The organism is Akkermansia sp. NBRC 115031 (genome assembly GCF_030268505.1).
Classification (GTDB): Bacteria; Verrucomicrobiota; Verrucomicrobiia; order Verrucomicrobiales; family Akkermansiaceae; genus Akkermansia; species Akkermansia massiliensis.
Genome location: NZ_BSQU01000006.1, coordinates 115,344 through 228,542, shown reverse-complemented (window position 1 = coordinate 228,542; position 113,199 = coordinate 115,344). Strand labels below are relative to the sequence as shown.

Annotated in this window: 103 protein-coding genes and 4 tRNA genes (2 of these 107 running past the window's edge); 47 read left to right on the top strand and 60 right to left on the bottom strand. The window is 59.2% G+C overall.

Annotated elements, in window-relative coordinates; genetic code table 11:
• The 7 genes from QSJ36_RS09765 to QSJ36_RS09735 form a co-directional block, all read left to right on the top strand.
• On the top strand, window positions 1-381 hold the 3' end of the coding sequence (locus QSJ36_RS09765; RefSeq protein WP_215442779.1) for a phospho-sugar mutase. Its footprint begins 1,581 nt before the window's first position; 381 of the gene's 1,962 nt are visible here — the last part of the coding sequence; its start codon lies beyond the left edge, outside the window; its stop codon occupies window positions 379-381.
• A 127-nt stretch (window positions 382-508) separates the two neighbouring features.
• The gene (locus QSJ36_RS09760) at window positions 509-1,024 is read left to right on the top strand and encodes a peptidoglycan endopeptidase (RefSeq protein ID WP_240454340.1); all 516 of its coding nucleotides are present in this window, start codon (window positions 509-511) and stop codon (window positions 1,022-1,024) included.
• 115 nt (window positions 1,025-1,139) lie between these two features.
• A complete protein-coding gene (gene ftsA, locus QSJ36_RS09755) occupies window positions 1,140-2,351 on the top strand; it encodes a cell division protein FtsA (RefSeq protein ID WP_102713795.1) in 1,212 nt (403 codons plus the stop codon).
• A 25-nt stretch (window positions 2,352-2,376) separates the two neighbouring features.
• Window positions 2,377-3,828: a hypothetical protein gene (locus tag QSJ36_RS09750; protein ID WP_285468525.1), complete on the top strand. Its 1,452-nt coding sequence runs from the start codon at window positions 2,377-2,379 to the stop codon at window positions 3,826-3,828.
• Window positions 3,828-5,213 carry a DUF6056 family protein gene (locus tag QSJ36_RS09745; protein ID WP_285468524.1) on the top strand — a complete coding sequence of 462 codons (1,386 nt, stop codon included), beginning with the start codon at window positions 3,828-3,830 and terminating at the stop codon, window positions 5,211-5,213. The genes QSJ36_RS09750 and QSJ36_RS09745 overlap by 1 nt, the downstream gene beginning before the upstream one ends.
• A gap of 231 nt (window positions 5,214-5,444) precedes the next feature.
• Complete coding sequence (locus QSJ36_RS09740) at window positions 5,445-6,332, top strand: serine protease (protein WP_251828049.1); 888 nt, start codon at window positions 5,445-5,447, stop codon at window positions 6,330-6,332.
• Complete coding sequence (locus tag QSJ36_RS09735) at window positions 6,301-7,107, top strand: hypothetical protein (RefSeq protein ID WP_215442775.1); 807 nt, start codon at window positions 6,301-6,303, stop codon at window positions 7,105-7,107. The genes QSJ36_RS09740 and QSJ36_RS09735 overlap by 32 nt, the downstream gene beginning before the upstream one ends.
• A 23-nt stretch (window positions 7,108-7,130) precedes the next feature.
• On the opposite strand, the gene QSJ36_RS09730 is transcribed toward QSJ36_RS09735, so the two are convergent.
• From QSJ36_RS09730 to QSJ36_RS09720, 3 genes are all read right to left on the bottom strand, one after another.
• Entirely contained in the window at window positions 7,131-8,114 is a 984-nt protein-coding gene (locus tag QSJ36_RS09730; RefSeq protein ID WP_215442774.1) for a metallophosphoesterase, read from the bottom strand.
• 352 nt (window positions 8,115-8,466) lie between these two features.
• Window positions 8,467-8,799 carry an SMR family transporter gene (locus QSJ36_RS09725; protein ID WP_022397508.1) on the bottom strand — a complete coding sequence of 111 codons (333 nt, stop codon included), beginning with the start codon at window positions 8,797-8,799 and terminating at the stop codon, window positions 8,467-8,469.
• 141 nt (window positions 8,800-8,940) lie between these two features.
• Window positions 8,941-10,164, bottom strand: coding sequence for a saccharopine dehydrogenase family protein (locus tag QSJ36_RS09720; protein ID WP_102729548.1), 1,224 nt, complete (start codon window positions 10,162-10,164; stop codon window positions 8,941-8,943).
• A gap of 213 nt (window positions 10,165-10,377) precedes the next feature.
• Here QSJ36_RS09720 and QSJ36_RS09715 point away from each other — a divergent pair, with 213 nt between their 5' ends.
• Entirely contained in the window at window positions 10,378-11,343 is a 966-nt protein-coding gene (locus QSJ36_RS09715; protein ID WP_102721055.1) for a thioredoxin family protein, read from the top strand.
• A 355-nt stretch (window positions 11,344-11,698) separates the two neighbouring features.
• Here the strand turns inward: QSJ36_RS09715 and QSJ36_RS09710 are convergent, their stop codons facing one another.
• On the bottom strand, window positions 11,699-13,834 hold the full coding sequence (locus QSJ36_RS09710; RefSeq protein WP_215442772.1) for an alpha-L-fucosidase: 2,136 nt from the start codon (window positions 13,832-13,834) through the stop codon (window positions 11,699-11,701).
• A gap of 468 nt (window positions 13,835-14,302) precedes the next feature.
• Here QSJ36_RS09710 and QSJ36_RS09705 point away from each other — a divergent pair, with 468 nt between their 5' ends.
• The 7 genes from QSJ36_RS09705 (at window position 14,303) to QSJ36_RS09675 (ending at window position 21,164) form a co-directional block, all read left to right on the top strand.
• Window positions 14,303-16,162 (top strand): peptide ABC transporter substrate-binding protein, encoded by a 1,860-nt coding sequence (locus tag QSJ36_RS09705; RefSeq protein ID WP_285468519.1) that lies wholly within the window; start codon window positions 14,303-14,305, stop codon window positions 16,160-16,162.
• A gap of 5 nt (window positions 16,163-16,167) precedes the next feature.
• A complete protein-coding gene (locus QSJ36_RS09700; protein ID WP_102729144.1) occupies window positions 16,168-17,082 on the top strand; it encodes an ABC transporter permease in 915 nt (304 codons plus the stop codon).
• Window positions 17,079-18,035, top strand: coding sequence for an ABC transporter permease (locus QSJ36_RS09695; RefSeq protein WP_250715176.1), 957 nt, complete (start codon window positions 17,079-17,081; stop codon window positions 18,033-18,035). The genes QSJ36_RS09700 and QSJ36_RS09695 overlap by 4 nt, the downstream gene beginning before the upstream one ends.
• 19 nt (window positions 18,036-18,054) lie before the next feature.
• Window positions 18,055-18,417, top strand: a complete 363-nt coding sequence (locus tag QSJ36_RS09690; RefSeq protein ID WP_102721059.1) for a DMT family protein — start codon at window positions 18,055-18,057, stop codon at window positions 18,415-18,417.
• A gap of 59 nt (window positions 18,418-18,476) precedes the next feature.
• On the top strand, window positions 18,477-18,707 hold the full coding sequence (locus tag QSJ36_RS09685) for a hypothetical protein (protein ID WP_146017944.1): 231 nt from the start codon (window positions 18,477-18,479) through the stop codon (window positions 18,705-18,707).
• A 257-nt stretch (window positions 18,708-18,964) separates the two neighbouring features.
• Window positions 18,965-20,146, top strand: coding sequence for a tyrosine--tRNA ligase (gene tyrS, locus QSJ36_RS09680; RefSeq protein WP_102721061.1), 1,182 nt, complete (start codon window positions 18,965-18,967; stop codon window positions 20,144-20,146).
• A 37-nt stretch (window positions 20,147-20,183) separates the two neighbouring features.
• Window positions 20,184-21,164 carry a bile acid:sodium symporter family protein gene (locus QSJ36_RS09675; protein ID WP_022397496.1) on the top strand — a complete coding sequence of 327 codons (981 nt, stop codon included), beginning with the start codon at window positions 20,184-20,186 and terminating at the stop codon, window positions 21,162-21,164.
• Between the two features lie 19 nt (window positions 21,165-21,183).
• Here the strand turns inward: QSJ36_RS09675 and QSJ36_RS09670 are convergent, their stop codons facing one another.
• Window positions 21,184-21,540: a hypothetical protein gene (locus tag QSJ36_RS09670; RefSeq protein WP_022397495.1), complete on the bottom strand. Its 357-nt coding sequence runs from the start codon at window positions 21,538-21,540 to the stop codon at window positions 21,184-21,186.
• Window positions 21,541-21,729: 189 nt separating this feature from the next.
• Between QSJ36_RS09670 and QSJ36_RS09665 the strand changes: the two genes are divergently transcribed.
• Window positions 21,730-22,947, top strand: a complete 1,218-nt coding sequence (locus QSJ36_RS09665) for a hypothetical protein (RefSeq protein ID WP_022397494.1) — start codon at window positions 21,730-21,732, stop codon at window positions 22,945-22,947.
• Window positions 22,948-23,001: 54 nt separating this feature from the next.
• On the opposite strand, the gene QSJ36_RS09660 is transcribed toward QSJ36_RS09665, so the two are convergent.
• The 4 genes from QSJ36_RS09660 to QSJ36_RS09645 are packed head-to-tail and all read right to left on the bottom strand — an operon-like array spanning window position 23,002 to window position 29,072.
• Window positions 23,002-25,200, bottom strand: a complete 2,199-nt coding sequence (locus tag QSJ36_RS09660; protein WP_215442769.1) for a hypothetical protein — start codon at window positions 25,198-25,200, stop codon at window positions 23,002-23,004.
• Entirely contained in the window at window positions 25,197-27,179 is a 1,983-nt protein-coding gene (locus QSJ36_RS09655; protein WP_022397492.1) for a BatA and WFA domain-containing protein, read from the bottom strand. Before QSJ36_RS09655 ends, QSJ36_RS09660 begins: the two co-directional genes overlap by 4 nt.
• Before the next feature lie 37 nt (window positions 27,180-27,216).
• Window positions 27,217-28,161, bottom strand: coding sequence for a M28 family peptidase (locus QSJ36_RS09650; RefSeq protein ID WP_253232298.1), 945 nt, complete (start codon window positions 28,159-28,161; stop codon window positions 27,217-27,219).
• A 23-nt stretch (window positions 28,162-28,184) separates the two neighbouring features.
• Window positions 28,185-29,072, bottom strand: coding sequence for a ParB/RepB/Spo0J family partition protein (locus QSJ36_RS09645; RefSeq protein WP_102721066.1), 888 nt, complete (start codon window positions 29,070-29,072; stop codon window positions 28,185-28,187).
• A 368-nt stretch (window positions 29,073-29,440) separates the two neighbouring features.
• Between QSJ36_RS09645 and QSJ36_RS09640 the strand changes: the two genes are divergently transcribed.
• Both QSJ36_RS09640 and QSJ36_RS09635 read left to right on the top strand, forming a co-directional pair.
• Window positions 29,441-29,767, top strand: coding sequence for a hypothetical protein (locus QSJ36_RS09640; RefSeq protein ID WP_022397489.1), 327 nt, complete (start codon window positions 29,441-29,443; stop codon window positions 29,765-29,767).
• Window positions 29,768-29,870: 103 nt separating this feature from the next.
• Window positions 29,871-30,254 (top strand): hypothetical protein, encoded by a 384-nt coding sequence (locus QSJ36_RS09635; RefSeq protein WP_285468513.1) that lies wholly within the window; start codon window positions 29,871-29,873, stop codon window positions 30,252-30,254.
• A gap of 144 nt (window positions 30,255-30,398) precedes the next feature.
• Here the strand turns inward: QSJ36_RS09635 and QSJ36_RS09630 are convergent, their stop codons facing one another.
• The 4 genes from QSJ36_RS09630 to QSJ36_RS09615 all read right to left on the bottom strand — a co-directional run bounded on the left by QSJ36_RS09630 (window position 30,399) and on the right by QSJ36_RS09615 (window position 34,570).
• Window positions 30,399-30,980, bottom strand: coding sequence for a putative peptidoglycan-binding domain-containing protein (locus tag QSJ36_RS09630; protein WP_285468511.1), 582 nt, complete (start codon window positions 30,978-30,980; stop codon window positions 30,399-30,401).
• Window positions 30,981-31,763: 783 nt separating this feature from the next.
• Window positions 31,764-31,838 (bottom strand) — tRNA-Thr (locus QSJ36_RS09625).
• Window positions 31,839-31,932: 94 nt separating this feature from the next.
• Window positions 31,933-34,074, bottom strand: coding sequence for a DNA gyrase/topoisomerase IV subunit A (locus QSJ36_RS09620; protein WP_022397486.1), 2,142 nt, complete (start codon window positions 34,072-34,074; stop codon window positions 31,933-31,935).
• A gap of 115 nt (window positions 34,075-34,189) precedes the next feature.
• A complete protein-coding gene (locus QSJ36_RS09615; protein ID WP_022397485.1) occupies window positions 34,190-34,570 on the bottom strand; it encodes a hypothetical protein in 381 nt (126 codons plus the stop codon).
• A gap of 374 nt (window positions 34,571-34,944) precedes the next feature.
• On the opposite strand from QSJ36_RS09615, the gene QSJ36_RS09610 reads away from it, so the two are divergent.
• Window positions 34,945-37,263 carry a hypothetical protein gene (locus tag QSJ36_RS09610; protein ID WP_285468509.1) on the top strand — a complete coding sequence of 773 codons (2,319 nt, stop codon included), beginning with the start codon at window positions 34,945-34,947 and terminating at the stop codon, window positions 37,261-37,263.
• A 359-nt stretch (window positions 37,264-37,622) separates the two neighbouring features.
• Here QSJ36_RS09610 and QSJ36_RS09605 read toward each other — a convergent pair whose 3' ends face one another.
• The 5 genes from QSJ36_RS09605 to QSJ36_RS09585 all read right to left on the bottom strand — a co-directional run bounded on the left by QSJ36_RS09605 (window position 37,623) and on the right by QSJ36_RS09585 (window position 43,822).
• Window positions 37,623-38,873, bottom strand: a complete 1,251-nt coding sequence (locus tag QSJ36_RS09605) for a ferrous iron transporter B (protein WP_022397483.1) — start codon at window positions 38,871-38,873, stop codon at window positions 37,623-37,625.
• 150 nt (window positions 38,874-39,023) lie between these two features.
• The gene (locus QSJ36_RS09600; protein WP_102729135.1) at window positions 39,024-39,512 is read right to left on the bottom strand and encodes a hypothetical protein; all 489 of its coding nucleotides are present in this window, start codon (window positions 39,510-39,512) and stop codon (window positions 39,024-39,026) included.
• A gap of 19 nt (window positions 39,513-39,531) precedes the next feature.
• Complete coding sequence (locus QSJ36_RS09595) at window positions 39,532-41,112, bottom strand: arylsulfatase (protein WP_102726820.1); 1,581 nt, start codon at window positions 41,110-41,112, stop codon at window positions 39,532-39,534.
• A gap of 98 nt (window positions 41,113-41,210) precedes the next feature.
• Window positions 41,211-42,485, bottom strand: a complete 1,275-nt coding sequence (locus QSJ36_RS09590; RefSeq protein WP_022397480.1) for an AI-2E family transporter — start codon at window positions 42,483-42,485, stop codon at window positions 41,211-41,213.
• A gap of 35 nt (window positions 42,486-42,520) precedes the next feature.
• Window positions 42,521-43,822, bottom strand: a complete 1,302-nt coding sequence (locus tag QSJ36_RS09585; RefSeq protein ID WP_146019228.1) for a PDZ domain-containing protein — start codon at window positions 43,820-43,822, stop codon at window positions 42,521-42,523.
• Between the two features lie 141 nt (window positions 43,823-43,963).
• Here QSJ36_RS09585 and QSJ36_RS09580 point away from each other — a divergent pair, with 141 nt between their 5' ends.
• From QSJ36_RS09580 to QSJ36_RS09540, 9 genes are all read left to right on the top strand, one after another.
• Entirely contained in the window at window positions 43,964-45,250 is a 1,287-nt protein-coding gene (locus QSJ36_RS09580; protein WP_102726818.1) for a serpin family protein, read from the top strand.
• A 64-nt stretch (window positions 45,251-45,314) separates the two neighbouring features.
• The gene (locus tag QSJ36_RS09575; protein WP_022397477.1) at window positions 45,315-45,710 is read left to right on the top strand and encodes a Minf_1886 family protein; all 396 of its coding nucleotides are present in this window, start codon (window positions 45,315-45,317) and stop codon (window positions 45,708-45,710) included.
• A gap of 14 nt (window positions 45,711-45,724) precedes the next feature.
• On the top strand, window positions 45,725-46,780 hold the full coding sequence (locus QSJ36_RS09570; RefSeq protein ID WP_102726817.1) for an agmatine deiminase family protein: 1,056 nt from the start codon (window positions 45,725-45,727) through the stop codon (window positions 46,778-46,780).
• On the top strand, window positions 46,777-48,369 hold the full coding sequence (locus tag QSJ36_RS09565) for an FAD-dependent oxidoreductase (RefSeq protein ID WP_285468505.1): 1,593 nt from the start codon (window positions 46,777-46,779) through the stop codon (window positions 48,367-48,369). Before QSJ36_RS09570 ends, QSJ36_RS09565 begins: the two co-directional genes overlap by 4 nt.
• Window positions 48,370-48,546: 177 nt before the next feature.
• Window positions 48,547-49,152, top strand: a complete 606-nt coding sequence (locus QSJ36_RS09560) for a hypothetical protein (RefSeq protein WP_022397474.1) — start codon at window positions 48,547-48,549, stop codon at window positions 49,150-49,152.
• A gap of 236 nt (window positions 49,153-49,388) precedes the next feature.
• Window positions 49,389-49,958, top strand: a complete 570-nt coding sequence (locus tag QSJ36_RS09555) for a hypothetical protein (RefSeq protein ID WP_146021208.1) — start codon at window positions 49,389-49,391, stop codon at window positions 49,956-49,958.
• A 201-nt stretch (window positions 49,959-50,159) separates the two neighbouring features.
• The gene (locus QSJ36_RS09550) at window positions 50,160-50,756 is read left to right on the top strand and encodes a hypothetical protein (RefSeq protein WP_285468501.1); all 597 of its coding nucleotides are present in this window, start codon (window positions 50,160-50,162) and stop codon (window positions 50,754-50,756) included.
• A 170-nt stretch (window positions 50,757-50,926) separates the two neighbouring features.
• Window positions 50,927-51,550 carry a hypothetical protein gene (locus QSJ36_RS09545; RefSeq protein ID WP_285468499.1) on the top strand — a complete coding sequence of 208 codons (624 nt, stop codon included), beginning with the start codon at window positions 50,927-50,929 and terminating at the stop codon, window positions 51,548-51,550.
• A complete protein-coding gene (locus tag QSJ36_RS09540) occupies window positions 51,547-52,179 on the top strand; it encodes a hypothetical protein (protein WP_285468498.1) in 633 nt (210 codons plus the stop codon). Before QSJ36_RS09545 ends, QSJ36_RS09540 begins: the two co-directional genes overlap by 4 nt.
• 31 nt (window positions 52,180-52,210) lie before the next feature.
• Here QSJ36_RS09540 and QSJ36_RS09535 read toward each other — a convergent pair whose 3' ends face one another.
• Complete coding sequence (locus QSJ36_RS09535; protein ID WP_180972907.1) at window positions 52,211-52,369, bottom strand: hypothetical protein; 159 nt, start codon at window positions 52,367-52,369, stop codon at window positions 52,211-52,213.
• Window positions 52,370-52,526: 157 nt separating this feature from the next.
• Here QSJ36_RS09535 and QSJ36_RS09530 point away from each other — a divergent pair, with 157 nt between their 5' ends.
• From QSJ36_RS09530 to QSJ36_RS09495, 8 genes are all read left to right on the top strand, one after another.
• Complete coding sequence (locus QSJ36_RS09530; RefSeq protein WP_285468497.1) at window positions 52,527-52,820, top strand: hypothetical protein; 294 nt, start codon at window positions 52,527-52,529, stop codon at window positions 52,818-52,820.
• Window positions 52,821-52,945: 125 nt separating this feature from the next.
• Window positions 52,946-53,479, top strand: coding sequence for a hypothetical protein (locus QSJ36_RS09525; RefSeq protein ID WP_285468496.1), 534 nt, complete (start codon window positions 52,946-52,948; stop codon window positions 53,477-53,479).
• 224 nt (window positions 53,480-53,703) lie between these two features.
• Window positions 53,704-54,114, top strand: a complete 411-nt coding sequence (locus QSJ36_RS09520; protein ID WP_285468494.1) for an AIR carboxylase family protein — start codon at window positions 53,704-53,706, stop codon at window positions 54,112-54,114.
• A gap of 21 nt (window positions 54,115-54,135) precedes the next feature.
• Window positions 54,136-54,672, top strand: coding sequence for a bifunctional pyr operon transcriptional regulator/uracil phosphoribosyltransferase PyrR (gene pyrR, locus QSJ36_RS09515; RefSeq protein ID WP_102721084.1), 537 nt, complete (start codon window positions 54,136-54,138; stop codon window positions 54,670-54,672).
• 28 nt (window positions 54,673-54,700) lie between these two features.
• Entirely contained in the window at window positions 54,701-55,627 is a 927-nt protein-coding gene (locus QSJ36_RS09510; RefSeq protein ID WP_022397465.1) for an aspartate carbamoyltransferase catalytic subunit, read from the top strand.
• Between the two features lie 6 nt (window positions 55,628-55,633).
• On the top strand, window positions 55,634-56,908 hold the full coding sequence (locus QSJ36_RS09505; protein WP_146017937.1) for a dihydroorotase: 1,275 nt from the start codon (window positions 55,634-55,636) through the stop codon (window positions 56,906-56,908).
• A 39-nt stretch (window positions 56,909-56,947) separates the two neighbouring features.
• Entirely contained in the window at window positions 56,948-57,625 is a 678-nt protein-coding gene (gene tsaA, locus QSJ36_RS09500) for a tRNA (N6-threonylcarbamoyladenosine(37)-N6)-methyltransferase TrmO (protein ID WP_285468490.1), read from the top strand.
• A 340-nt stretch (window positions 57,626-57,965) separates the two neighbouring features.
• Window positions 57,966-59,105, top strand: coding sequence for a serine hydrolase domain-containing protein (locus tag QSJ36_RS09495; RefSeq protein ID WP_285468489.1), 1,140 nt, complete (start codon window positions 57,966-57,968; stop codon window positions 59,103-59,105).
• An 87-nt stretch (window positions 59,106-59,192) separates the two neighbouring features.
• Here QSJ36_RS09495 and QSJ36_RS09490 read toward each other — a convergent pair whose 3' ends face one another.
• The 5 genes from QSJ36_RS09490 to QSJ36_RS09470 form a co-directional block, all read right to left on the bottom strand.
• Entirely contained in the window at window positions 59,193-59,597 is a 405-nt protein-coding gene (locus QSJ36_RS09490; RefSeq protein ID WP_285468487.1) for an SH3 domain-containing protein, read from the bottom strand.
• Between the two features lie 374 nt (window positions 59,598-59,971).
• Complete coding sequence (locus tag QSJ36_RS09485; protein ID WP_180971523.1) at window positions 59,972-61,336, bottom strand: efflux transporter outer membrane subunit; 1,365 nt, start codon at window positions 61,334-61,336, stop codon at window positions 59,972-59,974.
• Between the two features lie 30 nt (window positions 61,337-61,366).
• Complete coding sequence (locus QSJ36_RS09480) at window positions 61,367-62,731, bottom strand: ABC transporter permease (protein ID WP_022396970.1); 1,365 nt, start codon at window positions 62,729-62,731, stop codon at window positions 61,367-61,369.
• Window positions 62,728-63,432: an ABC transporter ATP-binding protein gene (locus tag QSJ36_RS09475; RefSeq protein WP_022396971.1), complete on the bottom strand. Its 705-nt coding sequence runs from the start codon at window positions 63,430-63,432 to the stop codon at window positions 62,728-62,730. The genes QSJ36_RS09480 and QSJ36_RS09475 overlap by 4 nt, the downstream gene beginning before the upstream one ends.
• Window positions 63,433-63,498: 66 nt before the next feature.
• Window positions 63,499-64,890: an efflux RND transporter periplasmic adaptor subunit gene (locus QSJ36_RS09470; protein ID WP_285468484.1), complete on the bottom strand. Its 1,392-nt coding sequence runs from the start codon at window positions 64,888-64,890 to the stop codon at window positions 63,499-63,501.
• Window positions 64,891-65,219: 329 nt separating this feature from the next.
• On the opposite strand from QSJ36_RS09470, the gene QSJ36_RS09465 reads away from it, so the two are divergent.
• Entirely contained in the window at window positions 65,220-65,366 is a 147-nt protein-coding gene (locus QSJ36_RS09465) for a hypothetical protein (protein ID WP_180975132.1), read from the top strand.
• A 456-nt stretch (window positions 65,367-65,822) separates the two neighbouring features.
• Here the strand turns inward: QSJ36_RS09465 and QSJ36_RS09460 are convergent, their stop codons facing one another.
• Genes QSJ36_RS09460 through QSJ36_RS09445 form a run of 4 tightly spaced genes read right to left on the bottom strand, consistent with a single transcriptional unit; the run spans window position 65,823 to window position 68,674 of the window.
• A complete protein-coding gene (locus QSJ36_RS09460) occupies window positions 65,823-66,233 on the bottom strand; it encodes an NUDIX domain-containing protein (RefSeq protein ID WP_022396974.1) in 411 nt (136 codons plus the stop codon).
• Entirely contained in the window at window positions 66,230-66,736 is a 507-nt protein-coding gene (locus QSJ36_RS09455) for a metallophosphoesterase family protein (RefSeq protein ID WP_285468481.1), read from the bottom strand. Before QSJ36_RS09455 ends, QSJ36_RS09460 begins: the two co-directional genes overlap by 4 nt.
• Window positions 66,733-67,710, bottom strand: a complete 978-nt coding sequence (locus QSJ36_RS09450) for an RsmB/NOP family class I SAM-dependent RNA methyltransferase (RefSeq protein WP_285468479.1) — start codon at window positions 67,708-67,710, stop codon at window positions 66,733-66,735. The genes QSJ36_RS09455 and QSJ36_RS09450 overlap by 4 nt, the downstream gene beginning before the upstream one ends.
• Window positions 67,711-67,714: 4 nt before the next feature.
• The gene (locus tag QSJ36_RS09445; RefSeq protein ID WP_022396977.1) at window positions 67,715-68,674 is read right to left on the bottom strand and encodes an ROK family protein; all 960 of its coding nucleotides are present in this window, start codon (window positions 68,672-68,674) and stop codon (window positions 67,715-67,717) included.
• 223 nt (window positions 68,675-68,897) lie between these two features.
• Between QSJ36_RS09445 and QSJ36_RS09440 the strand changes: the two genes are divergently transcribed.
• From QSJ36_RS09440 to hemC, 7 genes are all read left to right on the top strand, one after another.
• Window positions 68,898-69,722: a TraR/DksA C4-type zinc finger protein gene (locus QSJ36_RS09440; RefSeq protein WP_285468476.1), complete on the top strand. Its 825-nt coding sequence runs from the start codon at window positions 68,898-68,900 to the stop codon at window positions 69,720-69,722.
• Window positions 69,723-69,755: 33 nt separating this feature from the next.
• Window positions 69,756-69,929, top strand: a complete 174-nt coding sequence (gene rpmG / locus QSJ36_RS09435; protein ID WP_022396979.1) for a 50S ribosomal protein L33 — start codon at window positions 69,756-69,758, stop codon at window positions 69,927-69,929.
• A 33-nt stretch (window positions 69,930-69,962) separates the two neighbouring features.
• A complete protein-coding gene (gene rpsR, locus QSJ36_RS09430; RefSeq protein WP_022396980.1) occupies window positions 69,963-70,208 on the top strand; it encodes a 30S ribosomal protein S18 in 246 nt (81 codons plus the stop codon).
• Between the two features lie 107 nt (window positions 70,209-70,315).
• Entirely contained in the window at window positions 70,316-71,110 is a 795-nt protein-coding gene (gene folE2 / locus QSJ36_RS09425) for a GTP cyclohydrolase FolE2 (RefSeq protein ID WP_285468443.1), read from the top strand.
• A 21-nt stretch (window positions 71,111-71,131) separates the two neighbouring features.
• Window positions 71,132-71,890 carry a cytochrome c biogenesis protein CcsA gene (ccsA, locus tag QSJ36_RS09420; protein ID WP_022396982.1) on the top strand — a complete coding sequence of 253 codons (759 nt, stop codon included), beginning with the start codon at window positions 71,132-71,134 and terminating at the stop codon, window positions 71,888-71,890.
• Window positions 71,891-71,910: 20 nt separating this feature from the next.
• Window positions 71,911-72,912, top strand: coding sequence for a glutamyl-tRNA reductase (gene hemA, locus QSJ36_RS09415; RefSeq protein WP_240454337.1), 1,002 nt, complete (start codon window positions 71,911-71,913; stop codon window positions 72,910-72,912).
• Window positions 72,902-73,837, top strand: a complete 936-nt coding sequence (hemC, locus tag QSJ36_RS09410) for a hydroxymethylbilane synthase (RefSeq protein WP_285468440.1) — start codon at window positions 72,902-72,904, stop codon at window positions 73,835-73,837. The genes hemA and hemC overlap by 11 nt, the downstream gene beginning before the upstream one ends.
• Before the next feature lie 97 nt (window positions 73,838-73,934).
• On the opposite strand, the gene QSJ36_RS09405 is transcribed toward hemC, so the two are convergent.
• The 8 genes from QSJ36_RS09405 to QSJ36_RS09370 all read right to left on the bottom strand — a co-directional run bounded on the left by QSJ36_RS09405 (window position 73,935) and on the right by QSJ36_RS09370 (window position 83,557).
• On the bottom strand, window positions 73,935-74,093 hold the full coding sequence (locus QSJ36_RS09405) for a hypothetical protein (protein WP_156340775.1): 159 nt from the start codon (window positions 74,091-74,093) through the stop codon (window positions 73,935-73,937).
• A 127-nt stretch (window positions 74,094-74,220) separates the two neighbouring features.
• Window positions 74,221-74,577, bottom strand: coding sequence for a DUF488 domain-containing protein (locus QSJ36_RS09400; RefSeq protein ID WP_022396987.1), 357 nt, complete (start codon window positions 74,575-74,577; stop codon window positions 74,221-74,223).
• A 175-nt stretch (window positions 74,578-74,752) separates the two neighbouring features.
• Window positions 74,753-77,587, bottom strand: coding sequence for an autotransporter outer membrane beta-barrel domain-containing protein (locus tag QSJ36_RS09395; protein WP_285468437.1), 2,835 nt, complete (start codon window positions 77,585-77,587; stop codon window positions 74,753-74,755).
• A gap of 480 nt (window positions 77,588-78,067) precedes the next feature.
• Window positions 78,068-78,769, bottom strand: a complete 702-nt coding sequence (locus QSJ36_RS09390; protein ID WP_102729580.1) for an epoxyqueuosine reductase — start codon at window positions 78,767-78,769, stop codon at window positions 78,068-78,070.
• A 70-nt stretch (window positions 78,770-78,839) separates the two neighbouring features.
• Window positions 78,840-80,792: an O-antigen ligase family protein gene (locus QSJ36_RS09385; RefSeq protein ID WP_285468435.1), complete on the bottom strand. Its 1,953-nt coding sequence runs from the start codon at window positions 80,790-80,792 to the stop codon at window positions 78,840-78,842.
• 428 nt (window positions 80,793-81,220) lie between these two features.
• Complete coding sequence (gene mutL, locus QSJ36_RS09380; RefSeq protein WP_285468433.1) at window positions 81,221-83,128, bottom strand: DNA mismatch repair endonuclease MutL; 1,908 nt, start codon at window positions 83,126-83,128, stop codon at window positions 81,221-81,223.
• Between the two features lie 39 nt (window positions 83,129-83,167).
• Window positions 83,168-83,380, bottom strand: a complete 213-nt coding sequence (gene thiS / locus QSJ36_RS09375; protein ID WP_285468431.1) for a sulfur carrier protein ThiS — start codon at window positions 83,378-83,380, stop codon at window positions 83,168-83,170.
• Between the two features lie 101 nt (window positions 83,381-83,481).
• Window positions 83,482-83,557 (bottom strand) — tRNA-Glu (locus tag QSJ36_RS09370).
• Between the two features lie 216 nt (window positions 83,558-83,773).
• Here QSJ36_RS09370 and QSJ36_RS09365 point away from each other — a divergent pair.
• Window positions 83,774-84,637, top strand: coding sequence for a hypothetical protein (locus tag QSJ36_RS09365; protein WP_285468429.1), 864 nt, complete (start codon window positions 83,774-83,776; stop codon window positions 84,635-84,637).
• 1,229 nt (window positions 84,638-85,866) lie between these two features.
• Here the strand turns inward: QSJ36_RS09365 and QSJ36_RS09360 are convergent.
• The 8 genes from QSJ36_RS09360 to kbl form a co-directional block, all read right to left on the bottom strand.
• Window positions 85,867-86,295, bottom strand: a complete 429-nt coding sequence (locus QSJ36_RS09360) for a hypothetical protein (protein ID WP_146019224.1) — start codon at window positions 86,293-86,295, stop codon at window positions 85,867-85,869.
• A gap of 109 nt (window positions 86,296-86,404) precedes the next feature.
• Window positions 86,405-86,479, bottom strand: a tRNA-Cys gene (locus tag QSJ36_RS09355).
• Between the two features lie 42 nt (window positions 86,480-86,521).
• Complete coding sequence (locus QSJ36_RS09350) at window positions 86,522-86,776, bottom strand: hypothetical protein (RefSeq protein WP_146019223.1); 255 nt, start codon at window positions 86,774-86,776, stop codon at window positions 86,522-86,524.
• Window positions 86,777-87,479: 703 nt separating this feature from the next.
• Entirely contained in the window at window positions 87,480-88,058 is a 579-nt protein-coding gene (locus tag QSJ36_RS09345; protein ID WP_102726792.1) for a hypothetical protein, read from the bottom strand.
• A gap of 85 nt (window positions 88,059-88,143) precedes the next feature.
• A complete protein-coding gene (locus QSJ36_RS09340; protein WP_285468424.1) occupies window positions 88,144-90,891 on the bottom strand; it encodes a protein kinase in 2,748 nt (915 codons plus the stop codon).
• A gap of 244 nt (window positions 90,892-91,135) precedes the next feature.
• A complete protein-coding gene (locus QSJ36_RS09335) occupies window positions 91,136-91,906 on the bottom strand; it encodes a ParA family protein (RefSeq protein WP_022397001.1) in 771 nt (256 codons plus the stop codon).
• A gap of 174 nt (window positions 91,907-92,080) precedes the next feature.
• A complete protein-coding gene (locus QSJ36_RS09330) occupies window positions 92,081-94,720 on the bottom strand; it encodes an SUMF1/EgtB/PvdO family nonheme iron enzyme (protein ID WP_285468422.1) in 2,640 nt (879 codons plus the stop codon).
• A gap of 14 nt (window positions 94,721-94,734) precedes the next feature.
• Window positions 94,735-95,934 (bottom strand): glycine C-acetyltransferase, encoded by a 1,200-nt coding sequence (kbl, locus tag QSJ36_RS09325; RefSeq protein ID WP_285468420.1) that lies wholly within the window; start codon window positions 95,932-95,934, stop codon window positions 94,735-94,737.
• Between the two features lie 395 nt (window positions 95,935-96,329).
• Here kbl and QSJ36_RS09320 point away from each other — a divergent pair, with 395 nt between their 5' ends.
• Entirely contained in the window at window positions 96,330-97,484 is a 1,155-nt protein-coding gene (locus tag QSJ36_RS09320; protein WP_285468418.1) for an autotransporter outer membrane beta-barrel domain-containing protein, read from the top strand.
• Between the two features lie 59 nt (window positions 97,485-97,543).
• Here the strand turns inward: QSJ36_RS09320 and QSJ36_RS09315 are convergent, their stop codons facing one another.
• The 3 genes from QSJ36_RS09315 to QSJ36_RS09305 form a co-directional block, all read right to left on the bottom strand.
• On the bottom strand, window positions 97,544-98,092 hold the full coding sequence (locus QSJ36_RS09315) for an 8-oxo-dGTP diphosphatase (protein ID WP_285468417.1): 549 nt from the start codon (window positions 98,090-98,092) through the stop codon (window positions 97,544-97,546).
• A gap of 174 nt (window positions 98,093-98,266) precedes the next feature.
• Window positions 98,267-99,595 carry an MFS transporter gene (locus QSJ36_RS09310; protein ID WP_285468416.1) on the bottom strand — a complete coding sequence of 443 codons (1,329 nt, stop codon included), beginning with the start codon at window positions 99,593-99,595 and terminating at the stop codon, window positions 98,267-98,269.
• A 99-nt stretch (window positions 99,596-99,694) separates the two neighbouring features.
• Complete coding sequence (locus tag QSJ36_RS09305; protein ID WP_285468415.1) at window positions 99,695-101,173, bottom strand: mannitol dehydrogenase family protein; 1,479 nt, start codon at window positions 101,171-101,173, stop codon at window positions 99,695-99,697.
• 317 nt (window positions 101,174-101,490) lie between these two features.
• Between QSJ36_RS09305 and QSJ36_RS09300 the strand changes: the two genes are divergently transcribed.
• Window positions 101,491-102,453 (top strand): PfkB family carbohydrate kinase, encoded by a 963-nt coding sequence (locus QSJ36_RS09300; protein ID WP_285468414.1) that lies wholly within the window; start codon window positions 101,491-101,493, stop codon window positions 102,451-102,453.
• A 208-nt stretch (window positions 102,454-102,661) separates the two neighbouring features.
• Here QSJ36_RS09300 and QSJ36_RS09295 read toward each other — a convergent pair.
• From QSJ36_RS09295 to QSJ36_RS09235, 13 genes are all read right to left on the bottom strand, one after another.
• Window positions 102,662-102,747, bottom strand: a tRNA-Leu gene (locus tag QSJ36_RS09295).
• Between the two features lie 103 nt (window positions 102,748-102,850).
• Entirely contained in the window at window positions 102,851-103,366 is a 516-nt protein-coding gene (locus QSJ36_RS09290; RefSeq protein WP_285468412.1) for a hypothetical protein, read from the bottom strand.
• A complete protein-coding gene (tcdA, locus tag QSJ36_RS09285; RefSeq protein WP_285468410.1) occupies window positions 103,363-104,157 on the bottom strand; it encodes a tRNA cyclic N6-threonylcarbamoyladenosine(37) synthase TcdA in 795 nt (264 codons plus the stop codon). Before tcdA ends, QSJ36_RS09290 begins: the two co-directional genes overlap by 4 nt.
• Window positions 104,154-104,747 (bottom strand): hypothetical protein, encoded by a 594-nt coding sequence (locus QSJ36_RS09280; RefSeq protein WP_285468408.1) that lies wholly within the window; start codon window positions 104,745-104,747, stop codon window positions 104,154-104,156. Before QSJ36_RS09280 ends, tcdA begins: the two co-directional genes overlap by 4 nt.
• Window positions 104,748-104,749: 2 nt before the next feature.
• The gene (locus tag QSJ36_RS09275) at window positions 104,750-105,553 is read right to left on the bottom strand and encodes a TIGR00282 family metallophosphoesterase (protein ID WP_102721361.1); all 804 of its coding nucleotides are present in this window, start codon (window positions 105,551-105,553) and stop codon (window positions 104,750-104,752) included.
• 33 nt (window positions 105,554-105,586) lie between these two features.
• Window positions 105,587-106,057, bottom strand: coding sequence for a universal stress protein (locus QSJ36_RS09270; protein ID WP_250715131.1), 471 nt, complete (start codon window positions 106,055-106,057; stop codon window positions 105,587-105,589).
• 84 nt (window positions 106,058-106,141) lie between these two features.
• A complete protein-coding gene (gene trpS / locus QSJ36_RS09265; protein WP_102727999.1) occupies window positions 106,142-107,107 on the bottom strand; it encodes a tryptophan--tRNA ligase in 966 nt (321 codons plus the stop codon).
• A 182-nt stretch (window positions 107,108-107,289) separates the two neighbouring features.
• Window positions 107,290-108,153 (bottom strand): NAD-dependent epimerase/dehydratase family protein, encoded by an 864-nt coding sequence (locus tag QSJ36_RS09260; RefSeq protein WP_285468404.1) that lies wholly within the window; start codon window positions 108,151-108,153, stop codon window positions 107,290-107,292.
• Window positions 108,150-108,845, bottom strand: coding sequence for a 2-C-methyl-D-erythritol 4-phosphate cytidylyltransferase (gene ispD, locus QSJ36_RS09255; protein ID WP_102729595.1), 696 nt, complete (start codon window positions 108,843-108,845; stop codon window positions 108,150-108,152). The genes QSJ36_RS09260 and ispD overlap by 4 nt, the downstream gene beginning before the upstream one ends.
• Complete coding sequence (locus QSJ36_RS09250; protein ID WP_285468403.1) at window positions 108,842-109,297, bottom strand: GatB/YqeY domain-containing protein; 456 nt, start codon at window positions 109,295-109,297, stop codon at window positions 108,842-108,844. The genes ispD and QSJ36_RS09250 overlap by 4 nt, the downstream gene beginning before the upstream one ends.
• 121 nt (window positions 109,298-109,418) lie before the next feature.
• The gene (locus tag QSJ36_RS09245; RefSeq protein WP_285468402.1) at window positions 109,419-110,333 is read right to left on the bottom strand and encodes a hypothetical protein; all 915 of its coding nucleotides are present in this window, start codon (window positions 110,331-110,333) and stop codon (window positions 109,419-109,421) included.
• Between the two features lie 130 nt (window positions 110,334-110,463).
• Window positions 110,464-112,020, bottom strand: coding sequence for a 2-isopropylmalate synthase (locus QSJ36_RS09240; protein WP_022397021.1), 1,557 nt, complete (start codon window positions 112,018-112,020; stop codon window positions 110,464-110,466).
• 232 nt (window positions 112,021-112,252) lie between these two features.
• On the bottom strand, window positions 112,253-113,199 hold the 3' portion of the coding sequence (locus tag QSJ36_RS09235) for a hypothetical protein (protein WP_285468401.1). The gene runs 241 nt beyond the window's last position; only the last 947 of its 1,188 coding nucleotides appear in the window; its start codon lies off the right edge, out of view — the gene reads right to left on this strand; its stop codon occupies window positions 112,253-112,255.

Sequence of the window (113,199 nt, the reverse complement as noted above, 5' to 3'; positions counted from 1 at the left end):
CTGGAAATGGGCAAATCCCTGGTCATGGAAGGCGCGGACGGCGCGGCAAAAATCGCCGCCCTCTCCGCCTCCTATTCCGCCAATCCTCCTACGGAACTGGACGGCGTGGCCGTCAGCGGCATCCGGGACTTTTCCAAGGGTGACATGGTGGATGCGGAGGGCGACCCCATTCCGGCGGAAAAAATGATCTTTGTGGATATGGCGGACGGCCGCAGCTTTGCGGTGCGCCCCTCCGGAACGGAACCCAAGATCAAGTACTACCTCTTCGGCCACGGGAAACCGGGCGCTCCGGTGAAGGAAGCCCTGCCGGCGGTCCAGGCCTCCCTGGACTCCCTGTGGGCTGCCGTGGAGAAGGACGCCCTCGCCCGTTCCAACGGCTAAATGTTGTTGATTTCTTTCCCCCGTCTACCATGTAATGTGGACGGGGGAAATTTATTTTCTTGCCAAGGAGGCCGGAATTCCGCAGTTTATAATTCTTATGACATTTGCGGTCCACAAAACTCTCTCCGTGGCCGGTGCCCTTTTGGCCGGTCTTCTTCTCTCCTCCTGCTCCTCCACCTCCCAACAAGTGGAAGCCCCGGCACGGCTCCCGGCCTACCACTTTGTTCCCGGCAAGACAGCCGTGCTGCACAACGGGAAAGCCATTCCCCCCAGGAATGCCCCCCCGCAGGTCAAGCGCGCCATTGCGGCCGCCAATTCCCTGGTCAACAAGCCCTACCGCCTGGGCGGCGGCCACAGGAAACACTATGACTCCCACTATGACTGCTCCGGCAGCACCTCCTTTGTACTGAAGGAAGCCGGCCTGCTCACTTCCACCCGCCATTCCAAGCTGTTCCTGAACTACGGGCAGAAAGGCGCCGGGGACTGGATTTCCGTCTATGCCAAGAACGGGCACGTATTCATGGTCATCTGCGGCCTCCGGTTTGACACCACCGGAAGCGGCCGCCGCGGCGAAGGCCCCCGCTGGAGGGTGGACGGCCGCAATGCCCGGAACTTCCTGGTGCGCCACCCCACGGGTCTCTGATCCGGGCCTGCGCGACGGAAAACCGCGTTTTTTGCGTATGTTCGCGCAGGCTTTCTTGAACAATGGAAAGTAATGTGCTATCAGGTGCGAGGACGTTGATAGTTCCTTGACTTTCATGGCTAAGACAAAAATTCACGTAGGGCTTGAGATAGGGACAAGCAAGACTTGCATGGTTGTGGGCGAAGTGAAGCCCGACGCAACCGTGACGATCATCGGCGTGGGTGAGGTTCCTAGCGAGGGCGTGGTCCGCGGCGAGATTGAAGACACCTCCAAGGTCATCCAGTGCATTTACGATGCCTGGAACATGGCCCAGGACCATGCGGACGTGGACATCATGACCGTCTATTTGTCCGTGACCGGAGCCCACATCGTGGGGCAGAACAACCGCGGAACCTTCCGCCTGCCTCCGGATGAAAGCATCATTTCCCAGGAGCACATGGACGAGGTGACGGAAATCGCCCGTGACATCGCCCTGGGGCCGGAACAATTCGTCCTGCACCGCGTGCCCGGCCTTTTCTCCGTGGACGGGCAGGAAAACCTGACCAATCCCGCCGGGCTGACCGGCAGGACCCTCGACATCGACTGCCATATCATCCACGGCATCAAATCCCGCATCACCAACTCCTTCCGCTGTGTGCGGGAAGTTCCCCTGGACATCGCGGACGTGGTCTTCGCCCCGATTGCCACGGCCCAGTTCGTGCTCAACAGGCAGGTCAAGCAGGCGGGAGCCCTCCTCATAGACATGGGGGCGGGCACTACGGATTACGTTCTCTACCTGGACGGCCAGCTCGTGGCCTCCGGATGCGTGCCCCTGGGCGGCGACCACATTTCCAATGACATCACGCTGATGACCGGCATTCCGCTGGCACAGGCGGAACTGCTCAAGAAAACGGAGGGGGATGCCAACAGCTTTTCCGGAAAGACCAATGAAATGGTGCGCGTGCGCGGGGAAGGAAACATGAAGGATGCCGCCATCGAACGCAATGTTCTGAATGAAATCATCCGTTCCCGCCTGCTGGAAATCTTCAATCTGGTCAAATCCTCCCTGCCCAAGGACACCTTCAAGGGCAACCGCTGCCACGGCGTCTACCTGTGCGGGGGCGCCAGCCTGATGCGCGGCGTGGGGGAACTGGCCTCCCACGTGTTCGGCGTGGCGATCAGCCGTCCCACGCTGGTCAAAAACGGAGCGCCTTCCTATCTGGATGACCCGCGTTACTGTACGGCCATCGGGCTGATACGGTATGCCCAGATTCTGGATGCCGAACTGCCGCAGCAGCGGAGCTGGCTGGGGCGCGTGCTGGGCCTCTTCGGCAGGAAGAACTCCTGATCAATCTCTACCCCAATTAAAAACCATGCTGGAATTTTCTCCCCAGGACCCGTCCGGGCTATCCGGAAAAATCTGCCTGTGCGGCATTGGAGCCGCAGGCGCCAAGGTGATGGAGGAGGTTCTGCTGCTGGCTCCGCAGGCGGCTTCCGTGTGCGCCATGAATCTGGATGCCCGTTTGCTGAACGCCTCCGCTGTTCCGTGCAAGGTCCATCTGGGGGCCAGGCTTACCCGGGGGCTCGGCTCCGGAGGGGATGCCTCCGTGGGGGCACAGGCCGCCTGTGAAAGTGAATCCTCCATCCTCCGGGCCCTGGAAGGCAGTGCGCTGACCGTCCTCGCCGCCGGGCTGGGAGGCGGAACAGGCTCCGGCGTGGCGCCGGAGGTGGCGCGGCTGGCCAAGGAGCAGGGCTCCTACGTCGTCAGCGTCGTCATCCGCCCCTTCCGGTTTGAAGGGGACCGCCGCGCCGCCCAGGCGGACGAGGCGCTGTCCCGGCTGGCCCTGTATTCCGACATGGTGCTGCGGTTTGACAATGACGCCATGGAAAGCCTGATTGATCCCGACAAGGGAGTGTTGGAAGCCTTTTCCGTGGTCAATGCCCTCATTGCCCGCGCCGTGCTCATCGTGCCCTCCCTTCTCAACTCTTCCGGAAGCCTGCTCCGCGTAGGGCTGGATGACCTGCTCCGCGTGGCCGGAACGGGGAAGGGAATTTGCTCCTTCGGCGTAGGGGAAGCGTCCGCGGACGTTTCCACGGCGGACATGCTGGACCAGGTCCGGCACTCTCCCCTTTTCCTGGAAAAACGGCTGGGGGAAGTGGACGACGTTCTGGTGCTGGTGCGCGGCGGCAATTCCCTGACCCTGAAACGCCTGGAAGCGCTGGCTGGCGGAGTGGCGGAAATCCTGGGGAGCGGCGTGCGCCTCCATATCGGCGCTTCCGTGGTGGAACAGCCGGAAGACCGCCTGTCCCTGACCGTGCTGGGCGTTGTGCCCGTGAATGAACCGGAAATTTCTCCTGCTCCCGTTTTCCGTAGGGAACCGGAGCTCCAGACAGTTCTTGTGCCGGAGGAAGAACCCTTCATCGGGGATGGGAAAACCATCATTCAGCCTGTGGCTCCCGCCGTGGTTCCCGAACCGGAACGGCGTCCGGAGCCGGAACCTCCCGTTTCCATTCCCTCCGTCAGAAGGGATGACCATGAACTGGAAGAGGAACTGGTGCCTGTAAGGCCTGTTCCCTTCGTGCCGGACGTGGAGGAAACGTTCCCGGAACCCGCGCCTGCGGCGCAGGAACCCGGAGCGGATGCGGAACAGGAATTGGACCCGGTTCCCGACATCAAGGAACTGGAAGAAGGAACTCCCCCGGAAGAAGGAGAGGAAGAGCGCGCGGGACACGGACTCTTTGCCCATGTACGCCCCCTCATTCTGGACGGGGAAGACCTGGACCTGCCCCCGGCGCTGCGGAAGAAGAAACCGGACCCGAGCTGATGCCGTCTCCCCGTACGTCCAGGGTATGGTTTTGGGCGCTGGTTGCAGCCGCTCTGCTGTATGTGGCGTTGCTTAGCTGGTGGAGCCCCTTCACCTCAGACACGTACCATCACGCTCTGACGGGCATGGAACACCGTTTCTCCCTCAGCCTGGTCTGGGAACGCTGCGTGGCCTCCTACATGAGCTGGAACCCCAGAATCGGGGAATACCTGGCCTTTGCCGTGGCGACGGCGGGCAAATGGCTCTTCATTCTGCTCAACCCCTTTGTACAGGTCTGCCTCGCGCTGATGATGTTCTATCTGGCCTCCGGGCGCAGGGTGGACCCCCGTTCCTGGCCGGACGTGCGACTCTTCGGATTGGCGCTTCTCCTGCTCTTCACCTGTACGGCCCGGCCCGGCGTCACGATTTACTGGCTCTCCGGCGCTACCAACTATTCCTGGGGAGCCGCCCTCTGGCTCGGTTTCCTGTGCCTGTACCGGGGATTGCTGGAAAATCGGGAAAACGGGGAAAAAGGAAAGCCTGCTAAAAAGGGTTTCGGGCAGTGGGCTGGCGTAGTGGTACTGGGATTGTTGGCAGGTATGACTAATGAAAACAACATTCCGGGAACCTGGCTTCTGCTGGGAGCCTTGTTTGTCTTCGTCCGCCTGGTCCGGAAGGAAAAACTTCCCTTGTGGTTTTATGCGGGCGTTGCGGCGCAGGTAGCAGGTTCTCTGTGCATGTTGCTTGCGCCCGGCCTCTCTGCGCGGATGCACTCCGCCACTCCCGGCTGCGCGGAACCCCTCTCCGGCGTTTGGGACAGATGGGAAGCGGTCCCCGCGCTCCTGCTCCGGATGCATGAATACCTGGTCCTTCCCCTGCTGTTGGGTGCGGTGGCTGCCTGGATGCTGTGGAGAAGCTTCCGCAGGAACCGGAATGCCTTCCGGCCATGGAAAATTTTCATCGGAACAGCGGCAGCATACATTCTGACGGCGTATGCCATGGCTCTTTCCTTTGCCGCCGCCGTCGTTCCGGCGGACCATGCCATGTTCTCCGCCACCCTGCTGTTCGGCATTGGCGTTTTGGCTCTTCTCCGTGTGTGGTACGGCATTCCCGCCGCGGAGCCCCGTCCGCGGATGACTGTGGCTGTTTTTCTGGCGCTGTCCGGAATATGCGTTCTTTCCACCCTTCACGATCACCTGCTTCTGTTCCGGCAGCATGAAAAGCGCGTCCGCCTGATTCTGGAACAGAAAAAGGCCGGCTTTCGGGAAATTGTGGTTCCTCCCCTCGTTCCACCCTCCCCGTGGTGCTCCTTCATCTTCTGGGTGGACCTGTCGCAAAACCCGGAAGACTACGTCAACCGGGGCGCGGCTGTGTATTACGGGGTTCACAGCATTCATCTTCTATAGGTTCCTCACTTTCATACCACGTATTTTTTTGCCGTTGGTGGCAGAAATACGATGAAGGGAAGATATTTTTCTGCCTATGGAATGTACTGACGTCTGACAGGTGATTTATTGTTGATTTTGGAGAAATATTTCATTATGCTATAAGGAGAAGGCAATGTGAAATTTTTATCAATACCCTATGATAAAAAAGGTGGCATTCTACACCGTTCACAACCAACAGTATCTGATGCCATGATCGGAATTTCCAATGATTTTTTGTCCAACGTGCTTCATTGCACCGCCCTGATCTCTGCAAAGTCTTGTGAAGGTGCGGAATTCACGGCAACAGGATTTTTTTATACCAGTGCAACCAAAGGGTTATTACTGGTTACAAACGCACACGTCTTGGAAGGTGTTGAGAAAATGAACATCACCCTGACGCCTAAAAATGAAATGGGGTTTCCTGATTTTGGATATAAGGAGGAGGTAGTTGTAGATTGCTCGGCGGAGAATATCTTCTTTCATCCTGACTGGAAAAAGGACAAGGGGCGTTCTGTTGATTTGGCCGCTGTAAGAATCAATGAACCTCTGGGGTTGAAATTTTATATATCATCTACCAGTAAAGATTTTATTCTCCAAGAGTCGGAGAAGGAATTCGTAGGATGCATTGAGGATGTACTAATGTTGGGATATCCCAGAGGCCTCATTGACGTGGAAAATAATCTTCCGATAGTCCGAAGGGGAATTACCGCAACATCAATCCATGTGGATTATTGCGGAGTGCCCTCATTTCTTATTGATGCAGCATGTTTTCCGGGGTCCAGCGGATCACCTGTGTTCATCATTGTTCCTCCTTTGCGCGTAGATGCCACCAGAATGAGTATCAATACCCAGGGGACAGTCAAACTTGTGGGTGTTCTTTCGCAGTGGATTCCAGATGTTAGTGAGTACCGTGGGAATGTTTATATTCTTCCTGATCCTCCCCCCGTTCCTGTAGCCGGGGGACACGACGCAAGAAGCGAGATGTGTGTTAGAGTGGGGATTCCTCTTAATTTGGGGAAAGCCGTTAAAGCTAAGGAAATCATAGAACTTGAAAAGCAAGCGGCTCATGATGGAAGAAAAGTCTCCTGGTCTCTCTGAAAGTCAGGAAAAGGAAAAGCTGGCGGTTCCCCTTTCGCGCAGGAAGAATATCCTGTACGCAGGAGCTGATGATTTAGACAAAAGCCGGGAGATTAAACTGGAAGAAATCGATCCTAAAAAGTTGTTGGAAAAGGCTCAGCTCGTCCGGTTGTCAGACTCCAACAAGAAAAATTATGTTGTCATTAAATTTTCCTATGTTCTTTATGACGTTGCTGCCGGGAAAGTAGGATTATTCTCTAGAGAAGACGTCAACCATCATTTTGAAAAAGCCAAGCACTCTTTATTGCTTTCTTCGGGACTGGAACAATTTTATGGAGCCATTTACAGTGGGAAGAAGATTGTTTTAAATGCGTATCACCCTTTTACACAAAAGATAGGAGCTTATGTGAACTGTTTTTGGTTGCCGTTCGTTTCCTACCGTGAATTTCCCTTTCCGGTAAGATTCAACGCATTGGCTTTCCGTAAAAAAGAGGGGAGGCATTACGCCTTTTATATTCATTATGCGGTATTGAAACCGAATTCCTTGTTTCCCAGACGTCCATTTGAACTTCATTATCCTGGTTTTAGACCTGTCAAAGATAAATTCCTTGGATTTTATTCACTGGCCCAAGCCGAAAAAAAGTTAAAGGGAAGCACACTTGAGGCTGATAAATTTGCATTACGCCTTCTTTTAGGAAAAGAAGATCATTATACTGTTAGCTCGGATCATTTTTTTGGGAGAGGTTTTCATAAGGGCTCCATTTCTTCCACGTCGGAGGGTGTTATTTCATTGTGAGAGGAATTATCCCTCTCTATGTTTTAATTCATCGGAATCGCGTAAGAGTGCAGTTTTTTGAATTCGCTTCCTTGCGGGCCTTGGTCCGTGATGCCGTTGTTGGGGGCGGCATAGGTGTCCAGAGTCATGGAGTCCGGGTAGATGTTCAGGATGTAGTAGGCCGTGATGCCGGAGCGGTATTGCAGGGTTTTTACGCGGGATTTTGCGGGCAGAAGGAAGGGGATGGGCAGCACCTTGTTGCCCGCGGGGGCGCAGATGAGGGAGGTGAGGGTGTTTTTCCCGTCCGGGGATGTAATCATGTACAGGTCGTGGGCATGCAGGTGCCCGGTGACGACGAACCGAACGCCGGCGTCCCGGAGGTTGCGGTAAAAGATGTTCTGCTGTTCCGCCGCGCTGTCGTTGTAGCGGCCCCACAGGCATTCCCGGAATTGCATGGGAGTTTGCAGGGTGCGGTGGGTGAAAATTAGGCAATGGAGCGGAACGGTGTTGGCCTTGCTCCTGTTACGTTTAACCCACGCGCTGAAGTCTACGAGCTGGTCCGGGGTCAGGTCAATGTCCATGAAGTACAGGGAGGCGTTTTTATGGCGGATGCCGTAGTTCAGTTTTCTGGTGGCCAGCCCTTTGGCGCCCTGTTTCCGGGTAGGCAGGAAGAGTTCCCTGAATTGTTCCGCGCGGAAGGGCAGCGATTCATGGTTGCCGCGCACGGCGTAGAAGGGGATGCCTTTTTCCTCCAGCATCTTGTTGAGTTCCTTGCGCTTGGCGAGTCCGTTGACGGGGGCGCTTCCTTCAATGTCCGCCATGTCCCCCACCTGGACGACCATGTCCACCTGGTGCTTCAGGATTTCCCCATAGAGGGTTTTGATGAAGTTGACGGCTACCCCTTCGCTTCCTTCCATGCGTTTAGGGGAGTCATGCGTGTCGCCGATGATGGCGATTCTCCACGGAGCGGGTTCCTCCGCGTGCGCCGCTTGAAACAGAAAGATGAGAAATAGCGCAAGATATTTCATGGCACCTCGTTTTTACCGCCCGCCTGCTTTCCAGGCCAGAAAATTATGCATGCGCCGGAAGAAGGCCGGACGGGTGCTTCTCTTTTTCCTTTTAAAGGTGGCAGTTCGGGGCTGGCCAGAAAAGCTCCACAGCAGTTAGAATCATGAGAGGGATACTCTTTTTCACCGGAGAAACAGGTCCTTTGACGGATTTTATTGGCGGAGGAATGAGCCATTGTGAAGATCGGCTTGCCGGGCTTCCGGAAGGTTTTACCCTCTTTTCAGTGAAGAGGCGTTTTTCTATTCCGGTTGCCGCTGCCCGGAGGGGAGGGCCGTCATCCCCTTGCAGGGAATGCTTTTCCGTTTTTTCCCATCAGTGGGAAACGGAGTTGGAAAAGATATTGATTACCAATACTCCGGCAATGATGAGCGCCAGACCTGAAATCGCCGCCAAGTCCAGGTGCTGCTTGAATGCCACCCACCCGATGGCGGAGATCAGCACAATGCCCATTCCCGACCAGATGGCATACGCAATGCCCACAGGGATGTTTTTCAGCACCAGGCTGAGGCAGTAGAAGGAGCCTGCATATCCGGCTACGGTTATGATGGTGGGCAGGAGCCTGGTAAATTGTTCGCTCTGCTTCAGGAAAGAGGTGGCGATTGTTTCCAGAACAATCGCCAGCAACAGGATAAGATATGCTTTCATGGATTCGTTCCTGCTAAGGCATCGCCCGGGAACCGCCAATGATTATGGGCATCGTGAAGATTTGAGAGAGTAAAAGCCAGGCATTTGAGAAGTCAATGCCCGGCTTTTGATGGAGCGGACGGCTTCGGCCGGAGGCTGCTGTCAATGGACTTGCAGGGCTTTGGCCTGTTCTTCCGTGAGTTCCACGCAGTGCCAGGGAAGGCCGCGCTTGTTGAGTTCGTCCATGAAGGGGTCCGGATCGTTCTGCTCCATGTTGAAGACGCCAGCGCCGGACCATTTGCCCGTAAGGATCATTTCCGCGCCGATCATGGCCGGAACCCCCGTGGTGTAGGAGATGGCCTGGGATCCAACTTCTTCAAAGCATTTTTCATGGTCGCAGATGTTGTAGATGTACACGGCCTTGAATTGGCCGTCCTTGGTTCCGGTGATGACGTTGCCGATGCAGGTTTTTCCTTTCGTGGTCTTGCCCAGGTCCCCCGGGTCCGGCAGCACAGCCTTGAGGAATTGAAGCGGAATGATTTCCACTCCATTGTACATGACCGGGTCAATCCGGGTCATGCCCACGTTCTGGAGCACTTCCAGGTGCTTGAGGTAGTTCGGGGAGAAGGACATCCAGAATTGGGCCCGGCGGATGGTGGGGATGTGCTTGACCAGGCTTTCCATTTCTTCATGGTACATGCGGTAGATTTCATAGGTGCCCACTTCCTGCGGGCAGGTGAAGCTCCGGTGCATGCTCATGGGGGCGGTTTCCCGGAAGGCGCCGTCTTCCCAGTGGCGGCAGGGGGCAGTCACTTCCCGGATGTTGATTTCCGGGTTGAAGTTGGTAGCGAAGGCCTTGCCGTGATTGCCGCCGTTGACGTCAATGATGTCCAGCGTATGGATTTCGTCAAAGTGGTGCTTGAGCGCCCATGCCGTGAAGACGTTGGTGACGCCGGGGTCAAAGCCGGAGCCCAGCAGGGCAAAGAGTCCGGCCTTGCGGAATTTGTCCTGGTACGCCCATTGCCAGGAGTATTCGAATTTGGCTACGTCCCGGGGTTCATAGTTGGCGGTGTCCAGGTAGTTAACGCCGGTTTCCAGGCAGGCGTCCATCAGGTTCAAATCCTGGTAGGGAAGGGCCACGTTGATCAGCAGCTGCGGCTTGACTTCCCGGATGAGGGCCACGGTGGCGGGCACGTCGTCCGCGTTCACGGCGTGGGTGGTGATATTGACGCCCGTTCTGGCGCGTACATCGTCCGCAATGGCGTCACATTTGCTTTTCGTGCGGGAGGCCAGATGAATGTTTTGAAAGATGTCCGGCAGTTGGGCGCATTTGTTGGCTACCACATGTCCGACGCCGCCTGCTCCAATGATTAAAACCGTGTTCATGATATGCCCAGTACATAAGTGAAAACAGTTTGAAAGGCAACCCCGGATTTGGTGCAATAATGACACTGCCTTCCCACGGTCCAAATGGCCGTTCCTGTCGGCTGCCGGACGGCGTTTTCCTTGCGGAAGGCGCGGCCTTTTGGAAATTTTCCAAAAATGATTGAACAAGAGATTGACGCTGGATGTCGGACTCTTCAATATTGAACTGTAGATATGATTAGACAAATTCTGCCAATAGTTGTTGCCGCCTGCGTCGCTCCCTGTTTTGCCGCGGAAGGATGGATTACCGATATGGATGCCGCCAAGAAGCAGGCCGCCGAACAGAAGAAGGACCTCATGATCGAGTTCACCGGTTCCGACTGGTGCCCGCCCTGCATGCAGCTCCGCGCCAACGTGTTCAGCAAGCCTGATTTCCAGAAGGACGCCCAGAAGAATTTCGTGCTCGTGGAGCTGGATTATCCGCGCGGCAAGGAACAGTCCAAGGAAATGAAAGCCGCCAATGACAAGCTTGCCCAGCAGTACGGCGTGCAGGGATTCCCGACGATCGTGTTTGCGGACGCTTCCGGCAAGCCCTTCGGGGGATTTGTGGGCGGCCGTTCCAAGGATGACGTGATGAAGGCCATGCAGGACGCCTTGAAGAACAAGGAAGCCCTGAACGCCGCTGAGGCAAATGTAGCCAAGGCCACCACGGATGAAGCGAAGGTTGCCGCCCTGATGGAAGTGCTCAAGCTGGCGCCCCAGGAGTATGTGGACAATTTTTACGGCGACGTGAAGGCGGAAATCAAGAAGCTGGACAAGGATGACAAGTCCGGCTTGAAAGCCGCTGACGCGCACGCCGACCAGCTTAAGAAGGAACAGAAGGACGTCCAGGATTATCTTGCCGGCAAGCTGACGGACAAGACCACGCCTGCGGAAGCTCTCCAGGTGGTCAAGGCTTATCCCGACCGTGACAAGCTTCTGCCGGAAACCCAGCAGGATTTGCTGATGATGGAGTTCGGGACCTACCTGAATTCCACTGGTGACGTAGACGGTGCCGTGCTGATTCTGGACAAGGTGGCCGAATTGATGCCGGGTACGGAAGCCGGGCAGCGTGCTCCCCGCATCAAGGCCGGCATTCTTGCCAACAAGGACCAGATCAAAGCTCAGATTGAAGCAGCCAAGAAGGCCCAGAGCAAGTAAGTAAAAGCTCCCTTTCCTTGATTCCCTGATTTTGGAAAACGGCCCCGCAGCGGTTCATGCCGCTGCGGGGCTTTTCTTTTTTTCGCCATGAGCTGCTCGCTTAAGCGGCTTCCGTTGAGAGGGTGCCCGTCAGTTCCCGCCGGGTGCAGCCTGCCTTGAAGGCGTCTGTTCCTCTTTTACACGCGGCTGCGGAGAAGGGAGCATCGCGCCGCGCCGCTCTTTCCGCCAAGCCCGGTTATGGAAGAGAAAGGAATCCTGTGGAGCATGCATGCCTGTTTTGCGGAATAAAAAAACCGGCCCCGGCATGATGCCGGGCCGGCTGGCTGCATGCTCTCTCCGTGGGAGAAAAAGGGCGTTATTGAAGCTTGATGACGGTGTCCAGGCTGTCCCAGGCCACGCCTGCGGGCAGCGTGATTTTGTATTGGGCGCCTTCCTTTTCAAGCTTGGCGGCTTTTCCGTTTCCACTGCCGTTCACGATGACGGTCGCTTTTGTGAATTTCTCGCCGATGTCCTTGATGAAGAGAGGTTCGGAGCCTTTCAGCTCTTTTCCTTGTTGAGCAATCAGCGGGCTGACATGCAGGTAGACGGTTTTTTTGCCGCGCCGGTCCGTCTTGTAGCAGCTGCCGCCCCAGGGCTGGTCCTTGTAGGGACCTCCGCGGGTGTTGTAAATGGCTTCCCGGTAGGGGGCGATCCACTTGCCCATGGCCAGGAAGGTTTCAGCCTGTTTCGGGTCGAACGTGCCCAGCGGCGTGGGTCCGATGTTGTAAAGCAGGTTGCCGTCCTTGACGGTGTTGTTGATCAGGAATTTGATGGAGGTTTCCACGGGCTTGGCCTTCGCCTTGGAGGTGTAGGACCAGTTGCCCGTCCAGCGGGTGCCGGGGATGTCCGCCACGGTCATGCAGCTTTCCCAGGGCGTTTTGTCATTGAACGGCCCCAGCTTGCATTCCGGCGTCAGGAAATCTCCTTTCAGGTCGTCGGGCAGCGGACCCTTGTTGCCTCCGCGGGTGCCGTTCATGCGGTTGTTGACCAGAATGTCCGGCTGGTACTGCTTGATGCGGCGCATCATGGTGCGGGGATCCCACTGGTTGAGGGAGCTGTTGCCCAGGCTGTCGAACCACAGCACGTCCACCTGTCCGTAGCGGGTGAGCAGTTCACTGATCTGGCCGAAGTAGTATTCCAGGTAGCGGTAGTGCTGGTCGGTCAGGTAGTAGGGATTGTACCAGTCCCGCCCGGAGTAGTAGAAGCCCAGCCTGAGCCCTGCCGCATGGACCGCCGCCGCGAATTGCCCCACGATATCCTTGCCGTAGGGGGTATTGGCGATGGTGAAGGTGTCGTAGTCGGAGGGGAAGTTGGAGAAGCTGTCGTGGTGCTTGGTGGTCAGCACGGCATATTTCATGCCGCTTTTTTTGGCGACGGACATCCACTTCCGGGGATCGTATTGTTTGGGATTGAAGCGGCGGTGGGCGGAGTCATATTCAAAGTCCATGATGTTTTTATGGCCGCTTGCGCTGTCTTTGGGGCGCGCCGCATTGCGTTCCCAGCTGATTTCCCGTTCCAGCAGGGAAGAGGGGTTCCAGTGGACAAAGAGGCCGAATTTGGCGTCCCGGAACCATTTTAACTGTTCGTCACTGGCCTTGAAGTCGAAGAGCCTGTTGACGGCTTCATTGATCAGGTCGCGGTCCGCGACCGGGGAAAAGACGTTTTTTTCAGGGGAAAGAACCACCAGTCCTTCCGCCATGGGCTGCATGCGGAAGTTCGGGAGGGGAGCCTTTTCCTTGTCTCCCAGCCAGAGGTTGAGTTTCAGCGCCCTGGCCACGTTCCCTATTTCGTAGGCCTTCTGGCCGCCCGCTTCCTCCATGATTTCGTCCGGCAGCTCCTTCTTGAAAACGGCCTGCACAAAGGGGTGGTTTACATAGATTTTCCCGTTTTCCCGGAAGGGCCTGATGTCTTCCGGCAGGGCTATCCGTTCGTTGGCCGCCATCGCGTAGGGGGCACCGTGGAGTTTGTCCGTGTCCACGGTGAAATAAACGGCGTCCTTGAGCTTTTCAGACAGCTCCTTCTGGAGTGCGTCCACGTTTTCCTGATAGCTTTTTCCGGGGTCAAAACGATTGTTGATGCTTTCCGCCTGCTTTTCCGTAATGACCGGGCCTATCCACGGGCTGGCAATCGCATCCTTCGTGCCGCCGCCCACGATGATCCGGAAATATTTTCCGGCGTCCTTGTCCGTCAGGGTGTAGGATTCCGCGTCCTTGCCCTGCTGCACCAGCACGGGCTTTCCGGTCCGGGAATCCGCTTTTTCCCATTGGATGACAGGGCTGGCGGGTTCGTCCTCAGGAGTGCTGTAGCGGCTCTCCAGCGTGGTTCCGACCACTTCCTCCCCGTTAATGTAGGCTCTGAGCCACGGAGCTACGGGCTCTCCCCAGGCCGGAGTGAGGAGCATCCCCCCAAATGCGGTCAGAAGACAGAAGGCATGGTTTTTGAGTTTAAACATGGGGGAAAAATTAAGGGAGGAACAGTTGGGAAAACAGGATAAAAAAGACTGTTTCAGAAAAGACCAGTGGAGGCGGTTTCCGGGATTTCCTTCCGGTAGAATCCTGTGGGGGATGGGAAGGCGGCACGTCATGCATCTGAGGCGGGGGAGGACAGGCGGCGTATTTGCCCAGGCTTCCCGGCGCGCAAGCGTCTCTTTTAGACGGTTTTTGTGAAGATATCCTGCGGCGGCCGGTTTTTCCCTCGGGAAGTGTTTCGTGCCCGTTGTTGGTTTGGTTCAGGAGAGGAACCGCCTCCCTGCCGGCAAAGGAATGTCCACAAGTACGGGCCGGCCGTGAACGGAGCGGCATGATGCCCGGCAGTAGCGGAGGGAGGGATTTCCGGGAAGATTCCGTGAGCCGCGGAGCGGCGGTTGTATTTCTTGAGGTGAAGCCTTGCGCGGGGGAAGGAAACCTGACAGAATCCCGCCATGCGCCTGTTCATGATGTTCTGTGTGATGCTGCTGCTCGCCGGATGCGATACGCGTACCAGCGTGGAACGGGCGCAGGAGGAAGGAGTGCTGATCGTGGGCAATAATGCGGAACCGCAGAGTTTTGATCCGCATATTGCCACCTCCGTTTCCGATTTCAAGATTATCAATGCCGTGATGGAAGGGCTGCTGCGCGGGGATTCCAGGGATGACGCCGTTTTTCATCCAGCCGTGGCGGAGTCCTGGACGCATAATCCGGAGGCGGACAAGTGGCGGTTTTCCCTGCGGAAGGACGCCGTGTGGAGCGACGGCGTTCCGGTGACGGCCCATGATTTCGTTTATGCCTACCACCGCCTGCTTCATCCGGAGTTTGGCGGAAGGTATGCGGACATGCTTTATCCGCTGAAGAATGCGGAGGCTTACAACCGGAACAGGCGCAGCCTGCTGCTGTGCGGCCCCGGTTCCCGGCTGGCCGGGGAAGCGGGGCTGGATGGAGAGGCTCTGGCACGGGTGGATTGGGAGAGGCTGGACGGCATGGGCGCCCGGGAGCTGGAGGCGCTGCGGAAGGATATTTCCCGGATGGAGTGGCCGGACGGAATGCCGGAGGAAGGCGCGCGGAGAATCGCGGCCCGGATGCTGGAGGATGTCCGGGCCGGAAGACCGGATTTGTGGGAGGAGGCCCGTGTGGGCGTGCGCGCCGCGGACGATCATACCCTGGAGCTGGAAATGCGTTCTCCGATGCCCCAGCTTCCCCTGCTGCTGCTTCATTGCACCTGGTTTCCGGTTCCCCGCCATACGGTGGAAGCCCACGGCGGCATGCTGGACAGGACGGGGGGCTGGACGCGGCCCGGCAAGGCTGTGGGGAATGGTCCTTTTCTGATGGCGGAGCACCGTTTCAATGATTATGTGGAGGTGCGGCGCAATCCCCGCTACCGGAACGCCTCCTCCGTCCGGCTGAACGGGGTCCGTTTTCTACCCACCGTGAACGGCTTTACGGAAACCCGCATGTTTTTCAACGGCAAGCTCCATGTCACCAATAACGTTCCCCCGGAAATGACGGCGTACGCGCGGGAGCGCGGCGGCGGTGATTTCTGCCAGGATGATTATTACGTGACTATTTTTTACCGGCTAAATACGTCGCGCGCGCCGCTGGATGACGCCCGCGTCAGGCGTGCCCTTTCCCTGGCCGTGGACCGGGAGACCCTGGTGCGTGACGTGGTGTGCGGGGGCGGCCAGCCGTGCTTCGGCTTTACGCCGGACGGCGCAGGCTACAAGACGCCGCACGGGGTGGAGTTCAATCCGGAGAAGGCGCGCGCCCTGCTGGCGCAGGCGGGTTTCCCCGGCGGAAAGGGGTTTCCGCGGCTGGAGTTGATGACCACGTCCAGGGAGGTGCAGAAGACGATGGCGGAAGCCATCCAGGGCATGTGGAAGAGGCACCTGGGCGTTCACGTGGATATCCGTTCCTGTGAATGGACGGCCTACAAGTTCGCGCAGAATTCCATGCAGTATGATTTCAGTTCCTCCTCCTGGTCCGGGGATTATCTGGACCCGTCCAGTTTTCTGGATTTGTGGAGCTCCGCCTCCGGGAACAACAACACGGGCTGGTCCCGCCCGGAGTATGAGCGCCTGCTGGCGGAGAGCCGCGCCACGGGAGACCAGGAGAAGCGCATGGCCCTGCTGGCCCGTGCGGAAGCGCTGATGCTTTCGGAGTCTCCGGTGATTCCCCTGTACTGGGCCAGGCGGTCCTATTTGAAGAGTCCGGAGGTGCGGGGATGGCATCCCCTGCTGCTGGACAACCATTTGTTTGAAGACATCAGCCTGGGCGCGCCCAGGGAGCAGGGGAAGGAGGCCGCGCCTTGACCAGGATGATTTTGAAACGCCTGGGGCAGGGGCTTCTGGTCCTGCTGGTGCTGGAGACCGTGACGTTTTTCCTGATACGCCTGCTGCCGGGCCACCCCTTCATGGGGGAGAAGAAGCTGCCGGAGCACGTCCTCCAGCAGCTCCAGACCAGCTACGGGCTGGACCAGAGCTCCCTGGTCCAGTACGGGCGCTACTGGTGGAACATGCTGGTCCATGGCGACCTGGGGCCGTCCCTGGTGAAGGAGGGCATCAGCGTGGCGGACATGATCGGCCAGTCATTCCCGGTATCCCTCCAGCTTGGCGTCATAGGCATGGTGATTTCCATTCTGGTGGGCATTCCCGCCGGGATCGTGGCGGCCCTGTACAAGAACCGGTGGATGGACTGGTGGGTGATGCTGGTTTCCATGGCCGGCATCTGTATTCCCGCCTTCGTGGTGGCTCCGCTGCTGGGTGTGGCGCTGGGCATGCATGTGCCCGGCCTGAGCGTTGCCGGATGGGATTCTCCCGGCTGCGTGGTGCTGCCTGCGCTGACGCTGGGATTGGTGAATGCCGCGTACCTAGCGCGCCTGACGCGCGGAGGCATGCTTGAGGTGCTGGGACAGGATTTCATCAGGACGGCCCGCGCCAAGGGGGCGGGCCCCTTCCGCACGGTCTGGAAGCACGCCCTGCGCGGCGGCCTGATTCCGGCCCTTTCCTATCTGGGGCCGGCCTTTGCCGCCATGATTACCGGCTCCTTTGTAGTGGAGACCTGCTTCCAGGTTCCCGGCATGGGCCAGCATTTCGTGAACGCCACCACGGACCGGGATTATTTCCTGATCCAGGGGCTTGTCCTGTTTTACGGCATCCTGATCGTAGCGGCCAACCTGGCCGTGGACCTGGTGCAGATGGCCGTCAACCCCAGATTGAGGGCGGAGTCATGAAGAACAGGGAATGGAACAGCATGGAGGAGCAGGGCTCCTCCCTGTGGAGAGACGCCTTTCTGCGGCTTTCGCGCAACCGCGCGGCCATGTTTTCCCTGCTGGCGCTGGCGCTGATTGTGGCGGCCTGTTTTCTGGGTCCGCTGCTGCCGTGGCTGCCGCACCCGAATGTGCAGGACCTGTCCCGCATTGCGGAAAGTCCTTCCTGGCAGCACTGGTTCGGCACGGACCAGCTCGGGCGGGACCTGCTGGCGCGCGTGCTGTACGGGGGCCGCATTTCCCTGCTGGTGGGCGTGGTGGCCACGGGCGTTTCCCTGGTCATCGGCGTGACGTACGGGCTGGTTTCCGGTTATGCCGGGGGCAGGCTGGACGCCCTGATGATGCGCCTGGTGGACGTGCTTTTCGCCCTGCCGTTCATCGTGCTGGTGATTATTTTCTCCCTGTCCGTGGAGGAACCCGCCCAGCAGCTGACGCAGTGGGTTTCCGGCGTCACGGGCTGGTCCGTGGAGATGGTGAGTCCCATGACCGGATTGATTCCCCTCTTCATCGCCATCGGCGCGCTGGGCTGGCTGACGCTGGCGCGCATCGTCCGCACGCAGACGCTGGAGCTGAAGGGGCAGGAGTTCGTGGAGGCGGCCCGCTCCCTGGGCATCGGGCACATGAAGATTCTGTTCCGCCACATTGCGCCGAATTTGTTCGGGTCCGTCATCGTGTACACGACGCTGGCCGTTCCCGGCATCATGCTGCTGGAGGCTGTCCTGTCCTTCCTGGGCCTGGGCGTGAAGGCTCCCAATTCTTCCTGGGGCACGCTGATCAAGGAGGGGGCGGACCGCATGGAGGTGAGCCCGGAACTGCTCCTGTTCCCGGCGCTGCTGTTTTCCGCTACCCTGCTGGCGCTGAATTTCCTGGGGGACGGGCTGCGTGACGCCCTGGACCCCAAGTCTTCCAAGGATTGACGCTTTTGAATAAAAGACAATGAAGGTTGCTTTAACGATTTCCATGCTGGTGGTCTCCAACGTTTTTATGACGTGGGCGTGGTACGGGCATTTGAAGAAGGGTTCCGCGGCGGACGACAAGCCCCTGCTGCTGATTATCCTGATGAGCTGGGGCGTGGCGTTTTTCGAGTACTGCTTCATGATTCCCGCCAACCGCCTGGGCAATGCGGGAGGCCTTAACGTGGCCCAGCTCAAGATCATGCAGGAGGTGATCACCCTGTGCGTGTTCATCCCCTTCGCCCTGTTCTACATCGGGGAGAAATGGAAGTGGGACTACCTGTGGGCTTTTTTATGCGTGCTGGGGGCCGTTTTCTTTGTCAATAGGGAGCGTTTGCTCGGGTGACAGACTTTTTTCGTTCGCATTCCTCTTTCAGGGTGGTCTTACCATTTAGAAAGATGAATATGAAAATAATACCTATTCTTGCAGCAGCAGCCGTAGCCGTCCTGGCCGCAGGCTGCCACCATCGCCATAATAATAATGATTATTACCGCCCCGGTCCGTCGCACCATTATAACCATAATGATTATAACAACGGCTGGCATCACGGGCAGAACAGGCCGGGTCCCAAGCCCCGCCCGCATTACGTGACCGCCAACCAGGCTTCCTATCCCCGCCTGTACCAGCTCATGTAGTTTTTGCGGTTCCGCAGGAACGCCGCCGCTTGCGGAAAAGGGCAGCGTAAACCATGGAGCGGCGTTGGCGGGAAGGGCGTGTGAAGGGACGCAGTTTTGGCATGCCGTTCCCTGCGTGGCACGGATACCACCTCCGGGCCGCCCGCTTCCCGGTACCGGCACGGGCTCCGGAGGGCCCTTTGCCGGGCCTGATGCTTCGCGCACAGGATATAAGCTTGAAAAGGCGCGGTGCCCCCGGCACTCTATGCGCCAGATCAATGACTATAGATGAGCAATTAGACATATTGATGGGCGGTACCGCCGTCGTGATCAGCCGTGAAGAGTTGAAGGAGCGCCTCAAGCTGGGCCGTCCCCTGCGCGTGAAGCTGGGTGTGGACCCCACCGCGCCGGATATTCACCTGGGCCATACCGTGGCTATTGAAAAACTGCGCCAGTTCCAGGAACTGGGCCACCAGGCCATTTTGCTCATCGGGGATTTCACGGCCACCATCGGGGATCCCTCCGGCCGTTCCGTCACGCGGCCCCCTCTTTCCCGTGAACAGGTGCTGGAGAATGCGGAGACATACACCAAGCAGGCGTTCAAGATTCTGGACCGGGACAGGACGGAGATCGTCTACAACGGGGACTGGTTCCGCAAGATGACGTATGAGGAAGTGCTTAAGCTCAATTCCCGCGTGACCATGCAGCAGATGCTGGCCCGGGAGGATTTCAAGGCCCGCGTGGAGGGCGGCAAGGAGGTGCGCCTGCACGAAATGCAGTACCCGATCATGCAGGGCTGGGATTCCGTGGAAATCCGGTCGGACGTGGAACTGGGCGGCACGGACCAGCTTTTCAACATCCTGGTAGGGCGCGACCTCCAGAAGGAGGAGGGCATGCTGCCCCAGATCGCCATGACGATGCCCCTGCTGGAAGGCCTGGACGGCGTGCGCAAGATGTCCAAGTCCTACGGGAATTACGTGGGCGTGGATGAAGCGCCGGAAATGATGTTCGGCAAGATGATGAGCGCCAGCGACGAGCTGATGGACCGCTATTACCAGGTGCTGCTGGGCGAGAAGCGGGACATGGGACTGCACCCGATGGAAGCCAAGAAGCTGCTGGCCTGGAAGATTACGGCCCGCTATCACGACTCCGCCGCCGCGGACGCCGCCCGCGCGGACTGGGAAACCCGTTTCTCCAAGAGGGACCTGGCCGCCGCGGATTTGCCGGAAGTGGAGATCGCCTCCCTGCCTGCCGGCATGAATGCGCTGGCCCTGGTGGCCTTCCTTTTTGAGAACGTTTTCCAGGTGAAGAAGTCCAACGGCGTTTTGCGCAAGGAGCATTTCACGCCCGGCGCCATCCAGTTGAACGACGCCAAGGTGACGGACCCCGCCGCCGTGCCGGAGCTGGCCCCCGGCAGCGTTCTGCGCCTGAGCAAGAAGCACGCCGTGCGCTTCAAGTAGGGAGCCGGAAACGGCGTTCACCTTTCTTCCTTCCTCCATGCCGGGATTCCTTTCCAAATTGGACCGCTTTACCGTCGGCCTCATCGTCAGCGTGAGCGCGGGGATTCTGATTCCCTGTTCCGGCGTGTGGGATACGGTGTTCAGCCGCTTGAGCGATGCGGCCATCATCCTGCTCTTTTTCCTGTACGGGGCCAAGCTTTCCCGCCGCTCCGTATGGGAGGGGCTGATGCACTGGCGCCTCCAGGGCCTGGTGGCTGCAAGCACCTTCGTGATTTTCCCCCTGCTGGGCATTCTGAGCATGCCGCTGTGGAACAGCGTGCTGGGGCCGGATTTGTGCATGGGCATGCTGTACGTGTGCATGCTGCCTTCCACGGTGCAGTCCAGCATAGCGTTCACCTCCATGGCGGGCGGGAATGTGGCCGCGGCCATCTGCTCCGCCTCCGTTTCCAGTCTGCTGGGAGTGTTCCTCACGCCTCTGCTGGTGGGGCTGGTGTGGTCCCGCGGAGGGGAGGGAGGCGTGGATTTTTCCACCTTCCTGAACATCTGCTATATTATTCTGGTGCCCTTTGTGGCCGGGCAGGTTGCCCAGCGCTGGATCGGCAAATGGGTGGTCACGCACCGGAACATTACTTCCTGGACGGACCACAGCACGATCTGGCTGGTGATTTACACGGCGTTCAGCCATGCGATGATTAACGGCGTGTGGAAGAACCTGCCCTGGCTCTCCCTGGTGGAGGTGCTTGTCTTCTGCGGCATTCTGCTGGCCGCGGCCCTGTGGCTGACGGCCTTCCTTTCCCGCAAGTTGCATTTCTCCCGGGAGGACCGCATCGCGATTATTTTCTGCGGCTCCAAGAAGAGCCTGGCCACCGGCATCCCGATGATGAACGTGATTTTTGCCGGAGCGCCCATCGGGCTGCTGGTGATTCCCATCATGGTTTTCCACCAGCTCCAGCTGATGGTCTGTTCCTTCCTGGCCCGGAAGTGGGCGAAGGACGTGGGAAAGGGAGACAAGCTGTAAGGCAGCCTCCGCTTGCCGGTCAATGCCCGGCCAGGCGCAGGACTCCGTCGCACTGCATGTCCCGGCCAGGAACGACTACATGGCTGCCGTAGGAGGGGATTTTGGCCGTGACGGGCTTGTTGCGGAATTTGGACATGAACCGCTGGAAGGGCTCCATGTCCTCCGGGATGATCTTCACTTCCGTATAGGCGGGGTTGGACGGCATGTCCGTGATTTCCACCCGGAAGGAGCCTACGCCGTTGCCGTCCGGCGTGTAGAATTCCAGGGATTCCTCCGGGGTGGAGGGGTGCATGAAGAACAGGAAGAGCATGATGCCCAGGGCCGCCAGGGTGACGACGGTCAGCGGAATGTTTTTTCTGAGGGGACTGATGTGCATGCCTGCTTTTCCTTTCTTCCATAAGATTATGGGTTTTACTGGGACGTGTCAACCCCTCCGGAGGAAAGCCATGACGCGGAGCCGCTCCATGTTCTTTTGGCGGAACGGGTTCCGGCGGAGCAAGGGTGGACGGAAAAAGGATTGCGTCCGCGGGACAATGTGGTAGCTTGTGCGGACAAAGGGAGCCCTATGACCGTGCCCGTAAAGATACTGTCCGTATTGACAGGACTGAGCCTGGCCGGAAGCGTTCAGGCGCGCATCTGGACGAATGACCGGGGCGCTACCGTCGTAGCCGTGCTGGTGGCCGTCCGTGATGCGGAGGTGGACCTGAAGCTTCAGGACGGCCGGATAGTAGCCGTTCCCAAGAACGTTTTTTCCGGCGCCGACCAGGCGTATATCCTGGAATGGGTGAAGTCCGGCGGCACGCTTCCGGATACGGATGTGGGGGCGGAGAACCCTCCCGCGCAGGGTGCGTCCGGCGGACGTTACGTTCCCCTGGAGCCGAATTGGGACGCTCCGTGGCCGGAGAGGGCGGCCGCGCCCGGCTATCTGCTGGTGAAGGCCGTGCAGGAGACGGATGAGCTGAGCGTGTATGAAACGGACCATTTCGTCATTGAGTCCCCCGGAAAATTGCCGGAAACGGAACATATGGCCCTGGCGCGGCGTTTTGAAACCATTCTGTCCGCCCTGGCGGCCGTTCCCATGAATCTGGCGGTGGCCCGCCGCCCCTCCCGCAAGTATCTGGTGAGGGTATGTTTTCAGGAAGAGGATTTCAACAAGGCGCCGGGCCTGCGGAACGGGAGGCTCAAGTTTTCCCCCACCAGTTTTACGGCCCTGCTGCTGCGGGATAAAAAGGGAAAGCCGCTGAAGCTGGACGCGGTGGATCCGCGCTTTGCCGTCACCCACTGGGTGGCGCAGTCCATGGATTTGGAACACTGGCTGGTGGACGGTTTTTCCGCGTACATGGCTTTTCTTCCCATGGAGAAGGAGGCGATGGTATTCCGGAAGCTCCCGGGAAGGCTGGCTGCCATGCTTCCCCGCGCCGTGCGCACGGGCAGGGAGCCGCTGCCTGCCCTGGCGGACCTGCTGGCGCGGGATTCCGTTCATTCCGCCGCAGGCCATGGCCTCCCTTCAAAGGGGGACGCGTCCCGGTACTGGGCCGATCTGTTATGGACGGTGTACTGGTGCCATCTGGAAGGGGACGGCAAGGCGGAACGCCTCAGGCGTTACCTGGAAGCCTGGGATGCGGAGGACGTCAACGGGGCGCACGCCGTTCTGCTGGACGGGAAGGCTCCGGAAGAGGTGGAGAGGGAAATGGCCGCAGCCTGGAAAAAACTGGGCGTGAAGCTGAAGTTTTCACCGTCCGCCCCTTCCGCTGCGGACGGGAAAAAGGCGGCGGAGAAATGACGGAAGGAGGGGTGGAAAAGCCTCCGGTTTCCGGAAAATCCGGAGCGCACCGGGTCAGATGGTGCCGTTGAGTTTTCTGCCTATCCAGAACAGGGTGAGCAGGAAGAGAAGGGCCGCGAGCGTGTACGGGCTGCACCAGAGCAGGATGCGTGTTTCCATGGGCGGCGGCACGGGCAGCTCCTTGATTTCCTTGATGAGCTGCTGTATTTCCTCCGCCTTCACCATGCGTCCGCGCGTGATGGAGGTCATTTCCTCCATCAGGGCGGTATTGACGGGTTGGCCGGTTTTTTCCAGCGTCTCGCCCATGGTGATGACCGGAAGCGTGACGGATTTGTCCGGTTCCGCGGAGGATGAGGCGGTCAGCTTCCAGGTGCCGGGGCGGTTGATTTTGACGGAGGCGGTGAAGGAACCCCAGGTGTGGTCCATGTTGTCCATCTGCACGCGGCTGGTGGTGCCTTCCGGGGCGGTGATGTCCAGGAAGACTTCCCCGTTCTGGAGAGGCGCCCCCAGTTTGTCGGAGACCATGGCGTTGACGGTCAGCGTATCCCCCAGGCGGGGGCGTTCCGGGTTGGGAATCAGGCGGATTCTTTCCCCGGCGGCCATGTTGCGCTGGTAACTCATCCAGCGGGCCACCTGGCTCCAGAAGCGGTAGTGGTATTTGTCCTCCACGCCGCGCCGCCAGCGCCAGGCGGAGTCCGTCCCCATGAAGAGGACTTTTCCGTTGCCGTAGGACTGGGTGACGATGAGGGGAATGCGGCCGTAGGCGTTTTTGTCTGCCGCATGCACGGCCAGGACGGTGGTTCCGGCCTTGGGCCGTTCCACCGGGGCGTACCAGTTGAAGCCCGGCAGGTTGCGCCACACTTCCTCGTTTTCACCCTCCGTATCCGCCAGCATGGTAAGGAGGGAGCCGCGCCCCTCCGGCGTCAGGATGAGGGGGGAGGGGGCTGGCTGGGTGGTTCCCTCCGGCTTGGCGGTGAGGAACGTGACGGGCATCAGGTCTCCCAGCTCGGATTTCAGGAGTTCCATCTGCTTGCCCTGGTAGCCGGGCAGGAAGACGATGCCGCTGGCCTGGTTTTTCACCATGCCCTTGAGCAGGGCGGCCTGTTCCTCCGTCAGCCCCTTGGGGCCCAGCCCCACGTCTCCGATGAAGATGACGTCATACTGGGCCAGGTCTTCCATCCTGTCCGGGAATTTGACCAGGTAGCCGGGGCCTTCCCCCATTTCCTCCAGCCCCGGGTGAAAGAGCAGGGTATGCACGTCCACGCCCGGGTCGCGGTACAGGGCGTTCCGGATGAAGCGGTACTCCCAGCGCGGCAGCGTGTCGATCACCAGCACCTTGATGGATTCCCTCCTGCCGGCGATGCTGAAGGAGGAGGCGTTGTTGTTGTGCATCCGTTCCTGGGGCTGGACGGGGAGCTTGAGCTCCAGCGTTTCCGCCCCTTCCTTTTCTATCTTCCACAGGACGGCGTCGGACACTTCCCCCTGGGCCGGGATGGTGACCGTGCGGGTGACGGTTTTTCCGGTGTCCCTGGAGGCCAGGGTGAGCGTGGTGCGCGTTTCCTTGCCCAGCGTGCTTTTAATGGTGAAGGGGATCTGCACCGTCTCCCCGATGATGCCGTAGGTGGGGGCTTTCACGTCCTGGAGGGCCAGGTCGGGCAGGGGGTACGGACTGCCGGCGGGAATGATGAAGAGGGGAATGCCCCTGGTGCGCATGCGCTGGGCCTGCGTCAGCACGGAGGAGGAGGCGTTGTGGCCGCCGTCCGTGAACATGATGACCGCCCGCAGGTTGTCCGAGGATTGCATGGCGTCCTCCAGCGGCTTGGCCAGGTCCGTGCAGGCCATGGCGTAATCCGGGGAATCCGGCGGAGGGGGGGAGCCGAAGGCGGCGGATTCCACCACGTGCGTGTCTTTCAGGGATTCCGTGCTGTTGCCCTTGATCAGCTCCTGCGCGTAGGCCGTGCGGGTAACGACGTGCTGGGGGGTGATTTCCACGTCCTGCGTTTCCATGGAGCCGGAGCGGTCCTCCAGGATGGAGACCTTGGGCTTCTCCTGCGGGGCGGAGGTGACGACCCATTCCGGCTGGAAGAGCAGGAAGCAGATGGCCCCCAGAATCACCAGGCGCAGGAGTTCCAGCTTGAACGTCAGCGGACGGCGGTTGCGTTTGCAGGCGGTGCGGCTCATCCAGACGCCGGCCGCCATGACCAGGACGGCCAGGAGGACGCTTAAAGCGGTAGGTTGAAGGCTCAGGCTCATGGGCGGATGGTGGGGGAGGGACGTTTGGCCGTGTGCCTGGGCAGGCACAGGAAAGCTTCCAGCAGCAGGCAGGCGAGGGAAATGATGAGAAAGAGTTTCCAGGCCTCCTGCACCAGGGAGGGCGTTTCCGCCGTGCTCTGCATGGAGCTGATGGAGGCCTCCGGCAGAAGGAGGCGGAGCTTTTCATCCGTAATCTGGTCCGGATTGTCTTCCGACCAGGGGCGGTTCACGGCATAGGTCTGCGCTCCCAGGCGGTACACGCCTGCCGTGTCCGCCGGAGAGCCGGAGGGGTGGCTGCCCTGGGCGTTGTCCATGCGCACGGGGATGTCCGTGGCGGATTGCGGCAGGGCCGGGTCATTCACCCGGAGGGAGATGGAAGTGGAGAAGCGTTCCGCCCCGCGGTCCGCCATGCGCTGGAGCAGGGGGAGCAGCAGGTGGCCGTCCGCCAGGTTGGACCAGGAATATCTGGGCAGAGTCCCCAGGAACAGGGCGGAACCCGTTCCGGCCCTGACCTGGGCCAGGGCGCAGGTGCCGTCATCCCAGGAGGCCAGGGTGCGGTATTTGCCCAGCAGGGGCTTCCGGCGCACGGCGCGGAGCCGGTTGGCGGGAATGGCCGCCTGGTCGGAACCGTCCCGGAGGAATCCGCGCTGGCGGTCCCATGTTTCCAGGCGGTAGTACTCCTCGGGCGGGGCCGTTTCCATCGCTCCCCAGGAGACGCCCAGGAACGGATGCCGCGTGCCGTGGGCCGTATCGTCCGGCAGGAAGAGGACGATTCCCCCTTCTTCAATAAAGGCCAGTAGCTTTTCTTCCATTTCCGCGCGCGGCGGCGGTCCGTACCAGGCGACCATGGACTGGGAGGCCAGAGCGGCCTGCGCCGCCCGCGTGTTGCCGGGCATCGTGGCCTTCCTGTTGGGCAGGCCGGGAGGGGCGGACATCAGGGAGAGGGTTTTCCCCACTTCTCCGGAAGGGCCGCAGATCAGGATGTTGGCGAGGGGCCGGGGGGCGAAGGTGAAGAAAGAAATGTCATCCCTGGTGAAGTCGTCATGAGGCAGGGAAACGAAGCCGAAGCCGGATTCCTTCCCCTGCGGCAGCGGAATTTCCTTCCTGATGGCGGTGCTTTCCCCGGCCAGTTGCAGCGTGGCGGAGGCGGCGGCATTATCCACGGAAAGGTGTACCGGCACGTCCTCCGGCTGGTTGGGGTTGAAACCCTGGCGCAGCACCTCCAGGTCCAGCACCAGCCTGCCGTTGTTCACCTGGGCCTGCCTGACCCTGATGCCGCGGTTGCTTTCCGGCCTGTCGCGGAGGGCCATGATGCGGATGGAGGGGGGAATGGCCAGAGCGGCCAGCCGCTGGCGCACGCCGGGCCAGAGGGGGGAATCCGGCCTCCAGGAGGAGGCCTGCATGTCTGAGGCAATCCAGATTTCCGTCTTTCCGGAACCGGACTCCTCCAGATACGGGATGGCTTTTTGCAGCAGGGCCGGAATATCTGCGCCGCCGTCCGTGGTTTTGCTGACAGTCAGGTCCGCCAGGGCTTCCGGGGCGGGAATCTGGGTGACGGTTCCGGTGGCGGAATCAAGCAGGGACAGGCGGCAGTGGCCAAGCTGCGCAAAGGTGGATTCCACCAGCGGCGGGATGGCGTCCCGCAGGGAGTTGGTTTTGTCCGGCCGTGCGTCCATGGAGGCGGAACGGTCCAGAACCAGCAGGACTTCATTCAGTCCGGAACTCCCCCAGCCGAAGAAGCTGCTGAGCAGGGGCCGCGCAAAGGCCGTCACCAGCGCCGCCACGGCCAGGACGCGCAGCGCCAGAATCAGGTAGTGCAGCAGTTTTTTCGTCCCGCGGGTTTCCCTGGCGGCGCGGAGCAGGAATTCCATGGCCGCCCAATGGACGGAGCGGTGCCGCCACCTGTTGACCAGGTGAATGATGATGGGAATGGAGGCTGCAAAGAGGGCCCATAGCAGCCAGGGAGAGGTGAAGGACATGGGAGGATAGGGGTAGTTGGGGATTCAGGCCTGGTTGTCAGGTAGAGGGCGGGTCGGGCAGCAGCTGGCGGAGGATATGCAGGGTCATTTCTCCGGTTTGCTTGAAGGATTTCTCACCCAGAATGCCTATGTTGTCCTTGGACGTGTGCCACCAGTTGCCGTCCTGAAAATCGTCGATGATGTTCAGCGTATCCATGCCGAGGTCCATGAAGGGGACGTGGTCGTCCAGAATGGCGTAGCCGGAGACCCCCCATTCCTCCGGTGAATAGCCCAGTTCACGAATGGCGCGGGAATAAACCCGGTACATGGACTGGGGCGTCATGACCGGAATGCGTATCTTTTTTCCCTGCCGCCCGACCATGTCCAGGTTGATCATCCACTTGGGCAGCGGCTTCCGCATGGCGGCGGCATAGTGCTTGGAGCCGTACAGGCCGTCGTCACTGTCCATGTGTTCCGCAAAGCTCTCTTCTCCGTCAAAAAACACCAGCTCCAATTTCCCGGCGCGCGCGGGTTCCCCGGCCAGGATGCGGGCCGTTTCCAGAATGGCCGCTGCGCCGGAAGCCCCGTCATTGGCCCCGGTGAAGCCGGCAATGCCCTGCTTGGTGTCGATATGGCAGGTCAGCAGTCCCCGGACCGGAGCCTGGAAATCCGGCGCCTTGCCAAAGCGGGCCCGCAGGTTGACGAACTGGATGGGGCCCTTGGACGTTTCCTGTTCAAAGGATTGCTCCTGGCAGGTCCAGCCGTGTTTGGCCAGTTCCTTCTTCAGGTAGTCCAGTTGCTGGCGGTAGCCTGGAGTGCCGGAACCCCGGTCCCCCATCTCCGTCATCCGGGCAGCGTGGAACATGGCGTTTCCTCCGTTGAAGTGGGTTGTTTCCTGGAGCCGGGCGGGAATGGTTTCCGCACCCGGAAGGGGCGTTTCCACGGGATTTCCGCACTGCATCAGCAGGGCCGTGAGCAGGATGAGTCCGATGCGGGGCGTCATGGGAAAAAGACGGAGTGGAAGGTTTACTTGGAAGCGGACCATTCATCCTGGCCCAGAAGTTCAAGAATGCGGACGAATTCGGCCTTGCTGGAAAAGGTGATCTCAATGGAGCCCCGGCTTCCCTGTCCGGAAATATTTACCGGCGTGCCGAATTGTTTGGCGAGCACGCTGGAAATCTTCTTGTACTGCGGGGAGGAGGGCTTTCTGGCGGGAGCCGCCGGTTCCGGAGGATTGAGAAGCTTCTGGATGGCTTTCTCCGTCTGGCGCACGGTGTAGCCCTTGTTGACGATGTCGCGCCCGAGCTGGATTTGCTGGTCCTGGTTCTTGAGGGACAGGAGCACCTTGGCATGCCCCACGCTGATGAAGGCGTTGCCCAGCATGTCCTGGACCGCCTGGGGAAGATCCAGAAGCCGCATGCTGTTGGCTACGGCGGCGCGGGATTTGCCTACCCGCTTGGCGATGTCCCCCTGCTTCATGCGGAATTCCGTTTTCAGGCGCATGTAGCCGGAGGCCTCTTCCAGCGGGCTGAGGTTTTCACGCTGGAGGTTTTCAATCAGCGCCAGCTCCAGCACGTCCTTGTCGGAAGCCTTCCGGATGATGGCGGGCACGGTGGACAGGCCCAGGATGCCGGAAGCGCGCCAGCGCCTTTCCCCGGCAATGAGCTCATACTTGCCGCTTTCCGTTTTCCGGACGATCAGCGGCTGGATGATGCCGTGCTCCTTGATGGAGTCCACCAGCTCCGCCAGTTGTTCCGGGGTAAAGATGGCGCGCGGCTGGAGGGAGCTGGGAATAATGGAGGCATGGGATAATTGATGCACAACGTCTCCCGCCTGGGGAGCCGCCAAGGATTCACGAGACAGATTTTGATTGATAAGGGCGTCAAAGCCTTTCCCCAGAGCCGGTTTTGCCATAGCAGGGAAGAAACTAGCATGAACCGGTTCCGTTTTCAACAGGGTATTTGTTATCCGCAGCGGAAATTCCCGCGTGTGCGGCCGGTTTCATCCTCCATGTTCCCGGACGTGTCAGGCGTGTTGCGCCCCACCCCGCGGGCAGGTCAAAGATGGCGGTGCCTTGAACGGCCCGCTGCCGCCGCGCTGGTTTCCGGCAGGCTGCGGATATCCTGTCCCGTGCAGGGCAGGGGGCGTTTCAAGGCCATGAACCAACAAATGAACGAGATGAACAGCAATGAACAATCCTGCCATGGCGCGGGCTTTCCCTGCGGAACCGCTGCGGCGCAGCGCGCACCTGAATTCCTTGAACCCCTTGCCCCCGCCCGCCGATGAAGCTCAATCTGACGGAAGAACAAAAGAAAGCCGCTCTGGAAGCGGGAAAGCAGGGCATGAAAAACGCCTATGAGAAAAGCAAGTACCGGCCCGGATTGACGTGGTGGGAACGCCTCCTGTGGGTGGTTCTGGCGGGAGCGGCCTATGCGGCGTCCTCCCTCCTTTCCGGCTGCGGGCATACCATAGACGTGACTGCGGAGCGGACGGAGATATGCAGGGACGGCGCGTGCCTGGTGCTGGAACCGGGGCGCCTGTCCTATTCCCAGGCCCAGCCGGAGACGGAGGTACAGCCTGTGATCCAGAGAATCCGGAAAGGCAAATGATTCCGTGCCGTCCGGTCCGCAACCTGCCGGGACAAGCGGTTCTGCATGAGCCGTCCCGGCGGGAATTGCGGAAGTGAATGGCCTGTGGCGAAAGGGGGATGGCATGAACGCTTTATCAGCCGCCGCCGCCTATTATCTGGCTGCGGGCAGGAGGGAAGAAGAGCTGGATGAGGATGGGCGCTGCCAGGATGTCTATGTCCGTACCCCGGAGCTTGTCCTGATGGCGCGCCGGGTGGATTCCTCCGCTCCTTTCGGCAGGATTATCGATGTCCGCTGCCGGTTTGAACCGGAACGGTGCGACGCCTGGCATCTCCATTTTCTGGCGGGAGAGGTGCGGGAACTGTTGACTTATGAACGGGAAATTCTTTCCCTGCCATGGATTCTGACCCAGCATGGCAAGCGCGGGGACGGGCGGCTGATGAAGTTGTCTTCTTCCCGGTTCTGCCGCCTGCTGGCGGCGTCTGCGGTTGCCGGACCGCTCTCCTGACCCTGTTGAAGAAACGGAAGCATCCATGCGGAAAACCGCATGGATGCTTTTGTTGCATGCTGGAGGACGCCCTGATGAAAGCATTCTAGGCATTCAAAGGCGCCGGCCGTTTCCCGGTTCGCGGCATTTCTGGTGAAAGTCCTGCTAGGCCAGGGCGGCGGCGAACTCGTAGGCATTTTTACAACGGTTCCGCCAGCCATTACCGAAGGTGCTGAACTGCCTGCATGAACAATAAAACGACTCGCGTCGCTCGTAAAGGCTGTCAAGGAGTTTGCGTTCTCCGGATTCTGCAAGAACGGTTTGCAGCGTTTGCCGGGTTTGTTTTCCGGGAATGCCGTCCACGGCAATTCCGGCGCCGTGGTCGTTCAAGGCTCGCTGCAATATCTTCCCGGTGTTCTTGCTGCCGGAATTGAAATAATGGTCCCGCAGGAAGAACTCAATGCCCGGATGGGCGTCAGAACCAATCCAGGAACGGACGGCGGCGGTATTGTCCAGAATATATTGAAGACAGCCTTCCCAGGCTTCTTCCTGTTTTCCGGCGTCAAGCAAGGCTTTGAGGAGGTTGAATACGGCGGGTTCAAAGCCGTCGCAGATGCCGCAGATTTCCCACTTGCCGCCCTTGTCAGCGGCAGGAAGGCGGGAAACGCGCAGGGAGGCCGGCCCGGTGACGCGATCGTCTTCAAAGCGGAGAATGGCCGCAGCCATCTTTTTTTCTGTAGTATTCATAGGTTCCAATAATGGTGGAGGTTCGGCGGACCTGCAATGAATGCGTCTTCAAGGGGAAAAATGGCTTTTTGACCTGCCGTTTTCCATCAATGAACGGTCCGCCGCTTGAGCTGCATGCACGGCTGCCGGGGATAAATGAGGCGTCTCCGGAGCGGTTTGATGCGTCCCTGCATGGGGGTGCCGTTCTTTCCCCGGCGGCGCTGGGCCCTTTATTCCTAGGCTATTCATGAACCATTGAAAATAAAAAGCATAACGCCTGAAATTCACAAAACCCGGTGAGGGATAGTGATTCCTTCCATTTCCGGAGATTGGCGGCATTAAAGACGCCGTGGAATCGTTTCCGGATATTCCCCGGACTCTGGGAGCCATTCAGGAAAGTGGCGCTCCTCTCCGAAGCATGGCACAGGGGTTTTCCGCGACTGCTTCGGTGCACCCGGAATTTATTATGCGCAAAAAGGATGATTAAGTCTTGCGTCCCGTTGGGAATGGTGCCACAGTCAAAGGACTTTACGTTAGGATACTTCGCCCCTTGGCCTCCGTGCCAGGGGGCTTTTTTATGAATGCGGCCCGTCGTGTTCCGGATACTGCGGGCGGTATGAACTCCTGCCTCCGTTTCCGGTTCAGGATGGGCGTAATCGGAAACGGCATGCCGCGCATTCCCGTTTCAGGACAAATCCGGAGGGAACGGCCTTTTCCGTTTTGACGTGCGGCCTGACGTGGGACTGGGTTCTCCCTGGCAAGAAAAAGAAAACCCCTCAAGCGGTGAACTTGAGGGGTTTATAATGGAGCCGCTTGTCAGATTTGAACTGACGACCGTCCGCTTACAAGGCGGGTGCTCTACCACTGAGCTAAAGCGGCGTGGTGAATGAGGTGGCCCATATCTACAGAAGATGGCCCATGGTGGCAAGCCGAAAATGGGGTGGCAGGCATGGCGCGCCTCATTTTAACCGCTTCAGGAGTCAAACAGGGAGCCCTGCTCCAGTGCCGGTCCGGCAGGAGGTTCCTCCGGTCCGGGAGATGTTCCGGCCTGCGGCGTCTCCGTATCCGGAACGGACGTGTTTTCCGCCTGTTCCGTGGCAGCGGAAGGGGAGGGCGTTTCTTCCTCCGTTTCCTCGTCTCCGGTTTTCGCCGGGGGCATGATGCGGGAGACGCGCTCCACGGGATGTTTGGTAATGATGTTGCCTTGGACCCCGCGGTTTTTAATCCTCAGGTCCGCGAAGTGGAAGGGCCTGACCAGGTTGCGGAGTTTCAGCACGGCCTTCAGATAGACGTTCACGCTGATCTGGGAGCTGTTTTCCTCCGTTTCATGCACGGAGAAGTGGAAGATGCGCGTTCCCTTCGCGCCGCGGGTGAGCGGGTATTCCTTGTCCCTGGTGAAGCCGCCTATGCGGAAGCGCTTGGCGTACACGGGGCCGTCCCTTCCGTCCCGGTAGATCAGGTTGAACACGGGGTCATCATCCTTCTTGATGACGGAAATATAAAGGGGGTTCTTACCGGCGAAGAATTTGTCCTGAATCCGCACGATCTTGAGCACGCCCGCGCTGTCGATGACCAGCACGTCGTCCAGCGTGGAGCATTTGCAGACGGGGTTTCCCTTCTTGACGCCGTACCCGGCGAAGCCTTCTTCGTCAATATACAGCGTTTCATTGGCCACGGCCACCTGGGCGCGGTCCACGGAGCCGAAGGAGGAGATTTCCGTTTTCCTGGGATAGGCCGCGCCGTACTTCTTGCGCAGGGCTTCAAACCAGCGGATGGTGAATTTGGTGAGCTGGCTGAGGTTCTTCTGCGTCTGTTCAATGTCCGCTTCAAGCTGCCGGATGTGCTGGTCCGCCTTGAACGCGTCAAACTTGGAAATGCGCTTGATTTTAATTTCCGTCAGCCGCACCAGGTCGTCCCTGGTGATGGGCGCGCGCAGCTGGGCGGCAAACGGCTGCAATTCCCGGTCAATGGTGCCGAGCACTTCCTCCCACGTCTCGGAATCTTCAATGGAGAGGTAAATGCGGTTTTCAATGAAAATCTTTTCCAGGCTTGCCTGGTGCCATGCCTCGTTCAGTTCCTTGAGGCGTATTTCCTGTTCCTGGCGCAGGATTTCCCTGGTGGAGTCCGTGTTGTAGCGCAGGATGTCGCTCACGCACATGAACCGGGGCTTTTCCTCCACGATGACGCAGGCGTTCGGGGAGATGCTGACCTCGCAGGCGGAGAAGGCGAACAGGGCTTTCCTGGTCTGCTCCGGGTCCGCTCCGGCCGGGAGATGCACCAGGATGTCCACGTGCTGGGCCGTATTGTCCTCGATGCGGGCTATTTTGATCTTCCCCTTTTCCGCGGCGGAGACGATGGTATCAATCAGGATTTCCGTGGTGACTCCGAACGGAATTTCCGTGATGCGGAGAAGCTTCTTCGATTCCGTGAGGATGCGCGCCCGGATGCGGACGCGCCCTGTGCCGCGTTCCCCGTCCCGGTAGTTGGTGGCGTCCATCACGCCTCCGGTCGGGAAGTCCGGCAGAAGCTGGAAGGGCTGGCCGCGCAAGTGCGCGATGGAGGCTTCAATCAGTTCGTTGAAATTGTGGGGAAGAATTTTGCTGGAAAGGCCTACGGCAATGCCTTCCGCTCCCTGGGCGAGGAGCAGGGGGAATTTGACGGGAAGGCTGACCGGCTCCTTGTTCCTGCCGTCATAGGAAAGCTGCCATTCCGTGACCTTCGGGCTGAAGACGACCTCACGGGCGAAGGAGGTGAAGCGCGCTTCAATGTAGCGGGAGGCCGCCGCGGGATCCCCGGTCAGGATGTTGCCCCAGTTCCCCTGCGTGTCAATGAGCAGCCCTTTCTGTCCCAGCCCCACCAGCGCGTCCGCAATGGAGCGGTCGCCGTGCGGGTGGAATTTCATCGTGTCCCCCACGATGTTCGCCACTTTACTATAGCGCCCGTCGTCCAGCCGGTCCATGGCGTGCAGGATGCGGCGCTGCACGGGCTTGAACCCGTCATTGATCTTGGGTACGGCCCGTTCCAGGATGACGTACGAGGCGTAATCCAGAAAGTAGTCGGCATACATGCCTTCCACGGACTGGCTCGCGGGAGCAATGTGGGCGGGTTGAGTCACGGGCGCAAATATTAAAGGAATTGTTCCGGAGGGGCAAGTGCGATCTCCGGAAAGAAAATAACCGGCCTTCCGTTAAGGAAAGCCGGTTACCGGAAAAAGGAATGGCTAAACGCAATCAGGCCTGTTTGGCCGTAAGTCTGTTTTTGAGTTCCTCCGCTTCGGCGCGTAGGGTGTCGAGCTTGGTTGTCTGGGCTTCAAGGTCGGCGATTTCTTCCAGGACTGCTGCCAGGCGGCGCAGGTCCGCGGGCTGGGCCGCAGCGAGAGGCTGAGCTTTGGGAGCGGCTGTATTTTTGGTGCCGGGCTTGCGGCCGCGCTTGGCCTTGGTGGCCTTCATCCAGCTTGAAATGGTTACCGTGCTGATGCCGAAGCGTTCAGCGGCTTCCTTCTGGGCGCCTCTTTTGTTCTGAGTTTTCCGTTCAGCGATGAAGTCAAGAACGGATTGTTTTTCTTCAGGCGTATAGCGCCTCTTGTTTTTGGTGCTGTCGTTGGAGTTCATGATATTGACGAGTGGCTATTTGTTTAATCAAAGGTCCGTAGGGTAGCAAGCAAAAAGAGCAAGTATTTTGACATAATTTAAAAGACTGTTTAAATATAGGGGGCATATTGTTGACGTTCAGAGGTAATATGCTTATTTTATTCATGATTTTTATTATTTAAAATTTGAATTGTTTAACATTCCGTGCAAGGGCGCTTGCGGGATGTTTAAACGCTTTTTCATTTTCTGCGCCGCATGAAGTCTTTTTCCCTGAATTCCTTGTTGAATCAGGAGTTCCGGAGAATTTCGCGTCCCTTCGTCAGTCCGGATTTTGAGATTGCAGGAGCCGGAGGGATCGTGTAAAATCACCCCAATCTTCCAGCCATTTTATCATCATGACCGACCAGCCAGAAACCCCGTCTTCTCCAGAGGCTCCCAAATTACGCCGCCGCCTGGTAACGGCAGCCCCTGCGGCAGCGCCCAAAGTAAAGTTTGCTTCCCCCGCCGCGGAAGGCGTGGAAGTTGCCAAACCGCGTTTCCTCACTCCTGAATTGCAGGCCAAGCTGGCCCAGGAACAGGAGGAAGCCGCGCGCCGTGCCGCAGAACAGGCGGAGGCGGACAGGATTGCGGCGGAAAAGGCGGCAGCCGAGCAGGAGGCCGCCCGCATCGCTGCGGAAAAAGAGGCGGCCAGAATAGCCGCCGAGGAGGAAGCCGCCAGAATCAGGGCGGAGCAGGAGGCCGCGGAAGCCGCTCGCATTGCCGCGGAGAAGGAAGCGGCCCGTGTGGCGGCGGAAGAGGAAAGGGCCCGTCTTGCGGCGGAACAGGAGGAAAAGGAAGCCGCTTCCCAACCATTGCCCGGTCCGGCGGTGGATGCCCAGATTCAGGATGCCCTTGCCAAGGTGGCGGAGGCCCAGAAAGCCCTGGCGGACGCGCAGGCCGCTGCCCTGGCGCAGGCCGCCGGCGTGGCTCCCGCTGCCGTTCAGGCGCCTGAACCGGCTGCTCCGGCGTCTGCCGCGGCTTCCACAGGCTCCATTCCCAAATTGAAAGTTTTAAAGACTTCCCCGGCTCCTGCCCCGGCGGAGGAAGCTCCTGCCGCCGCCCCGGCGGAAAGTGCCGTGCCCCGGTTGAAGGTGCTGAAATCCCCTGCGGGGACCGCGCCCGTTCCTTCCGTGGCGTCTGCCGCGGCTTCCCAGCCCGTGGCTGCCGCATCCGTTTCTCCCACCGCCAGCGTTCCCCTCGCGGGCACGGGCGGCATCCAGCCGCCTGCCGGCACGGAAACCACCCGGGAAATGGTCGCCTCCGTGGATAAATCCAAATCCCTGCTGAGGGGCGTCATTTACGGGGTATGCGCCCTGGTGCTTGCCGCTGCCGGGGTAGGAATTTATGCTTGGCATACCAACAGCAAGAAAGACCAGGTGGAAGGGGAAAACGCGCGCCTGAATGCACTGGTGGTGGAAGGCGGCAAACTGGGCCGCAGCCGTCTGTTTGATTCCAAAAATCTCAGCCGCGTTCCGGACGTGAAGGTGGTGCCCAATGCGGAGGACGCCGCCCTGCTCCTAGCCAATGTGAGGGGAGCCAAGGGAAACCGGGAAAACTGGCCCGGCGCCGCCCACCTGGTTTCCATCATGGCCCAGATGGATGACAACATCGCACGCCAGGTGGTGGAAGACATGAAGAAAAACGTCGGCAGGTACAGCAAGGAGAAATACTCCATGATGGTGACGCTGCTGGCCAAATCTTCCAGCCCCGCCATGCGCGACATGCTGAAAGACCTGTACGCCTCCATCAGTGATAGCAAGAACAAGAAAATTCAGGACAAGCAGGCCGTGGTGCTCAAGTACATGCGCTTTGCCATGAAGCTGGACGACCTGGACGACGTCATGAAGATTCTCCAGCAGAAGGATGCTTCCCAGGACCTGGTTTCCTCCGCCTTCCGCACGGCCCGCTACCTGATTGACGAAGCCCCCCCGGCCAAGCGCATGGCGCTCTCTTCCAAGCTGCTCCAGTACCAGAAGAACATGCCGGAGGAAAACGTCAAGGTCCTCTACAAGCTGCTGGCCCGCACCGGCGATCCCAAGGTGCTGGACATGATGGAAAAGAGCTACAAGGAAGACCCCAAGAAGGCGCTCGCCATCATCACCGCCTGGGGGGACTGGAACACGGATGACGCCGTTCCGTACCTGTTCAAGGCGTGGAAGGATGAATCCCTGCATGAACGCGTGCGTTCCCAGGCCCATGATTCCATTCTCCGCGTGCTCTCCGTGGACCGTGACCGGGATGACAACGCCACGCTCAAGCTGTTCGAGCCCCTGATAGCGGACGCCAAGACGAGCGAACGCCGCCAGTTCCTGGTTTCCGCCTTCAAGAGGCTCAGCAACCGCCCCTATGTGATCCGCCTGCTGGGCCGCATCAAGCAGACGGCGGAAGACCACAGGAATGTGGTGGAACCCAAGTTCCAGGCCGCAGAGGAAGCCCTGTTCAAGGCGGAGGACAAATTCAAGGCCAACCCGAACGATGCCGCCGCCAAGGCTGATTATGAAGCCAAGGAAAAAATCTATAATGAGCTGGCCAGCCAGAAAACAGGGGAAGACAAGGTAATTACGGCGGTGGACAAGGCCCTGGAAAAGGTCAGGAAGACGCCTGTGCCCACCAGGAAGGCCGCTTCCTCCGATGACAGGGAGGACGACGAATCTTCCGTCATCAAGACGATTTAAACGGCTTCATTAGACGTATCCGGAACCGGAGGGAGGACATCCCTCCGGTTTTTGTATGTAAGGGAATTCCCTTCGCTGCCGGAAACGAGGATTCCTTGTTCCCGGTACACGATGGGCTCCTCCCTGGGAACAAGTGGCTCCTGCTCCTTGCCAGCGGTGGCAAAAAACGGAAGAAGGAAAGCTCTCTTCCGTTGACTGTGGAGCCAGACCGAATCCGAAGGCCGGATGGCCTTCGCTCCCAGGAGGGGGGGCAGTAGCGTTGCCGGGAAGGGACGGACTTTCCAGGGGCGTATGGCATTTCCCCGCCATTCCGGCCTGCCGGAAATATTTCCTGCCGCCGTTTTTTCCGCATCCGGCTCTTACAGGAACAGTCCTGTTTGGTACACCAGCGTAGCTGTCAGAAACCCCAGCAGGGTCAATCCACCGAATTGCGCCAGAGCAAACCACCAGGTGCCAGCTTCCCTTTTGGCGACGGTGACGGTGCCGATGCAGGGGAGGGCGATCAGGCAGAACATCATGATGCTGATGCCCTGGAGGGGGGTGTAGCTGGCTTTAAGGCGGGCGTTCAGGGTCTGCTGGGCTGCCGGGCCGGAGTCCCCGTCCTGCACCGCATAGAGAATGCCCATCTGGGTGACGAAGATTTCCTTGGCCGCAAAAGCGCCCAGAAGAGCGGAATTGATCTTCCAGTCAAATCCGGCCACTTGCGTGACGGGTTCCATCCAGTGGCCTATTTGTCCGGCGTAGGAATGTTCCATGGCCGCTGCCGCATTCGGCGCGGTTCCTTCCTCCGGCCTGGGGTAGGTGTTCAGGAACCACAGGATGATGGAGGCCCCCAGAATGAAGGTTCCCGCCTTCCGGACGTACATGAAGGCCCGCGACCACATCAGGGCGCCCACCTTCCGCAGGGAGGGGAGGCGCAGGCGCTTCATGTGGTGGAGAGAGTCCCTCTGGGCGGTCTTGAAGAGCGTGTTTTTCAGGAGCCGGGCGCAGCACAGGGCCAGAAGGACGCCGCTGGCGTAAATCCCGAACAATACGGTGGCCTGCAGGCGGGAGGGAAACAGGGCGGAGACGAACATCATGTAAATCGGCAGGCGACCCGCGCAGCTCATCATGGGCAGGACGGCGATGGTGACCAGGCGGTCGTTGCGCGCTTCAATCCTCCGGGTGGACAGGATGGCGGGAACCGAGCAGCCGAAGCCCAGCAGGAGGGGGGCAAAGCTGCTGCCGTTCAGGCCCATGATTTTCATGATGCGGCTCATGAGGCGGGAGACCCGCATCATATATCCGCTGTTTTCCAGCAGGGTGATGGCTCCGAAGAGCAGCACCACGTTGGGAAGAAAGGCCAGCACGCCGCCTACGCCGCCCACCACGCCTTCCCCCAGCAGGGATTGCAGGCGGGGCCACGGTTCCAGCATGCGGCAGGCCCAGATGCTGAACATCTGCGTGCCTGTCTGGATGAGCCTGACCAGAGGGTCGCCGATGGCGAAGCTCAGGAAGAAAATGATGTAAACGATGCACAGGAAGATAAGGGAACCCCATATCCTGTGCATCAGGACGGCGTCCAGCCTGGTTCTCCACCTGTTGTCCTGCGCCTCTGCCTCCCGTTCCATAAATTACCGGGGAGTAACTTAGAACCTGCGAATTTGACAGGCAAGCTTAAAATCCCGGATTTGCGGGAAGGCGGCCGGGCCGTTTGGCCGGCTTTGAGCCGGTGCCTGTTCCGGATTGTTTCCCAGGGAACTGCGGAAGCCCGGCTTCTGCTAGCGGCGCATGGCCGCAAGCCCCTGAATGAACAGAATGGCCGCCGTGCAGCCGAAGACCATGGAGGGCAGGCGCTGGAGCATATATAGCGGGTCCGTGGAGTCGTTCCCGTAAGAGGGGAAGATGAAAGCCATGACCAGTGCAATCAGGGCCAGGCCCCATGCCAACCAGGACACGGCGGGGACGGCAGTGCCGGAGCCAGCGGCAGTGAGCCGGGAGCGGCTTGTTTCCCTGAGGTCGCGCCCATCCGCGTCCCGTCCGGAAGAAGCCGGCTGCTTTTTCTTGACGGGGGGCAGGGATGCCGGTGTTTTTACGGCGTTTTCCGGTTTCTGCCCGGAGGGGGAAGAGGGGGCTTCCCCAAAGGGAAGCCCCGTTTTAACGTGAATCAGTACGCCGCACGCCGTGCAGTGCATGCCGGCTTTTTCATCCAGCCCGGCCGGGTAGGTATACCCGTGCCCGCACAGGGAGCATGTGGCGGATTCTCTCATGATTCAGGCTGAATGGGTGTTAGTCGTCCAGCGGAAGGAGGTCCGCCCTGTCGGCCTTGGTTTCCGGCCTTTGGCGGATTTCCTGGAGCTTGGCTTTCATCTGCTCGCAGATGTCCGGATGCTGGGCTGCTACGTTGTTGAGTTCCTTCGGGTCCTTTTCCAGGTCGAACAGGCTGCCGCCTTCCGGGGACTTGGTCATTTTCGCTCCCAGTCCGTTGATCCCGTCGCGGATGGCTACGCCGGCGGGAATGAACTTCCACTTGCCGTGGCGGATAGCCAGAGCCTTGCCGGTGCTGTTGATGACGTGGTAGTCGCGTCCCTTGGCGGATTTGCCCAGGAGGGCGGGGATCACGTTTTCAGAGTCGCGGAAGGAATTGGCCTTGCCGGGTTCCAGAAGCTGTTCCAGGGAGGCGGCCAGGTCCATTTGGTTGAACAGGGCCTTGCTCGTCGCTCCGGGTTTGACTACTCCGGGCCATTTGACGATGAACGGAATGCGGGAGCCACCTTCCAGAATGCTGTATTTGCCGGCGCGGAAGGGGCCTGCCGGGGAGTGGGTGGCGTTGTCCCGGACGGCAAAATCCTTGTAGCCGTCGTCCAGCACGGGGCCGTTGTCGCTGGAGAAGATCACCAGGGTGTCCTTTTCCAGTCCGGCTTTTTGTAGGGCTTCCGTGATGCGGCGGACGCAGTCGTCCAGTTCCACGGTAACGTCCCCCCGCACGCCATGCTGGCTCTTGCCCACAAAGCGTTTTTCCGGGCAGCGCGGCACGTGGATATCATGCGTGGCGAACATCAGGAAGAACGGTTCCTTGGCCTTGGCGCTCTTCTGGATGTATTCAATGGCCTTGTTCGTGATCACATCCGCGTTTTCCTCATCCTTCCACAGGGCGCTCTTGCCGCCCTTCATGAAGCCGATGCGGCCGATGCCGTTGATGATGGCCTGGTTGTGCCCGTGGCTCCACATGAGTTTGAGCTGGTCCTTGTTGTCCTTCCCGTTCGGAAGACCGGGGAAGTTGTGCTGGTAGGACACTTCAATGGGGTCGTTCGGGTCCAGGTTGCGGACGTTGCCGTTTTCCAGAATCACGCAGGGAACGCGGTCGCCCGTGGCGGCGAAGATGAAGCTTTCATCAAAGCCGATTTCGTTAGGGCTGGGGGCGATGTGCTTGTTCCAGTCAATCTTCTTTCCCTTTTCCCCCAGGCCCAGGTGCCACTTGCCCACCATGTAGGTTTTATAGCCGTGGGATTGGAGCATCTTGGGCAGCGTGGGCTTCTTGGTGTCAATAATCAGGGCGGCGTCCCCCGGCAGAATGCCCGTGCCTTCCTTGCGCCAGGGATATTCCCCGGTGAACAGGGCATAGCGGGAGGGAGTGCAGACGGAGGTGGTGGAATAGGCGTCCGTAAAGCGGACGCCCTGCTTGGCAAGCTTGTCAATGGAAGGGGTGGGAATCCCCTTGGCTCCATAACAGCCTACGTCTCCATAGCCGAGGTCGTCAGCGTAAATCATGACGATGGCTTTGGGCGGCTTGACCTGGGGCGTGGTGGCGGCCGGGCAGGCCGCCGCCGCCGCCAGGGCAAGCATCAGGTGTAATGCGGGTTTGTTCATGTTGTCAGGTGTGTGTGTTGTTGCGGTTGATCAAAAGATGGTTGGAAAAATGCCGGGATTCTGCCGGGGGAAGGGCCGCGCGGTCTTGGCTGGCGCTTTTAATGAGGTTCCTCCGGCGGCGGCAGGGGCTCCGTCATGGGGCGCATGCTGGCATTCTGCCAGATGTAACGCTTGTAGAGAACCTTGATGGCGGCCGTCAGCGGGACGGCCAGCAGCGCGCCGATCAGGCCGCCCAGGATAAGCGTCCAGATCAGCACGGAGAACATGACCGTGAGCGGATGAAGCTCCACGGAATCCCCCACGATTTTCGGCTGGATGACCCATCCGTCAAACTGGTTGACGGCCAGGAAGATGCCGGAAACGATCAGCACGTGCTGGAAGTCTCCCCACGTAAACCAGGCCAGCAGGACCGCGGGAATGAAGGCGGTGATGATGCCCAGGTAGGGCACGATGCCCAGCACGCAGACCGCCGCGCCGATGGTGACGGCGTACGGCAGGCCGAGCAGTTTCAGGCAGATGGCGATCAGGATGCCTTCAATGATGCTCACCAGCATCTGGCCGCGGAAGAAGGAAATCAGGTATCCGTTGATTTCCTCCATGGTGTCCACCACGTCCTTTCTGAATTTGGAGGCCTTCAGCGGCAGGATGCTGGGCCATTTCTCCCTGATCTTATCCGCTTCCAGCAGAAAATAAAAGGCGAAAATGGGCGTGATCAGGATGCTCACCATGATGCCTATGGTGCTGTACAGGGCCCTTCCGCCGGAAGTGAGCCAGCTCATCAGCTTGTCCTGGTAAAAGGAGGAATTGATGGTCATGTACGCCCCCAGTTTTTCCCGGGCGGTCCGGGCGTTTCTCAGGTCGTGGACCTCCGCGTCCGTATAATGGCCGGTATTCAGTTCCCGCAGGCTGGTGCTGTAAACGCTGTCAATGGTGCGGGAGATGAAGGGAATTTCAATGGTGGAGTCAATCAGCTCGGAGGTCTTGTCCCAGAGCTCCATCCGGTTGTCGATCAGCTCATCCGTCTGCCGGATCAGGGGAGGGAGGATAGTGGCGCCGAAGCCCACCAGGACGGCCAGAGCCGCGAACATGACCGTGACCACGGCCCAGGGGCGGGAGAATCTGAAGTGCACCAGCCAGGAGACGATGGGTTCCAGCAGGTAGGCCACCACGGCGGCAATCAGGATGGGCAGGAGCACCGGTTCCAGAAAGCCCAGGAGTTTCACCACTTCAAAGATGACGAAGGCCGCGATGCACAGCATCACCAGGATGGCGACGCCCGTCAGGGCGTACCAGCAGGTCTTTTTCTGGAAGGGTGAGGGAATGCGGCAGTCGCCGGCGGCTTCCTGTGAATCCTGTTGCTGTGCGTCGTTCATGCCGGTGGTAGAGAGATGGCTGGATAGGGGCTGGCTCAGGCCGCGGGGGTCTTGTCCGTTTTCCCGTCAGGCGCGAGGGCGGCCTCCTCTGGAGTTTCCGTCGCGGCGGGCGCAGGCTGCTGGTCTCCCGCGGCATCCTGGGGCTGTTCCTTTTCCTCCTGCTGCTTGACGTGGTTTTCAAACTCCTGCTCCGTAATGGCCTGGGGCGTGGGGTAATAATCCCCGGCAGGGGGCGCGGCCGGAACTTCCCAGTGAATGCGCACCAGTCTGTTCCTGCGCTGGACCACAACGCTTGCCTGTGCCCCCCGCTGGGTGGTGACATATTCTACGAGGTCCGGATACGGATTCTTTCTCCCATTGATGGAAACGAGCACGTCCCCCGTTCTGAGGCCGGCGTCCCACGCGGGCGACCATTCGGCCACGTAAGCCTTCATGGGGCCGTTCCCGTTGCGGTCCTGGATGAAGGTGCCCCCCATCAGGTTGAAGGAGGAGGGCGCGGGCATCCGGTGGCTGGTGGAGCTGAAATAAAGGGCGTTCCCCGGGCCGTCCAGCCAGAACTGGCGCGCGGCCAGCGCGCCGTAGCCCAGGATGATGTCGATGTCGTCGGGAATGCCCATCACTTCCGGATTGGCGAAGCTTTCGCAGAGCAGGATGTTCTTCAATTCCAGGGGGCCGAGCTGGAAGGAGCTCACGTGCATGCATTCATGGGCGTAAAAGCCGCCCGCGGCGGGGCTGTAGCCGGAATAAACGCTGACGAACGCGTCCGGGTAGGCCTGCTTGATGGCGTTCCAGCGTTTCTTGGAGATGTAGACGGCATGGGGCGCGCCCGTATCCAGAATGATGCGCCGGCCGTGCTTGTCCGCAATCTGCGGGTAGTCGGAACCGGGTATCAGGGAAAGCTTGTGCCAGCTCCGTATTTTGGAGGGCAGTTTGTTGAAAAAGCGGTGGGAGCGTTTGGGATAGTTGATGTTCCACACGTACTTCCGGATGCACTCCCAGCCCAGCAGTCCGTCATACGGCGCCTGGTCCACCATCACCACGTCCTGCTTCCGGGAAATGGGTTCTCCGTCATCCTTCAGGGAAACGGGCACATTGGCCGTGCGCATGGCGCCCCTGCCGCGCAGGCGGGCGCCGATGGATTCCACCGCGGGGGAGAAAAGCAGGGACGTCTGGACCGCTCCTGTGTCCACCCCCATCATCAATTGCGTTCCGGAGCTCCACGCCAGGGCCACGGGGGTGCCGTCCAGCGGGTTGGCCGCGTCAATGGGCGGAGAACTGCTGTCCTGGATAGGCCGGTGCGATACGCAGGAAACGCACAGCATGGTTGCCAGAAGCATGATGGAGGGACGAAACATAAAGCATTCCATTCATAACAAACGGACCAGAGGCTGGCAAGGTTTCCTTCCTGCTTATGGAGCTTTTTGGCGGCATCAGTCCGTAAAACTTGCCACGATGTATCTATCTGATAAGGTAGAAGCATGATATTCAGGACTTTGGCATATGTGTTTCTTCTGGGCTCCGTGTCATGGGCGGATATTCCGCCTGCTCCGTCTCCCGGTGTTTCCGCTCCTCCGGAGCTGCGCCTGTTCCGGGCATGCATGGAGAAAAGCGGCGGCAGTGTCATGATTTCCCCTTTTTCCCTGTATGAAGTTCTCCGTTACATGCTTCCGGGAGCGGCGGGGGAAACGGAGAAGCAGATGGCGGCCGTATTGCCCGGAGACGGAAAAATCAGGAGGGACTGGACTTTTCTGTCTGGTGATTTTTCGCGCTCGCTGCGCTGTTATTCCGCCAACCGCATTTTTGCAGACCGGTCCGTGGAGTTGAAAGACGCCTATAAAAAGGCCGTGGGGCCGGATGCCGTGGCTCAGGCGCCCTTCCGGGAAAACATGGCGGAAGCCGTGCGGCAGGTGAACGCTTGGGCGGCAACGAATACGGGAAACCGCATCAGGAATCTTCTGAATCCGCAGCGGATGAGTGACCGGACGGTGCTTGTGCTGGTGAACGCCATGTATTTGAGGGCGTTCTGGGACAGTAAATTTGAAGGGCGGGACACCGCGCTGCGGACCTTTGTCCGGGAGGACGGCGCTGCCTGCCAGGTGCCCATGATGAAGCAGCAGGTATTCACGGAGGGGAGGTCATGGCCCCGGCAGGGAGGAATGTATTATGAAAAGGACGGCGTGCGGGGGGCAAGCCTGTTCTTTACGGGAGGGAAGGGCGCGCCCGTTTTCATGGCCGTTCTTCCTCCGGAGGGGAGGAAGATGAAGCAATTCATTGACGGGATGACCGCAGAGGAATGGAACGGCATCCTGTCCTCCCTGTCCGCCCGGGATGCCGCGGAGGAAACGCGGAAGCCCGGCGGAAAGCCCCTGGAGCAATATTCCAGATACCATCTGCGGCTGCCGCGTTTCTCCCAGTCTTCCCCCACGCTTTCCCTGAAAAAGGCCCTGGAGGCGCTGGGAATGAAGGACGCGTTTACCGGCCGCGCCGATTTTTCACGGATGGGGAACTGCGCGCCGGAGCCGTTGAAAATCCATGGCGTGTACCAGAAATGCGCGGTCAGAGTGCGGGAGGAAGGGCTGGATGCGTCCGCTTCCACTGCCGGGGAGATGGATCCATTTGCCGGCGCTCCTCCCCGCGGCAGGGGGCCGGAGATCGAATTCAACCGTCCTTTCCTGTGGCTCATTTACAGCCCAGAGGACCGGGCCGTGCTATTCATGGGAACTTATGAAGGGCCGGAATGCGGGAAAAAGGAAGGAAAGCCGTGAAGTTTGCGCGCTCCCAAAAATCTTGATTTTCACAGGGGCCCGTATAGGGTAGGGGTGAGCCGTTATGACCACCCCTACGTTTGAAGATGCCGTGAGCCGCATTGTGCGGAAGGATCCCCGTTTTGCGGAACGGGCGTATTCCTTTCTGAAAGATGCGCTGGATTTCACCATGCAGCGCATTGAAGAGCAGGAAAACGGCTCCCAGCGGCATGTCAGCGGGCAGGAATTGCTGGAAGGCTTCCGGGATTACGCCCTCGCCCAGTTCGGCCCCATGGCCTCCACCGTATTAAAGGAATGGGGGCTGAGAAACGGGAAAAATGTGGGAGAGATGGTTTTCCTGCTGATTGAGGAGGATGTGTTTTCCAAGCAGCCGGAGGATTCCCTGGACGATTTCAAGGGGTTCATGAGTTTCCGCAAGGCCTTTGAAGAGCCTTACGAATTCCAGGAGCAGCCCAGTTGACCCCCCGTACCGCCATGAGCAAGGAACCCGATGTACGCTGGCCCGCTGAATGGGAACCGCAGGACGCCGTCTGGCTCTCCTGGCCCCACCGCAGGGATTTGTGGCAGGGCGGCCTGGATGAATTGCAGCAGACCTACGGGCGCGTAGCCGCCGCCATTGCCCCGCATGCCCGCGTGTGCGTGAATGCCGCGGAACCCCTTCATCCGGGCATCAGGCAGGCGATGCAGGCCGCCGGGGTGCGGGAGGACCAGTACCGCCTGTTCAATCATCCAGCCAACGATGTCTGGTGCCGGGACCACGGCCCCGTCTTCGTGCAGGGCGTGGAGGACGGCTCCCTGATGCTGGCGGACTGGCAATTTAACGCCTGGGGCGGCAAATTTGCTCCGTGGGACCTGGACAACGGCATTCCCTCCCTGATCGGCGCTTCCCTGGGGCTTCCCGTGCGCAGCTCCTCCATGGTTCTGGAAGGGGGCGCGATTGAAGGCAACGGGGACGGCCTGCTGGTGACGACGGAATCCGTGCTGCTGAATCCCAACCGCAACCCGGAATGGAGCCGCGCCATGATTGAGGAGGAATTGCGGCGCATGCTGGGCGCCAGGTCCATTTTCTGGCTCGGTTCCGGCATTGAGGGGGATGATACGGACGGGCACATTGACGACATGGTGCGCTTTGTGTGCCGGGATGCCGTGGTCTCCATCGTGGAGACGGACTCATCCTCCCCCCATTACCGCGCCCTGGCGGAAAATAATGAACGCCTGCAGGATTTGAGGGGCGTGGACGGTTCCGGCGTGGAGGTGATTCCCCTCCCGATGCCGGACCCCCTCCATGCGGAGGACTGGCGGCTGGACCAGCTCCCGGCCAGTTACGCCAATTTCCTCATCGTGAATGAAGCCGTCATCGTTCCCGTGTTCAACCAGCCCCGGAATGACGACCGCGCCCTGGGCATTCTGCGGGAATGCTTCAGCGGAAAACAGGTAGTCGGCGTGGACGCCCGCAAGCTGGTGCTGGAAGGCGGAGCCATCCACTGCATCACGCAGCAGCAGCCTGGGCCGAGGAAGGAGGCCCCATGAACGGAGAGGAAGGCGTAACGGTGGATGTGATTCTGCCGATGGAGAAGGCCGGCGACGACCGCGCGCGCCGCGCCGCCGTGGCGGAAAAGCTGGGCATTTCCCCCTCCCGCATCAGGGAATTGCGGCTGGTGAAGGAATCCATTGACTCCCGACAGAAAAACATTTTGTTCCAGCTCCGTCTGCTGGCGGGGGTGGACGGCCCTCTGCCTCCGGAAGAACCTCTTTCCCGGGACTATCCTCCCGTCAGGCCCGGCGCCCCGGTGGCGCTGATTGTGGGATTCGGACCTGCCGGAATGTTCGCCGCGCTCCGCTGCCTGGAGCTGGGGATGAAACCCGTGGTTCTGGAACGGGGGAAGGACGTCTCCTCCCGCCGGTTTGACCTGGCCCCCATCCTGCGGCAGGGCACCGTGATGGAGGATTCCAATTACTGCTTTGGGGAAGGCGGCGCGGGCACGTTCTCGGACGGCAAGCTGTTTACGCGCGCGACCAAGCGCGGCCCCGTGCGGGAGGTTTATGAAATTTTCGTGGCCCACGGCGCGCCGCGGGAAATCCTGACGGACGCCCATCCGCACATCGGCTCCAACCTGCTGCCCAACGTCGTGAAAGCCATCCGGGAATCCATCCTGAGCGCGGGCGGGGAAATCCATTTCAACGCGCGGGTGGAGCATTTGCTCCGTTCCGCGGACGGCCGCCGCATACGCGGCGCGGTCTGTGCGGATGGCCGGGAATTTGCGGCGGACGCCGTTCTGCTGGCTACCGGGCACAGCGCGCGGGACGTGTACCGCATGATGCTGGCGGAGGGGCTGGCCCTGGAACAGAAGCCCTTTGCCGTGGGCGTGCGCATTGAACATCCCCAGGCGTTCGTGGATGCCCGCCAGTACCATCTGCGCCCGGACCGGAAACGCCCGGAACAGCTTCCGGCGGCGCGCTATTCCGTGACGACCACCATTCGGGACCGCGGCGTCCACTCCTTCTGCATGTGCCCCGGAGGCTTCATTGTTCCCGCCGCTACGGAAAATGACGAGGTGGTGGTCAACGGCATGTCCCTGGCCCGGCGGGATTCCCCGTTTGCCAACGCCGGCTTTGTGGTCAGCGTGCATCCGGAAGATACGGAATCCTTCCGCAGGGAGCACGGCGTGCTGGCGGGCGTGGCGTACCAGAAGGCGCTGGAGACCGCTTCCAGCCGCGCCGGGGGAGGCATGCAGAAGGCCCCAGCCCAGAAAGTGGAGGATTTCCTGAACGGGCGCGTTTCCTCCTCCCTGCTTCCCACCAGCTACCACCCCGGCATTACATCCCACCCCCTGCATGAACTGCTTCCGGGGGAAATCGTCTGGCGCATGCGGGAAGGGCTGCGGCAGTTTGACCATAAATGGCGCGGTTTTGCCGGGGCCTCCGCCCAGCTCATCGGCTGCGAGACGCGCACCAGTTCCCCCGTGCGCATTCCGCGGGACCCCGCCACGCTGGAGCATCCCGGGCTGGAAGGGCTGTATCCCTGCGGGGAAGGGGCCGGGTATGCCGGCGGCATTGTTTCCGCCGCCCTGGACGGCCGCCGCTGCGCGGAGGCCATGGCGCGGCAGATGTTCCGTTGAGGGATGCGGCACTCCGTGAATCCCTTTTCAAGCTTTGCCGTGCAAATTCCGGCATTCCCGCCGTTGGCCTTGTAAAAACAGCCTTTCGTTCCGGAAATGATTGGGGCGTGCAAGACGGTAGGGAAGCGGCTGGAGGAACGGTATTGCCGGAATGCATGTTTGTGGTATGGTGTCTTCATGGGTAAGATGGTTCGTTTTCTGATCGTTTTAAGTTTATCGGGAATGGCGGCCGCCCAGGATATTGCTCCTCCCGCCGTGCCGGACTTGAACCGGGATACGGAGGAAGGAAGGGTGCGGGAAAGGAATCGTAAAGAAATTCGGAGCTTTCTTGCCCAGTTGTGCCTTGTCCGGAACCTTCCTTCCTTTGAAGTAATAATCAGAGGCGGCAACGGACTGGCTACGGAATTTTATCAGGTAATCCTGGAGGAATTCCCGGAAAATGCCCTGAAACGCTGTCCTGCGGATTTTCAGGAACTGGTCGTTGTAAAAAAGAGCAAGATACAGGAATTCCTGGACGGGCTTGAAAAGAATATTGTCTGGCCTTACGTGGCGGATGAAGAAGTGGCCGCCTTGCTGTTCAAGTACGGCTTGAAGGATGAAGAGGAACGGATTGCACGCTGGGTAACTTCCAGGCTGGGTTTCAGGAAAAGTGACACCCCCGCGTTTAAAGCCCGGCGCATCCGTGAACTGAAAGAGGAGATGGAGGCCGGGAAAGTCGTGGTTCCCGAAAATATTGGCGAGGCTGAGGAAATGGAGGACGGGGAGGTGATGGAAGATGTTTGAGAAGAAAGCCGTTATCTTCCGTTTTGCCTCCTGCCCGGTGGCGGAATCTGCCCCTGGTGGAGCGAACGTGCGGAAAGCCGTGGAAGGGATGGATTGCTTTCCGCGGCTCCCATTCCGCAACGTGGAGGTTTTAAGTTTTCCCGGTGAAGACGTCCCGGAAACGTAAAATATTAAAGGAACAAGGGATTACCGCAGATTTCGAACGATCGGGAAGCCCCGCTGTCCAAAAGTAAACCATGAGAATGCCCCTGAACTTTTTATTGCTGTGCCCCGTGCTGTTTGCGCTGTCCGGTGCCGCCCAGGATGTCGGGGCGCCCGGAATGCCGAATGTGGATTTGGAAACGCCTTCCGGGCAGAAGCTGGCGGCGGAGAAGGCGACTATCCGCAAATTCTTCGTGCTGCTTTATTTAGCCGTTCTCCTGCCGGTCGTGGAAAACCAGGGCGAGGTATTCAGGGAAAAGGACCTTTATCCCCTGATACTGGCGGCTTTTCCTGAACAGGAATTGAAGGAATGCCCGCAAAAGCTCCAAAAGCTGATGAATGCCAGGGTTCAGGCTCTGAAAGAGGCGGCGGACGGAAAAAGGGATTTGCAGTCCGAGCCGTTTAATCCGGAAGACCCGGAGGTTCTGGCCTTTCTGGCGGAATACGGCATGGAGGACATGTGCCGCCAGGCCTTGAACTGGATGGAGCGGGAAGTCAACGCCCGCGGCAACATGGACCAGGACTCGTTTGCCCAAGCGTTCAAGCAATTTCGCGATCATGTCCGTTCAGGGCGCCTCGTCATGCCGGAGACGGTGGAGGAATAAGTCCGGTAGTTGTTCCGCTCCGGCGTTTTTCCGGAAGAAAGGGCAAGCCTGTTGCGGCGGATGCCCGGAATCCACGGCATCCGGCGTGTGGGCGGCTGTGCGGGAAGGTCCATGAATGGGAAAAGAAGCGGCCCCGCTACGGAATGGCGGAAAACTTATTGCCCGCGGACGGTCCCGTGGTATGCTGTGAATATGGCTGGCATGAGTCGCTTTTTATTGATTGGTTTATTGTTATGCGGGGCGTTCCCTCTTTTCTCCCGTGCTCAGGATATTGCTTCACCGGGAATGCCTGTCGTTGATTTGGATTCCGAGACCGGGAAAAAAATTCAGGAGGAGCGTGCCGCCATATGCGGTTTTATGGTTGTACTGGTTTTGAATCAGATGATTTTAATGCTGGAAGAGGATCCTGCGGAGAAAATGGATCTGCAAAAGAGAATAAAACATTTTTGGGAGTTCATTCCCATGAACGCGCTTGCCCGGTGTCCGGAAGATTTCAGATGCGCAGTACGGCAATGGAAGGATACGTGTGAGAAAAAGATGGAGGAGTCTGGAGCCGTTCCCAGAGACTTGGAGATGGGTGCGTGGGAAGACGTACGCCTGCTGATGGAAAAATACATGGTGCAGGAGGCGATACAGCCGGTGATGGGTTGGATGATGAAGAAGGCGGGTATTTCTGCTCTGGAGATGGAGGATGGCGCCGGCAAAAAGGAAATGCTCAAACGTCTTAAAGGAATCAAGGAAAAGCTGGAATCCGGAGAAGTGGTTATTCCTGCGGAAATCATGCAGAAGCAGGAGTGATAGAAGCTGGGCGGCGAGAGGAGGAAGAGCAGTTTTTACCGGGCAGCCCCCCCTCGTTGCCTTCAGGGCGTTTGCTGTGGTTGCTGCGGACCTGCCTGTCTGGTTTTCCGCAGTAGCGGACAGGGAGAATAATGTTGACCGCATGTGAAGGGCTCCTGTAACGTGGTTTCATGTTAAGTCTGTTCCGGCGGGTGATGGTTTCTGCATTCCTGACGGCGTTCCCCGCCATGTCCCAGGATGTGGCGGCGCCTTCCATGGCGAACGTGGATTTGGAGACGGAGGAAGGGAAGGCCCTGGAACGATATCAGCAAGCCATTGACCGGGTGGAAATGCTGGGATGCGTTCTGGGAACGATGATAAGGCTGGAGATGAAAGGCCGGGAGACACGGGAAATCGTGGCCGCCATGATTGTTCGCATGAACTCTGCGCCGCCTCCCCGGATGCTGGAGTTGTGCCCGCCTGATTACCGGAAAACCTTTGAGGCGTGCGGGGAAGAATCCGCCAGACTGCTGGACAGGATGAAGACGGAAAAAATGGATGATGAACAATTCGACAAGGTTTTTAAGGAATATTGCAACCGATGCAATGAAATGAATGCTCCCATGATGGAAAAATACCGTTTGAGGGAACGCAGTTCTCTTTTTTTCCGGATGCTGGAAAGCAAGGTGATAGGATTGAACAGGGAGGAGCGCATGAAGGCGCTTCAACGAATGAAGGACGACCTGATTGCCGGAAAGCTGAAAATTCCAGGGGAAAATGAAGGAATGGAAGAAGAAACCGGATTGATAAGATGATGCTGAATGTAGTTTTCTGTGCAGTTCTGGCATGGGCATGCTGGCTGGGAATGGTGCGGGGGCAGGATGTTGCTTTTACGCAGGAACCGTCCGTGCGGGAGGCGCAGAGTGCGGAGGAAAAACTGTTCAGGGACCGGGACGCCATTATCCGGCTCATGATGTGGAGCATGCTGTATCTGGAGAAAAGGGCGCCGCTGCTGGACCGGATGCCGATGGAGGGCGTGCACCGCGCTTTTTTGGAATCGTACATAGCCGTTCCCGTCAGACTGGTGGAGGAATGTCCCCCGGATTACCGCAAGGTGTTTTGGCTGGTGGATGCCATGAGCAAGGCCTTTCTTCAGCGTATGGAAAAAGAGAAGCTGGCGGGAAAGGAATTGATCCGGGAGTACGGCGTTTATGTTAAGGCATGCAATGAATTGCTGCTTCCCGTCGTTTCCCGGTATCCGCTTTCCGAAAGGTTTCAGCAGGTGGACCGGGAGCTCAGAAGGCAGATGAAAGCGGCCACAGACCGGGAAGCGCTCATCACGGCCCTGATGGAGCAGATGGAGGATGTGGAACGCAGTCTTCCTCCTCCGGAAAGAGAAGGGGCTGTCTCTCCGGAGAAAAAGTGTGGGGAGAAGGAGGAATAAGGATGGACTTTATCCCCGGCAGATGCTCTTATCAACTAATGATCAAGCTGATTTTAGCCGCAGGCTTGGCGGGCTGCTGCCTGGGAATGGCGCAGGGGCAGGATGTGGCGTCACCCTCCATGCCGAATGTGGACGGGTACCGGCAGACGCCGGAATTTGCCCGGGAACGTGCCGCCGTTGCCAGGTACATGTTTTTCTGGACCTTGTGCGGGCGGATTGCCATCCTGGAATCTGATATTAAGGGAAATGTTAATGCGGGGCTGCTTTGCAAGCGGCTGCTGAACCTGCTTCCTGAAAATATTTCAGCCGGGTGTCCGGAGATGTTCCGGAAAGAATGGATGGAGCATGTGGAAAAAATAAAAGCCGCGTTGAATGAAAATCCCGAATGGATGGAGACGCCGCAAGGGAAAAAGGAATGTGCTGCGATAGAGGCTGTGATGAAACGCCTGGATGAGCGGTATGGAATAGAACGAGCGATTTATTTGTCCAATGAATGGCTTGATAAGCGGTTGGAGACCGGGAAAAGGAATGATGCCCCTGAAATATTCCTGAAGGATTTGCTCCGGTTGAAGAAGGACTTTGAGTCCGGGAAACTGGCTGTTCCTGTGGAGTTTATATCCCAAGAGAGGAAGGAAGGATGAGAAGGCTGAGCTTGTTGCTGTTTCCGGTGCGGGAAAGAAAAAAGGTTTTCACCGCTGAAAAGGCGATGAAATTATTCAAATGGTTTTCCCTGGCGGGTATGGCATGGGGATGCGGTTGTGGCGTATTGAGCGGACAGGACGTTGTGGAACCGCTCATGCCGAATGTGGATTTGGAAGTGCAGCAGTTCAGGAAAGCCCGCGCGGCTATCCTCAAGTACCGTGTCATGCTTGAATTGTGCTGTGAAATTATTTCCCTGGAACGGGGAACTCCGTCCGGTGACAGGAGTAAAAGCATGTTTGACCTCATGCCGGAACGGTTTGAGGCGGAATGTCCGCCTGATTTCCGGGAGTCGTATATTGACGTCCTGAAGATGGTGGATGAATACTGGAAGGGAGATTTTTCCCGGAAAGACATATCCGTTGTGCAGAATCTCATGGCCAGTCTGGACGAGGCCAGGGAACGGTTTGACCATCAATATGATTTGGGTCGCTCCATGAATGCGTTGATTGACTGGCTGGACTGTGGGACGATGAAGAGGGAGGGGGAAAGCGCCCCTGACCTTTTGAAGCGCCTTTACCAGTGGAAAAAGGACCTTGAGTCAGGCAAGGCGGTTATTCCGGAGGATGCCGGAGACCCTTCCGGAAGCTCCGGGCAGTGAAGACGCGGAACAGGGGAAGAGGCGGTTTCACAGGCAGACCATGAAAGAGATAGATGAAATGGGGGAAAAGGCGTGTGCCCGGTGAGGCCGTTCCGGAGTTTTTGCGCCTCCGTCCGGGCATCCTTCACGCCCGCGGCCCTCGCCGTTTTTTTTGAAGGTTAAGTCTTGCCAGGGCAGGGGGCTTGGGGCCATAATCTGCAAGTTTCACAACCGCACACACAGCCATGAAAGTCATCGTCATCTACGGCAGCCCGAATGATAAGCCCTTTATGGAACCCGCCCGCGAGTATTTTGCGCAGGAGAATGTTCCGTATGAAGAAACCGTCCTGTCCGCCCACCGCGACCTCTCGGAGCTGGTCAAGTTCCTGGGTGAGCTGGAAGCCAGCGGGGAAAAGGCCGTCATTCTGGCTGTGGCCGGGCTGTCCGCCGCCCTTCCCGGCGTGGTGGTGATGAGCTGCTCCCTTCCGGTCATCGGCGTGCCCGTTCCCGGAGGCCCCCTGAACGGCATTGACGCCCTGCTGGCGATCGCCCAGTGCCCGGGCGGAGTGCCCTGCACCACGGTGGGCCTGCACAAGAAGACCCCCGTCAACGCCGCCATGGCCGCCCACCGCATCCTGAAGCTGGCCGGCCTGTAACGTTCACTCCTTTCCCATCAGATGACTCCTCCTCCGTCACAGGAAATCGTGTTGGACGGCCCGGGGATTTCCCGTGCGCTGGAGCGCATGGCCCACGGCATCGTGGCCCGCTTTCCCGGGGAACCGCTCGCCATCGTCGGCCTGCTCAGCCAGGGGGACGTCATCGCCCGGAGGCTGGTGGACAAGGTGAAGGAGCTGGGCGTGGAAGCCCAGTACGGCGCCATTGACATTTCCCTGTACCGGGATGATATTTTCAAGCTGGAGGCCCGCCCCTCCCTCCGTTCCTCCAACCTGCCGTTTTCCACGGATGACATGAGGGTGGTGCTGGTGGACGACGTCCTCTACACGGGCCGCACCGTGCGCGCGGCCCTGAACGCCCTCTTCGACTACGGCCGCCCGGCCCGCATTGAACTGGCGTGCCTGATTGACCGCGGAGGGCGGGAAGTGCCCATTCAGCCGGATTACACGGGCCATGTGCTGGACCACGCCGGAGCCAAGGTCATCGTGAGCATGAAGGAGGCCGACGGCGAGGACCGCGTAATCATCTCCTCCCACTAGACACTTTTCAATCCATTACCCGTTTTCCATGAATCCCCGCAAGGACCTTCTCAACATCTCCTCGTTGACTGACGAGGAAATTCATACGCTGCTGGATTCGGCCGGTCCGATGAAGGAGCTCTTCACTAAAAGCGTCAAAAAGGTGCCTGCCCTGAAAGGGAAGTCCGTTTTGACGCTTTTTTATGAGCCCAGCACCCGCACCCGCTCCTCCTTTGAGGTGGCGGCGGAACGCCTGTCCGCGGACGTGACCAACTTCACGGTGTCCACCTCTTCCGTGGTGAAGGGGGAATCCGTGCAGGACACGATCGCCACGCTCCAGGCCATGAAGGTGGATTACGTGATCGTGCGCCATTACAACAGCGGCCTGCCGAACGTGATTGCGCGCCATACCTGCGCCAGCGTGATCAACGCCGGGGACGGGGCCCATGCCCATCCTTCCCAGGCGCTGCTGGACTCCTTCACCATCCGGGAGGTGTTTCCGGAGGTAAGGGGCAAGCGCGTGCTCATCGTGGGGGACATCCTGCATTCCCGCGTGGCCCGCTCCACCTCCCTGCTGATGAAGAGGCTGGGGATGGAAGTGGCCTACCTGGGGCCGGGCTCCCTGGTGCCGCGCACGGAGCACTCCGGCATCCCGCGCTTTTCCGATTTCAATGAGGCGTTCGCCTGGAAGCCGGACGTGATTTACCTGCTGCGCGTGCAGAAGGAGCGGCAGGACGCCCCCTTCTTCCCCAGCGCCCGGGAATACAACAAGATTTACGGCGTCACGGAAGAACGCCTGAAGCGCATTTCAGATGAAGGCCTGTATATCATGCACCCCGGCCCGGTCAACCGCGGCGTGGAAATCTGCGACCTGGCGATGGATTATGAGCGCTGCCTGATCAACCGGCAGGTGGAAAACGGCATCGCCTGCCGCATGTCCATCCTTTACCATCTCACCCCGCAAACCCAGCACTGATTGCTCATGAAAACTTCCGTACTTATTCGCAATGCCCGGACGGCGGACGGTTCCGCTCCGGTGGATCTTCTGGTTTCCGGAGGGGTAATCGCCGCAAAGGCCCCCGCCGGGACGCTCCCGGAGGATGCCGCAGAAAAGGTGCTGGACGCCTCCGGAAAGCTGGTTCTGCCCGGCCTGTTTGACCTTCACGCCCACCTGTGCCAGCCCGGACGGGAAGACAAGGAGCGCGTGGCCACGGCTACCGCGGCGGCCCTGCATGGCGGCGTGACCGGCCTGATGGCCATGCCGGATACCGATCCCGTGATGGACAATGCCGCCCAGATCACCACGTTCATGGAAATATGCCGCACGGACGCGCTGGTGGAGGTCATCCCCTCCGGCTGCCTGACCAAGGGGGACGGCGGGGAAGAGCAGGCCTCCTATGACTCCCTGCGCGCCAAGGGCGTGCGCTTCATCACGGACGGGGACCGCGCGCCGGACAACATGCTGCTGCTGTACCGCGCCATGCAGTACGCCAGCAACCTGAACCTCACCTTCGCCCTGCGGGGGGACGTGCCGTCCCTGACGGCCAAGGCCACCATGCACCCGGGCACCACCTCCTACCGCCTGGGGCTGACGGGCTCTCCCTCCTGCGCGGAGGAAATAGGCATGGAAACCATCATCCGCCTTTCCGTGGAGACGGGCAACTCCCTGCACGTCCAGACCGTTTCCACCGCCGGCAGCGTGGACATCCTGCGCCGCTGCAAACCGGTGACCGCCGGGCTGAGCGCGGAAACGGCGCTCCACCACCTTCTCTTCACGCATGAAGACGTGGGCCGCTACGATACCAGCTACAAGACGCTCCCGCCCCTGCGCGGGCAGTCGGACGTGGACGCCCTGATCGCCGCGGTGAATGACGGCACCATTGACTGCATCGTCTCCGACCACACGCCCTGCACCCCGTTCTCCAAGCTTCAGGACTTCGTCGTCGCGCCGCAGGGAATGATTGCGCTGGATACGTTCCTGCCCGCCATTTACCAGTATCTGGTGGAACCCGGGAAAATGTCCTGGCAGACGGTGGCGCGCGCCTGCAGTGACGCTCCCCGCAGGCTCATGGGGCTGGCTCCCGTTTCTTTGGAAGAAGGCGCTCCGGCCAATCTGGTGGTGTTTGACCCGGAGGGTGAAACGCCCGTCACGGATGAAACGCTCCGCAGCCGCGCCCGGAACACCCCTTTCCTGGGCAAAACCCTGAAAGGGAAGGTGGAAGCCGTAGTGCTCGGTGAAGAACTTCACAGTTTTTAACGTTCACTGTTAACTATTAATTATTAACTGTTCATTTGCTTGCATCCTGTCGCCCGCGTCAGCACGTGTTATCCGGACAAGTTCGGCGTACCGCGCCAGAGCGGGCTGGTTCCGGGTGCGCGTGCGCGGCTGGTATTTGAGCCGCCGTTCCGTCATCCGGATGCCGTCCGCGGCCTGGAAGGGTTTTCCCACCTGTGGCTGATCTGGGTATTCAGTGAAAACGTAAACGAGGGATGGAGCCCTATGGTCCGGCCTCCGCGGCTGGGGGGCAACGTGCGCATGGGCGTGTTCGCCACGCGCGCGCCGTTCCGTCCCAACCCCATCGGCCTGTCCGCCGTCAGGCTGGAAAAGGTGGAACTGCACCCGCAGGATGGCCCGGTGCTGCACCTTTCCGGCGTGGACCTGGTGGACGGCACGCCCATTCTGGACATCAAGCCATATGTTCCGCTGGCGGACTGCATTCCGGAGGCTTCGGAAGGATTTACGGCTGTTCCCTATGAACGGCTGGACGTGGAAATCCCCGCCGTTCTTGGCTGCACCATGACCCCGGAGGAACGGAAAGCGCTGGCGGATACGCTGGCCCTGGACCCGCGCCCGCAGTACCAGGACGATCCGGAACGGGTTTACGGCCTCCTGTTTTCCGGCTGGGAGGTGAAATTCAGGGTGGAAGGCAGCCGGCTGCTGGTGCTGGCCCTTCATGAAATCAAAGCTGGGTGAAGTACGGCGCGGGAGGCATGATGCGAGCAGCATGCCATCGCTGGAAGGGGGAAATCGTATGGAAAACTGCTTCTTCTCCCGTGTCTGATGCGCTTTTTCTTTTGCCTGCAACTCCTCTCCCTTGATGCCGGAGTGGCTGGCCCCGGAGGACTCAGGAGGCTGCGCCAGGAGGAAGTGGAAGATGCAAGGTACCGGAAAACTTTCCTTCTGCCGCGTTCTATGGGCTCCCGCCCTCTGTTTCAGGGGTCTTTTTCAAGGCAGGGCCGGGGCTTGCTTTACATGACCGGGGGGAGTAACCTTCCGCCCGGACTTCGGAGGTAGCGCCGGGGTGTTTAAGGGGATGAACAATGACCGTCAGATAGTTGAAGCGTTTGAAAGGAACTTCCGTGACTACGGGGAACTGGGCGCCTCCGTTTCCGTCTGGAAGGACGGAAAGGAAATCGTTTCCCTTCATTCCGGGTTTGCCGTAGCGGATGAAACGCGCCCGTGGACGGAACACTCGCTGGTGCCCGTTTACTCCGCTACCAAGGGAGCCTCTTCCGCCGCCCTGCTGCTGGCCCTGCACCGGCAGGGAGCCTCACCGCAGATGAGCATGGGGGAACTGTGGCCGGAATTCCCGCTGCCTTACGCATCCATCGCGCAGATGATGTCCCACCAGTGCGGCCTGGCGGCCTTTTCCCGGACGGCCAGCGTGTTTGACCATGAGGACTGCGTGCGCGCCCTGGAGGAAACCGTTCCGGCGTGGCGGCCCCCGGAGCACGGCTACCATCCGCATACCTACGGCGTGATGCTGGATGAACTCATGCTGCGCCTGACCGGGGAACGCCTGTGGCGTTACTGGGAGGAATACATCCGTACGCCGCTGGACCTGGACTTTTACATCCGCCTGCCGGAATCCGAATTCAGCCGGGTGGCGACCTTGTACCCCGGCAAGATGGACATGTCCAACATGGGCACGCCGTTTTATCAGGAATACATGAAGAAGGGAACGCCCGTGAACCGCGCGTTCAACACCCTGACAGGCCTGAACAGCGTGCGCCAGATGAACACGCCGGAAGCGTGGACGTCCGGAGCCCCGGCATTCGGTGGCGTGGCCTCCGCCCGCGGCATGGCGCAATTCTACCAGGCCTGCCTGGGGCTGGATGAACTACGGATATTCCCGTCCGCCGTGCGCGGCTGGATGCGGGACATCGTCATTGACGGCCCGGACCTGACCCTGAAAACGCCCACTGCCTTTTCCTGCGGCTTCATGCACGATCCCGCGGATCCCGTCACGGGCCGCAAGCTACGCCGCCTGTTCGGTTCCGGCGGCTTCGGGCACGCCGGGGCGGGCGGCTCCCACGCCTTTGCGGACCCGGTCCGCGGCCTCTCCTTCGGCTACGCGATGAACCGCATGGACCTGAACGTGCTGCCCGGCGTGAAGACCCGGAACCTTATCAGCGCAGTGATGAAGGAAATGGAGGAGAGGCCGGGGGCCTGACTTTTCTCCCGGAAAGAACCGGAGGGCGGAGGAAGAAAAACCGTTCTTCCTGAGTAGGAGGGAGATTTTCCGTATGCGCCGTCTCTTTCAAGTACGGTTGTTTTCGGGAGCCTGCGCCGCTCCTTCTCCAATGGTCTCATTGGGTATCCAGCCTTCCTCCCGGTCACTTGTTCTCCGGACCCACGTCCACCCGTTCAGCGTCCTGATCTTGAGGATATCTTCCCCCGGGTCTACGTCCAATTCCCTGGCGCTGTAATCTTCCAGCACCGTTCCCCGCGTTCCGTCTCCCGGAAAGTCAATCAATTGAACGGGAACCCAGCCTCCTGTCCCTTTACTGTTTTCCGCCCATATCCAGTCTTTCCAGTTTTCCTCCGGAGCTCTTTCCCCCAGCGTAACGCTTTCCCCCTTTTTCAATTTGATGGGATGTTCATATTCCGTCCTGTGTGAAGCTATCGTTTTAAAGATTACCTGGGGGGCGCCGTTTGTTTTCATGTGGTGATGATTTTCCGTTTTCAGTGAGATGGCCTCTGTTGGAACCCGTGTGCCGGATTCCGGTTCGGTTCTCCCCTATCCTGCCTGTAGTCCCGTCATCCTTCAATCCTGTATTGAAGCTCCGCCGCCGGGAACGGGTCATCATGCCCGGGAGGCCTGTGCAATTATTGGTGATCGGAAGAAAGTATGGACCCTATTTCCCCGGATCCCGGGCGCTCCGTACTTCCGCGGCGTTCCATGGCATCTCCCGGCAGGTAAAAAAACTTCTCCCTGCGCCATCCGTCATGGAGGAGCGCAGGGAGAAGAAGTGTTTTAAAGATGAAGAAGCCGCTGTTTTAACGGAGAAAGCGCGTCCGGCTCCGGAAAGCCGTCTTTTACCACCCTCCGCCCAGGGCGCGGGCGAGCTGGACGACGGCCTTGCGGATGTTCTGCTTCATGGTGACCAGGGATTCCTCCGAGCTGAGCCAGGAGCGCTGCGCGGTGATGACGTTCAGGAAGTCCGTCTGGCCGTTGATGTACAGGGTGCGGGAGAGCAGGAAGGCCTCTCTATTGGCGTTGTTTTCCTTGTGCAGGTATTGCATCTGGGAGGTGTAGTTGCCGTAGGCGATCAGGGCGTCCTCCACCTCGGAGACGGCGGTGATGAGCGTCTTGCGGTAGGTTTCCGCGGCTTGTTCCGCCGCGGCTTTCTGGGCGCGCACCGTGGCTCTCAGGGCTCCGCCCTGGAACAGGGGCTGGAGCAGGTTGCCGCCCAGGGACCACGCGTTGTTGTTTTCCCGGAAGAGCTGGCCGAAGTCCCCGCCGCGGCTGGAGAGGGATCCCGTCAGGCTGAAGCGGGGGTACAGGTCCGCCACGGCTACGCCTACGTTGGCTACGGCCACGTGCAGGTCCGCTTCAGCGGCGATGACGTCGGGCCTGCGCCGCAGGAGTTCGGAGGGGAGGCCGACCGGCACGACGGGCGTTTTTTCAAAGACGGAGGCTTTGGGGAGCGTCAGCTCCACGCGGGAGTTGTACGTGCCCAGCAGCACGGAGAGCTGGTTTTTGGCGGAGGCCACCTGTGCTTCCAGCGCCGGGATGCGGCTTTCCGTGGAGGCGACGGTGGAGGTGGCCTGTTCCACGTCCAGGCGGGGGGCGAATTCCGATTTGTAGCGTTTTTCCGCAATGGTGAGGGTGTTGCGTTGGATTTCCAGCTGTTCCCGGGCGATGCGGAGCTGTTCGCAGGCGGTGATCCAGTCAAAGTAGGCCGTGGCGACGTCCGCCAGCAGGGCCGTGCGCACGGCGCCCGCGGAGGCTTCCGTAGACATGAGGGAGGCGCGGTAGGCCTCAATGGAACGCCGGTTGCCGCCGAAGAGGTCCAGCTCCCAGGAGGTGGACGCCCCCAGGGTGAAGTCCTGGGAGGTGGAGCTGCGGAAGCCCCGGTCCGGGGACAGGCTCCAGCCGGCGCTGGCGTCTGCGGAGGGCAGCAGGGAGGCCTGGGAGACGCGGAGCCTTTCCCTGGCTTCCCGGATGCGGAGCAGGGCCGCCTTCATGTCCGGATTGTTGTTGAGGGAGGTGGAGACCAGGCGGTTGAGCTGGGGGTCCCCGAAGATGTTCCACCAGGAGCGCAGGTCCTTGTCAGAGCTGCGGGGGGGCCTGCTCTCCGCCCAGGCGGCGGGGAGGTCGTTGGCCGGCGGCCGGAAGTCCGGGCCTACCATGCAGGAGCTCAGGCAGCATGCGGCCAGGAGAGGGAGATGTTTGAACATGGATGACATGGGAAAGGAAGAAGTAAAGTGTTATTCGTGTCGCAGGGCGTCGATGGGGTCCATCTTGGACGCCTTCCAGGACGGGTACCATCCGAAGGCCAGGCCGATGAACACGGAGACGCCCACCGCCAGGGCCATGGCTTCCGGGGAGGAGGCGGTGGCCCAGTTCATGGTGCGGCTGACGATGATGGAGATGGCCTTGCCGAGCGCGATGCCCAGCGCGCCGCCCACCACGCAGAGCAGAACCGCTTCCAGCAGGAACTGGCGCATGATGTCCTGCGGACGGGCGCCCACCGCCATGCGCAGGCCGATTTCCTTGGTGCGCTCCGTGACGGAGACGAGCATGATGTTCATGATGCCCACGCCGCCTACGACCAGGGAGATCATGGCCACGATCATCAGCAGGTTGGTCATTACCTCCGTGGTGCTGCTCATGGCGCGGGACATTTCAGCCATGTCCCATACCCGGAAGTCGTCCAGCTGGCCGTCCTTGAGGTTGTGCTTGGCGCGGATGACTTCCGTGATCTGGTCGATCGCCTCGGAGGATCGCTCCGGGTCCGCAATCTGCGCCATGATGGAGTCAATGTTGTTGAAGCGCCGCGGGTGGGGGGCGTCCGTGTAGGGCTGGTCCGTGGTTTCCGTGTAGTAATCCACGGAATTGGCGGTGTATTTATCCGCCCGGTTGAAGGTGGTGGTGGATTTGCCAGAGGAAGTGGAGGCGGAACCGCCGCCCAGGCCCTGGAGGCGGTAGCGGATGCTCGTCCAGGGCAGGATGATGGAGTCGTCCTGGTCGCGGCCCATCATGTTGGCGCCCTTTTTCTGGAGGATGCCGATGACCTTGAACATGACGTTCTTGATGCGGATGTCCTTGCCCAGCGGGTCTTCATCCCCGAAGAGCTCCCTGGCTACCGTCTGGCCGATGACGCACACGCGCCTGGCCTGCTCCACGTCTTCCTCGGAGAAGGGCTGGCCGCGGTCCATGTCATACCAGCTCTTGATTTTCAGGTATTCCACGGAACCGCCTTCCACGGTTTCCGGGCTCCAGTTCTTGTTGCCGTAAATGACCTGGCCGCTGGCGCGCACTACGGGCGTGGCGCGCAGGACCATGGGGCAGTCCTTCGCGATGGCCTCGCAGTCCGCGTTGGTCAGGGAGGCCCGGCCGCCTGCGCCGGTATTGACGCCGCTCTTGGAGATGGCGCCGGGGCGGATGTTCAGCGTATCCGCCCCCATGGAGGCGATGGTGTTTTTAATCTGGAGCGTGGACCCCTGGCCGATTTCCACCATGGCGATCACCGCTGCAATGCCGATGATGATGCCCAGGATGGTGAGCGCCGCGCGCATGGGGTTGCGCACCAGGGCCTTGATGCAGGTTTTAAGGAGAGGAAGGAATTTCATACGTCGTCCTTGCTTAGCGTGTCGGAAATCCCTTCGCAGATGAGGCCGTCCGCCATGTTGATGGCCCGGTCCGTGAAGGCGGCTATTTTGGGGTCGTGCGTCACCAGGATGACCGTGATTCCCTGGCGGCGGTTCAGGTCCTTGAACATGTGCAGCACTTCCTTGGAGGTGGTGGAGTCCAGGTTCCCCGTGGGTTCGTCCGCCAGCAGGATGCTGGGGTTGTTGATGAGGGAGCGGGCGATGGCTACGCGCTGCTGCTGGCCGCCGGAGAGCTGGGCCGGGGTGTGGTCCATGCGATCGGAAAGGCCCACCAGGTTCAGCAGCTCCACCGAACGTTCGCGCATGGCTTTCATGCTGAGGGTGGGGTGGGCGTACACGGCGGGCATCATCACGTTTTCCAGGGCGGTGGTGCGGGAGAGCAGGTTGAAGTTCTGGAAGACGAAGCCGATGCGCTTGTTCCGGAGCGTGGCGCGCTCTGCGGCGTTGAATTTGGCTACGTCTTCCCCGGCGATGTAGTAATGGCCGGAGGTGGGGCGGTCCAGGCAGCCCAGGATGTTCATCAAGGTGGACTTTCCGGAACCGGAAGCCCCCGTGAGGGAGACGAATTCCCCCTCCTTGATGTCCAGGGTGATGCCCTTGAGCACTTGAAGGTCTATTTCCCCCAGGTGGTACACCTTGGTTATGTCACGTAAGCGGATCACGTTGTTGTAGTGCTTGAAGCGGTAAAAAGGAATGGTTGAGCGGGTGGATGGAGGCGTTTCCCCGGATCAGGGAGGCGGGGGCGGCCCGCCGTTGCCGGAGGGAGCCTTCGTGTTGCCCGTGCTCGGCTTGCGGCGCGGCGGCATCTTGGGCGCGAACGGATTTTCCCCGCTGGCGGAGGCGGAAGCTCCGTCCTCCGAGTTGCCGGAGCGGTTCAGTATCTGCGCCGTGGAGACGATTTCCATGCCTTCCCGGAGCGTTTCTCCCGTGATGGCCGTCAGCATGCCGTTGCTTTCCCCCCTGGTGACCAGGTGGGGGTAAAGAAGATTGTCCCGCAGTTCCCAGACCACGGCTTTTTTCTTCTGGCCGTTTTGGGCGGGAGCGGCCAGTTCCGGCTGCATCCGTTCAAAGGCCGCCTTCTGCTCGGCGCTGACCAATTCCGTTTCCGGACGGAAGCGGAGCGCGGCGTTGGAGACGAGGAAGGCGTCCCGGATGTCCTCCACCACGAATTGAACGTTTGCCGTCAGGTAGGGGATGAGGAGCTTGTCCGGGTTGGGCACGTCAATGTCCACGATGTAGGTGACCACGTTGGAGGTCATGGTGGCGTCCAGACGTATCTTGTCCACTGTTCCCTTGAATTTGCGGCCGGAGAAGGCGTCCACGGTGAACAGGACTTCCTGCCCCTTGCGGATGCTGCCGATGTCCGCCTCATTCACGGCGGCCCAGATTTTCAGCTTGGAAAGGTCCGTGGCAATGTAAAACAGGCTGGAGGCGCTCATGCTGGAAACCACCGTCTGGCCTATGTTGACTAGGCGCTTGACCACCACGCCGTCCACCGGGGACTGGATGGTGGTGTATTCCAGGTTGCGCATTTCCTTCTTAAGCGCGGCTTCCGCCTGTTTCAGGGAGGCTTCCGCTTCCTGCAGGGAGGCTTCCGCCACGGCCACGTTGGCGCGTGCGGTCTCTTCATCCGCAATGTACTGGTCGTAGCTGGACTTGGAAAGGGCATCCCCTGGCCCCAGCTTTTCCGCGCGTTCGCGGTCCAGCCTGGCCTGCTGGTGCTTGGCCTTGGCCTGCTGGATGTCCGCCTTGGCGCGGGCGATTCCGGCGATGGCCTGCGCCTTGGAGGCTTCCGCACGCTGAACGTCCAGCTGCACGGGCAGCTTGTCGATTTCCGCGAGCATCTGGCCCGCCTTCACCGGGCTGGAATAATCCACCACCTTGCCGTCCAGATCCTTGCCGAACTCCATGATGATGCCGCTGACCTGGGCGCCCACGTCCACCAGTTCATCCGGTTCCGTGACGCCGGTCGCGTCAATGGTGATCATCAGGTCCCCCTTCTCAAGAGGCTCTGTCTGGTAGTCCACCTGGATCGCTTCGTTCCCCTTCCACTGTTCCCAGGCGAACCAGATGCCTCCGAGAACGGCAATGACGATGATGAGTTTGATGAATCCCTTCACGACTATAATATACTTCGCAATAATGAAAAAGTTGCACAGATGTTAAAAACTTTTTCGCAACAGGGCGTGATCCTACCATGATTTCCGGAAATGTCTAAGGGTTTATTTTGTTCGTTAACAGTTGTTATTTATAAACTAACAATATTACATTATCGTAATGGACTGTCCCTTTTTTACGGATTTGTAAGAATATGGAGGAAGGCCGTTTCCGGAATGGTCCCAGGAATGAATTGATAACCATCGTGTTTCATCCATGGGTAAAAATTGGCACGCTTCTTGCTGGATACAAGATGAAGGATCGCACGATCCGGAAACAACCAATCAACCATATGTACAAGAACGATTTATTTGACCTGATGTTCAGGCTGCTTCATTCCTTCTGCCGTTCCTCCCGGCCGCCCCGGAAGGAGCGGGAGCGGAAGGCCCGGAAATATTTGAAGGCCATGGTGGCGAACGCGCGCATGCGTTCCTTTTAAGCGCGTGTGCGCTTCCTGCCGGGAAATGCCGTGGGGCGCAGAGGTGCGGGAAAAAGCAATAAAAGCAGCCGTGCCGGAATGCTTTGATTCCGGTGCGGATTCAAGAGGGGGCCATCGGGAAAACAGGCCCCGGCGGGGTTCCCGGCTGCAAGGGAAAGAGAAAGACACCGCTGCACCGTCTCTGGCTGTGAGCCACGTTCCCGTGCCTCAATAGAGCGGGGACTTCCGCCGCTGTTTTGACTTTTCCGGTATAGGACATAGTCAGCCCTGCGTCGGGGCTGCCCCCATTAGGTTGTAATATCGGTTCGGGCCACTTTGCCAGGTAATGACGAGTGCAGCAGCCACCACCTTATATACCCCAGAAAAGGGAATGATCCAAGGTGTTTTTGGAATCTTTTCAGACATGCGCAGGCAATCCTCCGCGGAGTGGTTGAAGCTGAACGGGCTGCCGTTTTGTCAGCGGTTTTCTTCCATCCACTGCCTTAAAACGGGGAGGTCTGCGGGAGCCCAGGGCAGTTTTTCCAGCATGCGGCCGGAGAAGAAGCCCAGGCTTTCGTGTTCCAGGGGCCGGGGCAGGGCGCAGGGCTCCAGACGGCACAGGAAGGGGATGAGGCGGATGATGCGCTCCCGTTCCCGGTGCCGGACGGGGGTGAGCATGCGGACGGGATGGACGGCGCATCCCAGTTCCTCCCGTATTTCCCGGATGATGGCGTCCCGGGCGTTCTCTCCGGGTTCCACCTTTCCGCCGGGGAATTCATAAAGAAGCCCGTTGGACTGCCCCGCTTTCTTTTTTGCCCCCAGGAGAAGGGTTCCTTGTGCGGAGGGCAGTTCAATCAGGGCGCAGCAGACGTCCAGGATGTTCATCATGCGTTGAAATCCAGAGAATGCAGGTTCATGATGCGGGAATCCGTGTCCAGAATGCCGAAGCCGATGCGGCCGGTCCTGCCCTGGAGTTCCCCCGGATTGGCCAGCAGGCACCCGCGGTACATTTCCCGCACGGCCTGGTGGGTGTGACCGTACAGGGCGGCGTCCACATTGCCGCTGCGCGCTTCCTGCATGGCGTATTTGGGATAGTGGGAGAGGGAGAACTTCATGCCGTACCTGGTGAGCAGGACGTGTTCCGGGTGCAGGCGCGTCGCCGGGGAGCAGGCGGCCAGTTGGCGCATGATGGCAAGCTCGTAGTCATTGTTGCCCGGAACGGCGTCCAGAGGGAGGCCCCCCGTCAGTTCAATCAGGCGCTGGAAGCTCTCCGGGGTGGTGCAGTCGCCCAGGAACATGAAATGTCCGCAGTCCAGCAGGCGCATCTGGCGCATCGCAGGCTCCAGGTGGTCCGTGCGGTCGTGCATGTCGGAAAAAACGCCTATCTTCATGGTGTTGGTCGGTTCATGGCATGGATGGGCCAGGCCTTCAATTCGTCCGGCAGGGGAGGCAGGGGCGCATGCTCTCCCTCCCGGCGCAGCAGGCAGGTGAAGCCGCCTGCGCCCGCGCCGTGAAAAGGCATGAGCCGGTAGCAGGCCTCCTGAGTCAGGGCGGAACGGAAAGGCTCCAGCTCCGGCACGGCTGCGGTCCGCAGGTCCGGACAGCGTTTCAGCAGGTACAGGACGTTCCGTTCGTTCTCCTCCGGGGCGTAAGTGCATGTGGTGTACAGCAGATAGCCTCCGGGCGCCAGGCACTGTAGGGCCGCCAGCAGAATGCCCCGTTGCCGCTTGGCGTTGCCCCCGGTGACGGAGGGGTTGAAGCAGCCGGGGTTGGGAATGCCCTTGGCCAGCAGGGATTGACCGCTGCACGGGGCGTCCGCCAGAATGAGGTCAAAGCAGCCCGGGGCCAGCTCCGCCCACTGGTCCGGGCGCAGACGCTGGGTATATACGCCGGTGAAGCCGCAGCGCAGCAGGTTGTGGCGCAGAATGCCCAGGCGCTTCGGGTGCACCTCGTTGGAGACGTGCTCCCGCGGGGCGGTCCGCGTCTGGGCCAGAATGCTTTTCCCGCCGGGAGCCGCGCACATGTCCAGGCAGCGTTCCGGCCGGAACGGCAGATGCGCCAGCGGAGCCGTCTCCCAGACGGAAGAGAGGTCCAGGGGATAGTAATAGCCGCGTTCGTAGTCCGGCAGGGAGCCGGGTCTGGCCTCCGCCTCTCCCGTCGGGATCGCCAGGATGGAAGGGTGGCCCCAGTCCCGCGGCGTTTTCTCCGCCGGCAGGGGCGGCAGGTAGCCTTCCGGAGCTTTCGGAGTGATGACCAGCGCGCTTCTGGAACGGTCCCCTGCCTGCATGGCGTCCAGAAAATCCTGCTCCTGTTCCGCTGTCAGCTCCAGCTTGCGGGTGAGCCTCAGTATTTGGGAGATGGACACGAGATCAGGCCCGGAACGTTTCGCCGAAATGGGTGTTGAGCGCCAGATGGGCGGACCCCAGGATACCCGCCTCCGTGCCGAACTGGGCGGGGAGGATTTCAAGATGCTCCACCAGCGGAGCGGCAAGCTGGGTCTTCATGATCTCCTGAAGGGGCTGGAAGAGCAGGGTCTTGGCCTTGGCCACGCCGCCGCCGATGATGATGGCCTCCGGGTTCAGGAGGTAGCAGCAGTTCATCAGCGCGCAGGAAAGCTTTACGGCCAGGTCGCGCCAGACCTGCGCGGCTACTTCGTCCCCCGCCAGCGCGGCCCGTTCCAGGGCGATGGGGTTGCAGTCCACAATGGCCTTGTCAACGCCGTGGCTGGCGTACAGGGTGCGGGCGTCCGCCGCTATTTCCCGGTTGCCCACGTAATCCTCCAGGGAACCGCGGTTGCCGTAATGGCCCAGCCGCCCCCGGTAGTCGATGCTGGTCTGGCCCAGTTCCCCGGCGGAGCAGGTGGCCCCGCGCAGGAGCTCCCCGTTCACGATGAGTCCGCTGCCCACGCCGGTGCCCAGGGTCAGGCAGACCAGGTGCCTTTTCCCCTTTCCGGCTCCCAGCTTCCACTCCGCGTAGGCCATGCAGTTGGCGTCGTTCTCCACGTACACGGGCAGTCCGCAGGCGGCCTGGAGCATGTCCCTTACCGGAACGTTGTTCCAGCCGGGCACGTTGGTGAGCGTATAAACGGTGCCCTGATAAAAATTGACGAAGCCGGGCATCCCCATGCCGATGGCCTGCACCTCCGGATGGTTCAGCCGCAGCATGTTCACGAACTGGGCGATGGCTTCAATCAGTTGGTCGGGATTGCCGTATTCCTGGGTGGCGATGGAAGGCGCGTGCGCGATCACTTCCGTGCCTTTGACGACCCCCAGCTTGATGGAGGTGCCCCCGAAGTCAATGCCGATGGAGGGAATGGTTGAAGCTGTCATATGGTACCAATATAGAATTTTGCCGGGCGTTGAAAAGGTTAAAAGAAGTATGCTTCCGTTAAAAAAACGGCAGGCGGGGCAGCGGGAAAAATGACTTGTTTCATAGCTGAATTTTCTTGAATGAACATTTGAGCGCTTGTAGTGTCTCATAGTCTAGTCAGTTGGGCGGTCTCGCCCGCTGTTCGTGAAACATCGTCAACCTCAGCCCATAGAGACACCTCCTATGCCTACTCCCAAGAAAACCGATAGCAAGACCGTCGCCAAGGAAGCTCCGGCCCCCAAGAAAAAGACCTGCGGGAAGTCCGCCTGCAAGACCGCTGTAGAGCAGGAGGCTCCGGCCAGGAAAAAGTGCTGCAGGAAAAAGGCCGCTGAACCGGAAAAAGCCGCCAAGCCCGCCAAAAAGGCCGCTGCCCCCGCGGCTGCTGTGGAAAAGAAGACGGAACTGAAAACGGCCCGGAAGGCCCCGGCCAGAAAAACCGCTTCCTCCCCCGCCGCCCCGGCTCCCGCTGCCGCAAAGAATGAATTGACGGATGAGCAGACGGAAGCCATCGCCGCCGCCAAGGCTGAACTGGCCGCCAATCCGGAATGGGAACCCTTTGTGCAGATGCAGCGCCAGCACCTGATGGACCTGCGCGACAGGGCCCTGGACAACATGAGCGGCGTGGCCCGCGACACCCTCCGGAACCATCCGGAAGGCAGTGAAGCCTCCGGCTCCGGAGAACACCAGGCGGATGCCGGGAGCGACGCCTATGACCGCGACTTTGCGCTCAGCCTGCTTTCCAAGGAACAGGACGGCCTGTATGAGATTGAACAGGCGCTCGCCCGCATTGACAACGGAACGTACGGCATCTGTGAAATGTCATACAAGGTCATTCCCATCCTGCGGCTGGAGGCCATTCCCTTCGCGCGGCTCACGGTGGAATGCCAGGCCCAGTGGGAAAAGGAAAAAGGGCAGAACGCCCGGTTCCGCCCCAGAGTGGCCCTGGGCTTTGCGGGAGGACAAAATGATGTAGATTTATCTGTTTCTCTTGACGATGACGAAGAATAGTGTATAAATCCTCCCCCGTAACACATTTTCATCATGCCAAGAGACATCATCATCCTCGAATGCACCGAGGCTAAAGCCGAAGGAAAGCCTACGTCCCGCTACGTCACCACGCGCAACAAGAAGAGCCTGCGTACCCCCGGCCGCCTGGAAAAGGTTAAGTACAATCCTTTCCTGAAGCGCCGCACGCTTCATCGTGAAATGCGTTAGCCGCGGTCCAGCTCATCGATTATCTTTATTACTATGTCCACTGAACCCAAGACTGTAGAACGTCGTATTCGTTTCCGCACGTGCAATCGCCAGATGCCGCGCCGCCGTCTCGACATCCCGATGGATCAGGTCGATCTGCTCAACCCCGATTTCCTGTCCAAGTTCACCTCTGAAACCGGCAAGATTCTTCCCCGCCGCGTGACCGGGCTGTCCGCCAAGATGCACCGCAAGGTGACCCGTGAAATCAAGCGGGCCCGTTCCATCAACCTTCTGCCGTAACAAGCCCCAAGGAAATCTCTTTCGGTAGAAATTGTCTTTGCAGGCGGGAGTTTGTCCGGTAACAGGGCAGACTCCCGCTTTATTTCCAGCCAACATCCTCCTTCCGCATGCAGGAACTGAAAGATACCCAGTCCGAGACGGATACGCGCAATATCTCCATTGACCGGGTGGGCGTCAAGGGGCTGCGCTTTCCCATCCAGATCCAGGACAAGCTCAACCGCATCCAGTCCACCGTGGCGACGGTTTCCCTGGCGGTGGACCTGCCGGAGGAATTCAAGGGCACGCACATGAGCCGCTTTGTGGAGGCCCTGCACCAGCACGGCCCCCTGCTGGACGTGCATACGGCCCTGGCCATTCCCCGGGAACTGCTCCGCCGCCTGTCCGCGCGCCGCTCCCATGTGGAAATGGAGTTTCCGTTCTTCCGCGCCAAAAACGCCCCCGTAACCGGAATTGAAGGGCTCATGGACTACGTGGTCCGGTTTGAGATGGAGGCGGAAGCGGACAACAAGCTGGCGGACTTCAAGCTGACGGTGGTCGTCCCGGTGACGACGCTCTGCCCCTGTTCCAAGGCCATGAGCGCCTATGGGGCCCACAACCAGCGCGGGCTGGTCACCTACTCCGTGCGCTTCGCCTCCCGGCCCGTCTGGATTGAAGACCTGATTGACCTGGTGGAATCCTGCGCCAGCTGTTCCCTGTACAGCGTGCTGAAAAGGCCGGATGAAAAATGGGTGACGGAAAAGGCTTATGAAAACCCCGTCTTTGTGGAAGACCTGGTGCGCAACGTGGTGCTGAAAACGCAGAGCCACTCCGCTTTCAGCTGGTACCGGGTGGAGGCGGAAAACTTTGAATCCATCCACAACCACCAGGCGTATGCCGTCATTGAACGCGACCTGCGTTCCTGAGCTGCTTTCCGTACAGGACTTATGAACGACAACTGGTGGGCCATTGCATCTCTCGTCCTGTCCCTGGCTTTTACGGGGCTTGGCTGGCGCCTGCTGGCCTCCGGCCGCCGGTTTTTATACGCCCACCTCTGGATGGCGTGCCTCTTTGCGCTCCAGACGGGGGCGCTTTGCGTCAAGGCATACCAGACGGGGATGTGCCCCATCCGCGGCGCGTCGGAGGTGCTCTTCTTCCTCTCCTGGACCATCAACCTCTTTTATCTTCTTCTGGGGCGCGCCTACCGCATGTCCGTGCTGGGCATCTTCACCGCTCCGGCCATTGCCGTGCTGACGGCTCTTTCCCTGCTGATCGGCCTGTACGGCGCGGATGTGCAGGGCACGCATGACTTCTGGGTGACGGCGCACGTGGGCGTAGCCATGATGTCCTACGGAGCCGGAGGCCTGGCCGCCGCTGCGGGCGTGGCGTTCTGCATGCAGAACGAATGCCTCAAAAGGCGGCAGATACCCGGCACCTGCCGTCTTCTGCCCCCTATCCGCACGCTGGAAGCCAGCATGAAGCGCCTGGTTCTGGTGGCGTTCCTCCTGCTTCTGGCCGGGGAATGGCTCGGCTGGCAGAGGCATCTCCCCATCAACGGGGCCAAAACCTCCATCGTCATTCTGCTGACGCTGGGCTACAGCATTCTGCTGTGGTTCATCTACCGCCGCGGCATGCCGGGGCGCGCCCTGGCCTACTGCTGTGTGGCCCTCTTTATTGCATCCATGAGCATTTTCCTGGTAAGCTGATGAGAATGGTTTGTTTAGGCTTGAATCACCGGACCGCTCCCGTGGAAATACGGGAGCGCTTTGCCGTGCCGTCCCACAGGCTCCAGGAGGAGGGGCGGCGCATCCGCTCCCTGCCGGACGTGGACCAGTGCGTAGTGCTTTCCACCTGCAACCGCATGGAAATCTACTACTGGTCTGACAGGCCGGAAAGCGCGCAGGAACACATCCTGTCCCACTTCCTGGGAGCGGGCCGCGGGAACGTGGACATGGCCTCCCACTTTTACAGCCATCTGGGGGCGGATGCCCTGGAGCACCTGTGCCGCGTCCTGAGCGGGCTGGACTCCATGGTGCTGGGGGAAACGGAAATCTTCGGGCAGGTGAAGACGGCCTACCAGATGGCGCTGGACGCCGGAGTGACCGCGGCCTGCGCCAACAAGACCTTCCAGAAAGCCTTCACCATCGGCAAGAGGGTGCGGACGGACAGCCAGATTCACGCCGGAGCCACCTCCGTGGGGTCTGTGGCCGTGGAGCTGGCGGAACAAATCTTCGGCGACCTTTCCGGCACCCGCGTCCTCATCCTGGGAGCCGGGGAGATGAGCCGCGTCACGGGCCGCGCCCTGCACGCCCGCGGGGCGGAGGGCATCTATGTAGCCAACCGTTCCTTTGACCGGGCGGTGGAACTGGCGGGCATGATCGGCGGCCAGGCCATCCGGTACGACGTGTGGGGGGACTACCTCAGGGACATTGACGTGGTGGTGGCCGCCACCGCCGCCCCCCACTGCATCATCACCCGGGAGACGCTGCTGCCGCTGCGCGCGCCCCGCAAGTACCGCTCCCTCTTCCTGATTGACATCTCCGTGCCGCGCAACATCTCTCCGGACGTGGCGGATATTGACGAGGTGTACCTCTACGATATCGACACCCTCACCCAGCTGGCGGATGAAGCCAAGCGCAGCCGGGAGCAGGAAGTCTCCCGGTGCGAGGCCATCATCCAGGACAACATCTCCAAATACTTTCCGGACTCCGCGCTTTATGACCAGTAAAAACACCCTCATCATCGGCACCCGCGGGAGCGCCCTGGCGCTGGCCCAGGCGGACATGGTCCGGGCCGCTCTCTCCCTCCGTTATCCGGAACTGGACGTGCGCCGGGAAATCATCCATACCACCGGGGACCGCCGCACGGACGTGCCGCTGGCGGACGTGGCCCGCGTTTCCGGCATCGTGGACAAAGGAATCTTCATCAAGGAACTGGAAACCGCCCTCCTGGAAGGCCGCATTGACGTGGCGGTGCACAGCCTCAAGGACGTGCCCAGCGAGCTGGCCCCCGGTTTCACGCTGGCCGCCGTGCTGCCCCGCGCCGCCGTAGAAGACGTGCTTATTACGAGGGAGCCGGACTGGAACGGCTTCGGCACGCTGGCTACCGGAAGCGTGCGCCGCCGCCTGATGGCGCGCACGTACTGGGGTTCCGGCCTCCGGTTTGAAGACCTGCGGGGCAACGTGCCCACGCGCCTGGCGAAGCTGGCGGAGCATCCCGGCTGGGACGCCGTAATTCTGGCCAGGGCCGGACTGGAACGCCTGGGGCTGTATGCGCCGGAAACCCTCGTGGAGGGGAGGAAGCTCTACATGCGCCCCCTGCCGGTGGAAGCCTTCATTCCCGCCGTGGGGCAGGGCATCGTGGGCATGGAATGCCGCTCTTCCGACCGGGAGACGATGGAAATGCTGGCAGGAGTCAGCGATCCGGAAGCCTTCGCCTGCGCTCTGGCGGAACGCGCCTTCCTGGTGCGCCTGGGAGCGAGCTGTTCCACGCCCGTGGGCGTTTACGCCCGTTTGGAAGGGCATGAACTGGTCCTGCGTGCGGCGTACTACGTGCCGGGCAGGGAAGAACCTTTTGCCGTGGTGGTCCGCGGGGACCGGAAGGAGCCCGGGGCCCTCGGCCTTCGTGCGTTTGAAGAATTGGACCTGCTCTGACGGGGTGCGCTCTTTCGCTTTTTCCGGAGCGGACAGGGATAAAAAAAGGTTCCGGACCAAGTCCGGAACCTGAATTAAGCAGAGAGCTCACGGGGAATTAATGTTTTTCCTTGGAGCTTGAGCCTTTATCGCTCATAAACTGCCCGGTTGAAGCATCGCGCTTGACGCGCTGCCCGGTTTTGTTCGTGGTGGTTTCGGAGCGCTTCTTGGAAGAACCGCTTTTGTGATTTCCACCCATGTGGGAACTACTTGCCATGTTGTTTCACCTCCTTTCCATTTTCTTCGCCTGTTCATGAACGAGAGAAGAAATCCGGCCATATCATAGGTCCCTGTAACAGCATTGGGGCCTTGCGCCTGGCTCTTGTGCAAAAATGCGCCCCCGTTTATGAAGAAGACCGCTGCATAAGATAATCCCTCAGGGCCGCCGCTTCATTGTGCTCCGTATTTCTGGCGGAGTACAGCAATGTAAGCTTCCCTTTCCGCGCGAGCTGGAGCAGATGGGAAACGGCCTCCTTGTTCCCGTCCAGTTCCTCGTCATACTTCCGGCGGAAGGCGTCCCATTTGGCCGGATCATGCGCAAACCACTGGCGGAGCGCCGTGGACGGAGCCACATTTTTCAGCCATTCATCCCAGGAAGCCTTTTCCTTGGAAATCCCGCGGGGCCAGAGACGGTCCACCAGCACGCGGTAGCCGTCTCCGGTTTCCTTCGGGTCATAAATTCGTTTGATGGTTATATTCATACGAAAAAAGTCTGATGAAGGAATAGAGCGGGCAAGGCTTGCTTTTGTTGAGCTGCGTCGGGACATGCGCCGCCCGATGCCGTGAATGGAAACGGCCTGGTGATGGGGAAAACGGCAAAAAAACGGCACCGTTCCGGAGAGGGGACGGTGCCGGAGAACATGTGGCTGAAGACACTTAAAATTCCATCATAACGCCTGCTCTTCCGCTCTGGTTCAGCTGCCGGTTGCCGGCTTCCAGACTGTAATCCACGCCCGCGCTCCAGTTGCCGGACAGGCTGACATGGAATCCGGCGGAAGCCTCCAGGACGGTACGGCCAGGGTTGACGGCCATGGCCGTCCAGGAGCGGGAGGTTCCACGTACGGAAACATGCGGCGTTTTCCGGTCCAGATCGTGCGCGATTCCCGTGCGGATGTAGCCTGCCGCTTCCCGTCCCAGCAGGGAGCCGTTCCGGTGGAACTCCACCCCCAGGCGGCCGCGCAGGACATTCGCAGAGCTGTCTTCCAGATGGTAGGCATGGCGTTCCCCTGCGGCGGTGGAGGCGCTTTGAATGCTCCCCGCGTACTGGAGGCCGGAATAAAGGCCCAGCCGCGTTTTCCGGTTCAGCCTCCTTGTCCATGCTCCCTGTACGTCGAGCAGCCAGGTTCTGTCCTTCCATGAGCTTTCCAGGCGGTCTCCGGCCAGGTCCGGGGAAATAACGCCCCCCTTGCTGCGGGCGGTGCCATAGCCCCCCTGCACGCCCAGAAGCAGGGAATCTTCCGCGTTCACCTGCACGGACCGCGCCAGTTGGAGAAGGGCCATGACGGCGTCCTGGTCAAAGCTGCCCAGGTCATTGTTCACATCGTTCGTCCCGAAGCTCTGGCCGAAGGCGCCCCCCGCCGTCCAGACCGGGGAAAGATCGTAACTCCCGCCCACGGAATACCCGTGGGAGCGGAAGCGGTAGCCTTCCGCCGCGGCCTGGGAGGCCTGGGTGAAATAATCCCCCGTGGCCGTGATCCAGAAAGCCGCGCGCCCGTCCGGCTTCAGCCGTTCTCCCTCCCTGGTTCTGGCGGCCTCTGCAAAACTGCGGAGGCTGCGCACGGCGGTCCACTGGGAATTGCCCTGCACGCCTCCCACGCCGGACGGGGGCCGCCAGCCCCCCGTGTCCGGTCCGGAAGGAACAAGGCCTCTATTCTGTCCGGAAAGGTAATCGAAAAAGGAACCGTCCACGCTGTAGCTCCACCCGTCGGCATCCACCAGCCGCACGCTTTTGGCTCCGTTGACGCTGTCCATCAGCTCCTGCGTCTGCCCCTCATGGGAAAAAATGAAGGGGTGCAATTCATCATAGGGAATGCTGAGGCGGCTGACGTCCAGAACGAACTCCAGGGAACCCGCAAAGGCGGCGATGGAGGAACCTTCCGTAAAATTCCATACGGGATTCTCTTCCGTGGCCGCCGCCATGGAATCGGTCATCCTGACGAGCACGGTATGGGCGGCACCCGGCTTCACGGCATGCACGCTGTACTGGCCGTCCATCGTCGTAAAGCCTTCAACGATGAAACTGCTTCCCTGCCATGCATCCAGCGAGCCACGGATGGCCGTTCCCTCCCCCATGCACAGGCTTCCCTGGTACAATTCCGTGTTGAATCCGTCAATGGAAGCTCCGTCCTTGAAAAAGACGGTTCCGTCCACGGGATAGCCTTCCGCACCGGGCTTGTTGATCGTCAACATGTTCCTGTCGTTCTCCCCCCGGATGCCGTCGTAAAAGACCAGGGAGCCGCCGTTCCCGGCGTAAAGGGCGATGCCGGTGGAAAACAGGGAGTAGATGGCATTGGAAGCGCCGCCGCCCCCCAGTGCCGGAACGTGGTCCCTGTTGCCTCGGAAAATGCTGTCCCGCCCGTTGGCGATAATCCGGAGCCGCCCTTCATTCGCAATGGCTCCCCCCTGCGCCAGGGACGCATCTGCGGAAGAAGCGTAATTATCGTAAAAGGAACAATTCACCAGCGTCAGCGTGCAGCCGATAAAATTGTGGATGGCTCCCCCTCCTGATGCCGTTTCCGTCATGGAAGAGACATGGTTGCCGTTAAAGACGCAGGAAACAAGCGTGCCCGTGGACCCGGATTCCAGGTTGAGCGCGCCTCCCCACGCACGGCCTGCGCTGGTGGAATGAGCCGTGCAGAAGGCATAATTCCCCGTAAAAGCGGCATTGCTAAGCTTGATGGAGGCATTGTTATTCAAGTTCACGGCTCCACCGGAGGCTGCATAGCCCATGGCGTAATTCCCGTGGAATTCCAGGGCATCCCCTTCCAGGCGCGCCCCGTACGTGGCCATGGAGACGGCGCCTCCCGCCGCCGTGCTCATGCCATTGGCCCCGGCATTCAGGTAAGAAGTGTAATTACCGGAGAAACGGCAGTTGCTCAGGGTAACGGCGCCAAAGCTGGCAATGGCGCCGCCGTACTGCTGGGGGCTGTTCAGACACGGTTCATGGAAGGAGACGTAATTATTGGTGAAATCGCACCCCTGGATACTCATCACGGAACCTGCCGCCCCGGCAAGCGCGCCTCCTTCTCCGTCTGTCTGGGAAACCATTCCGTTATTGGAAAAGGAACATCCGGAAAGAATCAGCCTGGCGTTCTCACCGTTGGCGATGGAGCCGCCGGAGGAAGAGGAAAACCAGCTCACGGCGGTATTGAAATTGCCGGTGATGGTGCAGTCGCTGATTTCCAGTGTGCCGCGGTTGTCAAACGCCCTGCTGGTGAAAACCTGGGCGCTCTGCTTGGTGGAGGAGATGGTGTGGTGGCCTCCATTCAGCGCCAGGGAAGTTCCCTGGGAGACGGTGACGGCGCCCCCGTTGCTTGTTACCTCTGCAACGGAACCGTCCCCGCTCAGGTCAAGTACCGTTTCAGTGATGGACTCGTCCTGCCAGTCCCGAACGAGGTCATCCCAGGAAATGGGGCTGGAAGCGGCTGCATGGGGCACGGCCTGTGACAGGAGCAGGGCGGCGAGGAGGGGGAGAGGAAGTCTCGGAGTCATTGATTTGGAATTTGTTCTTGGATTGGGTTTTGCGGCTGTGTCCGCAAAACTTCCCGAAGCCTGGGGGATTTTCAATCCGCAGAGACAGCGTTATGAACTTGAAACCAAGGGTTTATTTCTCTTTCATCCTATTCCTCCTCGTGTCCGGAAAAAGTGAATAAGCGTACCGGATAAGGCTTAAAAAATCTTGCCTTAAATGAATTATTGTTGACAACGGATTGAAAATCCGATGAATACAGAAATTTTATAAAATTACCCTGGGGAGATAAGCTGCTGGACCAGAAGTAACATTGAAGGCCTGCTCCAAAGCATGGGCTAAATGAATGAAGGGCGCGGGTTTCCCTTCTTCGTCAGAAACTGTCCGGGGAATTCAAGGGAAATAAACTGGCGCTCCGCGCGGGATAATTGCTTGATTCACATGATTATCCAGTCGCCTGTTTCATTTCAGGAATAGTTCACCGGCATAAATCCTGAAACTCTTTATTTAATATTCCTCTTTTTATATATTTGTGTTCTGGAACAATGCACAAGGCATTTCAGGCAGGTGCTGCATCCATATATGTTAACGATCTCATCTCTTGAAACAGAGATGCTCCAAATTTTACCTTTAAGAACTTTTCTCTCGCAGATATTGACACAAGCGCTGCACCTTCCGCACTTTGGAAATGGAGGTTCATGTAATACCGTTTCCAGTGGAGCATCAGTTAAAACCGTACCGAGACATTGTGCTGCGCCATATTCAGGAGTAATTAACAGGTTGTTTTTTCCAATCCACCCTAATCCGCCAAGTAGCGCGACTGTTTTATGAGGTAATACTGACTCTTTGGTTTCATCATTGAATACGTCATCAGCCACCAGCCCCGTATCGGATTGCGATATGGCTTTATAACCCTTTCCGGCAATGAACCTGGCTAAATCGTCTGCTATTTCCCCCGCCTTATGTTCAGTTTGTGAAAATTCATCATCATCGAAATCGTAATTGTTATCTATCCGCGCTTGTACGTAATCGGGAGTATCAAATACCGTCCTGACATACTCTGCGGTCAGCGGGAGTACAAAGACAATGGCGTTCGGGAGTTGCCTGTTTTGCTTTTCGTCTAAATGGAATATGCTGACAAAACGTATCAGTTCCGCTCCCCGGTTTCTTAATTCGTTTTCTATTTCTTGATTCAAGTATTTCATATTTCTTTTTATCAGAATTTCATTTTAGAAAACGCAGGAACGGGGTTGGCCTGAAAATATCAGGACGCCCCTACTTCCGCCAGGAGGCATCGGGTACGGCTCCGCGGTATTGCAGCGTCAGGATCAGCATCTTGAGCTCGCTGAGGCGCAGGTCGTGTTCCTTCCTGACCTCGGGATTCAGAGAGCCGTGAAACAGCCATTGATTCGTCTGGGCGGACATCAGGCGCTGGGCCGTCAGCGCCATGGACAGGGCTTGTCCCGGAGACTGGGCCGCAATGGCCGCGCTCCAGGAATACAGCATATTATTGTAAATGGTGGTCCAGGCGAACATGCGGTCGTCAAACCTGCCGGGACTCTCCACATAGGGGCGCAGCAGGCGCTCCGCCTCCGCAAGGCGCCCCTGGCGGATGTAAAGCAGGCTTTTGGCCGCTGCTAGGCCGTGATTGCCGGGGCTCCGCAATTCCGCCTCTTCCTCCTGCCGTTCCAGTTCCCTGAGCCGCGCCTCGTCTGGAGCGGCAGGACTGCCCACGGCATGCAGGATGCTGCGCCGCACCAGGTCCGGGTCCAGGCTGCTGGAAGCGGCCTCTTCCAGCATGGGAAGCCGTTCGTTGGAGTAAACCGGAACGGGCCGGAGGGAGGCCTTCCAGACCGGGAAAGCCCGGAACGCGTAGCACAGGGCCAGCGCCGCCAGCAGCAGCGCGGCGGAGGCCTGGAACCAGCGTCCGGCGCGCCGGGAGGCCTTCACCCGGGAAAGGGAGGCGGTGCAGGTGATGCCGCAGCACAGGGCGCTGGCGCCCAGCAATGCCGGATTGTGCCAGATGAACTCCCCGTAGGCATGGAAGGCCGCGATGCACAGCACGCAGAAGGCAGCCGGCCCCAGGGGATTGGCGCGCTGGTGTTCCCCCGCCAGCTTGAGCACGCTCCGGAACCCGGAAAAGAGGAACAGGACCAGCAGGGCCAGCATCAGCCCCAGCCCGGCATAGCCGTAGTCGCAGGCGGCCTGCGCGTACTCATGGTGGGCGAAATTGGGGAGGCTGGCCCCGGCAAAAAACTCCGTGGAAAGGTTGGTGAACATCCGGCTGCCGTGGCCGAACCATGGGGCCTGGTCCGCCAGCGCCCACGCCAGTTTGGACAGGTCCAGACGGCTCCCGAAGGAAAACGTATCCAGCAGGGAGGCCAGCTTTCCGGCTCCGTTGGCCAGGTCCAGCACGGCATAAGCCGCTCCCAGGAAGAGAAGCAGAATGAACAGGATGGCCGCCGTATAAAATTTCCTGTTATTGCGGAAAACGCTGGAGGTATAAATGAAAAAGCACAGGGTGACGCCAGCCAGCGCATTCGGAAAGGCGGCGCGGGAACTGCAGGTGAAGGAAACGAGAACGAGCGCCAGCCCCGTGAACAGGCTGATGCCCCATTTCCTGGCGGAAGCCATGCTGTACGCGCAGAGGAAAAATCCCGTGACGGACAGGAAATGAGCGGAAAAATTCTTGTACCCGAAGAGCCCGATGTTGCGCAGCTCCGTTCCGAACAGGGAATAATCCGGCCTGAACCAGGAGGCCTCCGTACCCGTCATGTTCTGGTACCCCCACAGCAGGGCGTTCAGCAATCCCAGCGCCGCCGCCAGCACGGGAAGAACGCTCCTTTCCCCATTCCCGGCTCCGGCATACGCCCCCGCCATGAACATGGCCATGGCCGTGACGATGAGGCCCAGGTCCGCCACTCCCTCATAGTAAAACCAGGGTGAAAACCACGCCCGCAGGAGGAAATAGCTGCCTCCCAGCCCCAGCGCCAGCCATCCCGGCAGCCCGGGGCTGGGAATCTTGTACCCCCGGAGGATGCAGAAGCAGAACAGCAGAAGGGCCGCCGCCAGAAGGCAGGCGGGAAGAAAAAGGGTGTGCCACTCCCCACCTGCCGCCGCCGTCGCCAGAAGGGCGTAAAAAAGGGCCAGCAGGGCCATCAGGGCTTTTCCGGCGGCGGTTTCAGCAATGCGTGGTGCGGAAGGCTTGCTGGGGGCGGGGTCTGGCATGGCTGGGAACGGGCTGGATGACGGCAGGGAAGGTAACATTATAAACGCGGGACCCCCCCTTGCCAAGAGCAAGCTTCCGTACAGGACGGGATGGATGCGGCGGCCCGTGCGTTAAAACCGGATGGGCCGGAAAAGGGGGAGGAAAGGGAGATAAAAGGAATGGAGTGAAAAACGGCTTTCATGGAAGGATGGCATGTACCCCCTGTTTTGGAAAGAAGGCTTTCAGGAAGCGCCGCATGCTTCTGAATGAATGCACGGACAAAAGCCGCACTTTCAAAAACCGTATTCCTTCATTCTCTTGAACATTCCTTCGCTGGCTCCCGGTTTCCTTTCGGCTGCGGCAAAGGCCTGCTGCTCTTCTGCGCGGCCTTCCGTTTCAAATGTGGAGCTGAAAGACCAGGTATCCGGCCTTCCGCTTTCCCGGCCCGTTACGCCTGGATGCCGAATTTGCGCTTGATCTCCGGAATGGAATAATTCACCAGCGTGGGCTTGCCGCCCGGGGTGCAGTACGGCACTTCGCAGGCCAGCAGTTCCTTCAGGATGGCCGGGGCGCGGTGCGGGGAAATACGTTCCTTCCAGGCGGATTTCCTGGCGATTTCCCCGATGAAGGTTTCATAAGCCATGCGTTTGGCGTTCCGGCTGAATTCGGACTGGGTGAGGCGGTCCACCAGCTCCAGCAGGAAGGTGCGGACATTCTCCAGTTCCAGCAGGGCGGGGAGGGATTCTATCCTGATCGTATTCTGGCCGAAGGGCGTGACGGTCATTCCGGCCTGGTCAAAGTGGGGTGCGAACTGCTGGATAACGGCAAAATCCCGCGGGTCCAGGTCCAGCATCACCGGATCCAGAAGCTGCTGGGACGGCATGGGCGCTTCCCGGTGCGCCCGCAGCCGTTCAAAGATGATGCGCTCCCGCGCGGCCCTGGGATGCATCAGCACCAGGCCCTCCGGCGTTTCAAACAGGGCGAATTGCTGGCGGAGGGTTCCCATATAGGTGAACCCGACGGTGGCGTCCCTCTCCGGAGCGGCCTTTCCGCAGGCGTCCCTTGCGCCGCCGCCCTCCGCCTGATGCTGGAAATCCAGTTTCCCCTGGGTGGCGGGAACCTGCTTCAGGGGAATGGGGCGCAGGGGGGGAAGAGAAACAGCCTCCCGTGATTGCCTGCTGGGGGCGGGGGAAGAAAGGGAAGGGAGTTTGGAGGAAGGAGCGGGGGCCGTGCGGGGTTTTGCCGGAGGGAAGGCCTGGGAATTGTCCGCCCGGGAGGGCGTTTCCCCATGCGGCGCGGCGGAAGGCGGTTCCGGAGGGCCGCCGTCCGTCTCCGGCACGGCGGCGGAAGCGTGAATTTCCTGCCGAGCGTGTTTTTGGAGGGTGTTGGCAATCGCCTCCACAATGGTATTAACCACGTCCGCGGAACGGCGGAACCTCACCTCCTTCTTGGCGGGGTGCACGTTGACGTCCACCAGCGCGGGCTCCACCTCCATGTACAGGAAGAGCGCAGGATGCAGCCCGGTGGGAAAACCGCCATAGCCGTCCCGGATGGCCCGGTTGATGAGCTGGTCCTCCACGGGGCGGGTGTTCATGAAGACGTATTGCCCCTTTCTGGTGCGCCTGGCCTCGGAAAGCGGGAGCAGGAAGCCCGTGACGGAAATGCCGGGCCCGATGGTCGTTTCTATCGGAATCAGGGCTGCCGCCGTAGCCGCATCCGTCAGCGCGGAGATGCGGACGCGCAGGTCCGCCGTGGCCGGAAGGTCGAAGACGAGCTGGTCGTCCCGCTTGTAGGTAAAGCGCACCTGGGGATAGGCCAGGGCATGCAGGCGTATCTGGTGCTCCACATGGGAAGCCTCCGTCTCCGCGGATTTCAGGAACTTGCGGCGTGCCGGGGTATTGTAAAACAGGTCGGAGACCTCAATGGCGGTGCCGGGGGAGACGCCGGAACTTCTCGGCTCGTGCTCCAGCCCGCCGTCGATGCGTACTTCCCAGCCCTCCAGCGCCTGCTGCTGCCTCGTGCAGAGCTTGAAGCGGGAGACGCTGGCAATGCTGGGAATGGCCTCCCCGCGGAAGCCCAGGTGAGTGATTTCAAACAGGTCCTCCAGGGAGGAAAGCTTGCTGGTGGCGTGCCGCTTGGCGCATAGGCACGCGTCTTCCCGGGACATGCCGCAGCCGTCGTCCGTCACCTTGATCAGGCCCACGCCTCCGCGGCGTATCTCCACCCGCACGGATCTGGCTCCGGCGTCCAGGCTGTTTTCCACCAGCTCCTTCACGACGGAGGCGGGGCGTTCCACCACCTCGCCCGCCGCCACCTGGCTGGCAAGAGTGGGGGACATGACGTGGATGGAGGGCATGGCGACGGATTGGGAAGGGAAATAAAGGAAAAAGGGAGCCTAGCCGCCGGCGACGATGGAGATGATTTCCACCCGGTCTCCGGGAGAAACCGTAATCCGGGAAAAATCCTGCGGCAGGAGCGCGGAGCCGTTGTGCTCCACGACGACGGGTTTGCCGTTCATGTTCAAGAGTTCCAGAAGCCGGGAAACGGAACAGGGTTCCGCCAGTCCATACGGGGCTCCGTTCAGCGTAATTTCGTTCTGGGCTGCCATGGCGGAAATAACCATACCACAACGGGTGGAAAAATCCAGAAACATACCGGGGGGATGGCGTAAAAAAGATTCCGGTTCAAGACGGAAGGAAAAGAAAAAATTGGCATCGCGTACGGGACTCGAACCCGTGTTGCCCGCGTGAAAGGCGGGAGTCCTAGACCGCTAGACGAACGCGACATTAGGTTTGCAGGGACTGCGCGACGGAGTAAACACAACCACCGCGCAAAAGGCAAGAACTATTTAACCAAGGCCGCAAAAAAGCGTACTTACGGGAGTTCCCTCCCTCATTCTTGAAAGTGTGAAAACAACCTGATTCACCAATACCAAGCCAATACAAAAAACTTGCATGCCAAATAATGCCAATATATAACGGCGGTATCTGCTACAAAAACTATGCGCTATCTGCTATCCATCCTTACTATCCTAGCCATCATTGGAACAGTATGGTACAATAACCATTTGACAGTACAACACGACCAGAACGTAAATGAACTGAACTCTCAACTGGAAAAGCTACAACTCACTACAGAGCCCAAAATCAATAATCTGGAGAGAAAGATAAAGGAATCTTATGACACTCTTGACCTGGAAGAAGAAACATTCCGGAACAAGAGGGATGCGTTAGAAACTATCCTCAAACAAACACAAGCACAACAGGAACGAACAGCACAACAGAACGCGGAACGGGCTTTACGCCGTAAAAAGGCCGCTGTGGAAACAGCACTAGCTAACCGTGAATTAACTGCTAAGGAATGGGAAGTCACGCTGGCGACTTTTAAAACACGACGGGCAGAAATAGCTAAATTACTTGATAAAAATAAACAACAGATAACTCTTAATAATAGGAAACTTGCTGACATCATTAAACGTGATACGGAAGACATAGCAAGACAGGAAGACGCTATGAGGTCCGCCGCCCGCGCATCAATGGCAAGCGGAAGGGCTGGAGGCCGTGGAACCTCTTATGCGATCATTGAAGCCAAGGAAGCCATGGAAAAAAAGCACAGGAACATGAACAAAGCGGTTGCCCTGCAAAACAGAAAACTCATGGAATCCATAGATACTATGGAAAAAGAATTGGTCCAAATGGATCGGGCGGAAGAAAAATTTATGCAATTGAACTCTCCGCATAATAAACCAGTTGCACACCTTGAACACTCTGAAGAATTCGTGGCAAAAGTGCCCGTAGGAGAAAAAGCACACCAGGACCTTCTAAAACTCCACGAGGAACACAAACTCTCCGTTAAAAAGCTTTAGAACACAATTAACGACCTACTGGACGCAAAAAATTCTTTAGAAACCAGGCTTAGCGACGTCCGCCGTGACATCAACAAGCAAAAAATGGATATTCAAGATAAGCATCAGCAAAGACTGAGAAACGCTCAATTCACAGGATACGCAATCATTGGAATTTTAGCAATTCTTACGCTCATTTCTTTTTCTTTTACAAATAGATACGCCTGATAAGTCACATTGCCTTCCCCTCTCTAGTCGTGTCCTCACAGGGTACGGCTTTTTTGTTGTCTAAACTCTAACTCTAACTGTCACTTTTGCCAAGGAGTGCAGCACTTCCTGTGTCCGGGCAGCAGCTTGAGAAGCCAAGGGGCGGCGGCCTGGCGCAATGGCGGAAGCTACCGAATGACCATTAGCCGGCCGTCAATGCATTCTTGGGGGATTGCGGTAGAATGGACCCTGACCATAACGGCCTAAAAGTTCATCGGCCGCAGGCACGCCTTTCCGGAACGGATTATGATGCCTTTTGGGAGTTCGTGGAAGATGAAGGCGGCGTGTCCCTGGGGCGGGAGCGGGATTATGACTGGATGCACTTTCAGTTTGCGCGGTTGTAAATAAATTGTAATAAAGGGGATATTCCTGTATATCCGCATTGCCGGGTTGGTTCCGGACTAAAGAAAGGAGGTGTAACATGTGATACTTAATCCCGAATTAGTAGTACGGCTGATGGAACTTATTATTGTTCTGACTAGCTAAAAGAAAGCCCCGGCCTGGTGACGCAGGCTGGGGCGATTTTTTAGAGGTGTATGCGATACACGAACTAGTAGTAATGCCAATATGTGCTAGAACCACTTTTTGTCAAGATAAATATTATCAGCTTTTATCAGCTTTTATCAGCTTTTATCAAGTAATTTGGAAAGTGTATTTCTTACTTCGCTTTTTTCCGCGGGAGTCCCATTTGACGGTGCGGCCGTCATTTAACTGGAACGTCTTGCCGCCATAAGTGGAATTGAGCAGGAAGGAAAAGCGTTTATTGGAAGCTTGGGTGAGCTTATAGCGGGGTATCTTGCTTTCGTGTCCATCTTCGTCCTTTTCCGTTACAGATCAAGGTTGAGTTCCGGGTGTTTGCGGGTGCGCGGTTTGGGGGCGTCCTGCTTCTTTTTTTTGCGGGATTTCTTTTGAGCCTTCCGGCTGGTCCAAGATACTTGTGCAAGCTTGCGCAGGGCAGTCTTCCCGTATTTCCCGATAAGAGCTTACGCTTGATCGGGTGTTAAGGAGTCAAGGAAATCGTTGCAGGCGTGCGCCCGCATGGATGATGCGGAAATGGTATCACTGGTCAGGAGAGCAAGGTCAGAATGCGACAAGTTTTCTACGGATTTTGGACAGTAGAGTTTGGCAAGCTTGTAAACGTTCCGGGTAACGCGTTGCGGGTGATGACCGTTACGAAAAAGGATAGTGAAAATACCGATAAGGATATGCAAACGGGCATCCGCTATTTCTTCTTTTACCACGTCAAGTTGATGGTGGTTTAGACCGCATTCATAGAGTGCTTTTGAGAGTTCCGGGAGGATGGGCGTGGCGTCAAAAGGCGCGCTCCATTGCTCCTGTGTTTCTCCGTGCGCATGCAACAGGTAGTCAAGCACGTCTCCTTGAGCGTGGATAACAGAGGGGCTGGAACTCATACCGTACCCCCCCTTCCCGGGACAAGACTTGCTCCAAATGTGGAGCTAAAAACAAGAGGTTTACTACGTTTCTTGCTACGCTAAAGGCGTAAACGTTTGAAAGTAAACATGGAGGCGGGAGCGGGAATCGAACCCGCGAATAACGATTTTGCAGACCGTCGCCTTACCACTTGGCTACCCCGCCGCTGATGTTGTGCGCGGATACTAGGGGAAAGAACCGCGGGTGTCAATCTCGTTTTTGGAAAAGATGCGCTGTTTCTGCGGAAGGCTGTCCGGGAATCCGGCCACCTTCCGGATGGGGCGGCATTGCTTTCAAGGCGTCTTCCCGGGAGACGGCGGCGTTGATGGGCAAGTTCCTGGTTTCCTGCTTTTCCGCATAGTGAATGACAAGGCGGACGCGATCATATTTTTCCGGGAAAGTGCAGGTGAACGGGTGGAATTCAATCGGCCCCGAACGGCATCGCGCCATTTCTGTTTTCACGGGGATCCTGTGTCCCTCCCGGTCAAGGAATACCATGCCGGCATAGGGGAAGCTCACAGGATAAATGAGCCCGATGCTCCATGTGTTGGTTTCCGTATACGGATTCACCCTTATGTCCAGATGCGGGCATTTTTCCAGATTGGCTACGTCCGTCCTTTCTTCAAGAAAGGAGGAGATGCAGAGAGGGATGGAATACGCGGCATTCGGACGGAGATCGATTTCCGTTTCTGGCAGAGTGGCCAGCCGCGCGCATTTCACCGGCACCTTTCCCTTGATCTGGATTCTTCCGTCTTGGGGGAAGGGGCGGTCCTTAACCAGAAGGCCCAGGGAGAATATGCCTTTGCCTGTTTCCTGTTCATAGGAATGATGGGAAATGCTGATGGACGTGTCTTTCAGAGAAATTCCATTTCCGCTTCTGATGCTCAGTCCTGTTGGACTGGCAGCTGCAGAGAGTACGGCGCGGGGGGAAGTGTAACTGCCGGTGAATAGGAAATAACGGTATTTCGGAAAGAAGCTGGTTAGTTGAAGCTTGATGGCCTTTCTGCAGAATGTTTCATGCCGCTCCCCCCTTGAAAGGGAGGGAATGAGCAGGAGGAAAAGGACCGGAAGAAGCTTCATGGATGGCTGATGAACGAAAAGGGGGAGGGATACGGAGGCGCCTCCCGTGCAAAGCCGGAGCCGGAAAGATAGTTTATGGCGGTTTTTAACGGTTGGACAGCAGCTGCTTCATTTCCGGAAGACGGAAGTGCAGCGGAGGAAGTTCCTCCTCAAACGCGGCTGATTTTTCTTTCCTCAGGGCTTCCGCCCGTTCTTCCAGTTTCCGGGCTTCAGCCAGGATTTTGCGTATTTCCTGCCGCCCGCGGCCTATGTGGAAAACGGCCCGGGACGGGTCCGGCGTGAATTCCGGACCTCCCTTGAGGTATTTTTCAAAGTATTGCTGGTAGCGTTCCGCCAGTTCCCGCCCTCTGGCAAAGAGCTTGCGGTCTTCTTCCACATAGGCCGCCACGGCGGGGTCCACGTCTTTCGTGCTCAGGTCCGCCAGTTCTTCGTCCCGCTCCCGCAGCAGGTCCGCCGCGTCCCTGCTGCTTTCCGCCAGGCCGGGAAGGGTGGGATTCTTTTTCAGCTTCAGGAGGCGCTGCACCAGCGCGTCGCTTTTTTCCGAGTATTCCGTATTGATGTCCGCCGCCTTTTTCCAGTAGGAGACGGTGGGGTCACCGCAGGAGGCCATCAGGAAGGCGGCCAGAAAGGGGAGCGTGCGACGCAGGAAAGTAAGGGAAGTCATGTTCCTTTTGTAGCATTCCCGTGACGGGAATCAAGGCTGTTTTACGGGTCCCCGGCTTCTGTTTCTCATGAAAAGATGCTGAATCTTAATCGGTTCCGTTTCTGGAACGTTTCTTTTCCGCCGGAGGCGGCATTTCCACCACGCCGCTGCTGTTTCCGGGCGTCAGCAGGATTTCCACCTCCAGGGGCAGGGACGTATCCGCCAGCAGGCCTTCCGGGATGGAGATGCCGATGGGGGCAGAGCTTTTGCCGGGCAGCACTTCCTGGGGGGAGATGATGTCCAGAATGAGGCGTCCGTGCTGGAGAATGTTGATTTTGCTGATGGAGAAGGCGTCCTTCATGCCCGTGTTATGCAGCGTGACGCCCTTGAGCTGGGATGGGGCGAACGGTCCCGGAACGGTGAAGCGCAGGATGGTGGATTCTCCCCTGGCAAGCGGCAGGGGAAGCCAGTACGCCGCAATGGGCGCCTCGGGGTTCAGGCTGTCCGTCAGGTAGGCGGATCCGTTGAGACGTTCCATCATCAGGCCGGAAAGCTCCGGGGAGGCGGGCACGCCCCAGCCCTGGGAGTACATGAGGGAGAGCAGGTACAGGGCTTCCTGGTCCCGGTACTGGACCGCCATTCTCAGGAACCGCGCCGCCTGGGCGTAATCCCGGGAGGCCAGAGGGGGCTGCTGTGGCAGGCGGGGAAAATAGGAGGGAATGTCCATGAGCAGGATGCCCAGCTCCTTCATGGCCTCATAACATCCTCCGGTGGCGGAACGGTAGAGCCATTCCACCCCTTCTTCCGGCCTGGGGCCGCCGGGGCAGTCAGGAGACATGAGGAGTTTCCCCAATACCTGCTGGGCCACCGGGTAGCCGGCTTTGGACAGTTGTTCCAGAGCCGCCAGCATGTCCGGCGTGGCGTTCGCCAGGCCGAGAACGTTCCCGTGCCCCGGGGAAGGCGTGGTGACTGCCGCTACGAGCCCCTTGTAGGCAGGGTCATGCAGCAGGGCCGGTTCCGGCGCCGCGGGGGCGATGATGAAGCGAATTTTAGGGAAGGCCTCCTCCGTGCGTTCCGTCTCGCTTTTGAAGCACGCCATTTGCATGGGGACGGCCTTGTGGGCGGCGGTTTCAAAGGCGTATGTGTAGGCGCGGTCCGTGGAGAGCTCCGGCAGGGCCGGGAAGAAGAAGGTGGAGGTGGATTGCCCCGGCACCGTGAAGGAGGGGACGGAGTTGACGGAACGGTCCACCAGGGCTCCGTTGGAGTCCCGGATGGTGAGGTGCAGTTCCTCCCCTCCGGTGGCCGGAGGGATAATCTGGAGGTAGATGCAGGAGATGCGCAGCTTTTCCGGCAGGATGGAGGGGATGCCGGAACGGGTCAGAATCGTATCGTCCAGGCGCAGCTGGAATTCCTTCAGCGTCCGCGGTTCCAGCGCCGCGTCTTCCGTCATTCTGAGCTCCGGGATGCGGATGGATGCCAGGTCCCGGGGCGGGGGGGCCAATTCCTTCCCGTTGGCGGCCGGCTGCTGGATGGCCTCCTTGATGGTATTGATGGTGGTGCCCATGGGGGCCTTTTTCAGGTAGTCCATCAGGTAGAACGCCGCTGCGCCCAGCAGCAGGGTGCAGACGCTCCCCACCATCAGGAACATCATGTGGCGGTTGCGGCGGAGGGTGCGCGCGGACAGCCTGCGGGAGGAGGAATGAAGTCCGCCCGGCCCGGCGGTGGCCTTTTTGTTCCCGGAATTCTTCTCCGCGCAGGGATGCGGCATTCCTTCCGGATGAATGTGGCGGATGTCCGCCGGGGATACCTGGATGGTGGCGGAGGATTCTTCCCCGGAAATGGCGCAAATGTCGTGAATCCATTCACGGGCCGTCTGGTAGCGGCAGCTGGTCTGGGGAGCCAGCGCCTTGTCCAGCGAAAGCAGGAACTGCCGCGAGTAATAGCGGGTGAGCACGGGGTCGCTGTGCAGCGGCGGCATGCCGTCTTCCGTCAGGCGCACTTCCGCCCGTTCCGGCGGGTGGCCCGTGAGCAGGGCGTAAAAGGTGGCGCCTACGGAATAAAGGTCGCTCCAGGGGCCGATGTTCGTTTTCCCCAGCGCCTGTTCCGGGGAGGAATACCCCTGGGTAGTCAGGACGGTGGCTGCATGCAGCTTCAGGGCATGGCGCGCCGCGCCGAAGTCGATCAGCACGGGCGTGCCTTCCTCCGTCAGCAGGATGTTGCCGGGCTTGATGTCACGGTGGTAGATGTGCCTGGAATGGAGGTAGTCCAGAATCCGCAGCAGGCGCGTCAGCAGGCCCTTGAGTTCGTCCTCCGTGTAGCGGTGCCCGGTGCTGTGGAGTTTCTCCCCCAGGTAATCCAGGGAAAGCCCGGTGATGTTCTCCATGGCGAAGTAGGCGGTGCCGTTGGCTTCAAAAACGGACAGGATTCTGACGATGCCGGGATGGTTGAGCTCCGCCAGCGTCTGGGCCTCGCTCAGGAAACTCTTCAGGGCCCAGGTGTAATTTTCCAGGTCGTGTTCGTTGTTGGGGCGGATATGCCCGGTCAGCGGGTCCCGGTAGGAGCAGCTGGAGGGAAAGTTTTCCTTGATGACCACGTTGCGGTTCAGGAACAGGTCCTTCGCCAGGTAGGTGATGCCGAAGCCCCCGCTGCCCAGGACGCGGATGATTTCATACTGTTCCAGGCGCGTGCCGGGGGCCAGCTCCCTCTGGTAAACGAAAAAGGCGCCTTTTTCTTCCGCGTGGGGGAGAGGGGGGCGTCCGGGCAGAATCTGTTCCAGGCCTGTCGTTGGAGCGGGAGGCGGGACTTGCCCTGTCGTCCGGGGCTGGTCGTCTGGCTGGCCTTCTTCTGCTGGCATGAGGAAAAGTTCCTGAAACGGAAGCTGCGGGCATTCTCATATGCCGGGTGCGGCAAGTCAAGGTGAATGCCTGTTTTCCTCCGTATCAGGACTGCCGCCTGTGCGTAGTATCTAAAACGGCGCAAGTGGAATGGAAGGAATAAACCTAAAGGGAGAGATGAAGGCGGGGGATTCTTTCTGCCTTGTCCTTCCTGTACGCCATGTTCATGAAGTCCGTTCCCGTGAAAGCCGTTCCTTCGCGTTTTCAGGACTTGTGGCGCCTGATGAATTCCCGTGCGGCTTTCAGGTAGGCTTCCGCCGCCGTGCCGGAAGGATCGTGTTCAAAGATGGTGTGGCCGAAGCTGGGCGCTTCCCCGAGCCGGATGGAGCGGGGAATGACCGTCTTGTACAGCATCTGGGGCAGGTGCTGTTCCACCTGGTCAATGACCTGGCGGGAAAGGTTGGTGCGGCCGTCGTACATGGTCATCAGCACCCCTTCATGCCTGATGCGGGGATTGGCTCCGCTGGCGCAGATCTGCGCCGTCACGTGCAGGATTTTGGCCAATCCTTCCAGCCCGAACCATTCGCATTGCAGGGGAGTCAGCACTTCGTCGCAGGCGGCCAGGGCGGAGGTCATCAGGACTCCCAGGGAGGGCGGCGTATCCATGATGCAGTAATCATAGGCATCCGACTCCCGCAGGGGAGCGAGCGTTTCCCGGAGCCGGGTCAGGTGGTTGCCGGAGCGGGCCAGTTCTATTTCCACGCCGGCCAGGTCCATGGTGGAGGGAATGATGTCCAGCCGTTTTCTGCCGGAAGGCAGGATGCACTCTTCCGCAGCAAGCTGGCCGAGCAGGGCCGGGTACAGGCTGGGCATGTCTTTTCCGTCAATGCCCATGCCGCTGGTGGCATTGGCCTGCGGATCCAGGTCAATGACCAGGATTTTCTTCTTCAGCTGGGCCAGGGCGGCGGCCAGGTTGATGGCCGTGGTGGTTTTTCCCACTCCCCCCTTCTGGTTGGCGATGGCGATGATTTTCATTCGGGAAAAGGGTGCGGGGAAAAGGTAGCATAACGGGAGGCCCTTTCAACCATTTTCCCGGAGAGGCGGGGCGGCCTGCGGGCTGCGGCGGACCTTTCCCTTTAGGGAACGGCTTGTTGCGTGGAACGGAGGAGCAGGGGAAATCTGCTGCTGCGGGGGCGGTGTGCCCCGGCGTCAGGGTGCCGTGGGAACGGCGGGGCGGTCGGAAGACAGGATGAGGCGGAAGCCCAGCGCGTCATCTCGCGTGTTTTCCGGCAGGGGGGTACGGATGGAGGTGGTGAGCTGCTTGGGGCGGAAGGAGAGGTAGCTGCCTCCGCGGGCCACTCCATAATTGCGGATGGGGAGGGACTCCGGCCCTCCGTAGGAATCGTCCACCCATTCCATGACGTTCCCCTCCAGGTCGTACAAGCCCAGATGGTTGGGCGGGAAGGTCTTCACGGGGGCCGTGTACGGCTGCCCGTCCTCATACCCCACGATGACGCGGGAGGAAGGAAGGTAAATCAGGGCGGACTGGTCCGCAAAATTGCCTGTTCTGTCCGGCGGCGGCCAGGAGAACCCCCACGGGAACACCTCCCGGGAGTTTTCATGGGGCAGCGTCTTTTCATAGGGGGAGGACCCCTTTTCATCCGTCAGGCGCACCCAGGAGCTCCATTCCTCGTCTTTGGGCAGGCGGTAGGAGTCGTGCTGGTCGATCAGGCCCTGGGCCCTCTCCTTATTGGTGAGCCATTTGGCAAAGGCGCGCGCGTCCTGCCTGCTGACGTTTACCACCGGGTGGTTTTCCCCCTGGGGGAAACCGGGCCGGGCCGGGGCTTTCCTGCCCGTGGCTTTCAGGAACTGCTGGAAGTCCTTCACGCGCACCTCATGGGACATGACCAGCGTGTTTCCTCCCACGGGCGCCAGGTCCATGCCCAGGCTGTTGGTCCAGGGCGAGCCGAAGACGACGGACTTGTCCGGCTCCAGCTGGAGGGAAAGGTATAAATCCTGCGGGTCCAGCCCCCGGCGCCGCATGGTGGCGTGCCCCGGCAGTTTGATTTCAATCACGTAGGGCACCTGGTTGACGTATTCCTCAATGGGCGTGCGGCCGATCAGCCTGTTGTTGAAGAAGACGCTGGCGCCCGGCGGATTGGTGGTGACGGTAATGGGGACCTGGAACACCCGGGTGACGTTCAGGACGTAGGCGCTGTGGCCGTCCGCGCTGCCGGACGTCTGCGGCAGCGGGTCCGCATTGATGGAAAACTCCTTGCCCAGCAGTCCCTCCCGTTCGCATTTCTTGTTCAGCCACGCCAGGTAGGCCGTGATGCCGTCCTGCGTGAGCAGGGCCACGTCCTTTTCCGGATGGCCCGGTTCCGCCTGCTCCCTCTTCATCTGGTAGTTTCCCTTCTGGTGGTCCTCCTTCAGGAACTTGTTGAACAGGGCGGCGGTGAGAGGGCCTTGCGCCACATGGCGCGTTTCCGCGGGAATGTAGGTGACTCCCTCCGTATCCTTCCACGGCTGGCTGTCCGTGGGGGGATGGTATTCCTTCAGCACGCCGCCCAGGGCCAGCGTGGAGCCGCCCTTGACGGTTCCCGCCTCCTCCTTGTCCGCAAAGCCCGATTTCTTGATGGTGTAGGCCACGGAAGCGCCGGAGGGCAGTTCAATGGGGCCGTAGGGCGTTTCATCCAGGTAATTGCCGTCCGCATCATAAACGGACGCTCCCGTCGGGGAGCTGGTCACCAGCACGTACCCGGTCCGGGACTCCTCCTCCGGTGCGGAGGAGTGGGTTTCCGGGCGCACGTCCGCGGCAGGTTCCTCCGCGGGATGCTGGCTATTGTTGAGCCACAGGGCCCCCCAGTAGGCGGTCAGGGCTCCCGCGACGGCGGCGGCCAGCAGCTGGAGGGTGCGCCTGAGCTTGCGGCGCTTCTTTTTCTTCTGGAGGCGGAAGCGGGTAGGCACTTCATACCCCCGCAGAACGTCTATTTTCTCCGCCAGCTCTTCCGCGGAATCAATGGCGCACTCCTCCACGCGGGGTTCCGCCGCCTGGCAGATGATGGTGTTGAACGCCTGCCACTTCTTGCGCACGGTGCCTTCCGGCAGATCATCCGGAAGCGCGGGAAAATCCATGCGGTCCTTTCCCGTGCTGATTTCATATAAAACCTTGGCCAGCGCGTAAACGTCCGCCCGCCGGGTGCCGGGGCCGTCCGGGGGGATGAACCCCTCCGTGCCTACAAAGCTGCGCTGGTCCAGATGGGCCACCAAGCCGATGTCCGCCAGCTTGGGCCGTCCGTTGACGAAGATGACGTTCGCCGGCTTGATGTCCCGGTGCGTCAGGTTCTTGCTGTGCAGGTACAGCAGGGCGTGGGCAAGCTGGCTGCCTACCTCCAGGCAATAATCCAGGGGCAGCGGCTTGTTGCCGGAAAACTTCTTGTCCGTCTGGAGCGTGCGGGGAATATACTCGTCCGGCGTGATGTGGACCCCGGTGCGGGCGTCGTCGCCCAGCTCCATGACGTAATAGTAAAACGGGGAATCCTGGTCGTGCCTCCCCACGTGCAGGATGTGGACCAGCCCCGGATGGTTGCGGGCGATGGGCTCATACTGCAGGATGCCTTCAAACTCACGGTTGAACGTGCGCTCATCCTCAAAATCCTCACGCCAGACGATTTTCACGGCGCGCCACGCCCCGGTCAGGGACCTGGCCAGCCAGACCTCCCCGTATGCGCCGCTGCCTATCTGGCGCACGACCTCGTGGTCCGGAATGGAAGGGGTGGGACGCACCACCCGTTTGACGGGCAGCGTCGGCAGATTGCCGCCGGGCATGGGTGATGCGTCCGAAGTCATGGAGGGTACGGGAATCAGGAAATAACTCCTAGGTTCTTGCCCACCTTGCAGAAGGCTTCAATCGCCTTGTCCAGCTGTTCGCGGGTGTGGGCGGCGGAAATCTGCGTGCGGATGCGGGCCTGCCCCTTGGGAACGACGGGGTAGAAGAAGCCGACGGCGTACACGCCTTCGTCCAGAAGCTGGGCGGAGAAATTCTGGGACAGCACGGCGTCCCCCAGCATCACCGGGGAAATGGGGTGGTCCTTGCCGCCGATGGTGAAGCCCGCGGCCGTCATGGCGTCGCGGAAATACCTGGTATTCGCTTCCACGCGGTCGCGCGCTTCCGTGGACTGTTCCAGCAGGTCCAGCACCTTGATGGAGGCGGCCACGATGGCGGGGGCCACGCTGTTGGAGAACAGGTAAGGGCGCGCCTTCTGGCGCAGGACGTCCACCACTTCCTTCGGGCCGGAAACATAGCCGCCGGAAGCGCCCCCCAGGGCCTTGCCCAGGGTGCCGGTAGTGATGTCTATGTTGCCGAACAGGCCGCGGTATTCGTGCGTGCCGCGGCCCCGCTTGCCCAGGAAACCCGTGGCGTGGCAGTCGTCAAAATGGACGATGGCGTTGTACCTGGCGGCCAGCTCGTGAATCTTGTCCAGCTGGGCGATGATGCCGTCCATGGAAAACACGCCGTCCGTGGAAATCAGCTTCACGCGGGCTCCGGCGGCATCCGCTTCCTGGAGCTTGGCTTCCAGGTCCGCCATGTCGTTGTTGGCGTAGCGGAAGCGCTTGGCCTTGCAGAGGCGCACGCCGTCAATAATGGAGGCGTGGTTCAGGGAATCGGAAATAATGGCGTCGTCCGCGGTCAGGAGGCCTTCAAACAGGCCGCCGTTGGCGTCAAAGCAGGAGGGGAACAGAATCGTGTCTTCCGTGCCGAGGAACTGGGAAAGGCGTTCCTCAAGCTGGCGGTGCAGGGTCTGCGTGCCGCAGATGAACCGCACGGAAGCCATGCCGAAGCCCCATTCGTCAATGGCTTTCTTGGCGGCCTCCATCACTTCCGGATTATTGGCCAGGCCCAGGTAATTGTTGGCGCACATGTTGATGACGGAGCGTCCGTCCTTCAGCGTCACCTGGGAATACTGCTGGGAGGCGATGAAGCGTTCTTCCTTGTACAGACCTTCCGCACGCAGTCCGTCCAGGGTGGAAGTGAGGATATTTTTGAATTCGGGGGTATACATGTCGAATAATGGAATATGAATTGAAATAGCCAGCAAGTGGACGATCAAGGATCACACGGTTGCTCCCGCACCTTTATCATTATTGGTCCGTGAAGAAAAGCTTAAAGAACACAAATTGAAGGCCGGGAGAGGACGGGACGGAGAAGCAGAAACTCTCCGGTATCCCATAGTGGCAGGAAAAAACGGAAGCCGGTCAAAGGGGTGCGTTTCCTGAAGAAAAAGAACAGGAAAAATACTCACCGGTCCGGAATGCACGAACGGCAGGCAGGGACGGGGAGGAAGAAGTTCTCCGGAGTATGGGAAATGCATTTGATACACAAAACAGGTGTCAGAGTGCGCTTGAAAAAGTGAAGGCCGGTTCCAACCTCCGGCCATTGAACCCATCATACCCGATCATGAAACTATCCCGTATTTCCTTATGGAGCCTGACCCTGGCAGGATGCCTGCCTGCCGTGCGCGCCGAATCCTGGAACCAGTTCCCGGAAAGCGGTCCGGAAACCACGCTGGATTCCATGTGGGCGTCCGCGGCTTATGTGCAGACGCTGGTGGATGCCTCCTCCGCCCAGATAAATATCTCCCGTTTTCAGCAGAAGGGGCCGTCCAACCTGTGGGCGGGCGCTCTGGGCAGCTTTGGCGATGCAGGAATCCGGAACAACCAGCCTTCCTTTGACTACTCAGCCGCCGGCTACGCGCTGGGGTATGACTACGGCACGTATGGAGAAAAATCCGGTTCCCTGCTGGGTCTGGCGTTCGGGCAGATGTTCGGGCACCAGAACATTCAGGAAATGCCGGACTATCCGGACGGCCCTATGGAAGGAGACCGCTTCCGGCAGTCTGCGTGGATGGCCAACCTGTACGGCGCCTTCTTCCGGGAGACGGGACCGCGGTCCAGCCTGCTTCTTGCCGCGAATGCGGCCTTCGGCAGTACGGAAAACAAATGCCGCCACAGTGATGCGTGGGGAAACGCCTCCAGGTGGGACTCGGAAACGTTCCAGATGGGGCTTTCCGCCTCCTGGCGCTATCAGGTGACGAACTCCTTCAGCGTGACCCCCTTTATGGGAGTAACGTATGTGCACGGAGCCAACAAGGTGAAAAGGGATGACCGGGGCGGTTACGGCGATTCCTCCTGGTGGGGGGATTACTGGTGGGATGACGACGACTGGGACGATGACGATGATGATAACCAGCGGCGGGACAACCGGGGCACGTTTGACAACGTGTCCATGGCGATGGGGGTGACGCTGGAACACGTTCTCCGTCTGTCCGGAAACACCGTATGGATCAATGCCCTGTCCGGGAGCTACTGCCCGGACATCTACCGGAACGATCCCCATTACACGTTCCGGGACGGCTGGTGGGAAGGGGATGAATACCGGGAATCCCGGTACAAGGGGAAGGGTTATTCTCCCGGAAAGCAGTCATTCAAAGTCAAGCTGCTGTCCAGAATGGTCTTCAATGACAGATGCTCCGTCTTCGCCTCCTACCAGGCGCATTTCAGGGAATCCTTCCTGGAGCATCAGGCGGCGCTGGGCGTCTCCGTCTCTTTCTGAACATTAATGCCGCCGGGGGAAAGCCGAATGGAAAAGAATTAGGCTTTCTCCCAGATGGCTCAGAGGGAAGGGGAGGCGGAGGGAGCCTGTTTTTCCTTGCCGGGGAAATCCCGGGTTTTCAGGGAAAACTCCAGCATCCGGTCCCCCTCAAACGTGAAAAACGCCTCAAACCGTTTCCCGTCCAGCATGGCGGGAAGCCAGAACCGGTCGTCCTGCCACATGAGATCGTAGGGAATCCCGTCCACCGGGCACCAGAAAGGCTCCGCCTCCGGCGTTTCCGAAGGGGTGCCCTTGAAAGAGGAGGCCATGAACACGTGGCAACGGATTTCCGGAATGGTGCCGCACGTGAAGGAAAAATTCAGCACGCCCATTTCCCGAGCGTCCGCAACGTCAATGCAGAGTTCCTCCCGGACCTCCCGCAGCACACACTGGAGGGCCGTTTCCCCCGGCTCAAACTTCCCGCCGGGACCGTTGACCTTCCCCGCGCCGATCCCCCTCTTCTTGCGTATCAGGAGAATCCTTCCGTCCTGCACCACAAACATCAGGGTGGCGAGGATATCAGGGGTCCACTGGGCGGGCCATTGAAAGCCGCTGCTTCTGTCTTGCATGAGCGCATGTTACAGGATGAGAGGGAAATCATGAAGAAAAATGCGAAACAAGCCCGGTAGAGGCCGGTTCCGGCGGAATAGGTCGTACCGGTAAGGTAGAAAGCCCATCCGTGCTGTGAATCCAAGAGCATGGGAACAAGGTCTCCGGATGGAACCGGACGGGGCCGGTCTTATTCAGTCCGTTCCTTCCAGCAGGTCTTCTTTCCTGACGCGGGAACCCGCAAGGGCATAGGCAAGCATGACCACCTCACAGAGGAAGACGAGCATCCATGACCAGCGCCAGCTTCCCAGCGCGTCCGTCAGCGCTCCCTGGAGGAAGGGGAAAACGGCGCCGCCGAACACGCCCATCATGAAAATGCCGGAAGCCTTGGCAGTGTATTTTTTCAGCCCCACGGTGGCGAGCGTGAAAATACAGCCCCACATGACGGAATGGAACAACCCTACGGAAACCAGCACCCACAGGTTATGGGTGTAAATGGCGACCAGCGTCAGGATGGCCGCCGCGGAGGTTGCCGCCGTCAACTGGACGCGGGGGGAGATATGGTTCAGCCAGCTGGAAACGATGCGCCCCACCATCAGGCCGCCCCAGTACAGGGAGGCCAGCAGGGCCGGAATGCCCAGGTCCACTCCCCACACCACCAGGTTGCTGGAGCCCAGGAACAGCAGCGGTTCATCCGAATTGCTGAGTTCCAGGGCGTGCAGGTTCACGTTGATGCCCACGGATACCTCCGCGCCCACATAAAAGAAAATGGCGATGACGCCCAATGTCAAATGCCGGAAGGACCAGATGCTGCGTTCCAGTTTTTCTCCTTCTCCGGCCGTGGTGTCCCGGATGTTGGGCAGGTAAAGGCGCTTCGTCATCAGGGTGACCAGCGCAATCAGGACGCCCAGGATAAGCAGCGGAAGCATCAGCTGCCGCACGTGGACGCTCTCCATGGGCAGTCCGGCAAACAGGATGCCGGTCACGAAAAACGGCGCGATCGTCGTTCCGAAGGAGTTTACGGCGCAGACGATGTTGAGGCGCTGGACGGGCTGGGTTCCCTTCAATTCATAGGACGTCACGTAGGGGTTGATGACGACCTGCAAGACCGTGGCGGAGGTGCCCATGGCATAGGACCCCGCCAGAAAAATAAAATAGCCGTAGGGGATGCTGGCCCCGGCGATCGTCGTGCGCAGGTCCCCGAACTGGACGGTGAACCATGCGGACAGGAAAAAGACGGCCAGCCCGAGCACCATGAACAGGAGCCCCCGTATCAGCGTGGTCTTGTAGCCGTAGCGGTTGATCCAGCGGGAGGCAATGTTTCCGTTCACCAGGTACGCCAGGAAAAAGAAAAAGGGAATTAGCGTGATGAACGTGTTTTTCAAGGCGCCGGCATCCGACAGGAAGGCGCTTTGCAAAGGCCCCTGGAACTGGCCGTTCACGGTGGACAGGAACCCGACAAGGAAATAAATGAAGGTCAGGGCAAGGAAGGGACCCAGGCGTGAATGCGGTTGTGTTTCCATGAGGAGGGTGAGAGGTGAAAATGCAGAAAAAGGAAGAGACCGGAAAGGTTTCTTCATGCCGCCCGGAACAGGGTCCGGAAGGCATGAAGAATTGTATGACTACGGAAGAATCAATTTTTCCAGAACGGGGAGCACGCCGTCTTTTTCAAGCTTCTCCACCATGCCGAGGTACTGGCTGACGAACTTGTCCGCCGCCTTCAAATCCGTGCTCCGGAAGGGGGAGAGGGCGAGGAAATCCAGCGGGTCGTCGCTGGCGATCAGCTTCCGGTCCTCCTTGGTCAGCCAGGGCTCGTTCACTTCATAAGCCTGGCCCCGGTCATCCTTTCCGTGCTTCAGGTAATGGCGGTAGGCGGCCACGAAAAACGCCAGGCGTTCCAGGTCGGCGCCGTCCCTGATCATCTTCGTTAAAACGGGCATCACATACACGGGAATCTTGGAAACGCCGTCAAAGCACAAGCGGCTGATCTGGTCGCTCACCGCCTTGTTGCCGAAGCGTTCCAGCAGGGTCTTCTTGTACAGCTCCAAATCCGTATTCCCCGGAGGCGGAACGTAGGGGCCCGCGTCCCGGTCCATGAAAAGGCGCAGGTAGCGGGCGAACCGTTCATCCCCTACCGCCTCGTCCACCCGGCGGTACCCGGCCAGAAAGGCGGGGTAGGACAGCAGGGAGTGGGACGCGTTCAGCAGGCTGAGCTTCATATTCTCATAAGCGGAAACATCGTCCGTAAACTCCACGCCCACGGTTTCCCAGTCCGGGTGCCCGGCAATGAAATCATCCTCAATCACCCACTGGATGAAATCCTCCGAATAGACGGGGGCGGCGTCTTCCACGCCGCTCTGCGCGTCCAGTCGCTTGACGTCGTCCGGCGTGACGGCGGGCGTGATGCGGTCCACCATGCTGTTGGGGAATGTCACGTTCTTCTTCACCCACTGCGCCAGCCCGGGATCCTGGGCCTCGATAAAGGAAGTGAACGCTTTCCGGGCCGTGTCTCCATTGTGCTGGAGGTTGTCGCAGGATAGAACGGTTACGGGGCCTGCGCCGTCCTTGCGCCTCTTCCGCAATCCGGCGGCCAGGAACCCGAAAACCGTCCGGGGATGGCCGGGATGTTCCAGGTCATGTTTCACGTCCTTGCTGTTGAGCATGAACTCACCGGTTTCCTTATCCAGATTGTATCCCCCTTCCGTAATGGTCAGCGTGATGATTTTAGTGCGGGGGTCCGCAATCCTGTCGATGACCTTTTCGGGATCCTTCGGCCCCCACGCCAGATCCACCAGGGAGCCTATCTCATAAAACTCGTCCTTGCCGTCGCGGCCGCAGACCGTCAGCGTGTAAAGGCCGTCCTGGCTCTTCAGCGCCTTGTAAAGGGGTTCGTCCTGAGGCAGCAGCGCCACTCCGGAAATTCCCCATTCGTCACGGCCGCCCATGCCCAGAAGCTGGTTCGTGTAAAACTCTTCATGCGCGCGATGGAAGTTGCCCACTCCTATATGGACTATCCCCGGCTGAATGGTTGTCCTGTCATAGGGGACGGGAGCCCCCGGAATCTTCGCCTTGCCCTGTCGTTTCAGTTCCTTCTTCATCATCTTGAAATGAGGTATGGTATTTGCCGTCTCATACTAATGGGCATTTCCGGAGAGGCGGGTGTTAGGGATATGCCAGACTTTTTCCCTATCCGGCGGATTGATCACGCGCCGCAGGGGACCGTTCACGGAAAAATCCCGGATTTTTTACGGGCACGGTTTCCACAGGGCGCGATGGGACCCCGGCAGTACGTCCTTTGCCGGCATGACTGGAATGAACCTCTTTTTCCTTTCCCGGAACAGGCGGCGCGTTCTATGCTTTACTATCTCTCCCGGCTTTCCTTTATGCCGGAAGGACCACCTTCAACATTTGGAAAAGCATGTATGACGTCGTAGCCCTCGGAGAACTGCTGGTGGACTTCACCCCCTGCGGAGTGAGCGCCCAGGAACTGCCCGTTTACCAGGCTAATCCGGGGGGAGCCCCCTGCAATGTCCTCTCCATGCTGTCCCGGCTGGGGCGCAGGACCGCCTTCATCGGCAAGGTGGGGCATGACATGTTCGGGAAAATGCTCCGGCGCACGCTTCAGGAGGAAGGCATTGACGATTCGGGGCTGGTCTCTTCCCGGGAAGTCAACACCACCCTGGCCTTCGTCCAGATTGACGAACATGGCGACCGTGATTTTTCCTTCTACCGCAATCCCGGCGCGGACATGAAACTGACCTCCGGGGAGGTGGACATGGCGCTGGTGGAAAACACGCGCGTATTCCACTTCGGGACCATCTCCATGACGCACGGCGACGTGCGGCGCGCCACGAGGCACGCCGTCAGCCATGCCCAGGAGAAGGGTGCCCTCGTCTCCTTTGACCCCAACCTCCGGCCTCCCCTCTGGCCCAGCCTGGAGCTGGCCCGGGAGCAAATGCTCTACGGCTGCGGCGTGTGCAGCGTCATGAAAATAGAGGTGGAGGAACTTCTGTTCCTCACCGGTTGCGCCTCCTTGAAAGAAGGGCTGGATGCCCTGAAAAGGGAATTCGGCAATCTCCGTCTCATCCTCGTGACAGGGGGCAGGGAAGGAAGCTGGGCTTCCTATGGAGACACGCTGGTTTACCAGCCTACGTTCCTGAAGGTCAATACCATTGACACGACGGGCGCCGGAGACGCCTTTTTTGGTTCCTGCCTGGACTGGATTCTGGAAACAGGGCTGGAAAACCTGACGGAGGGACAGTTGGCGGACATGCTTTTATTCGCCAACGCCGCCGCGTCCATCGTGACGACGCGCAAGGGCGCCATCCGCTCCATGCCGAACCGCGAGGAAGTCCTGGACCTGATGGCAGGGGGCGTTTGAAGGGCGTCGTAAATACACAACTTCCTTCATTGGTTTTTACCTGAACTGTTTCCAGCGAGTAAACAAGAGGGAGGACCTTTCATTTCTTGCAGCACATTCCCGTTTCGTGTTGATAAAAGTTGTATAAATATACTGCGGTTTGTCTTGCAATTGTCGATAAACAAAAACCGCAAGCACTTATGAACAGCAACTTGCGGTATAAAAGGGATGGTGCTCGAGAGGGGACTCGAACCCCTACGTCTTATCGACACTAGATCCTTAGTCTAGCGCGTCTACCAATTCCGCCACCCGAGCATGGGTGCCTTAAGGCGGGGAGTTTTTAGCGCAGAGGAACGAAGATATCAAGCTTTTTCTTCTTTTTTATCCTTTCGATTCCGTTTTTTGAAGAGGGATTTTCTTAGCGGACCGGGAGGGAGGTAGCCACGGGCATGATGGCCGGGCGCAGGGTGACGGCCTTGGTGTCATATTTTTCCGAGGGTTTGAAGAGCCAGCCGGGATTGGTGTTGATGGGTTCGAATCGGGTCGGCTTGAAGATGGGCAGCCTTAGGTTGGAGTTGGGCTCGTAGCCGTATTTGCCCGTGTACTTGCCGTAGACCCTGTATTCATAGTTGTTATCATAGGCGTAGCGCGGGCTCCCGGCGTATTCCGGCAGGCGGTCCGGGGTCCGGCAGGAGCTTTCATCCATGATGACGAGCTGGGCCGTTCTCCAGGTCTGGCCCGGCTGGCGCAGGTACCCCCAGAAACGCGTTGCCGGTACATGGTAACGGCGTCCGACGAAGTAGTTGCCCCTGGGTTCGCGGGCGATTTCCGCATTGCGGGCGTTGATGCCGGCGATGTCTTTTTCCAAGGAGTTGCACTGGGTCAATGCGGGAAGGAGGACGGCCCCCAGCAGGGGAAGCAGGAGTTTGTTCATGGCTGTGATGGTTTTTTTTTCTTGTTTAAGAGCGTTTGAATGGCGGCGGAAGCCGCGAAGAAGCCGAAGGTGCCCGTGATGTGGGTGATGGAGCCGAATCCGGAGTCACAGCCCATTTTCCCCTGGAATTCCGGGTCGCGCGTGCAGGAGGTTTCTCCGTCGCAGGTGGGGTAGACGGGAGTTTCCTGGGAGAAGATGCAGGGGATTTTCAGTTTCCGGGCTTTTTCCCCCAGCGGTAGGCCGTAGTCTTTTTTGAGCTTGTAGCGCAGGCTGGAGAGCAGGGGGTCTCCCTTGGTGCGGGAGAGGTCGCCTATTTCTATTTTGGCGGGGTTGACGCGTCCTCCCGCGCCGCCGCAGGTGACCAGCGGCTGTTTGCTGCGGTAGCAGGAGGCAATAAGATGGGCCTTGGGAATCAGGGAGTCAATGGCGTCAATGATGACGTCCGGTTTCGTCTCCAGCAGTTTTTCCGCATTGGAGGCCGTGTAGAAGCTGTTGATGGAGATGATTTCCGCCTCCGGGTTGATTTGCCGGAGGCGGGCGGCCATGGCTTCTGTCTTGGACTGGCCGATCGTGGTTTCCAGAGCGTGGATTTGCCGGTTGGTATTGGTGATGCAGAGGTCGTCCAGGTCCATCAGGATAATGGCGCCGACGCCCGACCGCGCCAGGGCTTCCGCCGCCCAGGAACCCACGCCGCCAATGCCGACGACGGCCATGCGGGAGTTCCTGAGGATGTCCAGCCCGCTCCTTCCATACAGGCGGCCTATGCCGCCGAATCTGGCTTCATAGTTCATGGCTGCGTGTTTGAACCGGAGTGGGGAATTAAGGAGAAGACGGGTGCCAGAGGGCCCTTCCGTTTTTCCATCGTGAAGATATAATAGCGGGGGGAAGCCGTTTGTTCCGGGCGGCAGGAGGCGGGAAGGCCTGCGCCCCGGTTCCAGCAGATGAGGCAGGTGTTTCCATGCACAGCAATCAGCATGTCCCATCCACCCCCGTTTTGCTGGGGGATGCCGTCTTTTTTATCCCGGTAGCGTACGATGCCGTCCTGCCGGACGGTAAAGAGGACCATGCGTCCGCAGGAGGGCATGGCGATGGCAGCCGTATTTCTGCATGCTACGGCCAGTTTTCCGTTGTTCCAGGAGAGGGTGACGGGCTGCCGGTTACCCCGCTTTTCCGTGAGGGTGAGTGAGGGATGCTGCCGGAGCAGGCTGTACTGGAGCGCCGGCTGTCCGTCCGGTGTGAGGAAGCAGGATGCGGGAAGCCGATGCCAGCCTTCCCTGTGGGCCATGTTTTGGTAGTCCCTCACGGCGTTTCCGTTGTGTCCGGAACATCCGCAGAGCGCCGTCAACAGGCATGATAAGAGGAAGGCGGTGGCAGTCTGCATGGTCAGGAGGCCGGTTTTTCCACGATTTTGCTGATGCGGGCGATGTTGAGGGCCCTCCCGGTGGCTTCATCCACCTGCACGACGGCTCCGCAGAGGCGCACGGGCCAGTTCGCCACAGGGAATTTGGCCGGCATGGAGGTGCGGAAGCGTTGGATAATGGGTTCCCGTTCCCGGCCCAGCACCCCGACGGCGGGGCCGCACATGCCGGCGTCCGTCAGGTAGGCGGTGCCGTGTTCCAGAATGGTTTCATCCGCCGTCTGCACGTGGGTGTGCGTTCCGATGACGGCGGAGACCAGTCCGTCCAGATTGTAGCCGGTGGAGATTTTTTCACTGGTGGTTTCCGCGTGCATGTCCACAAAGATGACCTGCACGCCTTCTTCCTCCCTGAGTCTTTTGGCTTCCGCTTCCGAGATGAGGAAGGGGTTTTCAAGCGGCGGCTGGATGAAGGAGCGTCCCTGCACCTGCATGACGGCTATTTTTCCCCTGGGCGTTTCCACCACCACGCTTCCGTGTCCCGGTGTCCCCTGCGGGTAGTTGACGGGGCGCAGCACGCGCGGTTCGGAGTCCAGCCAAGGAGCCAGTTCCGCCTGGTCCCATACATGGTCTCCCGTCGTGATGACGTCTACTCCCGCATGCAGCAGTTCCTGCGCCAGACGGGGCGTAATGCCGCGCCCTGCGGCCGCGTTTTCACCGTTGACGATGACAAAGTCCGCCCCATGCTCCTTTTTGAGTTCCGGCAGCATGTGCTTCACGGCGGTGCGGCCAGGTTCGCCGACCACATCGCCTATAAAGAGTATGGTAATCATGAAGTGGGACAGGACTGGTGCGGATGGCGGTTTTTACTGCTCTTCCTTGGTGACGGGAACCACCAGCACGGGCACGGGGGATTTCCGCATGACGGAGCTGGCTACGCTGCCCAGAAAGACGGTGGAAAGGAAGCCGTGGTTGTGCTTGCCCACCACGATCATGTCAATGTGGTGTTTTTCAGCATAGTTGATGACCGCTTCGCTGATTTCAAATTCGTCTTCCACAGACTGGATGATGGTTGCGTCCGTCAGACGGGAGAGTTTTTCCGCCGTTTTTTGCAGATGGTTTTTTGCGATGGAGATGACTTCGTTTTCCTCCGTCTGGTCCATCACGGGGACAGGCACTTCATCCGGCAGCACGCCGGAGACTTCATAACAGATGCTGGGTTCCACAATGTGGAGCAGATGGATGATGCTGTCATTGGGGCAAGCCAGTTTGCCGATCTGATGAATGACAGCGTCCGTGGCGTTGGAGAAATCAATGGCTACCAGAATATTCTTCATATCTTCCTGTATAACATTCCGTGCTTTTCCATGCCACTAAAAAACGTGTGCTGTCCCCGGTTCTCCCGGCATTCCATTCCCGGTTCAGATCAGGCCCACGGCTCGGCGCACCCTGTCCAGCACTACGGAGGCCGTTTCCCGCGCCTTGCGGGCCCCTTCTTCCAACGTCCGGTGCACGTAGTCCTGGTTGGCTTCCAGTTCCGCCCTGCGTTCGCGCGCGGGACGGAAGTATTCCCAGTAGGCGTCAAAGAGGCGTTTTTTGAAGTCGCCATAGCCGCAGCCTCCGTTTTTGAAGTCGCGGACCATGTCTTCATAGCCTTCTGCAGAGGCGAAGAGCTTGTAGAGCTGCAGGATGACGGAGCCTTCCGTGGGTTTGGGGTCTTCCACAGGGGTGGAGTCCGTGGGGATTTTCATGATGAGCTTGCGGACGGCTTTTTCCTCACCGAAGATGGGGAGCGTGTTGTTGTAGCTTTTGCTCATTTTTTGCCCGTCCAGCCCCGGCACGATGGCCGTGCTTTCCGCAATGAGCGCATCCGGCAGCTTGCAGGTGCCTTCGCCGAATTGTTCGTTCATTTTGCCTGCCAGGTCGCGGGTGACTTCCAGGTGCTGCTTCTGGTCCTTGCCTACGGGCACCAGGTCGGAGTCATACATCAGGATGTCCGCCGCCATGAGGACGGGGTAGGTGAAGAGGGCGTTGCTGGGGGAGAACCCCTTGGCGATTTTGTCCTTGTAGGAGTGGCAGCGTTCCAGCAGGCCCACCGGGCAGACGGTGCCGAGTATCCAGGCCAGTTCATTGACTTCCGGCACGGAGGACTGGCGGAAGAAGACGCATTTTCCAGGGTCCAGGCCCACGGCCAGAAAGTCCGTCGCCAGGTTTTTGCAGTTTTCCCGCAGGGTCTCCGCGTCGTGAACGGTGCTCATGGCGTGGTAGTCCGCCAGAAAGTAGTAGGATTCTCCGCGTTCCTGCATGCGGACGGCTGGTTCCATGGCTCCGAAGTAGTTGCCGACATGCAGCTTGCCGCTGGGTTGAAGTCCTGTGATGATACGCATTGCGCGCAGGATTTTGCCTGTTCGCGCCCGGCAAGTCAAGAAAGGGGAGAGTCAAAGACTGGCGGGGAGGCTGGCCGGGCGCCTCGCCTGTTCCGATATGCGTCCTGCGTTTGTTCTCTCTCTTTTTCATGCCTGCCCGGAGCGTTTTCTTGGGCATGAAGAGAAGAAGCGGCGGCGGGAGTTTATTCTCCCCCCGCTTCCAGCGCTTCCAGCACGTTGTGCACGCCGTCCGCAAAGCTTGGGTAGAGCGGCTCCCAGCCCAGGGCCAGAAGGCGGGAGCAGGAGATTCTCTGGCTGGAAAAGCCGCGGCGCGCTTCCGCCTGGAGCGGTTCGGGTTGTGGCGCGGGCATGCCCAGCAGTCCGGAGAGGTAAGAGTAGATTTCTCCCAGCTGCATGGGGGTGCGGTCCGTCAGGTTGTAGATGCCGGTGGGCGGTTCCCGGAGCGTGCAGAGCAGGTGCAGGGCGGCCACGGCGTCATCCCGGTGGATGTAGTTGATCCACCTGTCCATGTTTCCGGGGAGGGCCGCGCCCTTCTTGCAGTATTGGGAGACGAGCACGCAGCGGTCCGGCCCGTAGAGAGCTCCCAGCCGGACGACGGTGCCTCCCGCGGCCAGAACCGCCTGTTCCGCCTGAATGAGGAGGCCGCTTTTTCCGGAGGCGGGGTAGACGTTATGTTCCTCCGTGATCCAGCGTCCGTCCGTGATGCCATAGACGGAGGTGCTGGAGCAGAAGATGACCGGCGTTCCGGGGAAGGCTTCCAGCGTGTTCTGCGTTCCGCGGATGTAGAGGCTGCGGTAGGCTTCCTCTGAGCCTCCCCGCGTGCTGGCGCACATGACGATGATGTGGGGGGAGCGGATGCGGGCGGCCAGGCTGTGCATGGAGGCTCCCTCCGTGACGTCCGCTTCATAAATGGCTTTCTGTGCGTCAATGTCCGCCGTAAGGGCCGTGTGACCGGCTTTCCGCAGGCTCTCCGCCAGCGCTTTTCCCAGGTAGCCCGTTCCCAGAATGAGGACGGCGCGGGGTTCTGTACACAGAAGGCCGGTCATGAGTCTTTGCGGAGGTGTTTGAGTTCCAACAGCGTTTCAGCCCGGGAGACATCTTCCGGCCAGGTGATTTTGGGATTTGGCTCATGGTTGTGCACCAGCCGCGTGGGATGGCCGATGAGCTGCAGGGCGGTTACTTCATCCGTCACCTGCATGTTCCGTTCCGTGACTTCCACATACGCATCCAGCAGGAGCGGGTATTGGAAGACCTGCGGGGTTTCCATGCACCACAGGCCGTCCCGGTCCACCTGCTCCGGCAGGGTGAAGCGTTCTTCGTCCGCGCGCTTCAAGGTGTCCGTCACGGGATGCGCGGAAGCGGCCGCTCCGCATTCCCTGGCAGTCTGGATGCAGCGGGAGATTTGCTCTACCGTGATAAGGGGGCGCGCTCCGTCGTGCACGGCCACAAGTTCCGGCGTGTAGAGAAGGGCTGCCAGGCCGTTCTGAACGGATTCATGCCGTTCCACTCCTCCGTCCACGCGGGTGACGGGTATTTCCGTCTCCAGGTCCGCAGCATCAATGGCGCGGAAGCGCTCTTCCGGGCAGACGACCACGATTTCCGTGATTTCCCGGCAGTTGGCAAAGGCCCGGATGCTGCGTTCCAGCACCTTGACGCCGTGCAGGGGGGCCAGCAGCTTGTCAAATCCGGCGCGCCGGGAGGACCCGGCCGCTACAATGATGGCGGCACAGCATTTCATGATAGTCTGGCTGACACCATGCGGGCCAGTTCCTTGCCGTTGACCCTGCCGGCGGTGCGTTCCTGCATGAGTTTCATGACCTGTCCCATGTCTTTTTTGGTGGAGGCTCCCGTTTCCTTCAGGGCGGCTTCCAGCATGGCCTCCGTTTCCTCTGCGGTGAGTTCAGCAGGCATGAATTGCTTGAGGACGGCGATTTCCGCTTCTTCCTTGTCGGCCAGTTCCGGGCGTCCGGCGGAGCGGAATTGTTCCGTAGAGTCTTCGCGCTGCTTGATTTGCTTGCGGACCACGGCCAGTTCTTCCGCTTCCTCCAACTGGGTTCCCAGGCCTCCCTTGGCGATGGCCGTGTTCGTCAGAGCCGTCTTGAGGGCGCGCAGCGTGTTGAGGGTGACGGAGTCTTTTGCTCTCATGGCGGTTTTCATCCCTTCCATGATTTGGTCTGAAATCTTGCTCATATCCCCATTAACTAAGCGCATCCCCACGTGTACTTCAAGCCGTAAATTGAAAAAGGCCGCCAGCGCGGGAAATGCCCGCCGGCGGCCCGGAGAGGGGAGTTGAAGAGCGGAACCGCCCGGTTTATTTTTTCCCGCCGATGGGCATGATGTGGATTTTCTTTTCCGCCATGCCCGGAACCACGATCATGGAGTCATACAGGATAAAGTCCGCCGCGCCTTCAATGGGACCGGTGGCTGCCGGCGCGGAACGCCCCGTTTTCAGGTCCAGCCTGCGGATGGCTTCCGGTTTTTTGTCCTTGGACCAGTCGCTGTAGTAAAGGGCGTTGTCACGGTACACCAGGCCGTCGTATTGCCCCCGTTCCTTGGAGAGTTCCGTGACTTCCCGGGAGACGGGGTTGATGGAGAGCAGGCGGCCGCTGGGCTTGCCTTTTTCATCCGTGGCGTATTCGCAGAGGTAGATGACTTTTCTTTCCGGGTCCCAGGCCAGGCCGTTCGGTTTGTAGATGGGCTGCTTGGTGATCAGCTCCCCGTAGGAACTGGTGTTCGTGTCCACGTAGAAAATCTGGTCGGTATCTGTGGAGGAGACCATGAGCCTGCCGTTGATGAACGCCAGGTCGTTGAGGAATTTCATGCGGGAGGGGGACAGGTCCACATACCCCTCAATGGTGCCGGTTTTGGCGTCTATCTTGTAGACCATGTCCACATCCGTGCAGTACAGGAAGCCGTCCTGGTACAGGAGCCCCTTGGGAGCGTCCAGGGTGTCCACGTCCGTGATCTTTTTAGGTTCCGTGGAGCCGTGCGGGATAACGCCCAGGTAGCCGTCCTTGTCCTTTTCCGTGGGCGCCAGTTTGGCGCCGATGCAGGTGAAGTAGATGTTGCCCTCCGCGTCCGCAGCCACGCTTTCCGGGTGGCCGTCAATGGCAATGGTGGCTTTTTCCAGCGGAGGCAGCGGTTTGGCCGGCTCCAGCTGTTTTTTGGTTGGAGGAGCTGCCAGCGCGCTGCACGCCAGGCAGAGAAGGAGTAGTGTTGCTTTCATGGGGTTGTACGGTGTAAAAGGCTTGGAATTTATGGCACGGAAGCAGGAGAAAAGCAAGCCGTAGGAGCTGCCCTGCGGACGCCGTGCGGAGGTGCGCCCCGTTCGCGCATGCGTACCGGGGCGCACCGGGTCAGATGGCTCCTGCGTCCAGATTGTTGGGCTGGGGCATGTTTTCCATGCGGATGGAACGGTTGACCGCGTTCAGGTAGGCCCGGGCGGAGGCTTCAATGACGTCCGTGGAGGCTCCCTTGCCCACGATGGGCTTGGGCTGGCCGAAGTCCACGTGCACCGTGACTTCCCCCAGGGCGTCCTTCCCTTCGGAGGCGGCGTTGACGCTGTAGCCTTTCAGCGTGCCTTTGCGCTTGGTGATGCGTTCAATGGCCTTGATGACGGCGTCCACCGCTCCGTTGCCCGTAGAGCTGTCTTCAAATTTTTTGCCTTCCTTGAGCAGTCCTACCGTAGCCGTGGGCCGGGCGTGGCTGCCTGCCACGAATTGCAGGAAGTCCAGCTCCCACAGGCCGGAGGAGGCGTGCAGGGAGTCGTCCACAATAGCGGACAGGTCATCGTCATAAACGAATTTCTTGGAGTCTCCCACTTTCTTGAAGCGCTCAAAGACGGCGTTTACTTCCTCTTCCGTGAGCACATGTCCCAGTTGTTCCAGCCTGGCCTTGACGGCGGCGCGGCCAGAGTGCTTGGTGAGCGGGAGTTCCGTGGCTCCCCACCCGACCGCCTGCGGATCCATGACTTCATAGGTTTCCCGGCAGTTGAGAATGCCGTGCTGGTGGATGCCGGAGGAGTGGGCGAAGGCGTTTTCCCCCACAATGGCCTTGGAACGCTGCACCTGCATGCCGCTCATGCGGGCCACAATGCGGGAGGTGCGGACGATTTCCCGCGTGTTGATGTTGTCCGTGACGTCCCCAAATTGCCCGGCGCGGGTGCGCAGGGCCATGATGACTTCTTCCAGGGCCACGTTCCCGGCGCGTTCGCCAATGCCGTTGATGGTGCCTTCCACCTGCCGGGCTCCGGCGCGGACGGCGGCCAGGGAGTTGGCTACGGCCAGGCCCAGGTCGTTGTGGCAGTGGACGGAGATGACGGCTTTGCCGATGTTCGGCACGTTTTCCTTGAGGTGGCGGATGATGCGGTAGAATTCGTCCGGCGTGGTGTAGCCCACGGTGTCCGGAATGTTGACGGTGGTGGCTCCGGCGTCAATGACGGTTTCCACCACCTTGGTCAGAAAGTCCAGGTCCGTGCGGGAGGCGTCTTCCGGGGAGAATTCCACGTCCTGCACGAATTGCCTGGCGTAGGAGACGCCTTCCGCGGCCATGCGCAGGATTTCCGTTTCCGCCTTTTTCAGCTTGAACTGCATGTGCAGCTTGCTGGTGGCCAGAAAGATGTGGATGCGGGCGCGGTCCCCGGCGGGTTCCAGGGCCCTGGCGGCTGATTCAATGTCCGCCTTCACGCAGCGGGCCAGTCCGGCGATGCGGCATTTTTTGATTTCACTGGCGATGGTATGCACGGCTTCAAAGTCGCCGTCGGAAATGCAGGGGAAGCCGGCTTCGATCACGTCCATGCCCAGCCGTTCCATTTGACGCGCCACTTCCAGCTTTTCGCGTAGGTTCATGGATGCTCCGGGGCATTGTTCTCCATCGCGCAGGGTAGTGTCAAAAAAGTAGATTTGGTCGGACATGGCAGTTATTAATAATGCAATGCACTATAACCTTCTATGGTCAAAAAGGCAAGTCTTGGATATTTTATTTCTGAAAAATCAGATTATTGGATTAACCAATATTCTGGAATATTGAATTTATTTATAGAATTTTAATTATGGGAAAAATTACTTAAAAAATAGGTGATAATTATTTTTATTGTATAATTACCTATGAATAAATAAAAATAATTGAATAGTTTTAATATATGTATTATTTTTTAAGTATTCTGTTATCGTTTTTCTCGGAAAAAGCGATCATTGATTTCCAGAAGTTATATGCTGGTACTTCGGTAAACCAACCAGGTTTTGCTGACTGTATGTTTTTGTAATATAATTTCTTAGCATTATCTCGTTCTTTTAGAAGAGATATTCTATGTTTTTTTCTATCTTTCAATAAAATATTAAATTTATTATCCCAATCCTTAGTTAATTCCCTTGGTAATATATCATATAACATTATCATTATATCTTTATCTAAATAAATATTCACAAAATATTCCTTGTCTGAAATATTAGGAAGAAGGCTGTATTGATTTATTTCACTATTCATACCATATAGAGCCACCATATTATAGTAGTTTTGGATGTTCTTTAAATAATATTCTATAGCTTCATTTGTATTTACAATTCCATTTCTTTTAGGATTACATTGATTATTGACTTGAGCTAAAAATGATTTTAGAATGTATTCTTCGTCTTTATCTGAAATTCCAATAAATTTTGTATGATTTTCTTTCTCTATTGGTATGGATTTTAAATTCCAATTTAAAAATTGATCAATTTTTTCTTGAGAAATATCAGCCATCACATAAAAATATCCTTCAAAGATTTCTATAATTTTACGGCAGCAAACTGCCTTTTCAGATTCAAATAATTCTTTTCCTCCTTTTAATAAATTAGCTCTTTGTATATTATACTGTATTCTGTTAAACGTATCAGTTATATTGTTTGCATCTATTGCAATTTTTTGTATCTCTCTAGTTTCTTTAACAGCTTCTTCAGCAGCAGCAGCCGATTTTTCTGCCGCCTTAATAGAATTCTTGGTCATATCGTTCGCTATTGCGGACAAACGGTTAGCTTTTTCAGCAGCAGCGGCCGATTTTTCTGCTGCCTTAATAGAATTCTTGGCTATCTCGTTTGACTCATCTGATTTTTGAA

Coding starts and splice junctions, on each gene's coding strand:
- QSJ36_RS09545 (WP_285468499.1), top strand. CDS start 50,927: ATGTTAAGTCTGTTCCGGCGGGTGATGGTTTCTGCATTCCTGACGGCG.
- QSJ36_RS09595 (WP_102726820.1), bottom strand. CDS start 41,112: ATGAACAAACCCGCATTACACCTGATGCTTGCCCTGGCGGCGGCGGCG.
- QSJ36_RS09460 (WP_022396974.1), bottom strand. CDS start 66,233: ATGATGAACATCCTGGACGTCTGCTGCGCCCTGATTGAACTGCCCTCC.
- trpS (WP_102727999.1), bottom strand. CDS start 107,107: ATGCGTATCATCACAGGACTTCAACCCAGCGGCAAGCTGCATGTCGGC.
- QSJ36_RS09335 (WP_022397001.1), bottom strand. CDS start 91,906: ATGAAAATCATCGCCATCGCCAACCAGAAGGGGGGAGTGGGAAAAACC.
- QSJ36_RS09365 (WP_285468429.1), top strand. CDS start 83,774: ATGCGCTATCTGCTATCCATCCTTACTATCCTAGCCATCATTGGAACA.
- QSJ36_RS09745 (WP_285468524.1), top strand. CDS start 3,828: ATGCCGTCTCCCCGTACGTCCAGGGTATGGTTTTGGGCGCTGGTTGCA.
- QSJ36_RS09750 (WP_285468525.1), top strand. CDS start 2,377: ATGCTGGAATTTTCTCCCCAGGACCCGTCCGGGCTATCCGGAAAAATC.
- kbl (WP_285468420.1), bottom strand. CDS start 95,934: ATGTATACCCCCGAATTCAAAAATATCCTCACTTCCACCCTGGACGGA.
- QSJ36_RS09735 (WP_215442775.1), top strand. CDS start 6,301: ATGATGGAAGAAAAGTCTCCTGGTCTCTCTGAAAGTCAGGAAAAGGAA.
- QSJ36_RS09635 (WP_285468513.1), top strand. CDS start 29,871: ATGAACGCTTTATCAGCCGCCGCCGCCTATTATCTGGCTGCGGGCAGG.
- thiS (WP_285468431.1), bottom strand. CDS start 83,380: ATGGCAGCCCAGAACGAAATTACGCTGAACGGAGCCCCGTATGGACTG.
- QSJ36_RS09310 (WP_285468416.1), bottom strand. CDS start 99,595: ATGGAAACACAACCGCATTCACGCCTGGGTCCCTTCCTTGCCCTGACC.
- QSJ36_RS09245 (WP_285468402.1), bottom strand. CDS start 110,333: ATGAAAGCAACACTACTCCTTCTCTGCCTGGCGTGCAGCGCGCTGGCA.
- QSJ36_RS09660 (WP_215442769.1), bottom strand. CDS start 25,200: ATGAGCCTGAGCCTTCAACCTACCGCTTTAAGCGTCCTCCTGGCCGTC.
- QSJ36_RS09495 (WP_285468489.1), top strand. CDS start 57,966: ATGAACAATGACCGTCAGATAGTTGAAGCGTTTGAAAGGAACTTCCGT.
- QSJ36_RS09710 (WP_215442772.1), bottom strand. CDS start 13,834: ATGTTTAAACTCAAAAACCATGCCTTCTGTCTTCTGACCGCATTTGGG.
- QSJ36_RS09555 (WP_146021208.1), top strand. CDS start 49,389: ATGAGAATGCCCCTGAACTTTTTATTGCTGTGCCCCGTGCTGTTTGCG.
- QSJ36_RS09730 (WP_215442774.1), bottom strand. CDS start 8,114: ATGAAATATCTTGCGCTATTTCTCATCTTTCTGTTTCAAGCGGCGCAC.
- QSJ36_RS09610 (WP_285468509.1), top strand. CDS start 34,945: ATGACCGACCAGCCAGAAACCCCGTCTTCTCCAGAGGCTCCCAAATTA.
- QSJ36_RS09490 (WP_285468487.1), bottom strand. CDS start 59,597: ATGAAAACAAACGGCGCCCCCCAGGTAATCTTTAAAACGATAGCTTCA.
- tyrS (WP_102721061.1), top strand. CDS start 18,965: ATGACTATAGATGAGCAATTAGACATATTGATGGGCGGTACCGCCGTC.
- QSJ36_RS09685 (WP_146017944.1), top strand. CDS start 18,477: ATGAAAATAATACCTATTCTTGCAGCAGCAGCCGTAGCCGTCCTGGCC.
- QSJ36_RS09665 (WP_022397494.1), top strand. CDS start 21,730: ATGACCGTGCCCGTAAAGATACTGTCCGTATTGACAGGACTGAGCCTG.
- QSJ36_RS09550 (WP_285468501.1), top strand. CDS start 50,160: ATGAGTCGCTTTTTATTGATTGGTTTATTGTTATGCGGGGCGTTCCCT.
- QSJ36_RS09690 (WP_102721059.1), top strand. CDS start 18,055: ATGAAGGTTGCTTTAACGATTTCCATGCTGGTGGTCTCCAACGTTTTT.
- QSJ36_RS09720 (WP_102729548.1), bottom strand. CDS start 10,164: ATGAACACGGTTTTAATCATTGGAGCAGGCGGCGTCGGACATGTGGTA.
- QSJ36_RS09445 (WP_022396977.1), bottom strand. CDS start 68,674: ATGACAGCTTCAACCATTCCCTCCATCGGCATTGACTTCGGGGGCACC.
- QSJ36_RS09675 (WP_022397496.1), top strand. CDS start 20,184: ATGCCGGGATTCCTTTCCAAATTGGACCGCTTTACCGTCGGCCTCATC.
- QSJ36_RS09330 (WP_285468422.1), bottom strand. CDS start 94,720: ATGACTTCGGACGCATCACCCATGCCCGGCGGCAATCTGCCGACGCTG.
- ispD (WP_102729595.1), bottom strand. CDS start 108,845: ATGAAATGCTGTGCCGCCATCATTGTAGCGGCCGGGTCCTCCCGGCGC.
- ftsA (WP_102713795.1), top strand. CDS start 1,140: ATGGCTAAGACAAAAATTCACGTAGGGCTTGAGATAGGGACAAGCAAG.
- QSJ36_RS09605 (WP_022397483.1), bottom strand. CDS start 38,873: ATGGAACGGGAGGCAGAGGCGCAGGACAACAGGTGGAGAACCAGGCTG.
- QSJ36_RS09505 (WP_146017937.1), top strand. CDS start 55,634: ATGAAAACTTCCGTACTTATTCGCAATGCCCGGACGGCGGACGGTTCC.
- QSJ36_RS09700 (WP_102729144.1), top strand. CDS start 16,168: ATGATTTTGAAACGCCTGGGGCAGGGGCTTCTGGTCCTGCTGGTGCTG.
- QSJ36_RS09520 (WP_285468494.1), top strand. CDS start 53,704: ATGAAAGTCATCGTCATCTACGGCAGCCCGAATGATAAGCCCTTTATG.
- mutL (WP_285468433.1), bottom strand. CDS start 83,128: ATGCCCTCCATCCACGTCATGTCCCCCACTCTTGCCAGCCAGGTGGCG.
- QSJ36_RS09240 (WP_022397021.1), bottom strand. CDS start 112,020: ATGTCCGACCAAATCTACTTTTTTGACACTACCCTGCGCGATGGAGAA.
- QSJ36_RS09390 (WP_102729580.1), bottom strand. CDS start 78,769: ATGAAATACTTGAATCAAGAAATAGAAAACGAATTAAGAAACCGGGGA.
- QSJ36_RS09650 (WP_253232298.1), bottom strand. CDS start 28,161: ATGACGCCCCGCATCGGACTCATCCTGCTCACGGCCCTGCTGATGCAG.
- QSJ36_RS09455 (WP_285468481.1), bottom strand. CDS start 66,736: ATGAAGATAGGCGTTTTTTCCGACATGCACGACCGCACGGACCACCTG.
- QSJ36_RS09345 (WP_102726792.1), bottom strand. CDS start 88,058: ATGACTTCCCTTACTTTCCTGCGTCGCACGCTCCCCTTTCTGGCCGCC.
- rpmG (WP_022396979.1), top strand. CDS start 69,756: ATGCCAAGAGACATCATCATCCTCGAATGCACCGAGGCTAAAGCCGAA.
- QSJ36_RS09600 (WP_102729135.1), bottom strand. CDS start 39,512: ATGAGAGAATCCGCCACATGCTCCCTGTGCGGGCACGGGTATACCTAC.
- pyrR (WP_102721084.1), top strand. CDS start 54,136: ATGACTCCTCCTCCGTCACAGGAAATCGTGTTGGACGGCCCGGGGATT.
- QSJ36_RS09290 (WP_285468412.1), bottom strand. CDS start 103,366: ATGAACAAACTCCTGCTTCCCCTGCTGGGGGCCGTCCTCCTTCCCGCA.
- QSJ36_RS09740 (WP_251828049.1), top strand. CDS start 5,445: ATGATCGGAATTTCCAATGATTTTTTGTCCAACGTGCTTCATTGCACC.
- QSJ36_RS09405 (WP_156340775.1), bottom strand. CDS start 74,093: ATGGCAAGTAGTTCCCACATGGGTGGAAATCACAAAAGCGGTTCTTCC.
- QSJ36_RS09630 (WP_285468511.1), bottom strand. CDS start 30,980: ATGAATACTACAGAAAAAAAGATGGCTGCGGCCATTCTCCGCTTTGAA.
- QSJ36_RS09320 (WP_285468418.1), top strand. CDS start 96,330: ATGAAACTATCCCGTATTTCCTTATGGAGCCTGACCCTGGCAGGATGC.
- QSJ36_RS09585 (WP_146019228.1), bottom strand. CDS start 43,822: ATGCTTCTGGCAACCATGCTGTGCGTTTCCTGCGTATCGCACCGGCCT.
- QSJ36_RS09395 (WP_285468437.1), bottom strand. CDS start 77,587: ATGACTCCGAGACTTCCTCTCCCCCTCCTCGCCGCCCTGCTCCTGTCA.
- QSJ36_RS09485 (WP_180971523.1), bottom strand. CDS start 61,336: ATGTTCAAACATCTCCCTCTCCTGGCCGCATGCTGCCTGAGCTCCTGC.
- QSJ36_RS09705 (WP_285468519.1), top strand. CDS start 14,303: ATGCGCCTGTTCATGATGTTCTGTGTGATGCTGCTGCTCGCCGGATGC.
- QSJ36_RS09655 (WP_022397492.1), bottom strand. CDS start 27,179: ATGTCCTTCACCTCTCCCTGGCTGCTATGGGCCCTCTTTGCAGCCTCC.
- QSJ36_RS09340 (WP_285468424.1), bottom strand. CDS start 90,891: ATGCCAGCAGAAGAAGGCCAGCCAGACGACCAGCCCCGGACGACAGGG.
- QSJ36_RS09670 (WP_022397495.1), bottom strand. CDS start 21,540: ATGCACATCAGTCCCCTCAGAAAAAACATTCCGCTGACCGTCGTCACC.
- QSJ36_RS09250 (WP_285468403.1), bottom strand. CDS start 109,297: ATGAGCAAGATTTCAGACCAAATCATGGAAGGGATGAAAACCGCCATG.
- QSJ36_RS09400 (WP_022396987.1), bottom strand. CDS start 74,577: ATGAATATAACCATCAAACGAATTTATGACCCGAAGGAAACCGGAGAC.
- QSJ36_RS09440 (WP_285468476.1), top strand. CDS start 68,898: ATGCCTACTCCCAAGAAAACCGATAGCAAGACCGTCGCCAAGGAAGCT.
- QSJ36_RS09385 (WP_285468435.1), bottom strand. CDS start 80,792: ATGCCAGACCCCGCCCCCAGCAAGCCTTCCGCACCACGCATTGCTGAA.
- tcdA (WP_285468410.1), bottom strand. CDS start 104,157: ATGAACTATGAAGCCAGATTCGGCGGCATAGGCCGCCTGTATGGAAGG.
- ccsA (WP_022396982.1), top strand. CDS start 71,132: ATGAACGACAACTGGTGGGCCATTGCATCTCTCGTCCTGTCCCTGGCT.
- rpsR (WP_022396980.1), top strand. CDS start 69,963: ATGTCCACTGAACCCAAGACTGTAGAACGTCGTATTCGTTTCCGCACG.
- QSJ36_RS09590 (WP_022397480.1), bottom strand. CDS start 42,485: ATGAACGACGCACAGCAACAGGATTCACAGGAAGCCGCCGGCGACTGC.
- QSJ36_RS09565 (WP_285468505.1), top strand. CDS start 46,777: ATGAACGGAGAGGAAGGCGTAACGGTGGATGTGATTCTGCCGATGGAG.
- QSJ36_RS09715 (WP_102721055.1), top strand. CDS start 10,378: ATGATTAGACAAATTCTGCCAATAGTTGTTGCCGCCTGCGTCGCTCCC.
- QSJ36_RS09640 (WP_022397489.1), top strand. CDS start 29,441: ATGAAGCTCAATCTGACGGAAGAACAAAAGAAAGCCGCTCTGGAAGCG.
- QSJ36_RS09695 (WP_250715176.1), top strand. CDS start 17,079: ATGAAGAACAGGGAATGGAACAGCATGGAGGAGCAGGGCTCCTCCCTG.
- QSJ36_RS09580 (WP_102726818.1), top strand. CDS start 43,964: ATGATATTCAGGACTTTGGCATATGTGTTTCTTCTGGGCTCCGTGTCA.
- QSJ36_RS09725 (WP_022397508.1), bottom strand. CDS start 8,799: ATGAAAGCATATCTTATCCTGTTGCTGGCGATTGTTCTGGAAACAATC.
- QSJ36_RS09275 (WP_102721361.1), bottom strand. CDS start 105,553: ATGATTACCATACTCTTTATAGGCGATGTGGTCGGCGAACCTGGCCGC.
- QSJ36_RS09315 (WP_285468417.1), bottom strand. CDS start 98,092: ATGCAAGACAGAAGCAGCGGCTTTCAATGGCCCGCCCAGTGGACCCCT.
- QSJ36_RS09540 (WP_285468498.1), top strand. CDS start 51,547: ATGATGCTGAATGTAGTTTTCTGTGCAGTTCTGGCATGGGCATGCTGG.
- QSJ36_RS09300 (WP_285468414.1), top strand. CDS start 101,491: ATGTATGACGTCGTAGCCCTCGGAGAACTGCTGGTGGACTTCACCCCC.
- QSJ36_RS09615 (WP_022397485.1), bottom strand. CDS start 34,570: ATGAACTCCAACGACAGCACCAAAAACAAGAGGCGCTATACGCCTGAA.
- QSJ36_RS09480 (WP_022396970.1), bottom strand. CDS start 62,731: ATGAAATTCCTTCCTCTCCTTAAAACCTGCATCAAGGCCCTGGTGCGC.
- QSJ36_RS09270 (WP_250715131.1), bottom strand. CDS start 106,057: ATGAAGAATATTCTGGTAGCCATTGATTTCTCCAACGCCACGGACGCT.
- QSJ36_RS09575 (WP_022397477.1), top strand. CDS start 45,315: ATGACCACCCCTACGTTTGAAGATGCCGTGAGCCGCATTGTGCGGAAG.
- folE2 (WP_285468443.1), top strand. CDS start 70,316: ATGCAGGAACTGAAAGATACCCAGTCCGAGACGGATACGCGCAATATC.
- QSJ36_RS09305 (WP_285468415.1), bottom strand. CDS start 101,173: ATGATGAAGAAGGAACTGAAACGACAGGGCAAGGCGAAGATTCCGGGG.
- QSJ36_RS09465 (WP_180975132.1), top strand. CDS start 65,220: ATGTACAAGAACGATTTATTTGACCTGATGTTCAGGCTGCTTCATTCC.
- QSJ36_RS09560 (WP_022397474.1), top strand. CDS start 48,547: ATGGGTAAGATGGTTCGTTTTCTGATCGTTTTAAGTTTATCGGGAATG.
- QSJ36_RS09280 (WP_285468408.1), bottom strand. CDS start 104,747: ATGCAGACTGCCACCGCCTTCCTCTTATCATGCCTGTTGACGGCGCTC.
- QSJ36_RS09510 (WP_022397465.1), top strand. CDS start 54,701: ATGAATCCCCGCAAGGACCTTCTCAACATCTCCTCGTTGACTGACGAG.
- QSJ36_RS09535 (WP_180972907.1), bottom strand. CDS start 52,369: ATGTACCTGGCAACGGCGGCACGTTCCCGGGCAAATTCCGGCGTCTGC.
- hemC (WP_285468440.1), top strand. CDS start 72,902: ATGACCAGTAAAAACACCCTCATCATCGGCACCCGCGGGAGCGCCCTG.
- QSJ36_RS09360 (WP_146019224.1), bottom strand. CDS start 86,295: ATGAGTTCCAGCCCCTCTGTTATCCACGCTCAAGGAGACGTGCTTGAC.
- QSJ36_RS09260 (WP_285468404.1), bottom strand. CDS start 108,153: ATGACCGGCCTTCTGTGTACAGAACCCCGCGCCGTCCTCATTCTGGGA.
- QSJ36_RS09645 (WP_102721066.1), bottom strand. CDS start 29,072: ATGGCAAAACCGGCTCTGGGGAAAGGCTTTGACGCCCTTATCAATCAA.
- QSJ36_RS09570 (WP_102726817.1), top strand. CDS start 45,725: ATGAGCAAGGAACCCGATGTACGCTGGCCCGCTGAATGGGAACCGCAG.